Below are 115,343 nucleotides of genomic sequence, written 5' to 3' on the forward strand. Positions count from 1 at the left end.
TGGCGAATAACCGTTCATGGTTTGGCAACTTATCCGGCACTACAGTTGCCGTCGCCTGTTGGGGCTTCTTTGTTTATCAAGGAGTAGTCGACCCGCTGGGTGGCATTAATACCTTGTGGCCACTATTTGGTATCGGTAACCAGATGCTGGCATCAATGGCGCTAATTTTAGGGACTGTGGTGCTGTTTAAAATGAAGAAGCAGCGCTATGCTTGGGTAACCATCCTGCCAACAATTTGGCTGTTTATTACCTCAATGACGGCGGGCTGGCAGAAAATTTTCCACGAAAAACCGAGTATTGGTTTCCTGGCTCAGGCGAAGAAATTCTCGGCTGGTGTCGAGCAAGGGGTATTGATTGCCCCAGCTAAGAGCATTAAGGACATGGAAACCATTGTGTTTAACAACCAGATCAATGCCGCTTTGTGTGCTTTCTTTATGCTGGTGGCAGTAACCATGTTGATTTCATCTTTCTTCGTGATTCGGCGCGCGCTGAAATCCAGTAAACCGACTACGCATGAGACTGAAATTGTATTCCGTGAGGAGACTGTTCGTGGCTAATGCAGGTATCCCACTGCGCAGGCAGCAAACCAATCTGTTGCAGCGGCCATGTCCACCAGCGCCGCGTCAGATTACGCGCTGCATACCGCTGGTTCCCGTCGTCGCTCACCCGACCACGTTATGGGCTTGGGTTCGTTTGATTGCGCATCGAGTGGCTCAAAGTTTCCGTCTGATGGTGGGAGTGCAGGATTATGGCAATTATGTGAATCATATGCGCCGTCATCATCCGGATACGCCGCCGATGAGCGAACGTGACTTCCACCGTTATTGTCTGGAGGCTCGCTTCCCCAGCCAAGGTGGCAAGTTGGGAAAATGCCCTTGCTAGGATAAGAACCAAACCTTTGACCCAGTTGATTCGCGGGGAAAGTGCCGAATGGGTCGTAGCAGCGTAAGCTGCCGGAGCGCCCATCGGTGCAGTCGCCCCGCCAGTCACCGGGCAAAAATAGCTTTGTCAGCAGCTTCAAAACTTCATAATATTGCTTATAAACAAGTGACACCGTAACGCCCGTTTAATAGCTAAGCGGGCGTTTTTTTATGCTTTAGTCCGTGAATGAAACACTAGCTCAAGATTGCTGAGCCAAATGCGCCCTGCCAGTCATGCTCAAACTGTTCTACTGCCGCTTTAACCGCTGGGGTACTGATAAACTGCTCTGCAACATCCACGGGAATGGTCACGGACTGACAACCCGCCAGCAGGCAATCCAATACCTGCCGAGGTGTCCGGAAGCTGGCGGCCAACACTTTCGCGCCCGGTGCATGCAAGGTGAGCAACTGCTGTAATTCGCGTACCATCGCGATACCATCACCGCCCTGTGCATCCAACCGGTTGACATAAGGAGCTACATATTCAGCTCCGGCTAATGCCGATAATAGCCCTTGCCCCGCACCGTACACCGCGGTACCCAATGTCGGAATTGACATGGTTTTCAATTTCTTAATTGCGGCTAAACCTTCAGCGGTTGCTGGCACTTTGATCACCAAACCGGGAACGCGCTGGGACAGTAATACCGCCTCTGACACCATGAGTTCACTGTCGCTGGCCAACACTTGGGCAAACAGTTTACCAGTTCCCCCCAAAGCATCGCGCAGCGCAGGGAGCACTTCCCAGATGGGTTTGCCCGCTTTTGCCAGAATACTGGGATTGGTAGTCACTCCCTGCAAAGGCAGAACACGTGCCAGTCGTTTAACTGCGGCCACATCTGCTGTATCAAGATAAAGCTCCATAACAACCTCCGGTTTGAATGAGTGAAACAGCCAGACTGATTAAACAAATAACCAGTAAAGCAAATAGCGTAACGAATAATCATTAGCCGCAATCATAGACCAACCCTTAATCAATAACGTGACCCTGATCAAACCTATTTCATTCGAAAGTAAATTATACTTCAAACGAAAGTTTATTTATTTGGCAGACCTATGATGAACCCAAGACAGCAAACGATTTTGCAACAGGTGAATGACAACAAACGAGTGAGTGTCAGCGAATTATCCCAAGTAACCCATGTATCAGAAGTCACCATTCGGCAAGATCTCAATCTGCTGGAGAAACGGGGTTTACTCAAACGCGTGCATGGCTTCGCTGTCGCCCTTGAAAGTGATGATATTGATGTGCGCATGATGCGCCATTTTTCCGTGAAGCAAAAGCTGGCCAATCACGCCGCCTCGCTGGTCAGCGACGGTGAGACAATATTTATTGAAAGTGGCAGCAGTAATGCTCTCTTGGCTCATCAACTGGCAAAACGCCCCGGCATTACATTAGTGACAGTCAGCGGCTATATTGCCCGACAATTAAAAAACTCAGCTTGCGAAGTTATTCTATTGGGCGGGATCTATCAGAAGAAAAGTGACAGCATGGTCGGCCCACTGACACTTCTGTGCTTACGTCATGTGAATTTCAGTAAGGCATTTATCGGTATCGACGGTTACCAGATGGATACCGGATTCACCGGGCGTGACATGTTACGCGCTGATGTGATTAACAGTGTGCTGGCAAAAGGTGCCGAAAATATCATTTTGGCGGATGCCTCAAAATTTGGCCAGGTACATCAGAACCTGTTGACCCCTATCTCTGCCGTCAACAGAGTCATCACCGATAATCGCCTGCCCACAGCTTACCGACAGCAGTTGATAACTCAGGGAATTCAAGTCGACATACTGGGCGAGTAATCACTGAGTTATCATTATCAAAACGCCTTAATCGGAGCTATATCTATGGCAGACATCACCTTCACCCGCGAACAAACGCAGCGGATGACCTACAAACTTCAGCGTTATCTGGAACAAGAACACAATATTGAGTTGGAAGATTTTGACGCCGAATTTTTACTGCAATTTATCAGTCGCGAATTGGGTGTACATTTTTACAATCAGGGAATCAATGATGCGATCGCGCAAGTCGAAGCAAAAACACTCGATATCAGCGACTCGATATTATGGTTGGAAAAACCCGTGCAGGACTAAACACGGGCGGCAGCTAAACATAGTTTTTATTGCCCATAATAGGCATTTTTCCCATGCTTGCGCAGGTAGTGTTTATCCAGCAATTGGGGCTGCATATCCCGCAGTTGCGGGTTCAACTGGCGTGAGAAGATCCCCATATAAGCCAGTTCTTCTAGCACAACCGCATTGTGTACAGCATTATCAGCATCAGTTCCCCAGGCAAATGGCCCGTGTGAATTCACCAAAACGGCGGGCACATCTTCTGGTTTAATGCCCCTATCAACGAATGTCTCGACAATGACATTACCTGTTTCCCATTCATAACCACCAGCAATCTCTTCTGGTGTCATCAGGCGGGTACAGGGGATTGCGCCATAGAAATAATCCGCATGCGTGGTGCCCCAGGCGGGTAAATCCAAACCAGCTTGCGCCCATATGGTGGCGTGGCGTGAATGCGTATGTACGATACCGCCGATTTGAGGAAAATTAAGGTAAAGCACCCGATGCGTGTCAGTGTCCGATGAAGGCTTCTTGCTGCCCTCCACCACTTTGCCGGTGTCCAACTCCACAACCACCATGTCATCCACCGTCATCACGTCATACTCAACGCCCGAAGGCTTAATCACCAGCAGGCCCTTTTGACGATCGACAGCACTGACATTTCCCCAGGTGAAAGTGACCAGATTATGGCGTGGCAGTGCCAGATTAGCAGCCAGCACCTGCTGCTTCAGTTCGTTGAGCATCGTCGTATCCTGAATAACTGAATTTGTCTCATTTTCAGCGCCACAGGTGAGAACCGGTATGGGATAAATAGCTATAAACTGCGTACAGATCGGCTGGAAAGTACAGTCTGGGAGATACACAACCAGTGATGAAGGTTTTTTTTGAGTGCAGACAAGGGGTTAATTGTGTTTTCGGTCTAAGATAATCCTTAATTCCATACCTGATTCGTTCAAATTAGGACTATTTACCTACCAAATGAATTACAGGTAATTATACTAGATTCTATTGATGAAGAAACGAGTTCTCAATATTAATTCCAAATTTAAATCAAAATGGCGTTGTTTATTCTAAACACAAATGGAATGAGCTGACGCTTAATATTAATATAACGCCTATACTGAGTAAGGTAAGTTTGATTCAGTATGGATTCACTCTGCCAACGTGAGGAGAATAATTATGATGATCAATAAAAGATTGGCGACTGCCGCATTGGCACTAACGCTGGCCCTGTCACTATCTGCATGTTCCAACATGTCAAAACGAGACCGTAATACTGCCATCGGTGCCGGTGTCGGGGCTGTTGGGGGCGCAGTGCTGACTGATAGCACACTGGGTACTCTGGGTGGTGCGGCTATTGGTGGGGTTATTGGCCATCAGGTCAGTAAATAAACTTATCCTTCGTTCTTGAAACTGTAGCGTTGTTGGCGGCTCTCATGCACCCGAATCACTGACATAAGTCAGCTCATCGGGATTTATTCGTTTGCCGCCTGGCTACAGTCCCAATAACTTCGGATAATTTCTTTTATTCTTGAAACTGTAGCGTTGTTGGTGGCTCTCATGCACCCAAATCACTGACATAAGTCAGCTCATCGGGATTTATTCGTTTGCCGCCTGGCTACAGTCCCAATAACTTCGGATAATTTCTTTTATTCTTAAAACTGTAGCGTTGTTGGTGGCTCTCATGCACCCGAATCACTGACATAAGTCAGCTCATCGGGATTTATTCGTTTGCCGCCTGGCTACAGTCCCAATGACTTTAGATACTTTGTTTTATTCTTAAAACGTTAGCGATAACGAAGTTGACTGACGGGGAAATGTGCCGAACGGGTCGTAGCAGCGTAAGCTGCCGGAGCACCCATCGGGGCAGTCACCCCGTCAAACTCCACTCAATAAAACAACGTGTTATAATTTCTTCAACCCCCTGCCAGTTTGACTTTCATCCCCTTGGCTTCGAGCAGTTGCTTAAGAAGATCGCGTTTATCTCCTTGAATTTCAATGATGCCGTCTTTAATTGAGCCACCGCAACCGCACTTCTTCTTCAATTCTGCTGACAGTTTCTCTAGCATTTCATCACTGCCATCAATACCGCTAATCAAACACACGCCCTTGCCTTTGCGGCCACTGGTTTGACGCTGGATGCGCACAATACCATCGCCTTTAGGCCGCTGCGGTTTGACCTCGGGTTCAGTGATACGCCCGGTATCGGTTGAATAGACCAAACGGCTATTATCATGACTCATTTTGCCCCCTTACCCAAAGAGGCCAGAATGTCGGTCAAGGTTTTTTCCGGGTCAGGGGATTGGGTGATCGGACGCCCTATCACCATATAATCCACACCTGCCGCTACCGCTTGTTCTGGTGTCATAATACGGCGCTGATCGCCAGCATCACTGCCCTCAGGGCGAATCCCCGGTGTCACCAGTTTGAAATCCTCACCACACACCTGCTTTAAGCGCACCGCTTCGTGGGCAGAACAGACCACCCCATCTAAACCGCAATCCCAGGTTAATTTTGCCAACCGCTCTGCCTGTTCGGCTGGGGTGATATTAATGCCAATATCACGTAAATCCCCACCATCCATGCTGGTTAGCACCGTCACAGCAATCAGTAATGGTGCTTGTTGGCCAAAGGGCAATAATGCTTCTTTTGCCGCCGTCATCATGCGCATCCCCCCAGTGGCATGAACATTTACCATCCACACCCCCAGTTCCGCCGCCGCCGCAACCGCACGGGCGGTAGTGTTAGGAATATCGTGGAATTTCAAATCCAGAAAGACCTCAAAACCGCGCTGATGCAGATCTCGAACAAGTTGGGGGCCATATAAAGTAAACATCTCTTTGCCTACTTTTAATCGGCAATCTCGCGGATTAACACGATCAGCAAAAGCTAACGCCGCGTCTTTATTGGCATAATCCAGTGCAACAACGATCGGGGAAGATATTGAGCCACTGTTATTAGTTTTAGTTGCAGACGTCATTTTCAAGCCTTTTTCAGTCAGTTAGTCATGATAACAACGACATTCTACAGGGTGTGTCACTGAAATTACAGCAGTCGGCAATGTGAGTTTAGCCGCCCTTTGTCAGGCTTTTTCTGGTTACGTAGATTTATGCAAAAGCAGACGTACTTCTTATACCCGCAGTTAAGTAAAAAAGTTTCAAGAAAGGTAAAATGTCATTCGAATTTTTTGATGATAAAAATCAATTTTTTGTGATTTTATTTAAACAACCCTGCGCTATGATGCACTCCATCGCAAGACATTGATTGTCTATGCCATGATTTAAATAATAATTTGTTATTTAAATGGTAAATATGTAACTGGAGTTCCACATGAAAAATATTAAATATATTATCCCTGCGTTGGCCCTTTCTTTCGCATCATTTGCCAGTGTTGCTGCCACACAAATCCTGCACGCACCAGCAACAGGCTTGAATGAGATGGGTACCGTTGCCGCCAGCAATGCCGGTACATTAACTGAATTAGAAAACGCTCTGGCGAAAAAAGCAGATGAAGCTGGCGCAACCTCATACCTGATCACCTCTGCTACCGGCAATAACAAATTGCACGGTACGGCGGTCATTTACCGCTAAGAGACAAAGGGGAAAGGTGGTTTCAGCACTTTTCCCCGATAGTAATATTCTGTTCCCCAGAAGATAAACAAACTCAACTTTTCCCAGCGTCGTGTTCCGTTTTGTGCGCTGGGAGATTGAGGATCAGATGGGTGATTATCCCCCCGACCAGCCCCCAGAACGCGGAGCCGACCCCCAACAATGTCACGCCGGAAGCCGTTATCAAAAACGTGATAATCGCTGCATCACGCTGACGTTCATTTTCCAGCGCACGATACAAACTACCCGCAATGGTGCCAAGTAAGGCCAGACCGGCAATAGTGTGGATAAGCGCGACCGGCAGAGCGGTAAACACTATACCGATTGAACCACCAAACACACCGGCGATCAGATAGAAGAACCCAGCAGCGACCGCCGCCATATAACGTTTTTTCGGATCAGGATGGATATCTTGCCCCATGCAGATCGCCGCTGTAATCGCCGCGATACAGACGGTAAACCCACCAAACGGTGCTAAAACCAGTGCGGTCAGTGCTGTCCATGAAATCAGGGGGGAAACAGGCAGATTGTAACCATGCGCTTTCAGCGTAGCGATGCCCGGCGCATTTTGTGAGGCCATTGTCACCACGAAAAACGGAACACCGATGCCGAGAAGAGTTGAGATTGTGAAGTGCGGCATGACAAAGACCGGAGTGGCAAAAATCAACGTCTGGCCGTGCAGTGCAATATTGCCCTGTAATCCGGCCACAATCAGCCCGGCGGCCAGTGCCAGAACAATCGCATAGCGCGACAGCGTTCGTTTTGCCAGCAGATACACCAGACACATGGTGCCAGCTAGCGCGAAATGACTTTGTCGACCTCGAACCGGGTGGATGCAGTGAGTCAACGCCACACGAAGCTGGCGTGATTGAGCATGTGATTGTCATTGAAGGAGAACTGATACTCACTGTTGATGGCGTGACCCGAACGCTGACCACTGGTGAGGCGCTACGATTTGCGGCTGATTGCCCGCACGGCTATCGCAATGAAAGCGGCCATTCTGTGCGTTTCCACGACTTGATACATTATCCACACACTCGCCCGTAAGCCTTCATTTATCTCTAGCGTAACAGGTCTTAGCCATCGGTTACGCCAAACCATAATCCCCCATCACTTCAGATCACTTAACCTTCTGCGCATTGTCTATTTCTGAAAATGCTCAATGTGAATTTTTTGTGACAATTGTGTTATCCCCTGGACAGTTTCGCTTCCCTCACTTAGCTTGGTATTTTCCCCTAAGTTGAAGGTTATATGATGAGCGAAATATCTACCTTAACCATTAAAATCCCTCTGGAATTAAAAGAGAAAATCAAAGCTGCCGCCTTAGAAAAACAGTTTTCTCTCAGCACTGAAGTGTGCGAAAGATTAGAAAAAAGTTTTGCGGTTGATGTTAAAAGCGCTAAGAGCGGCCATAAAGATGCCAAATTGCATCACAACGAGATTGATAACCAAGGCGTGGAAGAAATTTCAGAACAGCCGTTAAGCCAGAAAGAATTGAAGAAACTGCGCCAATTGCTAAAAGCACCGCAGAAGAAAAAATAGATCATAAATCACTGTCGGGTGATTCAATTCACCCGATACCCCTGAATAACCTGCACTTATTGACCATCCAACCCTCTAATAGGCTTAACTGACGCCCAGGCACGGCAAGACGGACAATGCCAATAGAGTGAGTGCGCGGTAAAACCACACTTGTGGCAGCGATAACGCGGTTTGGTGCGAATTTGCTCGCCAACCATATCGCGCAACAACAGTAAACTCTCTTTCGCTCGCCCTTCTTCGGCATCTGCCAGGTGATAGTCCATCAACCGATAGAACACACGCATGGTTGGATGGCGTTGCAATTGGCGATTAATATAGGTTTGCGCCACATCCCGGCCTTCATGCTGTTCAAGAATTTCCGCCAACATTAACTCAGCCGTCGCGCCAGTATTATCTTCAACACAGCGTTTCAGGAAATTAGCCCAGGCTTCGGGTTGTTGTAGGTGTTGATAGCATTCACTCAGCATCGGCAATGCTTCGCTGACCACTTCTTTATCTTGCTCCAACACGCGCTCCAGCGCTTCAACGCCCTTCGCATACTCACCCTTGGCCAGATGCACCCGACCTTGCATGATGGACACCCTGGCGCACTGTTTGTCTGCTGAGGCGGCTTTCTTCAACAGGCTCATCGCTTTGTCGAGATCATCACTGCCCATCGCTTGCAGCGCCAATTCGCAATAAAAATGAGCAATTTCCAGTCGCTGATTCTCTTTACCCATCTTGACCAGTTTTTCTGCCACTTCGATGGCATTGTTCCAATCACTGGTCGCCTGATGGATAACTAATAACTGCTGTAATGCGCCAAGCCGGAAATCTTGCTCCTCAACCAATTGGTTGAACATGTCCTCCGCCCTGTCATATAACCCCGCAGCCATGTAATCGCGGCCCAACTGCTGGACGGCCAGCAACCGTTGTTCAAAGGTCAGAGAGGCACTTTCCATCAAGGCTTGATGGATGCGGATAGCGCGGTCAACCTCACCACGGGAGCGGAACAGATTACCTAACGTCAGATGTGCTTCAACTGTTGAACTGTCTTCTTTCAGCATTTCAAGAAACAGATCAACCGCTTTGTCTTGCTGGTTTGAGAGCAGGAAGTTAACCCCAGCCACATATTCACGAGACAGGCGGTTAGCATCCTGCTGCTTATCCTGCTGAGCACTTCTACGCCCCATATACCAACCATAGGCAGCAGCGACCGGTAACAGCAGAAACAGCATTTCTAACATAGAAAATTATTCCTTGCCGACGGCAGGTGTGGATGCAGTCGCACTGGGTTCAATCGGTAACTCTTGCTGCGATTCAAGGCGTTTAATTTTCCGCTCTGCACGCCCCAATAAAATTCGAACTCGCAGATAAAAAAGTCCACAAATAATCCATCCCAGAACCAAACCGGCGGCAAACAGTGTCGCCAACAAGGTAGATACCCGATATTCGCCCTGAGCCAATAAATAATTGAAGGTAACGACCTGATCGTTATTTGCTCCGAGCGTGACTGATATCACGAAAATGACGAGCACTAACAAAAAAATCAGCAAATATTTCACGTTTTTTCCTAAAGGCCGAATCAACCTGATGAATTATGCCAAAAATGTGGCGTCCTTACTTAACAAATTAGCACTTCCTTACCCCGCAAAGAAACCCTGCACCAAGATAAAGCGCCGAACTGATGCTCAATAGAGATTATTTTAAGCAACTTAATCGCGAATGATTAATTGCAAATAAGAATCAATCGTCTATGTTTAGTCATGCTCACGCTTTTCAATCTCTTGCTGTTCTTGCGGTGGAATATTCAACGGGCCGAACCACCGCTGCACCAGACTGCATACCATCGCAACTAACAAACCGCTAATTATCGTGGCCGCCATTAAATCGCCTGGCCAATGCATACCTAATACCAGACGGCTCATCATGACACCCTGCGCCCAAAGCATCAGTAAAATAACCGTTTTATAATGTCGACGGGGCCATAACAGCCCGACGGCCAATAATGCCCAACTGGCGGCAAAAACCGTGTGGCCGGAAGGAAAGGCAAAACCCGTTTCAAACTGCCAGTGACTGCTTAACCACGATGGGATCGCGGATTGATTCTGTAATTGTTGTTTAATCAACTTGCTACGTTCAACGCGCGGTAAGGAATAGAAAAAATGGTTATCGATATGATGCTCAGCTTCGAGCCAGACCACAAATGGCCGCGGCTCCTGTACCTGTTCTTTAATCAGTGATTTCAATCCCTGCCCCACAACAATAACCATACTGAGTATAACCAACAGCCCGATAGCCGGTTTGAGCCGAAAACGCAGACACCACAAAAACCAGCCACCGAGTAATACGCTGGTTACGATGCCCCACGGCGCGGTCACCGTCTCTGTTACCCAAAACAACCCTTTTAACCAGCGTTCACCGCCACCCGGCTGCCACTGCCAACCCGAGAGCCAAATGACAAAGGTTGGCAGCAGTAAAATAAGTGATCCCAGAGTAATGCGTTTTGTTATATTCCACATCTGTTGCCCTTTCTTTCTGGCAATATCCACAACATATTACCTGTGGTGATAGCACGATTTATATAAGCGCTATATCTATATAATATAAGTATCTCTACCTATTGATAACATACACAAATTTTTGTCATTACTAAAATAAGTCTTAGATAGACATTCTCGCTAACCTTATTGCTGCTTTGTTGAACAGCAGCAGGTCAAAAGTTATGGCAATATAGCTAATAATGATCGCAGAAAATTTTTATTTAACCTTATGCCCTAAAAGCAAAAGGGTGTAGCAGGCATTCACGGTAGGGTATGCGATAACCTATCTAAGGGTATAAAGTTATAATATGAACAGCAAGATGCAGCTAAAACGTGTAGCAGAAGCCAAATTACCGACTCCTTGGGGTGACTTCCTGATGGTCGGTTTCGAAGAGTTAGCCACCGGTCATGACCATTTGGCATTGATTTTTGGGGATATTAGCACCGATGAACCCGTGCTCTCCCGTGTTCACTCTGAGTGTCTGACGGGCGATGCCCTCTTTAGCCTGCGTTGCGATTGTGGTTTCCAGTTAGAAGCTGCGCTGGCACATATTGCTGAAGAAGGCCGTGGTGTACTGCTTTATCATCGTCAGGAAGGCCGTAATATTGGTTTACTGAATAAAATCCGCGCTTATGCTTTGCAAGACTTAGGTGCCGACACCGTTGAAGCTAATCATCAACTGGGTTTCGCTGCCGATGAGCGCGATTTCACGCTGTGTTCTGATATGTATAAGCTATTGGGTATTAAGGCCGTGCGTTTGCTGACCAATAACCCGAAGAAGGTCGAAATTCTCTCCGAGGCCGGGATCAATATCGTCGAACGCGTCCCGCTGATTGTCGGACAGAATCCTAAGAACGAGCACTATATGGCGACCAAAGCCGCCAAGATGGGCCATTTATTGACCAAATAATCGCTTCGATAGAGCCGCTTATCAAATATAAGGGGGGCTAGCCCCCCTCAGACGGCTGACAAAGTTGATAAGCGGGGAAATGTGCCGAATGGGTCGTAACGGCGTGAGCCGTCGGAGCGCCCATCGGCGCAGTCGCCCAGCCAGTCTCGGTGCGATAAAATGGGTTTGTCATTAACCTCAGGGGGCTAGTCCCCCCTCTTTTATGCCCCAACTTAATGGTGACACTGTCACTAATCTATCCGGCCATTACAACATTTTGCGGATCACATAATGCAAGATGCCGCCATTTTCGAAATAAACCAATTCATTGCCTGTATCAATACGACAGCGGGTATCAACCTTTTGTTGCCGTCCATCCATATAAGTGATGGTGACAGAGACAGTTTGCCCCGGTGCCAAACTTTGTAACCCACTGACACTAATAGATTCATCACCAGTCAGGCCCAAGGTTTTGCGATTGACGCCGGCAGGAAACTCCAGCGGCAGAATTCCCATTCCGATTAAATTAGAGCGGTGAATACGTTCAAATGATTCCGCGATAACAACGCGCACTCCCAGCAACCTCGGCCCCTTAGCTGCCCAGTCACGGCTAGAGCCTGAACCATATTCCTTACCGGCAATTACTGCCAGTGGCACATTCTCTTGCTGATAACGCATCGCCGCATCATAGATAGCCATTTGATTTTGCGAGGGAATATGGCGAGTGATCCCCCCCTCAACACCGGGCACCATTTCATTGCGAATACGAATATTGGCAAAGGTTCCGCGCATCATCACTTCGTGGTTACCGCGACGAGAGCCGTAGGAGTTAAACTCCTTAATCTCGACTCCGCGATCCCGTAAATAGCGGCCTGCCGGGCTATCGAGTTTGATATTACCGGCGGGTGAAATGTGGTCGGTGGTGACAGAATCGGCTAGAATCGCCAAAATACGGGCGTGATGGATATCCTGTACCGGCTCCGGTAAGGCTTTCATATCACTGAAGAAAGGAGGCAAACGAATATAGGTGGAATCACTCTGCCAATCATAAGTTGGCGTGCTATCGACTTGAATGCCCTGCCACTCTTCATCCCCATCAAACACCGCAGAATACTCTTTGCGGAACATGTCTGTTTTCACTGCTTCAACCGCTTTGGCGATTTCAAGGCCGGTCGGCCAAATATCTTTCAAATAGACCGGACTCCCCTGAGGATCGTTGCCCAACGAATCTTGCGTCAAATTGACATTCATGTTCCCAGCCAAGGCGTAAGCAACCACCAGCGGTGGCGAAGCCAGCCAGTTGGTTTTGACCAAAGGATGGATACGCCCTTCAAAGTTGCGGTTGCCGGAAAGCACCGCCCCCACGGTTAAATCACCCTCTTTGATGGCTTTTTCTATTGGTTCTGGCAATGGGCCGGAGTTACCTATACATGTGGTACAGCCATAGCCCACCAGATTGAAGCCCAAATTATCCAGATAAGCGGTTAAACCGGCTGACTTAAGGTATTCAGTGACGACTTTCGAGCCGGGAGCTAATGACGTTTTCACCCAAGGCTTGGTTTTAAGCCCTTTTTCTGCGGCTTTCTTGGCCAGTAAACCGGCCGCCATCAATACGCTGGGGTTGGAGGTATTAGTGCAGGAGGTAATGGCCGCGATGACCACTGCGCCATGTTCCAACTCATGGGTTTTGCCGTCCAGAGTGAAAGAAACATGACTAACTTTGTCTTTTTTGCTATTAACTTCCAGTTCTTCAAAAGCATTAAATGCCAAAGGTACTTTCGCCAAAGCAACTCTGTCTTGCGGGCGTTTTGGCCCCGCCAGACTGGATTCTACCGTACTCAGATCAAGTGATAACTGGCTGGTAAACACCGGCTCATCCCCCGGATGACGCCATAACCCTTGAGCTTTGCTGTATGTTTCCACCAGCGCTATCTGTTCATCACTACGGCCACTTAAACGCATATAACCCAAAGTGACATCGTCAACCGGGAAGAAGCCGCAGGTGGCACCATATTCCGGTGCCATATTGGCAATAGTGGCACGATCCGCCAGGGGTAGATCCGCCAGACCATCACCATAAAACTCGACAAACTTACCCACCACGCCATGTTTTCTTAGCATCTGCGTCACTGTCAGCACTAAGTCAGTAGCGGTGATCCCTTCCCGCATCTTACCGGTCATTTTGAAGCCAACCACATCAGGAATAAGCATGGATACCGGCTGACCCAACATCGCAGCTTCAGCTTCAATACCGCCCACGCCCCAGCCCAGTATCCCCAGGCCGTTAATCATGGTGGTGTGAGAGTCAGTTCCTACCAGGGTATCCGGGTAGGCCACCTCTTTGCCGCCCTGCTGTTCATGCCAGACGGTTTGCCCCAGATACTCCAAATTCACCTGATGGCAAATCCCGGTGCCCGGCGGCACTACGCGAAAACGGCTAAAAGCTTTTTGCCCCCAGCGCAGGAAGATATAGCGCTCGTGGTTACGTTCCATTTCTAGCCGGACGTTTTCACCAAATGCCGCTTTATCGCCAAATTCATCGACGGTGACCGAGTGGTCGATCACCAAGTCAACCGGTGATAATGGGTTAACCTGTGCCACATCACCGCCAAGACGTTGCACCGCTTCGCGCATCGCGGCCAAATCCACTACCGCCGGGACACCGGTAAAATCTTGCATTAAGACACGGGCGGGCCGATAAGCGATTTCTTTGTCCGCATGGCCGGACTGTTGCCACGCCACAATGGCTTTAAGATCCTCTTCTTGAACCTGCTCACCATCCAGATGGCGTAGCAAATTTTCTAACAACACTTTCAGTGATTTAGGTAATCGGTCGATATCCCCCAGCACTGCCGCCAATTGCGGCAGGCTGTAATAGTGATATTCGTGATTGAGGGCGACCAACCTGGCCATACTCGTTTTCCGCAAATCCAACGACATAGCGCCTCCATTGTTTCTTATCGTGTTCTAAGCCACATTCATCATCACAAGGCTATTCCCTTGAAATTATGAGGTCTGCATTAAATATAACACAAAGAAACATTAACATTTTGGCAACAATGGCGATTACGGGTAGCTACAGGTGAAAACAATCTTAAGGGCTGCACGATAAAATTTAGTGAATCATCGCTATACTCACCGCTCCTATTTCGAATATTGACTAATTTGCATTCATTGCTATAGATGACTGTTAAATCAGAATATTATTTAACATATCAGGCAATAATATTGAATATATATTCGGAATAAATAGTGTTGAATTATCAATAAAATAAAGTTAGCTAATCAATATTAGCCAGAGTCAACCCCGTATTATTTATAATAATATTTTACTCATAAAAAATTTTAATTGCCTTTTAATTATCACTAAAAACTTCTTCCATTTAAATAACCCTCATTAATTAAGAGTTTTAAATATTTTTAATGGTTTTTAATTTGAACACCATGCTGTTTATTTATACAGTTAACATGTTTTTGTTAAAATTTTATTAAAACGCGACATCAAATACCTCCTATCAATTAATTGAGATTAAATAATGTCAAAAAACACCAAGAAAACATCAGCCTCGGTAGCTTCACTGGCCGCACAAATTCTGAAAGATCCTAATGCTCCTGCTATCGAAAAAAGTCTGGCGGGTTCAGCCCTCTCTCAGACGAACACGGATAATCAAACTGGCATACATATGGAAGATGTGGCCGCTCAAGTATTGGCAGAACCCAAATCCAGTAAGCTTGCCAAAACATTGGCAGGTTCTGTCCTCGCCCAAGCAAACAAGCAGCGCTAATTATGCAAAAAAAATCGGTATATGGGCTTCATACTGCTGACAAAGTCAAATGAGGAGAAATATTGCTGTTATAGGTATTCTGAATTAGTTTGTATCTCAGCAGACCTCTCCTTTGAAATTATGAGGTCTGCATTAAATATAACACAAAGAAAATTAACACTTTGGCAACAATAGTACTTGCTGGCGCGATATGTGAAAACGATAGTGTCAGCAGTAGGTACCATTGGTGCGGGTACTAAAAACCGAAGGACTATGGCTTTAGGAACATAAAATTCGACTCACTCCACATTAGTACAAAACTCTTTCTGTACCCAAAGACTCACACTCCCCCCGTTAACTGGGAATGCGGCCTCGCCGCGATCATCAGTGGTTATAATGGCTGAATGATTACCGAGGAAATCAGCAAACTCTTTATTGGCTAAATCCTCCCCAAGCTGAATTGTTTTTTCATTTTCCGCGCCATTAGAAAGGACAACCACACAACCGGGCTCTTCCTCTGTTCCCGAACGAACGAACGCTATACAGTTTTTATCATCAAAATAGTCGATCTGCACACCATGTGCGAAACGTGTTCTGGCCTGAATTAACTTTTCCAACTCAGCAATAATGGGCATTTCTATCTGATAAATTTCCCCGTCATCACCGGTATCTTCATAGCTGACGCCAAACAAATCAGGATAAAACACGCATGGGATGCCCTGCTCACGAATTAATATCAATGCATAGGCTAGTGGTTTAAACCAAGGCTCAACAGGCGCCTCCAGTGATTGCAGTGGCTGAGTGTCATGGTTTGCTACTAGGGTAATTGTATGCATTGGATCGGCTTCAATTAATGTCCCACTGAACACTTGCGTGAGGTCAAAATCCTCGCCTTGATTTGAAGCTTCATGAAACTTGTGATGTAAAGCCACATCAAACAACATTGCTGAACCATCTACCCGTTCCAAATATTGCTGTAATTTTTCAATATTCGGAGACCAGTACTCTGCAATAATTAATAAATCATTATTTGCTTTATTTTGTACATGCTGAATCCATTGTTTGAAAAACCAGGCGGGAATATGTTTCACGGCATCCAGGCGAAAACCATCAATTGGCAATGTATCTAATAGCCATTCCCCCCAATACATTAACTCACCCATAACCGCGGGGTTGCGAAAATCGATATCGGCCCCCATCAGATAGTCAAAATTTCCTAACTCGTCATCAACCTCGGTATTCCAGCCTTCATCACTATAATCATTTATAATCTTGAAAATACCTTTATCTGTTGGGTCTTCAATATGATCAACACCACTAAAGCACTGTTTATCCCAGAGAAAAGATGAATATGTTTCATTGCGACCCGGAAAAGTGAATCGAGTATAGGCCTGCGCATCGATAACCGCTTCATCAATTTCAGTACGGTTTTCAGGATTAACTTTATGGACACTGACCGGCTCTTTTTCATCGGCCCCCATTTTATGATTAAAGACAACATCAAATAAGACCTTGATATCCATTTCCTTCAATCGATTAATCGCGTTCAATAGCCCTTCTTTATCCCCGTATTTCGTCGCCCGGGTTCCTTTCTGATCAAATTCACCTAAATCAAATAAATCATAAGTGTCATACCCGACCGAATACCCTCCCGAAGCACCTTTATACGCAGGAGGTAACCAAACATAATTAATCCCGAGATGGCTAATATGTTCTGCTCGCTCAGCAACCTCCTGCCATAATTTACCTCCGTCAGGGTAATACCAATGGAAAAACTGAAAAATTGTGGCGTTTTTCATAGGTTTAATAACTCCATTCTATTGTTTCTCTCATAGTATGGCCCACTTTATAAAATTTGGACTGGCAATAAAGTAATAGACTGTGTATTTCTTTTACTGATGAGCTAATATGAGTCTCATTTGCCTGTCTATTAGGGAGTTTAAATGAATATAGGGGATATCCCTTTCGGTACCACTGATTGGTCTACAGTGGATAAACCGAGCATAAAGGAGAGCAAGGCATTGCATATTGGAGAACTCAGAACTTTAGCAACATCCGAGTTCGTATGGTTGAATACAGCGCGGGATACATAGCGGACCATTGGTGTTCCAAAGGGCATATTTTACTGTGCCTTGATGGCGAATTGAGTACTGAACTCGTTGATGGGCGTATTTTTATATTAAAAGCAGGTATGAGTTACCAGGTCGCAGACCATGCAGAAGCGCATCGCTCATCCACGATATCCGGTGCCAGGCTTTTTATTGTTGATTGATTTAAGGCACATTAAAAATATTATGACACTTTTATGTCAGCTAGCAGTCAGTCCTCGACTGTTAGCTGATACAACACTTTCTTAACGCCCTTCAGGTAACGAATCAACCGGGTTATCCGGATATAAAGCTCGGATACGACGTCGGACAATTTCTACCTGGAATGCAGCTATGACTGCAATCATAATCAAGATTTCACCAAATCCACCTTGTTCAGTGGGTTGATTATAAAGGTACTGCAGTGTGCCGATAATCCATTTAGACCCAACAAGCAGTAAGAATAAAGTAATGGTTAGCGGTGTTCCTTTGCAAAAAATACGCCCATCAGGTTCACGCCAGATCTCTATAAGGCGACCTTGTAAAACACCGATGATAATACTAAATAAAACACCACTACCTAAAACAACCCAGGAAGTCATTGTAGCTGGCATATATGTGCCACCCACTACCAGACCGACCATCCCATAGACCCAAGCCCATTTAAAACGAGCTGGGCCTAACAATACCTCGTGACTGACCGACTGACGGTACAATGCAAAAAGTGTAAGCACCAGAATAATCAGTATTTGTACAGGAGTCATCGCTATCTCCTTCAAGAGAAGCATCCAGTCAGCGATAAAGCACCTTGGTTGACCATAATATCCAACTACACGGGCAATATAGGGATACCTTATCAGTCTTTGGAAATGTTAAAAAACTCTCAGTAAGGCCGGCAATGAATTGCCAACTCGAACTGTATAAAGTTTAGCCTATTTTTAGATGATTAGTAAGATAAGTCATCGCTGCTATTTTAACTGGCACTTGTATTTAGCCGTTTTAACTCTTTGCTATTCTCAAAACAGCATTCACGCATCTCTGACATTAAGTATTCGAAACAAAATAATACTCACAGATCTTACAGTCTTATTTAATAGCATCTTATTAGTGATAAGCTAGCGATGCTTTTTATGAACCAATAGGAACAACAATCAAAGAGGACGATACGTGACTCAAAATATTTATGATAATCAGGATTTTTTTTCAGGCTACGCCAAACTTAGCCGTTCAGTCAATGGATTAGACGGCGCACCAGAGTGGCCAGCCATTGGTAAAATTCTGCCGCCACTATCAGGGCGTAAAGTCGTTGACTTAGGTTGTGGCTATGGTTGGTTTTGCCGCTACGCTCGTTCACAAGGTGCGACTGAGGTTTTAGGGTTGGATATTTCAGAGAAAATGTTAAATCGCGCGAAAGAAATGACATCTGAAAACAACATCCTTTATCGCCGGGAAGATTTGGAAAATATTCAATTACCGCAACAAACCTTCCATTTAGCATATAGCTCTCTAACTTTACACTATATAAAAGCCCTTCCGGCCCTACTCACTGCTGTTTATGATGCTTTGCTTCCTGGTGGTAGTTTCATTTTTTCCGCAGAACACCCTATTTATACCGCACCAAAACAGCCGGGTTGGTTGATTGCAGATGATGGGCAAAAATCATGGCCAGTAAATAGCTATCAAGCGGAAGGAGAACGAGTAACAAATTGGTTGGCTGAAGGTGTTATCAAGCAGCATAGGACATTAGGAACTTATATTAATCTTTTGGTAAAACATGGTTTTGTGATTACGCATTTAGACGAATGGGGCCCGACAACACAGCAAATTATAGATTGCCCGGCATTGGATGAAGAAAAAGAACGTCCAATGATATTTTTACTCTCCGCACATAAACCTGCATAAAGTTAACTTTATTATTTATCAGTCATTCTAAATTAATTTCCGTTATTGGGGAGGCTAACTCCCCCGCGCCATTGCCATAAACTTAGCTATATGTATAGCCGTTAACACGCCCCAAAATAGTCCTCACGCCCAAATCTAGCACATCGATTTCACTTGATTTCCCTTAACGATTATTTGCAACAGTACCTATTTTCATACTATTGAACTTAATTCTTCTATTACAATCTCCGTGGTATCTATCTATCGGGATAATGTTGTTCTATTGAATGTGCTGCATCACCAAGATCCCATTCAAAATTCGGAATAATTATGGAGCCAGGTTCGAGGATTTTTTGCGGAACATAATGGTTATAACGTTTATTTTTGCAAAATTGTTTAAATTCGTAGAATGAATCGCAGTGTACTTTATGGTAAATGTTTCGCCGATAATCTTCAACCTCCTGCTCAGAGAGCGACAACCGCTGGGCGATAGTTTTATTATTTACATTTTGCAGCATAAAAAATACCACATCAAACTCTTCATCAGTAAAAAAATCATCCGGTTTTTCAATTAAAAATGTTAGAGGTGACCCTTGGTCGACATATTGTTCACTTGTGAAGAAATCCATTTTTTTTCCATGAAAAATAATACCCAAGCACTCTTTCTTACTATTTAAAAGTGGAAACTTATCGAAAAGATAAGGTTGTAGTTTTTGTTCGCGACCAAAATAATGCATCTCAATTGAAGACACTCGCTTTTTAGTTATCGCCGCTAGCAGCTCTTGCTCCCTGAATTGGGATGATAATTTTGCAAAAGAAGGATGAGGTAACTCGTTATCTAACAAACCTTTAATACAAAATTCTGGCGGAAAATTTAATAGTTCAATAAATGGATTGTTAGCGTACAAATAGTGTGAATCAAGATCTTTGAAACCCCAAACTTCATCACTACTCTCCCATAACAACATTAATTGTTGCGGAATTTCGTCAGGAAGATGCAAATATTGGCTATTTTTACACATATGATCCTCATATTTAATATTTACATAATTATATTACAATATAAAACCCACCTACCCTATATTAGATCTTAATGGGTGAAATATAACTTGCATTTTAAGCTTTGGCACGTTACTTATTCTGTGATCTTGTGGCAATATTTTTATTTAAAAATAGAACACGGAATATCCATAAAAATATTATATATATTAATAAAATATAAGGAGAAGAATAAATGAATGGACTCCACCTTCTCGGTGACGATTATTCTGTGAGTCGCTTACCTGCATCTGCCAAATCAAGTTTTATTTCAGTGACTTTGGTCAGAGTGGGGGCAATAACTACATTAGCCCAATTTATGTTAGGTGCAACATTAGGGCATGCAATGACATTTAACCAAGCGATGCTGGCAACCTTTTTAGGGAGTTTACTACTTCAATTTGTCAGCCTCGGACTCGGTATTGCAGGTGCGCGGGAGGGGTTATCAATCAGTCTACTGGCTCGTTGGTGTGGTTTTGGTCGTATCGGTTCGATTATTATCGGTTGTGGTATAGCGATTAGTCTTCTTGGGTGGTTCGGCATATTAAATGCAGTTTTTGCAGAGAGTTTGAATCACATGTTGGGAAATTTGATCAGTTTTAGTTGGGCTGCCGCTATCTCAGGGATAGGATTTACAATACTGGTTGCATTCGGATTCAAAGCGTTGAGCTTGACAGCAAAACTAGCCGTACCGCTCTTTTTTCTGGCTATTTTTTGGATTTCGTTAAATCTGCTAGCAGGACATAATATTGCTGATCTGGCTGTCGTCATCCCTACTGGAAAGCCTATTACTATTGCTGCTGGTGCTACGATGGTTGCTGGGGGATATATTGTCGGTGCATTAATGACACCAGATATTAGCCGCTATTGTAAAAATAGTCGGCATGTATTCTGGATGACAATGATCTGCATCTTGGTGGGTGAATTTATTATCAACGGTATCGCCATATTGATTGCGCATGCGCTTGACACTGACGATGTGGTAACAATTATGATCCAAACATCGGGATGGATCGGGTTGCTCACCGTTATTCTTGCTACCATCAAGATAAATGACGTTTGTTTATATTCTTCATCGCTAGCCCTTACAAACGTGGTACATGGAATAACGGGTAACAGGTGGAGTCGAACTTGGCTGACGGTTTTACTCGGTATCGTTGGCACCATCTTATCAATGGCAGGGATTTTAGATAAGTTTACCGATTTTCTCACACTACTCGGTGTTGTATTTCCGCCAATATCAGGTGTCATGCTGGTAGACTACTATGTGTTACGTACCAACCGCCAATTGCTTGATGCCTCTCGCCAGACACAGACATTGCCTAAATCAACACCGCTAATTGGCTGGAAGGCTATCGTGGCTTGTGTTGTAGGAACTATCGGAGGTATGAATATTGATTATGGTATTCCGTCATTCAATTCATTAATCATTGCCAGTGCTGTTTATTGGATAATCTGTATTATAGATAAAAAAACATGATTTTATATTACAGCGTTGTTATATCTATTGAGTTAAAATTTCCATCCCCATAGAAGTTGTATAACTTAAAAGGAGCTAAAAATCGTGAACAATATTAATCACAAAAATATAATGGATTTTAAGGGAATTGATGCTGGATCTTTCGGCTCACTATTATCATTTATGGAAAACAATGAAGAACCGTGGGGTGTAAAAGATTGCGAATCTCGCTTTATGTATGCAAACAAAGCCACCCTAAAATTTAGCCAATTACCCATTAATTTTAGTATTGAAGGCCGATTAGACAATGAGTGTCCTGCTCAGTGGGCCTAATTTGCATCGGATTTACAAAGGCAAGATCGGGAAGTTGAAACAGCTAAGAAACGTGTGGCTATGATTCAGACTTGCCTATGGGGCAAGGAACATACCCTTTGCGAAAAATACCCTCTGTTTGATAACGAAAAAAAATGTATCGGTACAATATTTCATGTAACAAAATTCAATTTTATTTCTCTATATGACTTATTTAATAAGGAAATACCCCCTGTTCTGATAACAAAGCCCCCTACCAATAGTTTCACTAAAAAAGAACTTGAAGTGATATTTTACTTATTACAGTCGCTCAATGCTAAAGAAATAGCGACAAGACTAAACCTTTCTCACCGCACAATAACAAATAAATTGCAATTGATATACGAAAAGGCGAAAGTAAATTCGCTAAACGCTTTTAAGGAGTACTGTAAAGCCGAAGGCTTTAATCGCTATATCCCAGAATGGTTTATTAAGTCGGGATGTATATTTATTTAGGTCTTATAAAATATTCTAACTGAAGAGCATAAAAAGTGTGGGCAATGCCGTCACGACAACACGACACGAACACTGGCTTAAATTGAATACATCTTCATAATAACAAAAAATCGCCCGTCAAAAGCATGTATTCCAATTGATGTTATACGGTCTTGCAATAGTTCTACTTTGCGGTCATGCTGTTGAAAATCTGTTTGAAATTCAGCGGTAGGCGCTGGGAGTTCTCCGTCAAATCGTCCTTCAACGCAAAAATTTTTGTAATGTCAATAAGGTTTTGTATTTATTATTTGCATAAATAAACTTTGATTGATTATCTTCCCCCCAAGACTCAGAACTGAGTTTCCAAAAATGTATTAATAACTTGAGTGAGTCGTATAGATATTTACTTACTCACCTTTTAGTGTCGTAATTATATTTAAATCATTAATTAAACAAGTAATCATTCATCTTGTTTTCATCTTTAAGTCGTGATTGTTTAATTATTAAATAGCGGTTACCATCAGCTGTCCAGGTCATTTTTTTACTCTGCTAATAAAAAGGATGTTTGGCATGATAATTTTTTCAAATTTTGGTGGTAATAAAATAAAAGAAGACCACGTAGTGGGTATATCAATTATAGAAATGTTTAAGAAAAAGGGTTTACAGGCCTATGGTACAATAATTGATCAAGGGAAGTATGTTGGCTGCCATAGTCATACTGAGGGTGAAGAATGGTATATTATCCTTTCGGGGGAGGGTTCTATTTGGACAGCAGATGTTATAGAGGGTATTTTAAAAAATCACCGAGAGGATAAATTTAGCAAAGGTTCTGTATTTTGTATTTATCCCAATACTGCCCATCAACTCACCGCGAAAACAACGGTAGAGTTCGTATTTTTATGTCCAGAATCGCATATTACCGATGACAGATATATGTTTGAAAATATTTTTAGGTAATATGGGTAGATGGCCCACGCATAAAACTATTTTCCGGATAAGTGCGGCTTCGACTTTGCATGCCTGATAATTGTGTCACTGCCTGCTGTTGTGCCAGACCTTAACCAATTCAAATAAATAGCCTTTCTTAAAACCAACCGGACAATAACACTCATCTCTTAACCACGGAGTTAAACGGATGAGTGACTATCACCACGGCATACAGGTCATCGAAATCAACGACGGCACCCATGTCATTTCTACTGTCTCAACCGCAATTGTCGGTATGGTCTGCACGACCAGCGATGCTGATGCGGTAACATTTCCACTCAATGAGCCAGTGTTAATTACCAATGCACAAACGCCATCGCAAAAGCCGGTAAAAAAGGCACATTGGGCGTAGCATTACAGGCTATTGCTGACCAGTCGAAACCCGTCACTGTTATCGTGCGCTGGAGGCCCCAAAGCCGCAAAAGCAAAAAGTGAAGCCCCAGCGCAAACCCAAAGAACAGCATTTAAGGGCTTACAACCCCCCAAAGCGAAACCGGAAGCGAAGAAAAAAACCACTAAAGAGTAGGAAACGCGCGAGGGTGAATATATGGTGGGCGAAGCGGATAACACGTTTACCCTGACGACAACTTATGCCGGCAAAGCGCAAGCCATACGCGCTGCTCAGGCAAAATGGGATAAATTACAACGTGGTGTGGCGGAGTTTTCTATTACTTTGGCCATTGGCAGACCCGAGCTATACCCGGAAACCCCTGTCAAAGTGAAGGGATTTAAGTCAGTGATCGATAACCAGCCGTGGATAATTACTAAAGTTATTCATTCGCTCAATAATAGTGGTTATACGACAAACCTCGAACTTGAAGTTCTACTATCAGATATAAACCATGGAGCCATTGATAGATAACTTATTGAATATAAACAGATTGTTTATTCATTTGAATAATTTAAAATAGTCAATAAGCTCAAATGAACGTTGAGGTGTTTATTATGATGCGATGCCCTATTTGCCGTTGCACAGCACATACTCGATCCAGTCGTGAAATATCTGCCGAAACTAAAGAGAGATATAATCAGTGTACCAATATTAATTGCGGACACACCTTTATTACAATGGAAACATTTATTCGCTCTATTATGACTCCGGGTGTTATTAATAAAGTTCCGCCACATTCAACGGCTCAAGGGCAATCAATGCTCAATTTCTAATTATATTATTTGGCTAAAAAATAACCTGCGAACTCGCGGGTTTTTTAGCGTCAAAATATCACTATCGCCACAGATTTCTGTCGCCATTTTGGCGCCACTACTTTTGGGAAGTTTAAATGAGGGATTTGTAATTCATTGATATTTCTGGGTTTGTTGGTGGGTCGTGCAGGGTTCGAACCTGCGACCAATTGATTAAGAGTCAACTGCTCTACCAACTGAGCTAACGACCCAACGGGGATAATTATTCTCCTGTTGGCCTTAGCTGTCAAACACTTCATCGGATTTTTCTTTTTATACTGGGTGATATTCATCGCTGTGGATTAATTATCCATCTGGTAGTTACGATTATTGTTAGTTATGTAACTTCATGTTGTAATTCCATGCGCTGTGATGAACTTAACAAAATTCAGTGTGTGAAATATAAACACTGGAAAACGAGGCGTATTGTGTAATTATTGTTGCGAAGATATTAAATAATTCAAAAATTGTATTTAAAGCATGCAAAAAAGCCAAAGACAGACAGGGTAAGACCAAAGAGCCAACATAGAGCTCAACAACTTCACCAATAAATACAGGAAGAGGGAATGGGAAAGATGGTAGACCAATCCAAGATAGTGGCAGAGCCTTTGCCGGAACCTGAAGAGCACCTTCAACGAAGTCTCTCCAACCGCCATATTCAGTTGATTGCTATTGGCGGTGCCATAGGTACTGGCTTGTTTATGGGTTCGGGTAAAACCATCAGCCTGGCCGGGCCGTCGATCATCTTCGTTTATATGATAATCGGCTTTATGTTGTTCTTCGTGATGCGAGCAATGGGAGAGTTGCTACTCTCGAATCTGAAGTACAAATCATTCAGTGATTTTGCCGCTGACTTACTTGGCCCTTGGGCCGGATTTTTCACTGGCTGGACTTACTGGTTTTGTTGGGTCATCACCGGCATCGCCGATGTCGTCGCCATCACTGCCTATGCGCAATTCTGGTTCCCCGGCTTTTCGCAATGGGTTGCCTCATTGTTAGTGGTTTTACTGCTGTTATCTCTGAATCTGGCAACAGTAAAAATGTTCGGTGAGATGGAGTTCTGGTTCGCCATGATCAAAATTGTGGCAATCGTGGCGTTAATCTTTGCCGGTCTGACTATGGTGTTAATGAGCTATCAATCCCCATCCGGCACGACGGCCTCATTTACTCATTTATGGAATGATGGTGGCATGTTCCCGAAAGGAATCAGCGGCTTCTTTGCTGGTTTCCAGATTGCCGTTTTTGCCTTCGTCGGTATTGAATTAGTGGGGACTACCGCGGCTGAAACCAAAGACCCTGAGGTGGTATTACCGCGCGCGATTAACTCCATTCCGATCCGCATCATCATGTTCTATGTCTTCTCATTGATTATGATTATGTCCGTGACCCCCTGGAGCTCCGTGGTTGCTGATAAAAGCCCATTTGTTGAGTTATTCGTTCTGGTCGGTTTACCTGCCGCGGCCAGTGTAATCAACTTTGTGGTATTGACCTCCGCCGCCTCCTCCGCCAACAGCGGCGTGTTCTCCACCAGCCGCATGTTGTTCGGTTTGGCAAAAGAAGGTGATGCGCCAAAACAATTTGGTAAGTTATCACGCCGTTCAGTTCCCGCATCCGGCCTGACATTCTCTTGTATTTGTCTGTTGGGCGGCGTGGTGCTGATTTACCTTATCCCGAATGTCATGACCGTCTTTACTTTGGTCACCACCGTATCGGCGATTCTGTTTATGTTCGTCTGGACGATTATCCTTTGCTCGTATCTGGTGTATCGCAAAAGACGCCCGGCACTACATAAGAAGTCGATTTACAAAATGCCAGCTGGGATTTTCATGTCTTGGGTGTGTATGGCGTTCTTCGCCTTTGTATTGGTTCTGTTGACGTTGGAAAGTGATACCCGCCAGGCGCTGATGGTGACGCCATTGTGGTTTGTCATTCTGACCATCGGTTACATTATCTTGAAAAAACGCAGAACACGTCTGTTCGACAGTAATAATAACTAATAGAGGTTAATGACAAAGTGCCCGTAACGGTGAAAACAGGCAGATCGTAAAGACGCCGTACTTCTTTTGTTAAAACAAGCGTCCCTGATGGCTCGACCCGCGCCCTCCCTGGCGCGGACGCTTTACTCTTCTACCTGCCTTCACCTTGCAAGATTGGGTTGTCGAGGTTTGTCAGCAGTCTGAACTAATACTTGTTATCCGGCGTCAGAACGCTTCTGACGCCCTTTTCTCTTCTCACTCAATGGCTATTCTTCGCCATCTCGGCGGGCAATGCCGCCAATCACCAGCTGTTGTACACTCTCTACTGTCTGTTGGAAGAATTCTTTATCGCTGAGACTTTTGCCGCTAATAGCCTCAATCTGGGCACTAAAATCGGCGTAATGCTGGGTTGTCGCCCATAACATGAAAATGAAATGTTGTGGCTCAACCTTGGCTATCAGGCCATCATCCATCCAACGGCGAATAATCAAGACCTTGTCATCGAACAGGGTTTTCAACTCCCCGGCCAGCTCTTGCTTAAGCAATGGCGCGCCTTGGATCATCTCCAGACAAAACAGGCGTGATGCTTGTGGATGGTCGCGAGATACCGCTAGTTTAAGGGCAATATAGTGCCGAATAGCGTCGATTGGCTGCTGATCTGCCTGTAATGCTTTGAGTGGTGCGAGCCAGATGGCCAGAATGTCTTTTAGCACCGCGATATACAGCGCCTCTTTCGAGGGGAAGTAATACAACAGATTGGTTTTTGAGACATCAGCCCGCTCAGCGACCTGATCCAGGCTGGTGCCGTGAATACCATAAAGCGAAAACAGCTCAAGGGCGGCAGTCATGATGAGTTGCCGTTTCGCGGCCCCAGCTTTGCTGCGGCGAGAAGGTTTTATCTCAAGTGCTGGTGTATCGCTGGTAGCTAGCTTCACTGATAGTCCCTTAATTAATATTGATAAAGCAGGATATTGATGAAACTGAAAATAACAAGCTACCTATAACATACCGATCCCGTCCTCGAATACCTCTTTCTAGTGAACGACTGCACCGTGACTGGGCAGACTCGCCTGTTTTTTGTGCACAATTATTTTACCAAACAGTCCATTTTTGACCATTTGCTCAACATTTTATTTACTGAAATCTAGCAACGTATTGATTAAACAGGTTTTACAAAAACTGGCATTAGCTTTGCTTAGGTACTGATGCAGACGTACAGATAGTTCCACTCACAATGCAGAGGTGCTCAAATGAAAATTGGCGTATTTATTCCTATCGGCAACAACGGTTGGTTAATTTCCAGCAATGCACCGCAGTACATGCCGAGCTTTGAGTTAAATAAAGCTATTGTGCAACAAGCTGAACACTATCAGTTCGATTTCGCCTTATCGATGATAAAACTGCGCGGATTTGGCGGCAAAACCGAGTTTTGGGATCATAATCTGGAGTCTTTCACCCTGATGGCCGGGCTGGCTGCGGTCACCTCTCGCATTAAGATTTATGCCACAGCAGCAACCTTAACCCTCCCTCCAGCCATAGTCGCGCGCATGGCTTCCACCATTGACTCTATCTCCAATGGCCGTTTTGGCCTGAATGTGGTGACCGGGTGGCAAAAACCAGAATATGAGCAGATGGGATTGTGGCCGGGAGATGAATATTTCAGTCGTCGCTATGACTATCTCTCTGAATATGTGGAAGTATTGCAAGACCTTTGGGGCACCGGGCAATCTGATTTTAACGGTGAGTTCTTCCAAATGGATGATTGCCGGGTCAGCCCGCAACCGCAAACTCCAATCAAATTAATCTGCGCGGCACAAAGTGATGCTGGTATGGCTTTTTCGGCCAAATATGCAGATTACAACTTCTGTTTCGGCAAGGGTGTGAATACCCCGACTGCCTTTGCCCCGACCGCCGCTCGCCTGCAAAAGGCGGCAGAACAGGCCGGGCGCGAGGTCAGTAGCTATGTATTATTTATGATAATCGCCGACGAAACCGACGAACTGGCCCGCGCCAAATGGGAAAGTTACAAAACCGGAGCCGACACCGAAGCACTGGCCTGGCTAACCGAACAAAGTGGTAAAGATACCCAATCGGGTGCAGATACCAATGTGCGCCAAATGGCTGACCCGACCTCTGCCGTGAATATCAATATGGGTACGTTGGTTGGCTCTTATGCCAATGTGGCAAAGATGATGGATGACATTGCCACGGTGCCGGGAACCGAGGGCATTTTGCTGACATTTGATGACTTCCTCTCTGGCATTGAAAATTTCGGTCAACATATCCAGCCATTGATGAACAGCCGCGCCGATATCGTTGACACCCTGCCACCCGCCGCACGCGAGGTGGCCTAATGAAAATGGTTGAAAGCCGTCAATCGATTGAAACCAAACCGTCTGTCGCCCCTCAACAGCCAGTTCGCCGCAACCCCGGTATTAGCAGCAACGAAGTGATTCTAAATGCGCGACCAGAACCCATCGCCTTCCCTACCTCGGCTAGCGCCTTGATTGTGGTTGATATGCAAAACGCCTATGCCTCAGAGGGGGGGTATCTCGACCTGGCTGGATTTGATGTTTCAGCCACCGCTCCGATTATCACCAATATCAAACGCGCGATCACTGCCGCGCGGGCCGCCGGTATTCAGGTGATTTTTTTCCAGAATGGTTGGGATCCACAATACGTTGAAGCGGGCGGGGAAGGCTCGCCAAACTGGCATAAATCCAATGCTCTGAAGACCATGCGTAAACAACCGGAACTGATGGGCAAACTGCTGGCAAAAGGTGATTGGGACTATGCGTTAGTGGATGAATTGCAACCACAAGCGGGCGATATCGTGATCGCCAAGCCGCGTTACAGTGGATTTTTCAATACCCAACTCGACAGCATTCTGCGCGCCAAAGGGATTCATCACCTGATTTTTACCGGCATCGCCACCAATGTCTGTGTCGAGTCGACACTGCGCGACGGCTTCTTCTTTGAGTACTTCGGGGTGGTACTGGAGGATGCAACCCATCAGGCAGGGCCGGATTTTGCCCAAAAAGCGGCACTTTATAACATCGAAACCTTCTTTGGTTGGGTATCTGATGTGGAGACATTCTGCAACTGCATTGCGCCATCGGCGCAACTCAGCCAGTCGGCATGATAAATGCATTTTATTGCCGCCCCCAACACTCAGATAACTGGAGCATATGATGCCTAAGACCATTATTACCCCTCCGGGCAGTGGTACTCCCCTCGCCCCTTTTTCGCCCGGCACCCTTGCCGATGGCGTGGTGTACGTGTCCGGCACCTTGGCTTTTGATAAGCAGAATAATGTGGTGCATATAGGTGATGCTGCGGGGCAAACCCGCCATGTGTTGGAAACAATTAAAAGTGTGATTGAGACTGCGGGTGGTTCGCTGGATGACATCACTTTTAACTCTATTTTTCTTACTGACTGGCAGCATTACGCCGCCATTAATCAGGTTTACGCCGAATATTTCCCCGGTGATAAACCGGCCCGCTTTTGTATTCAATGCGGTTTGGTCAAACCCGATGCCCTGATTGAAATCGCGTCAGTAGCGCATCTGCCACGCTAACCTGGCAAGCAGCAGATAACGGAGGCGTAGCTATGTATTTCGAGATAACCGGTCAGAATTCGCCAGCCGCTAAAACAGTGGTTTTGTCTGCGGGACTGGGCGGCAGTGGCCGCTTTTGGCAGCCCCAGTTGAGTGCGTTGGGTCAGCACTTTCGAGTGATAACTTACGATCAATATGGCACTGGGCGCAGTGCTGGTGTGATCCCCTCGGGCTACACGTTGGCTGATATGGCGGACGAATTGGCGGACTTATTAGCCAGCCAACATATTGAGCGCTATCACTTTGTCGGTCACGCATTGGGCGGAATGATAGGTTTGCAACTGGCATTGTCGCATCCTCAGTGTGTAGAGCGGCTGGTGGCTATCAACAGCTGGCCGGTGCTTGATAGCCAAACACGGCGTTGCTTCCATGTGCGGCAAGATTTACTGCTCAACAGTGGTGTAGCCGCTTATGTTCGCGCCCAGCCGTTGTTTCTCTATCCAGCAGATTGGCTATCACGCAATACCTTGCTGCTTGAACAGGAAGAGGTACAGCAAATTGCTCATTTTCAGGGCATGGAAAACTTATTACGCCGCCTGAACGCGCTGATGAATGCTGATTTCCGCTCGGTATTACCCCACATCACTACCCCAACACTGGCCTTGTGTGCCACCGATGATCTGTTAGTGCCATACCCTTGTTCGCAAGCTTTAGCCGAGTTATTGCCGGACGGCGAGTGGGCACAGATGAGTTACGGCGGCCACGCCATGAGTGTGACTAACAGTGAGCAATTTAACGGCATATTACTCAGTTACTTGCTGATGGACACGGGCATCGCCAAGTGCGAACTGGCGCTAAATCAATCCAATACATCAGCTATTCATCTTTAAAGGGAATCGTTATGGCACAAATATTAACCCCAGATGCATTGGCAACTTTATTTACCGAAGCCCGTACCCACAATGGTTGGTTGGATAAACCGGTCGAAGATGCTCTGCTCAAACAAGCTTATCACCTGGCGCGCATGGGGCCGACTTCAGCCAACTGCTGCCCGGCGCGTTTTGTCTTTATTTGCTCATCTGAGGCCAAAGAGCGGCTTAAACCGGCACTGTCCAGTGGCAATCTGGCAAAAACTCTGCAAGCACCGGTCACTGCCATCGTCGCCTATGACCCGGTTTTTTATGATGCATTACCCAAGCTGTTTCCACAGGGTGATGCCCGCTCTTGGTTCACTTCCAGCCCAGAGTTAGCCACTGAAACCGCTTTTCGTAACAGCAGCTTACAAGCGGCATATCTGATTATTGCCTGTCGGGCCTTGGGGTTGGATACCGGCCCGATGTCAGGTTTTAACAATGCACAGGTTGATGAGATTTTTTTGGCAGAAAAAGGCTGGAAGTCCAATTTGCTAGTGAATATTGGTTATGGGGATATCAATAAATTGTATGAACGCGCACCGCGTTTGGCGTTCGACGAGGCGTGTCAGGTGCTCTGATTTTTAGGCTGTTTTTTCGGTTGAACTGATTCTTAATCCTGAGGTGGTCTATGCAAACACAATCCTTACCAACAGATTCTTTACCTGCATCGTCAGCATTACGCAGTGTCGCCGTGGATAAGCAGGATTTCCGTGATGCTATGGCGCGACTCGGCTCGGCGGTGAATATTATCACCACTGATGGCCCGGCTGGCCGCGCCGGATTTACCGCATCGGCGGTATGCAGTGTGACCGATACCCCGCCAACCCTGCTGGTGTGCCTCAATCGCTCAGCGTCAGTCTATTCGGTGTTTCAGCAAAATCAGACGTTGTGCGTCAATACCTTATGTGCCGAGCATGAGTCACTGTCAAACTTGTTTGGCGGCAAAACGCCGATGGAAATGCGCTTCTCTGCTGCCCGTTGGTCAACTCTGGTCACCGGTTGCCCGGTGCTCAGTGGTGCTGTTGCCTCTTTTGACTGCCATATCACACAAGTTATTTCTGTCGGCACTCATGACATTCTGTTTTGTCAGGCTGCCGCCGTTATTCATAACGATGACCAACATGGTCTGGCCTATTTTGACCGCTGCTATCACCCGTTAATGCGCCAGAGCCGCTGATTCAAAAACGAATTGATGGATTTCTCTGCGGTAATTTATTGATATTTCTCAGTGACTCACGGAGTACATTATGGCGAATAACTGGTTTCCAACATGGCGTAAACGCAGTGGTAATCTGGATGGAGCCATTATTGCTCCTGATGAGCGTCTCCCCGTCGGCGCAACATTGATTATGGGGTTACAACATGCGGTGGCCATGTTTGGTGCTACCGTGCTGATGCCGCTGTTGATGGGGTTTGACGCCAATCTGGCGATTTTGATGTCCGGCATCGGCACCCTACTGTTCTTCCTGATTGTGGGGGGGCGGGTGCCCAGTTATCTTGGCTCCAGTGCAGCATTTGTCGGTTTGGTCATTGCCGTCACTGGCTATACCGGCAGCGGCCCTAATCCCAATATCGCTTTAGCCCTGGGCGGCATTATTGCCTGTGGGGCGATTTACACCTTGATTGGTTTTATCGTGATGAGCATCGGCACCCGCTGGATCGAGCGCTTAATGCCGCCGGTGGTCACTGGCGCGGTGGTGATGGCCATTGGCCTAAATCTGGCACCGATTGCCGTGAATAGTGTTTCCGGCTCATCTTTTAACAGCTGGATGGCGGTAGTCACTATTTTATGTATCGGTGTGGTAGCCGTATTTACTAAAGGAATGATTCAGCGCCTGCTGATTCTGGTTGGTCTGATTTTGTCTTATGTCATTTATTGGGTTGTCACCACTATTTTGGGTTGGGGAACACCAGTTGATTTCGGCCCCATCAGTCAGGCCGCCTGGTTTGGCTGGCCACAGTTTACCACGCCAGTATTTGATGCTCATGCCATGTTGCTTATCGCTCCCGTGGCCGTGATTTTAGTGGCAGAAAACCTTGGGCATATAAAAGCCGTGGCAGGAATGACCGGACAAAATCTGGATCCGTATATGGGGCGGGCTTTTGTGGGCGATGGGTTGGCAACGATGCTGTCCGGCTCGGTGGGCGGTACCGGTGTCACGACCTATGCCGAGAATATCGGCGTCATGGCAGTAACTAAAATCTATTCTACTTTGGTTTTTGTCGCCGCGGCACTGGTCGCCATTTTACTGGGTTTTTCACCCAAATTTGGCGCACTGATCCACACTATTCCGGGGCCGGTATTGGGCGGTGCCTCAATCGTGGTTTTCGGTTTGATTGCAGTAGCTGGCGCGCGTATTTGGGTACAAAACAAAGTGGATCTAAGTGATAACGGTAACCTGATTATGGTGGCCGTCACACTGGTATTAGGCGCGGGGAACTTCGCGCTAACCTTGGGTAACTTTACCCTCGGGGGCATCGGCACCGCGACTTTTGGTGCCATTTTGCTCAACGCTTTATTACAACGCCGTAAAATATTGCCGAAACTGGGGAGTGATGGTAAGCCCTTGCCGCAAGATGGTTAGTTAGCGCCAGACCTTATTCCTCGGCCGATATTCGTGGGGAATAAGGTTTATTACGATCACGGTGCGGTTATTGCTGCGCGCAGCCGGCTGGGTGTTAAACCAAAATGCCGCTGAAAACGCGAGGTAAAACGAGACGCATTGTGCCATAACGCTCTTATATTATGCCTAACAGCTTAATACAGAGCGTTATCATTTCAGTCTATTTATTCAAGATGCAGCTTGCCACCTTGCCAGGAGAGCTGAGTCACTGCTGAGGTTGCAACACCGTCGCTTGTTTCTCCTCCCAGCAAAATCACTTTATCTTTATCTTGAATGGATACGCCGTAAGCCAGCGGCTGAGGTAATTTGCCTGCCACCTGCCATTGATTATCCACCAGCGCATAAATGGGCTGTTGCCACTGCTTTTTTAGCCCTTGATGGGCATATAACTGCCCCGCATTGAATTGTTGCCATGAACCGGGGAAATTGGCCCCACCGCCTACCAGTACCACATCATGGCTCACACCCGCAAAAGCCCCTGCCAGCCCTTCTTGCACCGCGCCTTTTTCAGCGCCGATCAAATCTGGTCGCTGTTGCCATTTCAGCTCTGTGCCCTGCGTTTTGCCCTGCCATACCGCTGCCGTGCGTAATCCGGGTTTAATTTCACCATTTATTAATATCAAATCACCCTTTTTAGCGGTGATAGCTGACCCAGCCGTACCTAAAAATGGTACTTGCCCGCCACTTTTCCACTGATTTTTAGCTGGGTCATACATCAGCACATCGCGGTTATAGAAATAGTCTGCCGGAGCCTGGTCAAAATACGCATTAACAACTGCATTTTTCTGGGTTTCATTGCCGCCCGCAGCGGCCAGATCCGTGAAGTAGCCGTCGAAAATAGCTTTATTGACGCCCCCCAGCAGCAACGCCTGAGTGCCATTCAATGTGGTTGCGGCGGTACCCACCAAGCCGCGCGGCGCTCGCGTTGCCAACCGTTGCCACTGATTAGTTTGTGGATCATATTGATACACATCATCCAGCGCACGTACCTGCGTGTCACTGGCGCTATTTTTACCCACGCCACCAAAAACATACAGCTTACCGCTTAATGCTACAGTGACAGCCTGTTCACGAGGCTGCCCTGGGAAGTCAGCTATTTTCTGCCAACCACTGCTGGCTTTATCCGTATCAAGGCGATACCACGATTGACCGGCGCTACCTAAGCCAACATATAAATGGTTATCAACCCGATCGCCCGTCCCATACTTAAAGGCAACAGGTACATCCGGATAGCGTTCGGCATTGGCGTAAGGTAGCGAGAACGTGATGCAAAGAGTCAGCGCGCTCAATAGGATGACTTTTGTACTCAATTTTTTCTTATATTGGTGGTATATCTGAGTCATCAAAATGTTCCTCATTAATTAATCGCTATATTGGGTGAATGCTAACAATCATAAAACTCCATTTAATTATTTAAATTGGAGTTTGACTATCACTCAAGATATTAATCGTGCGCTACGTTGTCAATGTAGATAACAAGTCATTGTGATAAATACCTCAGGGATGAATAAAGATTTCAGTTAAATTAGCTGGGCTATTCTCTGACAATCAGGCTGAATCAAGGCGGCCAGCCAGTGTCGGGAAGATGTCATGTCATTGTCTGGTTACTGTCGTGGCAGTGTTGAGCGCTGGTATTTAGGTTTGTAGATATCTCGTCAAACCCAGGAGCATTCATTATGAATCTTTATCGTATTCGTGAATTACGCCAGGCACGGGCCTGGTCACAAGAGCAATTAGCCGAGCTTTGCAGCCTTAACGTCCGCACTATTCAGCGTATAGAGAATGGTGAGCAAGCTAGCCTTGAAACCTTGAGTGCTATTGCCGCGGTGATGGAATTGAAAGTCAGCGAACTCTACTCTCCCGATACCAGTCAACCACCAGAAACTTCTGGCGAAGCGGTTGACCAGCGCGTAGTGGATGCGCGTGAGGCCGTTGAAAATGAAATGTCTTTTTTGCGCCAATTACTGCGGGCGGTGATCCTGTGCTCAATATTATTCGTGATTAACTGGTTTACCTCTCCAAGCTATATGTGGGCCTGGTGGGTTGTGCTGGGATTAGGTATCCCATTAGGTTTAAGAGCGATAAATCTATTCTTGCTCGGCAATTGGATGGCGCGCTGGCAGCAAAAACGCCTACAAAAGAAGTTACGTAATTTGTAAGTAAACTGAGCAAATCAAAGTCATCAGATTGGGATGTCTTATTGCGGTGACTTTTTTGTAGCTAACATTGCAGCTTGAGCGTATTGGCGTATGGTTAATAAGTGTCATAAGCAGCGACTATGATGACATCATCAGCGTTATTCAATAAATATGATTGGAGAGAAGCGAGATGGCGAAAATTCTAGTGCTTTATTATTCCATGTATGGACATATCGAGACACTTGCCAGCGCAATTGCCGAAGGTGCCCAAAAGGTTGACGGTGTTGAAGTGACCATTAAGCGCGTGCCGGAAACCATGCCCGCAGATGCTTTTGCCAAAGCCGGTGGTAAAACTGATCAGAAAGCACCAGTAGCAACACCACAAGAGTTGGCCGATTACGATGGCATCATTTTCGGTACGCCAACCCGCTTTGGTAATATGGCCGGGCAGATGCGTACATTCCTTGACCAAACTGGCGGGCTGTGGGCATCGGGCGCACTGTACGGCAAAGTCGCCAGTGTATTTGCTTCTACCGGTACGGGCGGCGGGCAAGAACACACCATCACCTCAACCTGGACCACATTAGCCCACCACGGTTTTATTATTGTGCCGATCGGCTATGGCGCTACAGAATTGTTTGATGTTTCGCAGACCCGCGGTGGCACGCCTTATGGCGCTACCACTATTGCTGGTGGTGATGGTTCCCGCCAGCCAAGCGCTGAGGAGCTCGCCATCGCCCGTTTCCAGGGCGAACATGTGGCGAAGATTACCGCGAAATTAGCCCGTTAACCCGTAATAAAAAAGCACCGCGCAACAGCGGTGCTCAATTGCTATTTTTGTTTCAATATCAAGCTTCCAGTAGCCCTTGCGCCAGATAGTGAGTGGTATCCGCTACCCCCGGTAAGACGAAGAAATAGCCCCCGCCAATCGGTTTCACATACTCTTCCAGCGCTTCCCCATTCAGCCGTTTTTGTACGGTCAGAAAAGCTTTTTCCAAATCAGATTGGTAGCAGACAAATAATAGCCCCATATCCAGTTGTCCCGAATTTGATACCCCCAGCGAGTAGCTGTAGCCACGGCGCAGCATCAAGTTATCCTGGGTTTCAGCGGTGCGTGGATTTGCCAGCCGAATATGTGCATCCATCTTAATCACTTTGCCATCTGGGTCTGTGGTGTAATCCGGTTCATCATGTTCATGTACCATGCCCAAAGGCGCGCCACTGTGCTTATCGCGACCAAAAATAGTTTGCTGCTCTTGCAAGGGAGTCCGATCCCAGAATTCCACTTTGAAACGGATAATCCGCGCCGCCTGATAACTACCACCGACCGCCCAGGCAGGTTCTCCGGCGTTTTCCTGGACCCAAACCACTTGGTTGATCAGCGGTTTATCACTGGTTTTCGGATTCGCGGTTCCGTCTTTAAAACCCAACAAGTTGATTGGCGTTTCTTTACCTTTGCTGCGAGCAGCATGGGCAGAAATAAACCCTTCACGTTTCCAGCGCACACTGAGAAGATCCGGCGAGTGTTTGATTATATCGCGCAGAGCATGAATCACGGTTTCATTGGTATTCGCGCAAATTTGCAGCAACACATCACCGTGGCACAAGCCAGCATCCAGTGAATCATTGGGGAAACGAGTCATTCTTTGCAGCCGTAGGGGTTTTTCTCCTTGCAAGCCAAAACGCTCGTCAAACAGTGAGTCACCGACGGAAACCGTGATCGTCAGATTATCGGGGTAAATTTCTGGCCCCATAATGCCCGAATCCAGTGGCGGCAATTTCGCGTTAACCGACGGCGCATGCCCGCCTGTGGTCAGAAAAGCAATTCGTGCCGTTAATAACGTAAATAACCGGATTAATGCTGCTTTATCGGTTGCCAGCACATCAAATGCCACCAGCATCATTGCAGCTTGCTGTGGGGTTAATACACCGGCTTGATGTTGTCCGTAGAAGGGCTGCTTCTGCCAACGTTCATCTTGCACGGATTCGGGTGTGGGGCAATCGGCCGCGCGGGCTATTTTTGCCCCGCCGAGCGCCAATGCCCCACTCATCATGCCCATACCAAGGAGCAAACGCCGACGCGACGGCAATTCCGCCCCGTTATCTTGCTGATACGGCCCGTGTTGCGGGCCGGTTTTCTTACTCATTTTAATCCTCAGTCCAGACCCAATACGCCACGCAGTTGAGCAAGGTCTTCCGCCAGTGCCGTAATTGGCCCTTTCATCGCATTGCGATCAGCATCAGTTAACTTCTCATAAGATTCGTAGCCATCTTTGGTGCGGTATTTTGCTAATACGCTATCAACCGTTTTGAAGTTGGCATCAATTTTATCCAACAACGGCTTGTCCGCTTTTTCCAATAACGGCCGCAGCAGATTAACAATCTTCTGTGCGCCATCAACGTTCGCCTGGAAGTCCCATAAGTCAGTGCGGCTGTAGCGATCTTCTTCACCGCTAATTTTACTGGCTGCCACTTCTTCAATGAGAGCTGCCGCCCCGCCCACCACTTTGTTTGGCGCGAATGTCAGACCCGCTATCCGTTTTTGCAGTTCCAACGTGTCTTGATACAGTTGGTTGGCGAATTGATCCGCTCCTTTGGTGGTATTGTCACCAAATAGGATTTTCTCTAAGCGGTGGAAACCGGTAAATTTCGGATCTGCCGCTTTCTGTTCAAAATCGTCTTCACGGGCATCAATACTGCCATCTAAATCAGAGAATAACTCAGCAATTGGCTCGATACGTTCATAATGCTGACGGGTCGGTGCATAGAGTTTGCGCGCTAATGCCAAATCGCCTTTTTTCACTGCATCGGTGAAGGTTTTGGTTTGGGTCACTAACTGGGCAACTTCTTGTGTTACATAGACTTTATACTCGGCGATTGGCCCAACCAATGCCATTGCATCCGGTTTGGTCGCCGTGTCAGTACTGGCCGCAGCAGTCACTGTCAGCTTGCCTTTCGGGTTGCTCAGTAAACCGCAGGTCATATCGTATTCACCCGGTTCCAGATTGGCTGTCATTTTCTGAGTAAAACCTGGCGCGATGTTCTCACGTTCTTCAACCACCATGACCCCTTTCAGGATCTCCCACTCCAGCCCTTTTTGGCTGGCATTGTGCACAATAAACTGTGTTTTACCGGCAGGAATAGACAGCGCCATTGGCTCACACTGCTTATCATTAACTGTAATTTTAACCTGAGGAATATCAGCAGCCTGTGCGCTAATAGCGAAAACTGGCAGTGCCAATAAAGCGGCATGTAGAGCTGTGCGACGGAAGAACCGGTTAGACATGTGATAAATCCCTAAATTATTGGTTAGTTTTCCGCGCAGCCGGTACGGTTGAAGCCGCCGTGGCGCGTGGTGGAAGGAAAAAGAAAATCAATGCCGGAATCAGATAGATAAAGTAGACCGCGACCTCACTAACGGTAGGGGCTTCCTGATAACCGAACATGCCCTCGAGGAAGGTACCCAATAATGAGTGTGTTGAGAGCACATCGGTCAGGTCAAATGCGATATCCTGGAAGTGGTTCCACAATCCAGCTTCATGGAAGGCTCTGATTGCTCCGGCAGCAAGACCGGCGGCCACAAACAAAATAAACAAGCTGGTCCATTTGAAGAATTTAGCCAGATGTAACTTAACGCCCCCCCAGTAGATAGCCATACCAACCAAAATAGCGCAGCTCAAACCCAATATTGCGCCGACGGGTGCGCCAATACCGACATCCTGCTGAAAAGCAGCCAATAAAAAGAAAACTGACTCCAGACCTTCGCGCGCCACAGCAAAAAATACCATTGCGACTAATGCCCATCCCTGACCACGGCCTTTTTTACCCTCAACGTTTAGGGCGTTATCAATGGCACCTTCTAAATGAACTTTGACTGACTTGGAGACTTTGCGCATCCAAAAAACCATATAGGTTAATATGCAAACTGCCACCACCGCGATAATCCCTTCGAACAGCTCTTGCTGCTTTTGCGGGAACTCACCAGTGGTTTCATTAATAAAGATACCGATAGCCAGGCAAAGTGCGGCGGCAGTGATAACCCCCACCCATACTGCCCCCATCCATTGACCGCGCTGAGTACGTTTAAGATAACTGGCGATCAGGCTGACAATCAGCGCTGCCTCCAGCCCTTCACGAAACATAATAAGAAATGGGACAAACATGCTAAACACCCCTGCGGTGGGCAGTAGAATATGCGAATAAGAATATTGTCAATTTACGTAAGGAAAAGTAAAACGATAGTGATTATCATTCTGGCAAAAAGAAATTCAAGAGGCTGAATAGGAATATTGTTAAGCAAACTGTGGCAAGTTGTTTCCGTTGAGTTAAATAGTAAATAAATTCATCAGGATACGAATTAATACGTTTATTAAGAACTGGCCGTTTTTTTGATAAAAAAACCTATTTTCTGGACTGCCCATGAAGTTGTGCGGTTGCAACCGGTTATTGACCAAATCATCCGGTGTTGAGTCCATCATTTTATGATGCCAGTTCACCAGCAACCGATCGCTCATGTGGTGATCCTGCTAACGCGCCATAATGCCGATTTTTTGGCGTATTGGGTGGCACAGGACAAAAAACTATAGTCGCCACTACACGAGCGGTATTGTCTGATATTTTCCGAAAGGCGATAGCACTCCATCATTTCGTTTCAAATAGTCATCAATTAATTTGGAATTACTCGTAAAGATTTCGCAATCTGAATCTCGTTAAAACAATCAATGTAGCAACGATACCCAAACATCGAATTTTTATTTATTTGTCTTTATCAGAGATAAGAAAAAATATTTACTCCGCGAGAAGACTAAATACAGAGCTTTCTTGTAGAAAATATGCTCAGTAATAGATATACAGTCACACAGTTTTAGTCAACGCCATAAGGAAATGGATATGAGTCTTAGCTTACCCGGCAATGATTTATATTGTCTGTCACGGGATAATCTTCCCCCCGAAGAGTATGAGCGCATAATAAGCGCGTACGCTGCATGGTCACGTATCTGCCGTGAATATGAATTTGATGACCGTAATAATAATGGTCGTTACATTATTAATATGCGTGAAAACAGGGCTGCCTCACATTTGAGACCATCGCGTGGGGCTCGGGAAAAAGACAAACTGGAAAAAATGGTCTTTTCCGGCGATATCGTCATGCTTAGCGATATTCATGGCCCTGCCCGGCTGTTTTATATTGATGACGACGGTAAGTTGATATGCACTGACTCACTTGGTTTTCGTTTTGATGGTGCGAAAAAAATTATCGCTGAATACAATAATTCGGTGAGTCGAACGGATTACCAACGCTCTGGAGGAAAGCCACGGCCAACACAGATTCAGCGCTTGGTACGTGCTTCTGAGCCAGATTTGCCAGCACAGCAAGCCTTCCGTACTATTAACACCAAGGCTGCGGGGCGTCTGCTGGCTGCCGGGGGTGTTTACAACGGAAATATTGAAGGCTATACGAAGACAGCCCAAGATTTAGGCGATGATGCGAGTAAAGGTTTTGAACAGGTATTGAATAAGCAAACCGTCGGTGCTGCAATAGCGGCATCCTCTGTTTTGTTAGGTATGAAAAGTGCCAGATCAGTCAATATCCTTGATGAAACTGAAAAGTTACAAAAATCGTTCAAAGGTGCCGAAAGAGCGGCAAAATTCGCTAAGAATTGGCCTGAGGGTGAATTAAGTACGGCAGTACACAAGTTTGCAGGCACTTCCCCTACGGTAACCACAACGGATAAAGGGAAACGCATATATACTAACCCGGAAACCGGTGTTCAGGTGGTAGAAGATATAAGCGGGAAGTACTTTAGGATCTATGACCCATCAATTGTGGGGAAAAGAGCATATTTAGATCTTGAAGGAAATATTCCTAATAACAAAGCGCTTGAAAATGGGAAGCTTACAGGCAGAAACCAAAGCGAGTATAACGAAATAACTCACTTTAAAATCAAAGGAGAATAAGAAATGAAATCAATTACTGTACCTGTGAGCACTGAGGCAATGAATCGCCTTGATTTTGATGAATGCGTAGAGGGTGATTTAATTGAAATGAACCTTGATGAGCCAGAGTTTGAAAAGATATGGAATTCGGGTGTGTTTGATAAATTAAATGACTCCCTTGGAGTAAATATTGATATTTATGAAGATGAATCTTTAATTGGAGTGGATACTTTAGTAAAAGCCAAGAACATGCTTGAGAAAAGCTTTGACCATTCCGATCATTCTATTAAACAGTTATTATCCATGATTAATAAAGCTATAGAATATAAAACCGGAATATTCTTCTTTTTTTAGCAAAAGTAAACTTCAGTTGGCTGGCTTATTTTGACTTCATACATCAGCACGATAGACGTGAATACCACAAGAGATGACAACCGGATTGAAATAGACCGGGCAATCAAGCCCTGAAGAATCCGCAGAAAACAAGACAGGCATAGCGTGATGTGATCTACTGATTGCTCCACCAATTCAATGAGATTACCGCTATGCTTGTTCGTAAAGTATGCCAAAATTTTTTCCAGAATGCCTTAGCACCATTTCATAAATACCGGCAAAGCGCCCTGATGGATGCCACTGTTGCTTTAATCAATGGAGCTTCACTCACTCTAACCAGTATCGGCCGTTTCTTACCGGGTCAGGCTCAGGTTAAAAACAAAATTAAACGCGTGGACCGTTTGCTGGGAAATGAGTCTCTTCATCGTGATATTCCACTGATTTTCAATAATATTATAGCTATGCTGACCCGGAAATTATCTCTGTGCGTGGTTGCTGTTGACTGGAGTGGATATCACTCGCATGAATACCACATTCTCCGGGCCAGTTTAATTTGTGATGGCCGCTCCATTCCTTTGTTAAGTCAGATTGTTCCGTCGGCTGAACAGCAGAGCGAACAAATTCATAAAACATTTTTAAATGCATTTGCCCGAGCCGTTAATCCCGATGCCAGAGTTATTATTGTTACCGATGCAGGTTTCCAAAATGCCTGGTTCAAACATATAAAATCATTAGGCTGGGATTTTGTCGGAAGAATAAGGGGATATACACGACTTCGACTGCATCGGGAGGGTGATATCTGGTACAAACCACAGGAACTTCAGGCCAGAAGCCAGCCCGAATATTTGGGGCCGGGTACGTTGTCACGTACTCAATATGCCCGCTGCGAAGGCCATTTTTATCTTTATAAGAAAGCCCCTAAAGGTAGAAAAAACAGACGTTCCCGTGGCAGGATAAAACGCTACAAACAAGAGCGTGACGGCCGCTCATCAGCCAAAACACCCTGGCTACTGTTTACCAGTAGCGACAACTTCAGGCCCCGTGAAGTCATGAAAATATACAGCAGAAGAATGCAAATAGAGCAAAATTTCCGTGATGAAAAAAGTGAGCGCTTTGGATTTGGTTTGCGTGCAAGCCGCAGCAGAACAACGGAGCGAATGCAGGTCCTGAGCCTGTTAGCAACGTTAAGTACAATTGTGATGTGGTTAATGGGGTATCATTTTGAAAATAAAGGATTACATGTGAGGTATCAGGCTAACAGTGTGAAGTCGAGGCGGGTCATATCTTATCTGACGTTAGCAGAGAATGTCTTAAGACACTCTCCGCTAATATTGCGACGAATAGCACTGAATAGTGCACTTAATCACCTTGCCAGAGTCTACCGAAATATGGTGCTAGTTTATTAATGGTGATTTTGTGGGGATCCCTCAGGGCAATCAAGCCCGGTTTTAGAGTACCCCCACCACGATAGACATTTTCTGTCCTCATGACGGGTATTTTAGACGGTTTTGAATTCCGCTTCCGCCTGACGGAAACGTTCAGTAATGGCAGGACTCGGAGCACGCCCCAGTAAACTCACCACCACAATCGCGATACTGGCAAATACAAAGCCAGGGATGATTTCGTATAAATCTAACCAGGCATATTGCTTCCAGACCATCACGGTAATAGCGCCGATCAGCATCCCCGCGAGCGCACCGTTGCGGGTCATCCGTGGCCACATAACTGAAATCAAAACCACTGGCCCAAATGCTGCACCGAAGCCCGCCCAAGCATAACTCACCAAACCAAGCACCCGATTATCTGGATCCGCTGCTAACGCGATGGCAATCAGCGCCACCAGCAACACCATGGCACGGCCCACCCAGACTAATTCTTTCTGGCTGGCTTTTTTACGTAAGAACGCTTTGTACAAATCTTCGGTTAATGCACTGGAGCACACCAGTAACTGGCAGCTTAACGTACTCATTACCGCAGCCAGAATGGCCGACAGTAAAATACCCGCTATCCACGGATTGAACAGCAGCTTGGCTAATTCAATAAATACGCGTTCGCCATTTTGCGTCACACTTCCCGCATATTGTGGATTGTTCTCAAAATAGGCAATGCCGAAGAAGCCGACAGCAATAGTCCCCGCCAAACACAGGATCATCCAAGTCATACTAATGCGGCGAGCGCTGCGAATAGTGCGATGGGAGTCTGCCGCCATAAAACGCGCCAGAATATGTGGCTGACCAAAATAGCCTAAACCCCAACCGAGCAGAGAAAGGATAGCAACCAGATTCAGCCCTTTGAACATATCAATATTGGCAGGGTTTTTCGCCGCAATAACCATAATCGAGGTATCAATACCACCGACGGCTAAAATCACGATAATTGGCGTCAGGATCAGGGCAAAAATCATCAGTGTCGCCTGCACAGTGTCTGTCCAACTCACCGCCAGGAAACCACCAATAAAGGTATACGCAATGGTAGCGGCTGCACCGGCCCACAAGGCCGTGCCATAACTCATCGCAAAGGTACTTTCGAATAACCGCGCACCGGCAACAATCCCGGAAGCACAATAAATCGTAAAGAATACTAAAATCACCACGGCTGATATGACGCGCAGAAGTTTACTTTTATCCTCAAAACGGCTGGTGAAATAATCCGGCAATGTCAGCGCATTATTATTAGCTTCGGTATGAACCCGTAAACGGCCAGCTACCAATTTCCAGTTAAAATAAGCGCCAATGGTTAAACCGATAGCTATCCAACTCTCGGAGATGCCAGACAGGAAAATCGCTCCCGGTAACCCCATTAATAACCAGCCACTCATATCGGAAGCACCGGCTGACAACGCCGTCACTACACTCCCTAAACTGCGGCCGCCCAGAATATAGTCATCAAAACTCTTGGTTGCACGATAGGCCACAAGCCCAATAAGTATCATCCCAAAAATATAAACTAAAAAAGTCACCAGCATTGGCGTGTTCATGGTCATGCAACATCTCCATAGTGCATATTATCGTTTTAATATATCTCGCTTTTTCCATGCATACCGCACAGCACGGCATCATGCTTTATCTCTGGCCGGTCGGAACGTGACACTGAGTTGCACCAGAGATGAACGCTAAAATCTGAAATTGACTAGCAACACAACTATTCGCTAGCCAATAGCTAGCTCGCGGTTGCTATCCTAGAGGAGTCCTTTCTTGCCCTACAAGAATTTAAACAATTTTTTTACAAAAAACTTACCCTGCATCACATTAACCTCTGTCGGCGGTGACACCAAACATAAGAAAATGAGTTACACCTGAGGTAAACCCCCTAAAAATCCTATCATTATTAGCGTTAATCGCTCGACTACTTCATATTTGAATATTGTTTATCTTTTGAAATTGTTAAAAACAAGACTAAATTCACACTTCGATTACATACATGATTTAACACGGTTGCACAAAGTTGCAACATGCATGATATTGTCTGAAATAAAATCATAACTCCCCTTAATTCAGGAGCCAGACAGCATGGGTAGCACCACAATGGGCGTGAAACTCGATGAAGCGACACGTGACCGCATTAAGGCCGCCGCACAGCGTATTGACCGCACACCGCACTGGCTGATCAAACAGGCCATTTTTAACTATCTGGAGCGGCTGGAAAATAACAACGAATTACCGGAACTTCCAACAGCACAGATATCCTCCTCGTCTGAAACGGACGACATTATGCCGCAAGTCATTGAAAGTGTGCACCAACCTTTCTTAGATTTCGCCGAACAAGTGTTGCCACAATCGGTTAGCCGCGCAACCATTACAGCGGCCTATCGCCGCCCGGAAACCGAAGCTATTCCGATGTTATTGGAACAAGCACGCTTACCCGAAGATTTGGCTCAGGCGACACATAAGCTCGCCTATTCCATTGCCGAAAAATTGCGTAATCAAAAAAGTGCCAATGGCCGGGCCGGTATCGTGCAAGGCTTGTTGCAAGAGTTTTCTCTCTCTTCTCAAGAGGGTGTGGCATTGATGTGCCTGGCAGAAGCGCTGCTGCGTATCCCTGATAAACCAACCCGCGACGCGCTGATCCGCGATAAAATTAGCAATGGAAACTGGCACTCCCATCTGGGGCGCAGCCCATCCATGTTCGTCAACGCGGCTACCTGGGGTTTATTGTTTACCGGCCATCTGGTTTCTACCCACAATGAAGCCAAGCTTTCCAGCTCATTGAACCGCATTATCGGCAAAGGGGGCGAGCCGCTGATCCGCAAGGGTGTGGATATGGCGATGCGCTTGATGGGCGAGCAATTTGTCACCGGCGAAACCATTGCAGAAGCCTTAGCCAATGCGCGCAAGTTAGAAGATAAAGGGTTCCGTTACTCCTACGATATGTTGGGTGAGGCTGCATTGACGGAAGCAGATGCTCAGGCCTATTTGCTCTCTTACCAGCAGGCTATTCATGCTATCGGCAAAGCGTCAAATGGCCGCGGTATTTATGAAGGGCCGGGGATTTCCATCAAACTCTCGGCTCTGCATCCACGCTATAGCCGCGCCCAATATGAGCGCGTAATGGATGAGCTTTATCCGCGGTTGTTATCGCTGACTTTACAAGCGCGTCAGTATGATATTGGAATTAACATTGATGCAGAAGAAGCCGATCGTCTGGAAATTTCACTCGATCTGCTGGAAAAACTCTGTTTTGAGCCAAAATTAGCCGGTTGGAATGGTATCGGCTTTGTTATACAGGCATACCAGAAACGCTGCCCATTCACCATTGATGCGGTGATTGATATGGCGCAGCGCAGCCGCCGTCGCTTGATGATCCGTTTGGTTAAAGGAGCCTATTGGGACAGTGAGATTAAACGCGCTCAAGTTGATGGTTTAGAAGGTTATCCGGTTTATACCCGCAAGGTTTATACCGATGTTTCTTATCTGGCCTGCGCGCGCAAGTTACTGGCGGTTCCTAACCTGATTTACCCACAATTTGCGACACATAACGCCCACACCCTATCGGCGATTTATCATCTTGCTGGGCAGAACTACTATCCCGGTCAGTATGAGTTCCAATGCTTGCATGGCATGGGAGAGCCGCTGTATGAGCAGGTGGTTGGCAAAGTGGCGGATGGTAAACTTAACCGCCCATGCCGTATCTATGCACCTGTCGGCACCCATGAAACCCTACTGGCTTATCTGGTTCGCCGCCTGTTGGAAAACGGTGCGAATACTTCATTTGTCAACCGAATTGCCGATGCCACTTTACCGCTCGATGAATTAGTCGCGGATCCAGTCAGTGCAGTAGAGGCTATCGCTGCCAGCGAAGGCCAACTCAGTTTACCGCATCCCCGCATTCCATTACCGCGTGAGTTATATGGCAAGGAACGCGCCAATTCCAGCGGTTTGGATTTGTCAAACGAGCACCGTTTGGCTTCACTTTCCAGTGCATTACTGACCAGTGCCAGCCAAGTCTGGCGAGCTGAACCACTGATTGATGCTGAGCTTGATAGTGGTACAGAGCTGGGTAATAGCATGGAACACCCTGTTATCAACCCGGCAGAACCGACTGATATTATTGGTTATGTTCGTGAAGCAACAGATGCCGAAGTCAGCCGCGCATTGGATGCCGCCGCCAGCGCTGGTGCGATTTGGTTTGCAACCCCGCCCGTTGAGCGAGCCGCAATTTTAGTGCGTGCCGCTGAATTGATGGAAAACCAGATGCAAACATTGATGGGGATACTGGTACGTGAAGCCGGTAAAACCTTCAACAATGCCATTGCAGAAGTGCGTGAAGCCGTTGATTTCCTACATTATTATGCAGGAATGGTGCGAGATAACTTCTCCAATGACAGCCATCGTCCACTCGGGCCGGTGGTTTGTATCAGTCCGTGGAACTTCCCGTTGGCCATATTCACTGGCCAGATTGCCGCGGCATTAGCCGCTGGTAATAGTGTGTTAGCAAAACCGGCTGAGCAAACTCCGCTGGTTGCGGCACAGGCCGTGCGGATCCTACTGGAAGCTGGCATCCCGCAAGGTGTGCTGCAACTGCTGCCCGGTCGAGGTGATAGCGTCGGCGCTGCCTTGGTGAATGATGCCCGTGTGCGCGGCGTGATGTTTACCGGTTCAACCGAAGTTGCGGCTATTTTACAGCGCAGCATCGCCGGTAGACTTGACCCACAAGGCCGCCCAACCCCGCTGATTGCAGAAACCGGCGGCTTGAATGCCATGATAGTTGATTCATCTGCACTCACTGAACAGGTGGTGACTGATGTCGTGGCGTCGGCCTTTGATAGCGCCGGTCAGCGCTGCTCGGCTTTACGCATTCTCTGCATTCAGGATGATGTGGCTGAACACACGTTACAGATGCTGCGTGGTGCCATGGCTGAATGCCGCATGGGTAACCCCGAGCGCCTGTCTACAGATATCGGGCCAGTAATCGATGCGGATGCCAAAGCCGGTATTGAGCGGCATATTCAAGCCATGCGCGCCAAAGGGCGCAAAGTGTATCAAGCCGCCCAAGCCAATAATATGGATGAAAAAGAGTGGCAGCGCGGTACCTTTATCAAACCGACATTAATAGAGCTGGATAGCTTCGATGAACTGCAAAAAGAGATCTTCGGCCCGGTGCTGCATGTGGTGCGCTTCCAGCGGCAAAATCTCGCTGCGCTGGTTGATCAAATAAATGCCTCTGGTTATGGCTTAACTTTGGGTATTCATACCCGTATTGATGAAACCATTGCTCAGGTCACTGAAAAAGCAAAAGTGGGTAATCTCTACGTTAACCGCAACATGGTCGGCGCGGTGGTTGGCGTGCAACCTTTTGGCGGCGAAGGTCTATCAGGTACCGGTCCTAAAGCCGGTGGCCCACTGTATTTGTATCGCCTTCTGTGTAGCCGCCCGGAAGATGCTGTGATAAACACCCTCACCCATCATGATAGCGGGCAGTTACAGAATGTCTCAGGCCGTGAGGCACTGCAAACAGCCCACCATGTCCTGATCAAATGGGCGGAGGAACAGCAACAACCCGTCGTGGCTCAGTTGGCGCGGCGTTATGGTGAACTGGCACAAGGTGGAACTGTTCGAGTGTTACCGGGGCCAACCGGCGAACGTAACACCTACGCGCTATTACCGCGTCAGCGTATCCTGTGTCTGGCAGATACCGAGGCGGATGCCCTGACACAACTGGCGGCGGTACTGGCCATTGGCAGCGAGGTTCTCTGGCCAGAAAACACGATACAAACTGATTTATGCCGTACATTACCGGCAGTTGTAAAATCACGTATTACGCTCACGAAAGATTGGCAAACGGCTAATATCGCCTTTGATGGTGTTATCTATCACGGTGATGCCGATCAACTCCGTATTTTGTGTGAACAGATAGCGCAAATTGATGGGCCAATTATCTCGGTACAAGGCTTTGCCCGCGGCGAGACGAATATTCTGCTGGAGCGCTTACTCATTGAGCACTCACTGAGTGTCAATACTGCGGCAGCTGGCGGCAATGCCAGTCTGATGACTATTGGCTAGTCTTTCAGCTACATGAATATCTAGCATTCTAATACTTAACCGTTTTCAATCAGCCCGCTGTGTGCGGGCTTTTTTGTTTGACTCAAGATCTCTTCTAATGGATTGTTGGCCTATTAATAATTACAATCAGTTAAATATTAAACGAGCTAAAGTTAACATATTAAAAACAAAATGAAATCCGTACGATCTGTGAGGTCACAGAATGATGTACTTTGCTGAAACCTCTCAGTAAATTCACGGTACTGATTATGATTGTCTTTGAAATTTAGAAGGATTACACATTATGTCAAACATGGTTTTTTGCCGCGGGTGTGGTAAGGAAATACATGAATCAGCAAAAGCTTGCCCAAGTTGCGGCGCAACTCAAAAAGTCACGGGTGAGAGAAATCGTGTGGTTGCGGCTCTTCTGGCTTTTTTTCTTGGCGGATTTGGCGCGCACAAATTTTATCTAGGTAAGATTGGGCAGGGGTTTTTATATCTCATTTTTTGCTGGACATTCATTGCATCAATTATCGCCTTCATTGAATTTATTATTTATCTTTGCAATTCAGATGAAGAATTTGCCCGAAAATACGGTTAACAAAAAATTGGGTGATGAAATCTAGCCACGTGTATGGAGCCCCGCAATGCGGGGTTTCAGACTGCTGACAAAGTTAATAAGCGGGGAAATGTGCCGAATGGGTTCCTATTTATTTAAAATACAAGTGGCGTAAGCCGTCAGAGCGCCCATCGGTGCAGTCGCCCCGCCACTCTCGGTGCGACAAAATGGGTTTGTCATTAACCTCGAACCCCGCAATGCGGTTTTTTTTCTTGTCTGGCTCAATACACACTCACTATTGTTAGAGCAGCACTGAATGACGAGGACGTGCGACCGGTGGTTGACCGCGTCACCGTGCAATCCGCTGCGATTGTGGATTACCAGATTGACGCGGTGATCTATATCTATCCGGGGCCGGAAGCCGAACCGGTACGTGCCGCCTCGCAGGCCAGACTGGTGAATGAACAACGCCGAGCCGCCCTTAATGCCCTGACTATTGACCCGAACAATCCCCGTCAGGTTATTGCGGAGCAGATTATCCCTGAGACTGAGGGCGGGTGGTGGATTCGGGAGATTAGCTTGCTGAATAAAGCCGGAGAGTTAATTGCCATCGCCAATTGCCCGGAAAGCTATAAGCCACAAATGCAAGAAGGCAGTGGCCGTACACAGCTTATTCGCATGATATTAATGGTCAGCAGCACAGCAGCCGTTATCCTGAAAACCGACCCAGCGGTGGTGCTGGCAACACGCTACTATGCCGACCAACTCATCAGCACCACCGTCACCTCAATCAGCAACCATATCCGCACCCTCAATCCGCACCCGCAATATCTCCTCGCCAGCCACAATTTATTTGACCTTGGCAATATCAAGGCGGCGCGGGCTAACTTGCAATTAGGTTCTGCGGCCACCAGAAATGTCGGTAATGCTCAAGATGAACTCATGCAGGTCGGCGCATTTGGCTGGGGCGGCCCCTGCATTATTGCCTCAGCGGGGATCAATGCGCTGACAAAAACCGGCATGTACTGTGTCAATCAATACGCTCCCGATAAACCCGAGGGCTTTGGTGATGCGACCATTCAGCATATTCAAAATGACGCGTTAACCGCCCACCAGTTCATTTTCTCCACCAATAATACCCACACTGCGGCCAAAATAGCTTATCGCCGGCGGCATCAATGGGGTATCAGAGAGCATGGGCAGCGCACCTGAAAGTAATTTCAGCGGCGCTTTCGCGAAAACTGATTCTGTCGGCAATGACAATACCCCGCACCATACCGACATCACCCATTGCGGCAGCTTTGATTTTGACGCCTCCCGCGTGGTGCGCACCGCCGCCGAAACCCGTCCACGCAACATCTCATTTTGCTATATTTTGAGGGCTGTCTAATGAAATATAACTTTGCGGTTCAACCGGCCATCTTGGATGACCATCAACTCGCCAGTCAGGCGGGATGGATAACGCTTTATCACTATGATGCGGAGAGTCTTGAATATGCTAGCGCGGGCATGGAGTACTTGCCGCTCGGCGTCGGCTTACCGGCTCACTCGGTGGCTGATGCGCCCATCTTTCAACCTAAAACCGGCATGGCATTGGTGAGGGATTTAACTGCTAACCAGTGGGTGACAGTGGCAGACTATCGCCATCAAACGGTGTATGACATTGAAACCAAATATGAATCCATCATTTTTGCACTGGGGCCAATCCCCAAAAATAAAACACTGATTCAGCCAATGCATGAGTTTGATATATGGACAGGAACCGCCTGGGAAGTCGATCAGCAGGCATTAAAAGCCCGCCATATTACCGCCGCCGTCCAACAAAAAACCGCACTGATAAATCAGGTATCAGAGCACATCAACATCCTACTCGACGCCATCGCAATGGATAATCAACAGACTGATATTCAGCAATTGGCGGCACTCAAACATTACCGCGTCGCGCTAATGCGCATTGACCCCAACACCGCACCAGAGATTGACTGGCCGGAGTTGCCGCAATAATGGTTGATTTTAATGGGGGAAATATTTGTCTTAAAGTGAGGTTGAGGCATTGTTCGGGATGATGCCCATGGTTACAGTTGGCGGGATATTTGTCAGTGTATTGTCTACTGAATCAGTCGCTTTATTGACGATGATTTTTTAATTTCTTGTATCCCAAGGGCTACAGTTATCGCCATAAACTGAATTATTGCGTCTCCAGGGCTACAAAAGATGACTCTCTATCGTTTGAAAATATCGCCCATTGTTTAATCCTGTTAGGCAATGGGTCGAAAAACCAAATTAGCATGACTTAATGGATTGCAGATGTCTTTTTTAGAGAGACTTAAATAGCTAAAATGAATCAATAAAAATTTCACAATTTATATATCAATGCGTCCTCTTAAATTTCATTTTTTTACTTACACTCATGCCATATAGCATTGCTCTACAGCTAGGCGTTGTGTATACTTTAATCAGAATTTATATATAGAGGAGGCTCAACATGTCACAGGGCACCATTTTTACGAACAACCGTACTCAAAACGTGCGTTTACCGGTGGATATGCGCTTTCCAGAGAATGTTAAATCAGTGACTGTGAGAGCTGTAGGGAATGAGCGTATCTTGTCACCCGTTGAAAACTCTTGGGATAGCTTTTTCTTCAGTAGTCCGCGTGTTTCAGACGATTTTCTGACCGAACGCGCAGAACAGCATCAATCAGAGCGTGAGTTATTTTAATGCATAAGTACATGCTCGATACGAATATCGTTATATATGTCATTAAACGCCGGCCTATAGAAGTGTTAGGTCGGTTTAACGCTAATGCGGGCAGAATGGTTATTTCTTCCATCACACTGGCTGAGTTATTGCATGGCGTAGAGAAAAGCGCGGCACCTGAACGCAATTTAAGTGTTGTAGAGGATTTTGTTTCACGTCTTACTGTATTGGATTATGACGATAAAGCCGCAATTCACTATGGTTCTATACGTGCGAGTCTGGAGCAAAAAGGCACACCCATCGGTGTTAATGATTTGCATATCGCAGGTCATGCCAGAAGCACCGGATTGATATTAGTGACCAATAATCGCAAAGAATTTGATCGTGTGCCTGGACTGATTGTCGACAACTGGCTAGGAGAATAATTCGAATTAGAAGGATTGTGGTTACCATCAGCCACAAAAATAGTACGTCGAAATTATTGATGGTAATGACCGCTGTAATTGCAATGCCCTGAAAGTGCGGGAACACCGTCAGGGCATCTAACATCTGCCAGCGGCAGGCTCACTAACAACGAGTTGACCAGGCAATAAATTTCACCGGCTTCCGCTACTATTATCTTTAGCGGAAGCGGTATAAACATCCTTTAATTACACCTGTAACTCGTTATTTTAACGTGGAAAAATGTTTGTCCTAAAGTGGCGTTGGCTAATTGCTCGACAGAATCTCATCGGGTTATAGTCACACCGCAGCGGTAAAATCCTTTACCGGATTTGGCAGTCCGGCAGACACCAAAGCGCATGGCGTAAATACGGTTACATTGTTAATAAGCAAGAAATGCTGAGCTGGGTGGGGGCATCGTAAGGTGCGCCGGTTTTTTTGGTGACGGGTCTGTCAACCCCACCCAGCTCAGCACCTACAGAGATGAAAATCTCAAGATGGCAATCTAAATCCCGCCTACCAGGAAACGAACATTATTTATTCAACGGCCAGATGGGTGACCCAATAACTCGTCGTCGAACAAGGAAGCACTGGTGAAAATTGCAGAAGCACTTGAGCTAGAAGGCTATCTGAAAGGATACATTGAAAGCTATCAGGAAAGTCAGCGGGAGACGATACTGAAAATCGCCCGGTCTTTACTGGCCGAAGGTGTTGATCGCACTCTGGTAAAGGAAGTCACTGGCCTACGTGATGAAGACCTGACGCAATAACGCGTTAACCCCCATTCTAACGGGCGATGTTGTGTTAGACGTTGCCTTATTTCTGACAGTTTTTCGCACCCTATTTATTCCGTTCTGTGATTGTTTTTTCTCTCTTATTCATATCGATAACTCATTATTTTAAATAGAAAAAATGTTTATCCTAAAGTGGTGCGGAGTGATTGCTCACACTGATCCCCATGACTATTATCGCCCGATGAAAACGACCCCTACACCCCATGATGCACTTTTTAAGAATTTTATGACCCAGCCCGCGACGGCCTGTGACCTGCTGGAGTTCCATTTACCGCCTGAATTGCGGCAACTTTGTGACCTGAGCACCTTACGGCTGGAATCGGGCAGTTTTATTGAAAACAACCTGCGCGCTTGCTACTCGGACGTGCTCTACTCGCTCAAAACGACTGCGGGGGACGGTTATGTTTACGCCCTCATTGAACATCAGAGTTCCCCTGATAAACATATGGCTTTTCGCATGATGCGCTACGCTATTGCCGCCATGCAGAGCCACCTGGAAGCGGGGAACGACCAGTTGCCGCTGGTCATTCCCATGTTGTTCTATCATGGCATGGTCACGCCGTATCCATATCCCATGAGCTGGCTGCATGCCTTTAACCAACCCGCACTCGCCGGGAGGTTGTACAGTCGTGACTTCCCGCTGATCGATGTGACGGTAATCCCCGATAACGAAATCATGACCCATCGACGCATTGCTCTGCTGGAACTGTTGCAAAAACATATTCGCCAGCGTGATTTGGCTGAATTATTGGATCAACTGGTCATGCTGATAGCGAGCGGTTACACTACAGAAGATCAGCTAAAAGCGGCGATAAATTACATCATACAGGTTGGCGAAACGGCCGAGCCAGAAGCGTTGATCCGCAGCATGGCCCAGCGCTTACCGCAGCATGAGGAGTCACTGATGACAATTGCACAAAAACTGGAACAAAAAGGTGAAGCCAGAGGCGAGAAGAATGCCACTCTGAAAATTGCCCGAACTATGTTAGCCAATGGTCTTGACCGTGCCACAGTAATGAAAATGACCGGTCTGAGAGAAGAAGAACTGGCACAAATTTGCCATTAAGTGGCTAGCTAAATCCCTACTTTTAACAGGCGATGTTGCCTTAAACGTCGTCTGTTTGCGCTGTTTATTACCCCTTTCCCTTTTTATTTCTTACTCTTTGTTGCCTCATCCATCTTTAACGCATCACCACGATAACCCCCTATTTTTCCACAAAAAATGTTTGTCCTAAAATGATGCTGGTTGATTGCACAGCAGAACGTCGCTGGGCTATAGTTGTAAGTATCCCTACGCGTAAAATAGTTGACTCAGACGGTAGTTCGTTATCCATGCGTGGCATTATTGGATAGCCACGGTTTGCCGCTATTCTGTCCAGCACCCGCGCTGCGCCGGGATATTCAGGTCAATTTCGATAGCCAGAGCCTCGCGGTTAAAATCATCCACGACGTTGAAAGTCCGAAAACGTCGGCCACATGTCAGCGCGTCGCGCATAAAATCAATCGACCAGCTTTGGTTGAGGGCTTCCGGCGTGGCCAGCGGCGCCGGATTACGCACCGGCAGGCGTTGTTTACCTTTACGACGAAAATTCAGTTTTAGCAGACAGTAAATCCGGTGTACACGCTTGTGGTTCCAGGCGTGTCCCTGTCTGCGAAGCACCTGAAAAAGCTTCTTAAATCCGTAGCGGGGATAGCGTTCAGCCGCCTCAGTCAGCCTCTGGATCACCGGTTCATCACGTCGTGTATTCGGTTGATAACGAAACACCGTCCTGCTCAGCGATAACATCCTGCATGCCTGGCGTATGCTCATCGTAAACTGTGTGGTCAGATAGTTGACGAGCTCACGCTTTATCGCTGGTTTTAAAGCTTTTTTTCGATGACGTCTTTCAGCGCACGGTATTCCAGACTCAGATCAGCAAACATCTGCTTCAGACGGCGATTCTCGTCTTCTAGATCTTTGATCTTTTTGATATCAGCGGCTTCCATCCCGCCATATTTCGCCTTCCAGTTGTAATAGCTGGCTTCGGAAATAGCAGCCTCGCGGCACACATCTTTGACGGTCCTACCCGCTTCGACTGATTTCAGGACGGCGATGATCTGGTGCTCGGTGAATCGGATCTTACGCATAAGGATCTCCTCAGGTGACATCATCAGTATGTCGGAAGATCTCTAAAAGTGAATGGGCCGTTTAAGCGGGATACTTACACTAAGGCAGAAACACAAATTAGGAAAGATAGCCTCAGCCTGCGGTCATTATGTGGACAAGGTTTAAATAAAATCACTGTATTTCAATAAGTTAAAGACAAAGAAAAAGGCCGCTTGCGCGGCCTTTTGTTTCGGAAAGAATTCACTCTTTTGGAGTGGCACTCTCTACCCGGCTTTTTAGCTTTTGTCCTGGACGGAAAGTCACCACACGGCGCGCCGTAATAGGAATGTCCTCACCCGTCTTCGGATTACGGCCCGGACGTTGGTTCTTGTCTCGCAGATCAAAATTGCCAAAGCCAGACAGTTTGACCTGTTCGCCATTCTCAAGAGCACGACGAACCTCTTCAAAGAATAACTCAACTAGATCTTTTGCATCTCTTTTGCTAAGCCCAAGCTTTTCAAATAGATGTTCTGACATTTCAGCTTTAGTAAGCGCCATAGGTTCAATCCCTCAAGGATGCTTGGAATCGCTGTTTTAACGCCTCTACACATCTTGCGACGGTCGCGGCGATCTCCTCTTCTTCCAGTGTACGGGCGGTATCCTGCAACACCAGACTAATAGCCAGACTCTTATAACCTTCTGCTACGCCCTTGCCACGGTACACATCAAACAAGTTTACGCCAACTACCTGATTTGCGCCAACTTTCTTACACTCTGCCAAAATATCTTCTGCGGGAACGTTTTCAGCTACCACAACAGCAATATCACGGCGGTTTGCCGGGAAGCGCGAAATTTCGCTCGCTTGAGGCACGGCGCGGTCTGCAAGCTTGTTCCACTGCACTTCAAACACCACAGTGCGACCATTTAGATCCAGCTTACGTTCCAGTTCCGGATGAACTACACCAATGAAACCAATGTGTTCGCCTGATAAATAAATTGCAGCACTCTGCCCAGGATGCAGTGCAGGATGAGCTTCTGCGCGGAACTGAACATCAGATAGTTTGCCAGTAAGTTCCAGAATTGCTTCTAAATCGCCCTTCAAATCATAGAAGTCGATTGGCTGACGCGCCAGATCCCAATGTTCATCATAACGGTGGCCAGTAATGACAGCAGCCAGCATGACATCCTGTCTAACGCCTAAATCTGCTTTATTATCAGGAACAAAGCGTAAGCCACTTTCAAATAAACGCAAGCGAGATTGTTGGCGATTCTGGTTATAAACCACTGCCGACAGTAAACCTGTCAGTAATGACAACCGCATGGCAGACATCTCAATAGAGATTGGGCTTGGCAGGATGAGTGCGTCTTGTTGTGGATGCAGCAATGCCTGCACTTTAGGGTCAACAAAACTGTAAGTAATTGCTTCTTGATAACCGCGATCGACTAAAGCAGTTTTAACGCGCTTGAGTGACAAGTTTGCTTCGCGGTGTTTAGTCATCACCAAATTGGCCTTAATAGGCACATTTGGAATATTGTCATAGCCGTAAATACGTGCAACTTCTTCTACTAAATCTTCTTCGATTTCCATATCGAAACGCCAGCTTGGTGCAATAGCTTGCCAATCAGAACCCTGTTCTGTGACCTGGCAGCCGAGACGGCGTAAAATGTCGCTAACCTGCTCAGCTGGCACAGGATAGCCAATCAAGCGATCCAGTTTCGCGCGATGCAATGTGATTGTGGCGCGTTTGGGTAGATTCTCCGCAGAAGTAACATCAATAACCGGGCCAGCTTCACCGCCGCAGATATCAAGCAACAGGCGCGTCGCACGTTCAATCGCTTTATATTGCAGTTCAGGATCAACCCCTCGCTCATAGCGATGGGAGGCATCGGTGTGCAAACCATAACGACGTGCGCGGCCAGTAATTGACAGTGGGTTGAAGAAAGCAGATTCCAACAGCACGTTGCGCGTTTCTTCATTAACTCCTGAATGCTCGCCGCCAAAAATACCCGCCATCGCCAACGGCTTCTGCTGATCAGCAATAACCAGAGTATCTGCACTCAATTTAACTTTCGTGCCATCCAACAGGGTTAGATCTTCGCCTTCAGTCGCCTGGCGGACAATAATCCCGCCGTCTATTCGGTCTAAGTCAAACGCATGCATCGGTTGACCCAACTCCAATAAGACGAAGTTAGTAATATCGACAACAGGATCGATGGAACGAACTCCGCAACGGCGCAATTTCTCACGCATCCACAATGGAGTGGCAGTCTTGACATTAATACCCTTCACCACGCGGCCCAGATAACGCGGACAAGCTTGTGTGGCATCAACGCGGATCGGAAAACTGTCCTTGAGAGACGATGCTACCGGGGTCATTTCTGGCTCAGTGAGTGGCAGTTTATTTAACACTGCCACATCACGTGCTACACCGATAATACCCAGGCAATCAGCACGGTTTGGTGTGACACTGATTTCGATAGTTTTGTCGTCTAAATTCAGATAATCACGCAGGTTAGCACCAATCGGCGCATCAACAGGCAGTTCAATAATACCGTCGTGGTCTTCGGAAATACCCAGCTCTGAGAAAGAGCACAACATGCCCTCAGATGGCTCGCCGCGTAATTTAGCCGCTTTAATCTTAAAATCACCCGGTAACACAGCGCCCACAGTAGCAACCGCAACTTTCAAGCCCTGACGGCAGTTCGGCGCACCACAAACGATATCTAGCAGGCGATCACCGCCAACGTTGACTTTTGTCACACGTAATTTATCGGCATTTGGATGCTGGCCGCACTCCACCACTTCACCTACGACCACACCATTAAACTCACCGGCTACCGCTTCTACGCCATCAACTTCCAAACCGGCCATGGTAATTTGATGGGCTAAAGCATCACTGCTAATGGCTGGGTTTACCCATTCACGTAACCAAAGTTCACTGAATTTCATGAGATATTCCCGCCTTACTTAAACTGTTTGAGGAAACGCAGATCGTTTTCGAAGAATGCACGCAGATCGGTGACACCGTAACGCAGCATAGTTAAACGCTCCATTCCCATACCGAATGCAAAACCTGAATAAACCTCAGGATCAATGCCTACGTTGCGCAATACATTTGGATGCACCATGCCGCAACCCAGCACTTCCAACCACTTACCATTCTTGCCCATCACATCAACTTCAGCAGACGGCTCGGTAAACGGGAAATAAGACGGGCGGAAGCGGATTTGCAGATCTTCTTCGAAGAAATTACGCAGGAAATCGTGCAAGGTCCCTTTCAAATTGGTAAAGCTGATATCTTTGTCAACAATCAGCCCTTCCATTTGATGGAACATCGGTGTGTGGGTTTGGTCGTAATCATTACGATAAACGCGCCCCGGCACGATAATTCGAATTGGCGGCTGCTGGGCTTTCATGGTGCGAATCTGCACACCTGATGTTTGGGTACGCAACAGTCGGGTGGTATCAAACCAGAACGTATCATGGTCAGCACGAGCGGGGTGATGAGCCGGAATATTCAATGCATCGAAGTTATGATAGTCATCTTCGATTTCTGGACCGGATTCTACTGAAAAACCCAATTCACCAAAGAAAGTTTCAATGCGATCGATAGTACGAGTGACAGGATGCAACCCACCATTTTCCATGCGACGCCCCGGCAAAGAGACATCAATAGTTTCGGCTGCTAATCGGGCATTCAGAACCACTGATTCCAGCTTTTCCTTGCGAGCATTAAGTGCTTCCTGGACTTCTTGTTTAGCCTGATTAATGACTGCGCCTGCTGCCGGGCGTTCTTCCGCTGGCAATTCACGCAGCGATGTCATTTGAAGGGTCAAATGGCCTTTTTTGCCTAGATATTCGACGCGTACCAAATCCAACGCGGCAACATCCTGGGCATCTTCTACGGCTGCTTTAGCTTTGGCAACCAGCTCTGCGAGATGTGGCATTGTTTTCTCTTCCTCTGGCCAATGTGGCCCGCTTATAGTCATATCCTTTGTTCTTGAAGCTGCTGGGGTGTTAGCTACGCTCACTCACCCGAATCACTTACCTATGTAAGCTCATCGGGATTTACTCGCTTGCTGCCTACCAACAACTCCAATAACGTTGGATATAGATAATGAGTTAAAATCCGACAAGTAAACTAAACTTTTCATACAAAATCAATAAGGTACCACATCTGCGACACCCTTACTCTAGTCATCATAAATGCTGTAGAGCAAAAACAAAAAAGCCTCCACGATGGGAGGCTTAGGCGCTATTTTTCGTTTCTATTCTTACGCGCAAGCCTCCTGAAATCAGGCGCTAAAGTAAAAAAAGAAGCGAAAAGTAACTGCATGCATCATAACGATGACCTTTCTACTAATAAACTAAAGATTAAAAGAGGGAGACAAGCTCCCTCTTCAATTCTGACTTACGCCAGAGCTGCTTTCGCTTTTTCGACCAGTGCAGAAAATGCCACTTTGTCAAATACTGCGATGTCAGCCAAGATCTTACGGTCAATTTCAATAGAAGCCTTTTTGAGACCATTAATGAATTTGCTGTAAGACATGTCATTCTGACGAGCTGCTGCGTTGATACGTGCAATCCACAATTGGCGGAATTGACGCTTCCGTTGACGGCGGTCACGGTAGGCGTATTGGCCTGCCTTGATCACTGCCTGGAAAGCAACACGATAAACGCGCGAACGGGCACCATAGTAACCTTTCGCTTGCTTTAAGATTTTTTTGTGACGTGCACGAGCTACCACACCACGTTTTACGCGAGCCATTTACTTCTCCTATCGTCTTAATTCAAACCAAAATTACTTATGCGTATGGCAGACATGCTACGACCAAACCTAGATCGTTCTTAGATACCATGCCTTTTGGACGTAAATGACGTTTACGCTTAGTAGCTTTTTTGGTCAAAATATGACGCAGGTTGGCATGCTTACGCTTAAAACCACCGGCACCGGTTTTTTTGAAGCGCTTAGCGGCGCCGCGTACTGTCTTAATTTTTGGCATTGAATATATCCACTTCGCATTGTTAATTACAACGAGCTAGCTAGGCGAATAGACCTCCTACTTTGCAAGCAAAGAGAGGCCTATTACTTGAATGCCTTACTGTCTCTTCTTAGGTGCGAGCACCATGATCATCTGACGGCCTTCGATACGAGTCGGGAAAGACTCCACTACAGCCAAATCAGAATCCTCAGTCAGATCTTTTTTGACACGGTTAAGAACTTCCATGCCGATCTGTTGGTGCGCCATCTCACGTCCACGGAATCGCAGAGTGATTTTGGCTTTATCGCCATCTTCCAGAAAGCGAATCAGGTTGCGTAGTTTGACCTGATAGTCGCCATCATCGGTACCAGGACGGAATTTGATTTCCTTGACCTGAATGACTTTTTGCTTCTTCTTCTGTTCTTTTGTCGACTTGCTCTTCTCATAGAGGAATTTGCCGTAATCCATAATACGGCAAACCGGCGGTTCGGCATTCGGACTGATTTCTACTAAATCAACACCAGCTTCCTCAGCTTTTTCAAGAGCTTCATTCAGACTGACAATGCCAATCTGCTCACCATCGACGCCTGTTAAGCGAACTTCTGTGGCGCGAATCTCTTTGTTGATGCGATTAGGACGCGCCGGTTGAACTCGTTTTCCGCCTTTAATACTTTATTCCTCCAGTTGATGAAGACTACGGCTGCGAATTTCTGCTAGCAGCTGGTCTACGACCACGTTGACGTCCAAGCTTCCTAAGTCTTTACCGCGGCGGGTACGAACGGCAATCTTGCCTGATTCGACCTCTTTATCGCCACAGACCAACATATATGGAACCCGACGCAACGTATGTTCACGAATTTTAAAGCCAATCTTCTCATTTCTCAAGTCCGCTTTTGCCCTAATTCCTGCATCTTGCAGTTTTTTGGTCACTTGTTGGACATAATCAGACTGACTATCGGTGATATTCATCACCACGACTTGTACCGGAGCTAACCACGTTGGGAAGAAGCCTGCATATTCTTCGGTGAGAATACCGATGAAGCGCTCCATTGACCCCAAAATAGCCCGGTGAATCATTACTGGCACCTGGCGATCGTTATTTTCGCCGATGTAAGACGCACTTAAGCGGCCCGGTAATGAGAAATCGAGCTGTACGGTACCACACTGCCACGCACGATCCAAACAATCATGCAAGGTAAATTCAATTTTCGGACCGTAGAAGGCACCTTCACCCGGCTGATAATCAAATGGAATGCCATTTTCAGTCAGCGCAGCGGCTAAATCGTCTTCAGCACGAGTCCATAGATCATCGCTACCGATACGTTTTTCAGGACGAGTGGACAGCTTAACCACAATCTTCTCGAAGCCAAAGGTGCTGTACATGTCGTACACCATCTTGATGCAGCTGTTCACTTCATCGCGAACCTGCTCTTCAGTACAGAAGATATGTGCATCATCCTGAGTAAAGCCACGCACGCGCATTAAGCCGTGCAGCGCACCTGATGGCTCGTTACGATGGCAGCTGCCGAACTCGGCCATACGCAGTGGCAGGTCACGGTATGACTTCAACCCTTGGTTGAAGATCTGCACATGCCCTGGACAGTTCATTGGCTTGATGCAGTATTCGCGGTTTTCCGACGACGTGGTAAACATATGCTCAGCATAGTTTTCCCAATGCCCGGTTTTTTCCCACAGTACACGGTCCATCATGAATGGCCCTTTAACTTCCTGATACTGGTACTCTTTAAGCTTCATGCGCACAAAAGTTTCCAGCTCACGGAAGATAGTCCAGCCATCATTATGCCAGAACACCATACCGGGTGCTTCTTCCTGCATGTGGTAAAGGTCCAGTTGCTTACCAATCTTACGATGGTCGCGTTTGGCCGCTTCTTCCAGACGTTGCAGATAAGCATTCAGTTGCTTTTTATCACTCCAAGCCGTGCCGTAAATACGTTGCAGCATTTTATTTTTGCTGTCGCCACGCCAATAGGCCCCAGATGTTTTCTGCAATTTAAAGTGATGGCAGAAACGCATATTAGGCACATGCGGGCCACGGCACATATCAACGTATTCTTCATGGTGATATAAACCAGGATGATCATCGCGGCTGATATTCTCATCAAGAATAGCCACTTTATAATCTTCACCACGAGCAGCAAAAGTGTCACGGGCTTCTTGCCAACTGACCTTTTTCTTGATGACGTCATAATCTTTATCGGCCAGCTCATGCATCCGCTTTTCCAGCAGATCCAGATCTTCCTGCGTCAGAGTGCGGTCGATATCAACATCGTAATAGAAACCGTTGTCGATAACTGGGCCGATTGCCATTTTGGTATCTGGCCAAAGTTGCTTGATAGCGTGCCCCAATAAGTGAGCACAAGAATGGCGCAGAATCTCCAGACCTTCAGCATCTTTCGCGGTGATGATAGCCAGTTGCGCATCAGATTCGATAAGATCACTGGCATCAACCAGTTCGCCATTGACTCGGCCAGCAATACAGGCTTTTGCCAGACCGGGGCCGATGTCTAAAGCAACATCAAGGACAGAAACGGCGTGATCATATTGCCGCTGACTGCCGTCAGGAAGGGTAATAACAGGCATTCTAATTCCTTATCTACAGTGGTGACCCACACGACAGATCACATGCAAGACGTAATTATTGTTTAACTTCAAAGAGTTGCGACATCAATTTAACCCACGTTTGTTATATTGGTACGCAACTGTGTACACAGTTTACTTTGTGACACAGTGAGTGTCATAAAGTGGAGTCATATTATCATCACTTAATGCAATGACAATAATACCTGGCGAATAATCTATTAATGCTGCAACCAAACAGTGATAATGATCGTCGACAAAGTTATCATACTTAAACTGCTCTACGATCAGCATAATATCAACACCATATAACTGAGGGTCAACTATTGCAGCGACAACCTGTTACATCCTCCAGAATTTTGTCGATTGGTTATGATCCTGAAAATCGCATGCTGGAGATACAGTTCCGTGAACAAGGGATTTATCAGTATCTAGGTGTCCCGGAACGTGTTCATCAGAATTTTATGTCTGTGGTTTCGAAAGGTCGTTTTTTTGATGGCGTAATAAAAGGCAAATTTTTGTGCCGGAAAATTGGCTAGACAGAAAATAATCAAATAAAAACATATCATTGCACTACGCTGAAACGGTTACTTCTATGACTAGCATTGGCAAAGAAGTCTACCGTTTCAGGAAGTTAATCGCTCATACTCGAAAATTCTCATGTCATAAAATGGCGCCATAAATAAGAAATTGGCACGACAAACAATAATGCCGGTAGAAAATTCACCACTGCAAATATTTTAATTTGCGCAATTCGTAATCCTACTGCGATCATAATAATCCCACCACAGGCAGAAAAATCGGCAAAGGCGATATCATCCATGTAGGGCATAATTAGTTTTGCCAGGAAAACCAATGCAATTTGAATAAGCAATTGAGGAATGGCAATTGCCACCAGCGCAATACCTAGCGAGATGGAAAATATCAGCGCGGTGAAAAAGTCCATCAGAGCTTTGACGAATAGCAACTGAAAATCGCCAGTAATACCTTCTGTTAGAGAACCTACAACTCCCAATCCACTGGCACAAAACAACACAATCATGGCGCTAAAACTTTGCGCAAACTCCTGGGGTGGCAAGGTACTGCGAGAAGGAATGATACGTTCTAACAGTGTGCGGATTTTATTGGCCCCCCCACTTAACCCCCTGTTCCAGTGATAGTAATTCCCCCACCGCGGTCCCAATAATCAATGCCAAAATGACAGCAGGCATAAAGTGCACTTTTACCACCATCACAATACCAATGGAGATGGATGCCAGGGCAAATGTTGCCGGTAATCCCTCTTGTAATCGTTTGGGGACATGGCGGGCGAGTAAGACACCGACGATACCACCAAGGATTATCCCCGCACTGTTAATAAACGGGCCAACCATAGCATGCTCCCAATCGCTAAAATGCGTTCTGATGAGTTAAAATGTGTCTGTTTTAGAATTAGGTATTTCCGGTAATAACTAAAGACAAACGATTGAATCGCCTGAGCAATTTTTTGAAATGTTACGTTTGGCGAAGGGAACCGATTTTATCACACATACAGCAGCCGTCAGTTATGTAAAGGTGTTTATTCTCACCAACAATGATTTACATTATGATCTATTGCTTTTGAGTAGCACTGGGTGTATTGCTATTTCTACAGGAAGTGCCCATAATAAATTTCCGTTTCCGTGTAGCAATGGTTACTGGAACGCCGCCCCGATTGTTTACGCAATCGGGGCGTTTTATTTTTAGCACCTACCGCCTCGACACCGAAAACAACACTCTTTCGCAGTAAATTCCCATCACATCATCCAGCTACGGATTATCACCTCTAAATACTGAACAATAAAATAGATTCTATCCGTTTTTCTTCCGTATTTTGTTGCCTATGATTTGCTCACTGGTCGCTAAATAAAAAGGAGAAATAGGATGAAACAGATTGATGACGTTCTGTCAGGTCTCGAACTTTACTTTCGCCGAACTGATCAACAGTGCACAAAGAAGACACCTTGGTTTACACGTTGGTTATATATTCCGGTAGAGGAAAGGATGCAGATATTGGATGACTTGCTGATGCCATACCCCACCACCGTGCAAAAAAAGAAATAAGCTGTGCGTGTTGGGGGATTGAATAACAGGAAACAAGGGAAATAATGGCCGGGATACACTCACTATCATGAATGCATTTTGGCCAGATCAATTGCAGCTTGAATTGCCGAACGCGCTTGTGGGCTATTTTTCCAACAGCCAGACCCCACCATAGCTGCAGCACTACTAACAATTTCATTCATATCGGCCTGGCCCAATTGCGCCAGCGAAGTAAAACCAAGTTGTTCCAGTCGCGTGACAACTGTCGGCCCTACCCCCTTGACGGCCAACAGCGCGCTACGTTCATTATCAGTAAAACCCATGCCAGCCTCCGTGTGATATCAGTAGACAGTCCAAAAAAGACCCGTTATTTAAAGTAAAACCATGCAGTCGTAATCAACCCATCATTGACTTCAAAGACAGCCATGCTCTCTATGGGTTCATCACTTAACCCATGAATTGTTTCTAAATCAAACACCTTGTTACCCAGCACACTGCGTGAAATCAATTCAGCTCTTAAAACCGGAATATTAAAACGCTGGGTTCGATAGAAGTCGGTTAGTTGCTGTTTCCCCACCAGAGAAGGTGTGGTAGACGGCATTCGATATGCAATAAAAGAATCACTGAAATTTGCCACAAATGCAGTTAAATCATGCTGATTGTAAGCATAAAACTGTTTTTCTACCGGCAATAGTGGATTTGACATAAATCACTCAAATGAATTTAAATTCACAAAAAATGAAAATAAATTCATTTGCTCGGGTTGTCAAACAAAACCCTCAGATGACCGCGATCAAAGCCGCTTCCGGGCTGCATTTTCCGCACTGAAAAACCACAGCTCTGGCAAACGGTGAGGATAAAAGCGAATTTCATAAGTATCTTTGAGTGGCGCCAAACGCCAACGCGGGCGGGCTTCGCGTTTAGGTTTTAAGAAGCGTAAACGGCCTCGGGCTCGTGCCGCTTGGGTATCTAATACCCAGGCAACAGAAGCCGATAATGGCTGACGAATAAATTCATCTTCGACGCTGATATCACAAATGCACAAATCCCTATTCCTTGCAAAAATTGATACTGGCATGATTATACTTAAAATAATTCGAGTTGCAGGAAGGCGGCAAGCAAATAAATCCAATGAGTTGACGCCAGTCAATCATTCGGATGCGAGAGAGCGGCCAACACACATGCAGCTTGAAGTATGAGAGTATATTCTGAATCTGCGGTATTGAACCAACTGTTGCCCGCCAGAGATTTGATCTGCATCACAAACCCTCTTTGTAGCCCATCAGTTGTAGTACCCGTGTCGTGGTATTAACACCAATAACTTGGCGAAACAAAAGCGATATAGCCTTTTACCTAATGTATCGCGTAGAGTGGCAAGGTAAGTAATAATGACGTGTGCGGGCATATGCGCCCGATATACGGCTAATTATCTGATATGTTGTATTTTCATCGGGTAGGTTTGATGTCATTTTCGGAGCAAGATTGATGCAGAGTATTCTCGAATTATTTAAAGCCATTGGCCTGGGCTTAGTGCTCCTATTGCCATTGGCAAACCCATTAACGACAGTGGCTCTATTACTCGGCTTATCCGGCAATATGACCAGCGAAGAGCGGAATCATCAGTCGAAGATGGCGTCAATCTACGTCTTCTTTATTATGACGATTGCATTTTACGCCGGTCAGGTGGTGATGAATACCTTTGGTATTTCTATTCCAGGCCTGCGTATTGCAGGCGGTCTGATTGTGGCATTTATTGGTTTCCGTATGCTTTTCCCACAACAATCAGCGGAAGACACTCAGTTAGAAGCAAAATCACAGGATTTAAAGCAGCGCAAATCAATCAATATTGCCTTTGTACCTTTAGCCATGCCCAGTACTGCCGGGCCAGGTACCATCGCCATGATAATCAGTTCCGCCGCCTCGATAAAAGGTCATGACATGTTCAGCCCATGGGTCGTCACTGTGGCTCCGGTACTGATTTTCCTCAGCGTTTCGCTGATTTTATGGGGTTCGTTGCTCAGTTCAGGCGCAATTATGCGTTGGGTCGGTAAGAGTGGTATTGAGGCAATTTCACGGCTGATGGGGTTCTTGCTGGTCTGCATGGGGGTGCAATTTATTATTAATGGCGTGCTGGATATTATTGCCAATTACCAGCCGGTTGTTGCATAACGCATTATTTAGAATATATACCCTAAATAATTCGAGTTGCAGGCAGGCGGCAAGCGAGAGAACCTGATGAGCTTACTGAAGTAAGTGATTTGGGTGATTGAGTATAAGCCAACGTATATGCAGCTTGCAGTATGACCGGTATGGAAGGAAACGCTAGCCGATGTTTATACTGATGCGATATCCATAAACTACATCGGTTAGCGTTTTAATATTACTCTGACATCGCCCGGTAAGCGGTATCGACTTTCCACAAATAACGTGGCGCTTGTGCGGCCGGATGTTTCTTCTGTATATGCTGATAAAATTCGTTCGGGCTAAGACTATTAATTTTATTCACTGCCAGGCGTTTATCTGAAGAAAACGTCCGCAGCATCGCCCCCGCACCATTGGCATAAGAAACGATAGTTGCATAGCGTAATGTTTGCGGATCACTAATTCCCGCTAACTGCTGATTTTGCAAAATATTGATATAAGCCGTCCCAATATCAATATTCTTCACCGGATCTTTTAATTCACCAGAACTGGGTTGACCATTGCGCCCTTTCATACGGTACGCATCACGACCCGCAGTAGAGGCTTTAATTTGCATCAGCCCTACGGCATTTGAAGTACTCACTACATCAGGATTATAACCAGACTCCACTTGAATAATGGCTTTAATCAAAGTTTCATCAACACCATAATGGCTGGCTGCTTGTTTAATTACATCGCTATACGCAACTGTAGTTGAACCTGCGCTGCTTTTCGGTGCATTCAGGAAACCACCCTCAGGTGCTTTTTTGAACCACCCGTTATTTGCTTGCGGTGGAGGGGTTTGTTTCGCACACCCTGCCAGCAATAAAATTGCCATTAGGCAACCGACTTTTGGATTCACAGTATTCCCCGTGCTGATAAGCCGTTTGGTAGCATATACAAGTTGTCACCTCGTCCAAATAGATTTTTTGGCCTAGTTTGACCATTATCAACATAATGATCAGGCTATATTCGGTAACTATCGGTAAGTTTTAGTTTATTGTATGGCGAGGCTTGACTTCACCCTCAATGATATTGATAATCATTTTCATTTAAAGAAAGGGAACATCGCCATGTTTATTAAGCAAAAAATACCCTACCTGCACTCTATTAGCGGCTTGACGCCTCGTTTTTTACATACCATGACCTTGTTTACAGTCGTGGCAATTTCATTGCTGATGAACACCTCTGCATGGGCAGAAAACCAGCCAAACGATTCAAATAAAAAATTCAAAATTGTGACAACGTTCACAATCATTCAGGATATCGCGCAAAATGTCGCCGGTGATGCTGCCATTGTTGAATCAATCACTAAACCCGGTGCTGAAATTCATGACTATCAGCCGACCCCACGCGACATCGTGAAAGCACAGTCAGCAGACCTGATTTTATGGAATGGCATGAATCTGGAGCGCTGGTTTGAGCGTTTCTTTGAAAATATTAAAGATGTTCCTTCGGCAGTGGTGACTGATGGCATCACACCACTCCCCATTCGTGAAGGGCCTTATAAAGGCATTCCCAACCCTCATGCCTGGATGTCACCGTCAAACGCATTGATCTATATTGAAAATATTCGCAAGGCACTGGTCGAGCACGATCCTGCTCATGCTGAGACTTACAATCGCAATGCCAAAGCCTACGCAGAAAAAATTGCGGCATTGGATGCCCCGCTGCGCGAGCGTTTATCCCGAATTCCGCAAGAACAGCGCTGGCTGGTCACCAGTGAAGGCGCTTTTAGCTATCTGGCAAAAGATTATGGCTTCAAAGAGGTTTATTTATGGCCAATCAATGCTGAAGAGCAAGGCTCACCGCAGCAGGTGCGTCGTGTCATTGATACCATGCGCACCAATAAAATCCCGGTAATATTTAGTGAAAGCACTATTTCTGATAAACCCGCCAGGCAAGTCAGCAAAGAAACCGGTGCGCAATACGGTGGGGTGTTATATGTTGATTCTTTATCGAATGAGAAAGGACCCGTTCCTACTTATATCGATTTGATTAACACCACAGTGCAAACTATCGCGAAAGGATTTGGTCAATGAACACTGCTGTTTTTGTCCGCCCGGAGTTGATAGTAGATAACGTCACTGTCACCTATAACAATGGGCATACTGCCATTTACGACGCCAGTTTCTCACTAATGGGTGGGACTATCTGCGCACTGGTCGGCGTCAACGGGAGCGGTAAATCTACCCTGTTTAAAAGCATCATGGGGCAAGTGAAGCCCAGTGTGGGCAAAGTAGAACTGAGCAATAAGCCAATTAGCCATGCATTAAAGCAAAATACTATTGCCTACGTTCCGCAGACGGAAGATGTAGACTGGAATTTTCCGGTATTAGTCGAAGACGTTGTCATGATGGGCCGCTACGGGAAAATGAATTTTTTGCGCATTCCGAGTCGCGAAGATAAAGCCATTGTTGATAAGGCTATTGAGCGGGTCGGATTAACCGCATTGCGTTCACGTCAGATAGGCGAACTGTCCGGCGGGCAGAAAAAACGCGTGTTTCTGGCGCGAGCACTGGCCCAGCAAGGTACTGTATTGCTGCTAGATGAGCCATTCACCGGTGTTGATGTCAAAACGGAAAATGCCATCATAGATTTGTTGCGGGCGTTGCGTGATGAAGGTCACCTGATTTTGGTTTCGACCCACAACCTCGGCAGTGTGCCAGAGTTTTGTGATCATGTGATTCTGATTAATCAAACGGTACTGGCCGCAGGCCCAACAGAAACCACCTTTACTCAAAAGAACCTGGAAATGACCTTTGGTGGCGTACTGCGCCATATCAACCTGTCGGGGAACACGCTGCACGACGATAATGATCCACGCACTGTGACAGTCATCACCGATGACGAGCGCCCAGCGGTATTTTATGGTCATACCAAAAATGATCCACCGGCACAAAGCCAGTCGAAGGAGAGCAATCCCTGATGCTGGAAATCTTACTGCAACCCTTTAACTACAATTACATGGTCAAGGCCATTTGGGTCAGCGCGATTGTTGGTGCCGTCTGTGCTTTCTTATCCGCTTATTTAATGCTGAAAGGCTGGTCGCTGATGGGGGATGCGCTCTCTCACTCCGTGGTACCCGGCGTCGCTGGCGCGTATGCCCTCGGCCTGCCCTATGCAGCAGGGGCATTCTTTACCGGTATGCTCGCCGCATTGGCAATGACTTTAGTGCGCCACATCACTCGCCTGCGTGAAGATGCCATTATCGGTTTTATCTTCTCCACCTTCTTTGCCGTCGGGCTGCTCATTGTTTCGCTCAATCCCACCTCGGTCAATGTGCAGTCGATCATTTTCGGCAATATTTTGGGCATCGCCGATGAAGATGTGCTGCAAGTCGAAATCATTATTTTGATCTCTTTTGTGATTTTGTGTCTGATTTGGAAAGATTTGCTGGCAGTGTTTTTCGATGAAAGTCATGCCATGTCAATTGGTTTGTCACCACTGCGCTTAAAGATTTTATTCTTCACCTTATTAAGTGCTTGTACGGTGGCGGCGTTGCAAACTGTCGGGGCGATTCTGGTAATTGCTATGGTCGTCACACCGGGTGCCACCGCCTACTTGCTGACAGACCGTTTCAGCCGTTTGCTGGTGATAGCGATTGCCATCGGCGCATTTACCAGCGCCTTTGGTGCCTATCTCAGTTTCTATCTTGATGGCGCAACAGGTGGAGTTATCGTCACCTTACAAACCGTCGTGTTCCTACTGGCCTTTTTCTTCGCCCCCAAACACGGTTTATTGGCGACGCGCTATCAATCGCGTCAGAAGCGCCGTCACCCTGCGGCCTCTCACCCGGAGGATAATGCATGAACACATTGTTCAGTCTGGTGAGCGAACCGTTCGCCTATCCTTTTATGCAACGGGCGATAGTCGCCGCGATTATCACCGGTGTGGTGTGCGCGGTGTTATCTTGCTACCTGGTATTAAAAGGTTGGTCATTAATGGGAGATGCCATCTCTCACGCCGTGTTACCGGGCATAGTGTTGGCCTTTTGGCTCGGTATCCCATTGGTTATCGGTGCTTTTGTCTCGGGGATCTTTTGTGCGGTCGCCACGGGCTACTTAAAAGAAAACAGTCGGGTTAAAGAAGATACCGTTATGGGGATTGTCTTCTCTGGCATGTTCGCTTTCGGCCTGGTGCTATTTTCTCGCATGGATACCGATCAGCACCTGAGCCATATTTTGTTCGGTAATATGCTGGGTATTTCGCTAGCGGAACTGAAGCAAACGCTGTGGATCGCCGGCTTCACATTGTTAGTTGTGCTATTAAAACGTAAAGACTTCATGCTGTACTGTTTTGACCCAAACCATGCCCGCGTCATTGGGTTACCGGTTAAGTTATTGCACTATGGTTTACTCTGTTTGCTGGCATTAACTATCGTGGCTTCATTACAGGCGGTGGGGGTTATTTTAGTTATCGCTATGTTGATAGCACCCGGCATTATCGCCTTTATGGTTTGTCGCAGTTTTGATCAAATGTTAGTTGTAGCTACTGTCGTTTCGGTGGTCGCGTGCGTATTAGGCACCTTAATCAGCTTCCATATTGATGGCGCTACGGGGCCTTGCATTGTCATTATTCAGGCACTGTTCTTTGTTATTGCGCTTATTTATAACCATATGACTAAAGGCCATCCAATAGCCTTAAAGGTCAAAGATGATAGTGTTAAAAACGCACCAAAAGGTAAGCTGCTATAATAAATTGAGCTTTACTCTATATCCTAAATAATTAGCTCAATCCGTCTTTTATTTGATCCGGCATGGGTATCCTTTGTGCATAGGCTCTTGTTCTATGCACTATAAAAAAGCTAACCTAATATTCTGTATTCAGGGCATTGGATTACAGGTAAGCAGCAAGCGAACCACTCTTCCATTACTCAAGATGAAGGGCAAATACCCAAAATAATTCGAGTTACAGGAAGGCGGCAACTGAGTGACAAATCGGTGATAACCGATTTGAACAGCATTTATGCTAGCCCATCGGGTGAGCCTCACAGAGGCTCATTAATCCCCAAGAGCTGACATAAGTCAGGACTGGGGTAAGGGAAGGCAGCCAACGCACATGTAGCTTGAAGTATGCAGGGTATAACTGGCAGCTGATAGGGGGTACATCATGTGGCAAGCAGTGAATCGTCTGTTAAGTGAATATCTTGGGCCGGCTGAAATTAGGGAAAGAACCGAACTTCCCGGCGGAGATATTCATCAAGCCTGGCGCCTCAGCTATGGCGAAACTGAGGTTTTTGTCAAATGCGATACCCGTGAAATGCTGCCGATATTTACCGCCGAGGCAGATCAACTCTCTTTATTGTCCCGCAGTAAAACGGTTCGGGTGCCAGAAGTCTATGGTGTCGGCAGTGATCGTGAATACAGTTTCTTGCTACTCGAATATCTTCCGCTTAAACCATTAGATGCTCACAGTGCCTATTGTTTGGGGCAACAATTAGCCCATTTACATCAATGGAGTGAACAACTTCAATTTGGGCTGGATTTTGATAATGATTTAGCCACCACGCCACAACCTAATAGTTGGCAACGCCGCTGGGCACAATTTTTCGCGGAACAGCGTATCGGCTGGCAATTACAATTGGCCGCCGAGAAAGGCATGTTATTTGGTGATATTGATCATATAACCCAATTGGTGCAAGAGCGTTTACAGAGCCATCAGCCGCAGCCTTCGTTATTACATGGTGATTTATGGCCAGCGAACTGTGCTGCCAGCATCAATGGCCCGGTTATTTTTGATCCCGCCTGCTATTGGGGTGACCGCGAATGTGACCTTGCCATGTTGCCGCTCTACCCTACACTTCCGGCACAGATTTATGATGGCTATCAGAGTATCTGGTCGCTCCCTGTCGGCTTTATTGAACGCCAGCCTATTTATCAACTTTATTACCTACTGAACCGCAGTAACTTATTCGGTGGTCAACATTGGATTAATGCGCAGAAAGCTGTGGAGCAACTGCTGCATCCCGAAAAGTTTTAGTCTGCTCGTTGTCCGTCAATAGCACCCTGTGAGTTGGATATCTAACTCACAGGGTGTTTTTTATGCCAGCAACATTCTGCAATAAATGACTTTTTCTAAAAAAGTATGAACCAAACCACATATTAGATGCATTCCTTCCGTCTAATAATGACCGTAAACCCTGTTCTTTTTTGCCAGCGACAATTCCCGTTAAAAAGCGCTTACTTAAATAAAATCAAGAGCCTTCATTAAGGAAATACAACTCTCCTTAATAGGGACTCTATTGCCAATAATTGGGAGCCATACCATGGTAGATATCCGCGAGTGGGAAAACCTTGCTAATAAAGAACTCAACCGGCGAGGAAAAAAAATCGATGATTTAGTTACCCAAACACCGGAAGGTATTGCGGTCAAACCGCTATATACCGCCAGTGATCTGGATGGACTGGAAGTGACCGGCTCCCTTCCTGGTATGGCTCCTTACGTCAGGGGGCCGAGAGCCACCATGTACGCAGCGCAACCCTGGACCATTCGTCAGTATGCTGGTTTTTCAACCGCTAAAGAGTCAAATGCCTTTTATCGCAGAAATCTGGCGGCGGGGCAAAAAGGGCTTTCAGTTGCCTTTGACCTGGCGACTCACCGCGGTTACGACTCCGACAATCCACGCGTTTCTGGTGATGTAGGGAAAGCAGGAGTGGCAATTGATAGCGTCGAAGATATGAAAGTCTTATTCGACCAAATCCCACTGGATAAAATGTCGGTCTCAATGACCATGAATGGCGCAGTGCTGCCCATTATGGCGTTTTACATTGTCGCCGCTGAAGAACAAGGTGTGGCTCCAGCGCTACTCACCGGTACTATTCAAAACGATATTCTGAAAGAGTATTTGTGCCGCAATACCTATATTTATCCGCCCAAACCCTCCATGCGCATTATTTCAGACATTATTGCCTGGAGTTCACAAAATATGCCGCGCTTTAATACCATTAGTATCAGTGGCTACCACATGGGGGAAGCCGGGGCTAACTGTGTACAGCAAGTGGCCTTTACTATCGCCGATGGCATTGAATACATCAAAGCCGCGCTGAAAGCCGGTTTAAATATCGATGACTTTGCCCCTCGCCTCTCCTTCTTCTTCGGCATTGGCATGGATTTGTTTATGAATATCGCCATGTTGCGGGCTGCGCGCTATCTCTGGAGTGAAGCGGTAAGCCAATTTGGTGCCACTGACCCTAAATCTTTGGCGCTACGCACCCATTGTCAGACATCAGGCTGGAGTCTGACCGAGCAAGACCCGTATAACAATATCATTCGCACCACCATTGAAGCGCTGGGAGCAACCCTCGGCGGCACCCAATCCTTGCATACCAACGCTTTTGATGAAGCCCTCGGCTTACCCACTGATTTCTCAGCACGTATTGCGCGTAACACGCAAATTATCATTCAAGAAGAGTCAGAAATTTGCCGCACCATTGACCCATTAGCAGGCTCATATTTTGTCGAGTCACTGACCGATCAAATGGTCAAACAAGCACGCAAAATCATTCAACAAATTGATGATGTGGGCGGAATGGCCAAAGCGATTGAGGTCGGGCTGCCCAAACGCATGATTGAAGAAGCCTCCGCGGGTGAGCAATCACTGATTGATCAAGGCAAGCGCGTTATTGTCGGGGTGAATAAATACAAGCTAGAGCAAGAAGCGGAAACGCCAGTGTTGGAAATCGACAACATCAAAGTGCGCAATGAACAAATTGCCCAGTTGAAAGATATCCGCGCCCGTCGTGACAATGTGGCAGTGCAACAGGCATTAGCACAATTGCGCCATGCCGCCGGGCATAATGAAAATCTGTTGGAAGCGGCAGTTCAGGCTGCACGATTACGGGCAACGTTAGGGGAGATTTCAGATGCCATGGAGACCGAGTTTGACCGCTATCTGGTGCCAAGCGAATGCGTGACCGGGGTGATTGCCCACAGCTATCATCAAAATGAAAACGATGCACAAGAGTTTGATCAAATCCTCGCACAAACTCAGCACTTCCTTGAACAAAATGGTCGGCACCCAAGAATTCTGATTGCCAAGATGGGTCAAGATGGCCACGACCGTGGCGCGAAAGTGATTGCCAGTGCCTATTCTGATCTTGGCTTTGATGTCGATCTTAGCCCCATGTTCTCCACACCGGAAGAAATCGCCCGACTGGCGGTCGAAAATGATGTCCATGTCATTGGTGCGTCATCACTGGCAGCTGGCCATAAGACCTTGATTCCTGAATTGGTCGAGGCATTACGCCAATATAACCGCCAAGATATCTGCGTGGTCGCGGGCGGTGTCATTCCTCCACAAGACTACGCCTTCTTACGTGAGCGCGGTGTTGCCGCCATTTATGGGCCGGGCACCCCGATGCTTGCCAGTGTGCGTGATGTCTTGAAACTGATCAGTGCCCGTCATGATTAATGCTGACAATCTGGATGATTACATCCAACGTTTACGCCGAGGGGAGCGGGCTGCACTGGCGCAAGCCATGACACTGGTAGAAAGCAGCCTACCCCAACATCAAACATTAAGTGCCCGACTGCTGGACAGCATTATGCCCGATACCGGACAAGCCAAACGGCTTGGCGTCACCGGTACTCCGGGGGCGGGCAAAAGCACTTTTCTTGAAGCGTTAGGAGAGGAGTTGTTGGCACAAGGCCACAAAGTGGCGGTAATAGCCGTCGATCCCAGCAGCCCGGTCAGCGGCGGCAGCATTTTAGGGGACAAAACCCGCATGCTGAATTTATCGCGCGCTGAGCATGCGTTTGTCCGGCCCGTCCCCTCCCGGGGGCATCTTGGCGGTATCAGTCAGAGTACCCGCGAACTGATTTTACTTTGTGAAGCCGCGGGTTATGACATCGTTATTGTTGAAACCGTCGGAGTTGGGCAATCAGAAACTGAAGTCGCCGCAATGGTGGACTGCTTTCTCTCACTGCAAATTGCCGGAGGGGGGGACGATCTGCAAGGTATCAAGAAAGGCATTATGGAAATGGCTGATTTTATCGTCATCAATAAAGATGATGGCGAGAATCATATCAATGTCGATATTGCCCGCCATATGTATCACAGCGCACTGAATATCATCCGCCGAAAATACCCGGCATGGCAACCCCTCGTCCTAAGCTGTAGCGCGCTGGAAAAACGGGGAATTCGCGAAGTTTGGCAAGCCATACAGACCTTTTGGCCGGTGATGACCCAAAGTGGGCAGTTGGCAACCTTACGTCAGCAACAGAATGCAGCTTGGGTTCGTCACCAAATCGAGGCCAATGCGCTGGCAGCTCTGTTTTCCCGCCCCGATATCCACCAGCGCTATCAGCAAATGGAAGCCCTGCTGCAACAAAATCAAATTTCGCCTCGGGCCGGCATTAGCACTGTCACTCATTTTATTACGCAAAAAATTTTCAATTAAAGGGATAACAATTATGTCTTATCAGTATGTCAAAGTGTTGATTGCCAATCGGGTTGGCATTATTGAGTTCAACCATGCCCGCAAGTTGAACGCATTAAGTAAAGTGTTTATGGATGATTTGATGCTAGCGCTGCACGACCTCAATAATACCGATATCCGTTGCATTATTTTGCGCGCCGCCGAAGGCTCAAAAGTGTTCTCTGCCGGCCATGATATCCACGAACTCCCCACCGGCCGACGTGACCCGCTTTCCTATGACGACCCGTTACGCCAAATCACCCGCGCTATCCAAAAATATCCTAAACCGATCATCTCAATGGTTGAAGGCAGTGTCTGGGGCGGCGCATTCGAGATGATCATGAGTTCAGATATCATTATTGCTTGTAGTAACTCGACCTTTTCCATGACCCCCGTGAATCTGGGCGTGCCCTATAACCTGGTGGGTATCCACAACCTTATCCGTGATGCCGGTTTTCACATTGTCAAAGAGCTGATTTTTACCGCCGCACCTATCACTGCCGAACGCGCCTTGTCCGTGGGCATTCTCAATCATGTGGTTGAACCCAGCGAACTGGAAGATTTCACTTTGAAACTGGCGCACGTTATTTCTGAAAAAGCGCCGCTGGCAATTGCCGTGATCAAAGAAGAACTGCGTGTTTTAGGGGAAGCCCATACCATGAATTCCGATGAGTTTGAACGCATTCAAGGCATGCGCCGTGCGGTCTACGACAGCAATGACTACCAAGAGGGCATGAGCGCCTTTATGGAGAAACGTAAACCTAACTTTCTTGGACGTTAACCCTGAGCAGCTAAAGGATTTCGCTATGAAACGGTCATATTGCAGATTGACGGCTGATGAGGCCGCCGAGTGTATCGAGCATGGGAATATGGTGGTGTTCAGTGGTTTTACCCCGGCGGGAGCGCCCAAAGTGCTGCCCGCGGCCATTGCCAAACGCGCTATAGCGCACCACCAACAGCAGAAAGAGTTTCAAATCCGCTTACTGACTGGCGCATCAATCAGTGCTCAGGCTGATGATGAATTAGCCGCAGCCGAGGCTGTCGTCTGGCGTGCGCCTTATCAAACCGCTTCACTATTGCGGGAAAAAATTAACCAAGGCTCGGTTAGCTTTGTTGATTTGCACCTGAGTGAAGTGGCGCAAATGGTTAACTATGGTTTCTTCGGTGATATTGACGTGGCGGTGATTGAGGCCTCAGCCATCACCGCCGATGGGAAGGTTTATCTCACCAGCGGCATGGGTAACTCACCGGTGTTTTTGCATAAAGCCAAGAAAATCATCATCGAATTAAATCATTATCACAGCCCTCGGGTCGCCGAATTGGCCGATATTGTTATGCTGGGTGCCCCACCTCGGCGCAATACTCTGCCGATATTCCATACTCTGGATAAGGTGGGCCAACCTTATGTGCAGGTTGATCCCGCCAGGATTGTCGGCATTGTCGAAACTGAGCTGCCGGATGCCAGTAATAGCCTTGATCGCGAAAATCCATTGTGTGAGAAAATTGCCGACAATGTGGTGAGTTTCTTGCTGAATGAACTGAAATTAGGCCGTATTCCGCCCGAGTTTCTTCCACTGCAAAGCGGAGTCGGTAACATCAATAATGCAGTGATGAAACGCCTTGGGGAAAATCCCGACATTCCGCCGTTTATGATGTATTCAGAGGTGTTACAGGAATCGGTGGCGCAGTTGTTAGAGACAGAAAAAGTACTGGGTGTCAGTGCCTCGAGCTTAACCATTTCACCTGCCACACTGAAAAAAATCTATGACAATATGGACTTCTTCTCCAGCCGAATTGTTTTGCGTCCACAGGAGATTTCAAACAACCCAGAAATCATTCGCCGCTTAGGGGTGATTGCCCTCAATGTGGGATTGGAGTTTGATATTTATGGCCATGCCAATTCGACCCATGTCGCGGGTACCGAATTGGTTAACGGCATTGGCGGCAGTGGCGATTTTGAGCGCAATGCCTATCTCTCCATCTTTATGGCCCCCTCTATTGTCAAAGGTGGCAAAGTCTCCACCATTGTGCCGATGTGTACTCATGTCGATCATAGTGAGCACAGCGTCAAAGTTATTGTTACCGAACAAGGTGTTGCGGATTTACGCGGCTTGTCGCCGATACAACGTGCCGTGGCGATTATCAATAACTGCGCCCATCCGATGTATCGCGACTATTTGCATCACTACCTGGCACAGGCCAAAGGGGGGCATTTACATCACGACCTGGCCCAGGCATTTCGGCTACATCAAAACTTATTTGAATATGGTTCCATGCTCGCGCCTTAATCGCCATCACGATCCGAATGGATATAGCCCATGACTTGTTCTATATGGTGATTATTCTTGAGTGAATAGAGATACTCGCGCATATACATGGGCTGATTTGGCGCATCGAAATATTTAAGTTTTGCCGGATTCACTAACCGATAAGCAAACTGTGGGACGACGGTCAGAAACTGCCCCTGCTCGACCGCACTGATTTTTGCCATAAAACTGTAAGGGCGATAAATAATGGTCGGGTTAATCCCAATGGAACGGAAATGCGCATCTAATAAGGATTCAAAATTAGCCCGATTCTGAAATCGCATTTGCAGCCACGGTAACGTATTCAGAAGCTCCAACGATTGGCAATTTTCAAAACGACGCGAAACCAAAAAGCCGAGTCGCAATAATGGCAGTTCCGTGGTTTGCAAACTATCAATATGCGTCACCCGCGGCGAGGCTTGTTGCGGGGAAATAATAAAATCCACCCGCCTGTCGAGTAAATCATCTATCACACTGTTTTCACTGAACTCGAAAGGCTGAGCCGTCACCCCATCATACTTATCACTGAGGCTGAATAACTGATCGAAAATGATGGTGGGATAGGTGTTATCAATGCCAATAACGATATTTTTTTGCCGCTGCGACAGTGAGACAATGGTATTGTCAATCGCCGATAGCCGTTGATAAATAGGAAATAATTCTTGATAAAGTTCCTGACCCGCTTTGTTTAAACTGATGCTCTTTTCATTACGGGTAAACAGCGCATATCCCACTAACTCTTCCAGGGCCGCAATACTCTTACCAAAAGGTGACGCGGTCATATGTAATTTTTCTGCCGCTTTGGCCATGCTGTTGGTTTGGGCCAAAATAATAAAATTACGCATTTTCTTTGAAATAAAAACGTTCATGACTTGACTGATGTAACAGAGGAAATAGTGCTACAGCATAAGGGAATCACCACAGCAATATTGTGAGTGCAGGACAACTCTTGCATCTCGCCTGACATAAAATTCTGTCAGTAAACTCATTTTTGAATTTCAGATAGAGAAATAACAAAGGCCCTAAATGATGGGCGTGAGGTTAATGACAAAGTGCCCGTAACGGTGAAAACAGGCAGATCGTAAAGACGCCGTAACCCCCTCCCTGGCGCGGACGCTTTACTCTTCTGCCAGTCCTCACCTTGCAAGATTGGGTTGTCGAGGTTTGTCAGCAGTCTGAGGCCCTAAATGATGGGCCTTTTCATTATGATGCAGCAAAAAGAGGGGCCGCGCACCTTGTTACCCCTGAGCCATCAATCCTAATAGTTTAATAACAAAATAGAACACTACACCGATGACTAATGGCAGGATATATAAGGTAAAGAACTGCAAAAAGATAGTGTGATGCGGTAAGACTATTTTTGCTTCCAATTGCTCACGACTGCGCCCTTCACTGCCCTTCGCCTGCTCTAAAATCATTTGGTCTTCAATACCTTCGCGGATATGCCGCACTTGTCGTGACATGCGCGCACCCGATGCCTGTAATGACAAACCCACGAAAATAAGCATATAAATAATGAAGAACATGATGTTCGATGCTGAAAACCCTTGTTCGAAGTCAGGCACGGGCGAGTTGTACCAGAAGATATCCAGAAAAGTCGTGTTAAAACGGATCATATCGGTCATTACGTGGATAAAATCCAACATAACCGCATTAATCCCTGTACTTTTTTGACTATATTGATAGGCAAAATTGATAATTGAAATCAATGTTGACAGCAGTGCTGGAATAAATACGAGCCACCCGGCTATCCGTTTGATGATAGCGACACGCCCAGCCTGTTGATAGGTCATGACTTCTCCTTGTAAATACCACAACTTATGTGGCCTTAGTTTACCCGCAACACTCCGATCTTGTGCAGAATTTTGCGAATGTTCTTACGATTCATGCAAATTCAAGCCTAGCTCATCCAGCGCAATATCATTAAGTTAATAAATTATACAGTAAGAAAGGCAGAGAATTGTGTTCTGCCGGTTCAATCACCATGAACCAATGATAGAGTGTTCAATCGGTAGCTAGAAACCAAACAGGAGAAATAATAAATGGCGACCCCTCACGCAATTAAGGCCGCAATTTTCGATATGGACGGCTTACTCATTGATTCGGAACCGTTATGGCTACAGGCTGAACTTGATATTTTCACCGAGCTGGGGCTGGATACCTCGTCGAGAGATTCCCTACCCGATACCCTTGGATTGCGCATCGATTTAGTGGTGAAGCTTTGGTTCCAGTCCATGCCTTGGCAGGGACCAAGTCAGGCGGAAGTTTGCAAACGTATTATCGCCCGGGCAATAGATTTAGTGGAAGAGACCAAACCGGTTTTGCCCGGAGTGGAATATGCGCTGGAGCTGTGCCGCGCACAAGGGCTAAAAATTGGTCTGGCATCGGCTTCGCCGCTGCATATGCAAAAACGCGTCCTGGCGATGTTAAATATTGAAAAATACTTCGACCGCTTGGTATCAGCAGAATACTTGCCACACAGCAAACCACATCCAGAAGTATATTTGAATGCTGCATCTGACCTGGGTGTCGACCCCCTGGAATGTGTCACGCTGGAAGATTCAGTCAATGGGATGATTGCCACCAAAGCGGCACGTATGCGCTCTATTGTCATCCCTTCAGTTGAATATCGGGCCGATCCTCGTTGGGTATTAGCGGATATACAGTTAGAGTCGCTAGAGCAATTACGTAAAGAAGACATTTCGTAACTGTCGATTAAAGTCGCGATAGATTTTGCTGACGATGGTATGACTTCCTGCGGGTGACTTTTGTATTAATAAAGGCGGTTGGCGTTGATACCCAGCCGCCTGAACATGTTTTACAAGAAATCATCCCGTTTGGGATTAAAGGTGTCGATCAAAATACTATTGTCCTCCAGTGATACTGCACCATGCATCTCGTTTTTAACTGCACGATAGGCATCACCCGCCTTCAAAATACGTTTCTGCCCTTCGATTTCCACCTCAAAACTACCCGCCGCCACATAAGCAATCTGGTCGTGAATATCATGCTTGTGCGCAACACCAATCGCGCCCTTATCAAAGTGAACGCAGACCATCATCAGATCATCGCTCCAGGTCATGACCTTGCGTTTAATGCCATTGCCTAACTCTTCCCAAGGCGTTTCATCATTAATAAAGAACATCTTCATTGTTTCTCCTCATTATTATGCAAAATGGTTTCTGGTGTAGCCTGGTCACAGTTTCACACTGAATTCGGCCCATTCTACGGCCAAAATCCGTAGTTTGAACATTATTAATCCAAAAATCATGACGCCCTTCAAAAAATAATAAAACATCATTTCATTTTTATTGAATTAACTTCCCGCAAATACTATCATCACCACATCAAAAGAAACACCGGTCCGAACCGAAAGAGAGGCACCGACATGCAAATTCGTCAAAGCATTCATAGCGACCACGCCAGGCAACTCGATACCGCAGGTTTGCGTCGTGAATTTCTGATTGAAAATATTTTTGTTTCCGATGAATACACCATGACCTATAGCCACATCGACCGAATCATTGTGGGCGGTATTTTGCCGGTCGAGAAAACAGTCAGCATTGGTGATGAAGTGGGCAAGCAGTTAGGTGTGAGTTACTTTCTGGAGCGCCGGGAACTGGGTGTTATCAATATTGGCGGGCCGGGCCTTATCACTGTTGATGGCCAGGTTTATGAAATCGGTAATCAAGAAGCCCTGTATGTAGGTAAAGGCGCGAAAGAAGTTACCTTTAATAGCCTTGAGAGCAGCAAACCAGCCAAGTTTTACTACAACAGCGCGCCGGCGCATACCACTTATCCCAATAAGAAAATCACACTGGCAGAGGCCGCACCGCAAACACTGGGTGATGATGCGACCAGTAATCGTCGCACTATCAATAAATACATCGTGCCCGATGTGTTGCCAACCTGCCAACTGACCATGGGGTTGACCAAGCTGGCACCCGGCAATCTCTGGAATACGATGCCCTGTCATACCCATGACCGCCGCATGGAAGTGTATTTCTACTTTGATATGGACGAAGAAACAGCCGTCTTCCACATGATGGGCCAGGCGCAGGAAACTCGCCATTTGCTGGTTCATAACGAGCAGGCAGTTATTTCACCAAGTTGGTCTATCCATTCAGGTGTCGGCACTAAACGTTACACCTTCATCTGGGGCATGGTCGGTGAAAACCAGGTCTTCGGTGATATGGACCACATTGCCGTTAGCGAACTGCGCTAAATGTTTGCCAACGGCATTAAGCATCACCCTACCAAAGCCGTCCTTTGGGCGGTTTTCTCCCCAATATTATAATCGCGGTACTCTTTGGCCGCCTTGAGAGAGATGTTAGCTATGATCTTAGATTCCTTTGAGTTAAAGGGTAAAATTGCTCTGGTTACCGGCTGTGATACAGGTTTGGGCCAGGGTATGGCGATTGGTTTAGCCGAAGCGGGTTGTGACATTGTTGGTGTGAATATTGTTGAGCCAAAAGAGACCATCGAGAAAGTGACTGCCTTAGGTCGCCGCTTCTTAAGCCTGACGGCTGATCTGAGCAAAATCGATGGCATCCCTGCCCTGTTGGAACGCGCTATCGCTGAATTTGGCCAAATCGATATCCTGGTCAATAACGCCGGTATTATCCGCCGTGAAGATGCGATCAACTTCAGCGAAAAGGACTGGGATGATGTGATGAACGTGAACATCAAAACGGTGTTCTTTATGTCTCAGGCGGTTGCTAAACAATTTATCAAGCAAGGCACTGGCGGCAAAATCATCAACGTGGCTTCGATGCTGTCTTACCAAGGCGGTATCCGTGTTCCTTCTTATACTGCATCGAAAAGTGCGGTCATGGGTGTGACTCGTCTGTTAGCAAACGAATGGGCTAAACACGGCATCAATGTGAACGCAGTGGCGCCTGGTTATATGGCAACCAACAACACTCAGCAGTTGCGTAAAGATGAAGAGCGCAGCAAAGAGATTCTTGATCGCATCCCGGCTGGCCGTTGGGGCCTGCCTGATGACCTGAAAGGCCCAGTGGTCTTCCTGGCTTCCAAAGCCTCTGACTATATCAGTGGTTACACTATCGCTGTTGATGGCGGTTGGTTGGCTCGCTAAACCAATAAATATCACTAATTTGAGTTAAGGATTATTTCCTGCGGTTATTCGCCATATTCCAGCTCAAAACTCTATTGAGGCACAACAGCAGTTGTGCCTTTTTTATTACTTATTTATCAAATGGTTAACAAACAGATCTTTACCAAAAATCTTGCCAAAACTGCAAAAATAAAAAATTCAAAACAACGTTCCGACTCCGATCACACTTTTGTCATTCGCCCAATGACTCGCCAGTAAATACAAATATAATAGATTGAAACGATGTTTCTATTTATAAGGAACTGTAAACCAGTTCCGACCTGACATTTCTATGATGGGGTTATGGTGATGGATTTTATAGGCAACATTAAAGGCAGCGACGCAGTGATGATTAACTGGCTCAGTGCTATCCGAAGCTATGTTGATTTAGTCCAGTCTGTAAGCCACAGCAATCAGAACCCCACCCCACTGATGGCCGATGGTTTTGATGTCCTGACTCACCAGCCTGTGGTCTGGAAATTTCCAGATGGTCGTCATGTTCCAATATCTAACTTTGCCAGTCAACAGAACTGGTTGCGTACATTGGATGCACTCAGTCTGGTGACGCAAGACCCGCAATATCATCAACAAGCGCGGGTACAAAGCAGCTACTTCATGCAACACGGTGTTCATGAGCAAAGTGGGCTGTTTTATTGGGGCGGCCACCGTTTCTTCAATCTGGACACATTAAAAACTGAAGGCCCTGAGTCGAAAGCACAAGTGCATGAACTTAAGCACCATCTGCCCTATTACGACTTGCTGCTCAGTGTCGATCGGGAGAAAACGCTTAATTTCCTGCAAGGATTTTGGCATGCCCACGTAGAAGACTGGCAAACGCTGGATCTCGGCCGCCACGGCAGTTACGACAAGCAACGCGACCCACATGTTTTCACCCATGCGCGTCATGATGTGGTTAAACCTGAAGCCTTGCCACAGTTACCTGAAACTAAAGGCCTGACCTTTGTTAATGCAGGCACTGATCTCATTTACGCTGCATATAAATATGCTGAGTATACCGGCGACATCGCGGCGGCTGCCTGGGGAAAACATTTATACCGTCAATACGTTTTGGCCCGTAATCCTGAAACAGGATTACCGGTTTATCAATTCAGCTCGCCACAACAACGTCGGCCAATACCGGAAGATGATAACCAAACCCAATCTTGGTATGGCGACCGTGCCAAGCGTCAGTTCGGCCCTGAGTTTGGTGAAATTGCCCGTGAAGCCAATGTCTTGTTCCGTGATATGCGGCCATTACTGATTGATAACCCATTGGCAATGCTGGATATCTTGCGCCAACAGCCGGATGCAGAAGTTCTGCAATGGGTAATTGACGGGTTAAAAAATTACTATCGTTTCGCCTATGACGTCGAGAGTAATACATTGCGCCCGTTATGGAACGATGGACAGGATATGAGTGGTTATGTGTTACAACGTGATGGCTATTATGGCGCTAAAGGTAAGGTTATCTCGCCATTCCCATTAGAAGTAGATTACCTGCTGCCACTGGTTAGAGCCTGGCGAGCCAGTGAAGATGACGAGCTGCTGGATTTGATTGCGGTATTAGTGCACCGCTGGCAGTTAGCTGAATTAAACAAGCAACAACGTAGTGCAGCACTGATGGATGGCAAAAAACCAGCCGCCTCCCCTTATCTGCTACTGGCCTTAGTTGAACTGGCTGAGCATTGCCAATGCAGCCAATTATTTGCATTGGCCTGGCAAATAGGGAATGACTTATTTCAACAACATTACCATCGCGGCCTGTTTGTCGAATCAGCGGAACACCGTTATTTCCGCATCGACAATCCGATTGCATTAGCTTTATTAACCTTGATTGCCGCGAAACAGAATAAGTTGGCAGCAATACCTCAATTTATTACCAATGGTGGTTACATCCATGGAGATTATCGGGTGAACGGAGAAAGCCGCACTCTATATGACATCGATTTTATTTATCCGACGCTTTTGAATCAGTAGTTTTATTTATCTTTCATGTTATTAAAAATAGGTAAGCATTATGAATGAAAACAGAATGCTGGGGTTAGCCTATATATCACCTTATATAATAGGGTTGATAATATTCACGGCTTTCCCCTTTGTATCATCTTTCTTTCTCAGTTTTACTGAGTATGACTTAATGAACCCTCCCGTTTATAACGGGATCGAGAATTACCGTCATATGTTCCTGGAAGATGATTTATTCTGGAAATCCATGGGCGTTACTTTCGCTTATGTATTTCTGACTATTCCATTAAAATTGGCATTTGCTCTGGGGATCGCTTTTGTACTGAACTTTAAATTACGTGGTATTGGCTTCTTCCGTACCGCATTCTATATTCCGTCAATTCTTGGCAGCAGCGTAGCCATTGCGGTGTTATGGCGCGCTCTATTTGCCATTGATGGTCTGCTTAATGGCTTTATTGGCGTGTTAGGCTTTGACCCGGTCAACTGGCTGGGAGAGCCAGCGCTGGCACTGACATCGGTGACATTACTGCGTGTTTGGCAGTTTGGTTCTGCCATGGTTATCTTCCTGGCCGCATTGCAGAACGTCCCACAGTCACAATATGAAGCTGCCATGATTGATGGTGCCTCTAAATGGCAAATGTTTATGAAAGTGACCGTGCCGCTAATTACGCCGGTTATTTTCTTCAACTTTATTATGCAAACCACACAGGCCTTCCAGGAATTTACCGCGCCTTATGTCATAACCGGTGGTGGGCCAACCCATTACACCTACTTATTCTCGCTCTATATATATGACACGGCGTTTAAATACTTTGATATGGGATACGGCGCTGCACTGGCCTGGATATTATTCCTGGTAGTCGCTCTCTTTGCCTCAATTGCATTTAAATCTTCTAAATATTGGGTCTTCTACTCCGCCGATAAAGGAGGAAAAAATGACTGACGTACAAAACTCTCACCAGAAGAAATTAGATCTGGCGCAGGATATTGCTGATGCGGAAATTAACCGCACCTTGCGTAAAGCAAAAGTCAGTGCCATTTTCCGCTACGTTATTTTGATTATTGTCGGATTGATGATGCTCTACCCATTGCTGTGGATGTTCTCAGCGGCCTTTAAACCTAATAATGAAATTTTCACCACATTAGGATTATGGCCAGAACACCCTACGCGGGATGGTTTCGTTAACGGTTGGAAAACCGGTACGGAATATAATTTCGGTCACTACATGCTTAACACCTTTAAGTTTGTTATCCCGAAAGTCATTCTGACCATTATTTCTTCCACCATTGTGGCGTATGGCTTTGCACGCTTTGAAATTCCATGGAAGAAATTCTGGTTCGCAACATTAATCACCACCATGTTGCTGCCAAGCACCGTGTTATTGATTCCTCAATACATTATGTTCCGTGAAATGGGCATGCTGAATAGCTACATGCCGCTGTATCTGCCATTGGCGTTCGCTACACAAGGGTTCTTCGTCTTCATGCTTATCCAGTTCCTGCGCGGTGTTCCCCGCGATATGGAAGAAGCGGCACAAATCGACGGATGTAACTCCTTCCAAGTGTTGTGGTACGTGGTAGTGCCAATCTTGAAGCCGGCCATTATCTCCGTGGCATTGTTCCAGTTCATGTGGTCAATGAACGACTTTATCGGCCCACTGATTTACGTCTACAGCGTAGATAAGTACCCGATAGCGCTGGCTCTTAAGATGTCAATTGACGTGACCGAAGGCGCACCTTGGAACGAAATTCTGGCAATGGCAAGCATCTCCATTCTGCCGTCCATCATTGTTTTCTTCCTGGCTCAACGCTACTTCGTGCAAGGCGTAACCAGCAGCGGAATTAAAGGTTAATAGAGGATTTATCATGGCTGAAGTCATTTTCAATAAATTAGGCAAAGTTTACTCCAACGGTTTCCGCGCAGTTCATGGCATTGATCTGAAGATCCATGATGGCGAATTTATGGTGATTGTGGGTCCATCTGGCTGTGCTAAATCGACTACTCTGCGTATGTTAGCTGGGCTGGAAACTATCAGTGATGGTGAAGTGCGAATTGGTGATCGGGTCGTTAATAATCTGGCACCCAAATCACGTGGTATCGCCATGGTGTTCCAGAACTATGCGCTGTATCCGCACATGACCGTGAAAGAGAACCTGGCTTTTGGCTTGAAGTTGAGCAAATTGCCAAAAGATCAAATTGAAACACAAGTTGCTGAAGCAGCAAAAATTTTGGAACTTGAAGACTTACTTGACCGCTTGCCGCGTCAGTTGTCTGGTGGTCAGGCACAGCGTGTGGCTGTTGGCCGCGCCATCGTTAAAAAACCCGATGTATTTTTGTTCGATGAGCCGTTATCAAACCTGGATGCCAAACTGCGCGCCTCCATGCGTATTCGTATCTCCGATTTACATAAGCAGTTGAAGAAAAGCGGTAAAGCAGCAACCACAGTTTACGTGACCCACGACCAGACTGAAGCAATGACCATGGGTGACCGAATCTGTGTGATGAAACTGGGTCATATTATGCAAGTCGATACCCCAGATAATCTCTATCACTATCCTACCAATATGTTTGTTGCCGGTTTTATCGGCGCGCCGGAAATGAATATCAAACCGAGCACGCTGGTAGAAAAAGAGGGGAAAGTTGGCCTGACAGTCGGTCAATACACCCTGGTATTGAATGAAAGACAGCAAGCCAAAGTCGCTGCCCACGCCGGGGAAAAAGTGTTCTTTGGTGTACGTCCTGAGTTCGTCAGCATGTCTATGAATCCATTTACTGATAATCACTCACAAGGTGAATTGGTCCGTGTGGAAAACATGGGTCACGAATTCTTTATGTATATCAAAGTTGATGACTTTGAGCTGACCTGTCGTCTGCCGTCTGATGAAGCACGACCTATTATCGAAAATGGTCTGCATCGCACCGTGTACTTCCAGTTTGATATGGATAAATGCCATATCTTTGATGCAAAAACAGAAAAAAATATCTCTCTTTAACAGGAGCAGTACCCAATGAAAAAAGCGATCCTACACACGCTGATAGCATCCACTCTGGCACTATTATCACATCAAGCCTTTGCAGCGCAGGATGAAGTTAATTTACGTATGTCATGGTGGGGCGGGAATGGTCGTCACCAGGTAACGTTGAAAGCATTAGAAGAATTCCATAAGCAGCATCCGAATATTAATGTTAAAGCAGAATACACCGGTTGGGATGGTCATTTATCTCGTCTGACAACACAGATTGCCGGTGGTACTGAACCCGATGTTATGCAAACTAACTGGAACTGGTTGCCTATTTTCTCTAAAGACGGTACCGGATTCTATAATTTGTTTAGCGTAAAAGAACAATTAGATTTAGCGCAATTTGATCCGAAAGAACTGCAACAAACCACCGTTAATGGCAAGTTGAATGGTATTCCAATTTCAGTTACTGCTCGTATTTTCTATTTCAATGATGCGACCTGGGCTAAAGCTGGCTTAGAATATCCTAAAACTTGGGATGAGTTACTTGCGGCAGGTAAAGTATTTAAAGAAAAACTGGGTGACCAATATTATCCAGTGGTATTAGAGCATCAGGATACTTTAGCGTTAATCCGCTCTTATATGACACAAAAGTATAACATTCCTACTATTGATGAAGCTAATAAGAAATTTGCTTATTCGCCTGAGCAGTGGGTTGAGTTCTTTACCATGTATAAAACCATGGTAGATAATCATGTTATGCCATCCACCAAATACTATGCTTCATTCGGCAAGAGCAATATGTATGAAATGAAGCCGTGGATTAATGGTGAGTGGGCGGGTACTTATATGTGGAACTCCACCATAACCAAGTATTCCGATAACCTGACCAAACCTGCCAAATTGGTGCTTGGTCCATATCCGATGTTGCCAGGAGCAAAAGATGCCGGTTTATTCTTTAAACCAGCACAGATGCTTTCCATTGGTAAATCAACTAAGCATCCACAAGAAAGTGCGATGTTAATCAACTTCTTACTTAACAGTAAAGAAGGGGTTGAAGCATTAGGTCTGGAGCGTGGCGTACCATTGAGTGCTACCGCGGTAACTCAATTGCGTGCCAGTGGCGTAATTAAAGATGAAGATCCTTCTGTTGCCGGTTTAAATATGGCTCTGGAATTGCCGCATAAAATGACAACTTCACCATACTTTGATGACCCGCAAATTGTTTCACTGTTCGGTGATGCAATTCAATATATCGATTATGGCCAGAAGACCGTGCAAGAAACTGCAGAATACTTTAACAAACAAGGTGATCGTATTCTGAAACGCGCTATGCGTTAATAAATTAAATTAATTTAACTTAAGTATCTATTAAACCCTGCCATTAATTTGGCGGGGTTCTTTTGTTTTATAGCCATAAAATAATAACCAGACAGACATCACAATTTAATATATGTTTAAAAAAAGAATCATTAAGACAGATCTGGATCACATAAATATTTATTAATATAAATAGAATATGCATTCACAATAAATGAAACATTGTTTCTTTGTTGATGGAATTGTTTTTCATTCGTATGTTGATTTTTTATAGATTTGTTAATGACTTTTGATTTAAATAACCATAACCCTGGGATTATATAAAAATGAAATTTAAATTACTGACTCTGGCAGTGGCATCTGTAATCAGCTTTAGTTCTGTTGCAACAACAATTGACTACCGGCACGAAATGAAAGATACAAGTAAATCTGATCACAAAGATCGTTTACTGATTTCCAACCGTTTTGCTAATGGCTTTGGTTTGTCATTAGAAGGTAAATGGGGCCAGCACAGCTCTGATACCACACCAAATAAACCTTTCAATGAACAAGTGAGTAATGGCACCGAAGTCGTTGCCAGTTATGTTTATCAGTTCAATAAAACATTCCAGTTGGAGCCTGGTTTCTCATTAGAGTCTTCTTCTGATTCTAATAACTACCGCCCTTACCTGCGCGGTAAAGTGTCATTTACTGATGACTTCTCAACATCACTGCGTTATCGCCCATATTACAAGCGTAACCAGCCGGCTCAGACTAAAGCAACAGAGAAAGGCCACGAGTTCACTATGTTGTTTGCCTACAACTTCTTGAAAAACTATTCAGCAGAATATGAATTGAACTACAAGAAATCCGAAGACGAAATTCTGGCCAATAAAGAGAAAGAAGAGTGGAGTCATGATGTGAAAGTCGCATACAAATGGGATAAAAACTGGAAGCCATATGTTGCCATCGGCAACGTTGCTGGCAGCAAAACCACAGATGAGCGTCAAACTCGTTACCGTGTTGGTGTGCAGTACAGCTTCTAAGTTCTGACTTTGTAATAGATGTGTTGTCGTTGGTGAACCTGTAGTTATTAGTACCCTCATCATTATTTGTTAATTATGCCCATACCCGTATTACTTTGGGGAAAAGCTGACTCCCGGTCACTTTTCCCCTTTTTTCGCTCTGTCTTTTTGTTAGTGTGATGGTAGCGCTGTCACCTTCGAGATCTAACCCCACTATTTCAGCCCAAAGCCCGATGTTTACATTACAAAGCCTCAGGTTAGCTTACTCTTTCTTATTGCACGTAAAATGAGACATTTAGTTACAGCGTAACGGCTATTCATGTCATTAAAAATCTCATATACTGGATAAATCAACAGCTACAGATTCGGAATTCAAGTATGACAGGGGAAGGACACCTTATTTTTTCTGTCGCCTGCGTTATTTTTGCCAAAAAAGTCGGCCTCACGCCTGAACTGGCACATGGCGATTGGTGGCATATTATCCCTGGCGCCCTGTTAACCTCCTTGCTGCCAGATATCGATCACCCCAAATCAATCCTTGGTCAGCGACTAAAGTGGATATCAACACCTATAGCCCGGGCATTTGGCCATCGGGGGTTCACTCATAGCCTGTTGGCCGTCATTGGTGGTATCGCACTATTTCAAATGGATATTTCTCGCGACTGGATAATTCCCGCAGATGCATTCCACGCGATGATTGTTGGCTATTTCAGTCATCTGTTGGCCGATATGATTACACCGGCGGGTGTACCGCTCTTATGGCCATGCCGTTGGCGTTTTACTATTCCACTATTGCGTCCACAAAAAGGTAATCAATTAGAACGCGTATTATGTGTTCTATTAGTTTGTTTTTCCGTCTATTGGCAAACTGATACCACGATCCCCCTGCTATCCTATATGGAACAATTGAAAAATTTTAGATTGTGATCACACTTTAATGGGTAAACAATCGTCAAATTGTATATATTCCATACAAATCATGGCAAAAATTTATATAACATTCTTTTTGGATATAAGTAGCCCTTCTTAGGAACTGCTAACATACACAGCTAATTGCACAGTTGACTGTGCCTGGCTCTATTCTGAACAAAAATAGAATTAGAATATGCAGCCAGTATTTAAAATAATAATTTGGAGATTTGGGGATGAACCTACCGCTTGTGATTAATGTGCTGTTATTTGTGGCACTGCTATTACTATTGGCACAAACCCGGCATAAACAATGGAGTCTGTCCAAGAAAGTCTTGGTAGGTCTGGGGCTGGGCGTACTCTTTGGTCTGGGCCTGCAATGGGTCTATGGCGCAGACAATCCAGTACTAAAAGAGTCTATCACTTGGTTTAATATCGTGGGTAATGGCTATGTGCAATTACTACAAATGATTGTTATGCCACTGGTATTTGCCTCTATCCTGAGCGCCGTCGCCAAACTGCATAACGCCGCATCTCTGGGTAAAATCAGTGTATTGACCATTGGTACATTACTATTCACCACTTTAATCGCGGCACTGGTAGGTGTCTTGGTCACCAACCTGTTTGGCTTAACTGCCGATGGCTTGGTACAAGGAACACAAGAATCAGCGCGTTTGAGTGCTATCGAAAGCAATTATCTTGGCAAAGTGACTGACCTGACGGTTCCACAGTTAGTGTTGTCCTTTATCCCGAAAAATCCGTTTGCTGATTTAACTGGCGCTAGCCCAACCTCAATCATCAGTGTGGTTATCTTTGCTACATTCCTGGGAATAGCTTCCCTGCAATTACTGAAAGATGATGTTGCGAAAGGCCAACGTGTGCTGGTGGCTATCGACACGCTGCAAGCCTGGGTGATGAAGCTGGTACGTCTGGTGATGAAACTGACCCCTTACGGCGTATTGGCATTGATGACTAAAGTGGTTGCTGGTTCTAATATTCAAGACATCATCAAGCTGGGTAGCTTCGTGGTGGCTTCTTATCTCGGCCTGGCGATTATGTTTGTGGTACACGGCGTGCTGTTGTCTTTCACCGGTATCAACCCGTTGAAATTCTTCCGTAAAGTCTGGCCGGTGCTGACCTTTGCATTTACCAGCCGCTCCAGTGCCGCCAGTATCCCGTTGAATGTAGAAGCACAAACCCGCCGTTTGGGTGTGCCAGAATCTATCGCCAGCTTCTCAGCATCCTTCGGGGCGACTATCGGCCAGAACGGTTGTGCCGGGCTTTATCCTGCGATGTTGGCCGTAATGGTCGCGCCAACTGTTGGCATAAACCCGCTAGACCCAATATGGATTGCCACACTGGTCGGCATTGTCACTATCAGCTCTGCCGGTGTTGCTGGTGTTGGCGGTGGCGCGACCTTCGCAGCACTAATCGTATTGCCAGCACTGGGCTTACCGGTCACTCTGGTTGCTTTACTTATCTCTGTTGAACCATTGATTGATATGGGCCGTACAGCATTGAACGTCAGCGGTTCAATGACAGCCGGTACCATTACCAGTCAATTGATGAAGCAAACAGATAAAGACATTCTTAACAGTGATGATGATGGCGATTTAGCCCATCAGTAAACATCGCTGATGAGTCCTTAAAAGCCAGTCATCCGTGACTGGCAGATTTAATAATACGGCTAGTGATCGAAGGGTTTACCGTACCCAGGGGCACTCCGGTGGCTTACGCCACTACGACCCCAACGGCACGATTCCCCTTCATTTGATTTTGTCAGCGTTTAGAGCCAGTCATCCGTGACTAGCTTTTTGTTTTAAATGACTTATTGCTTGCCGAGCCGCCAAACTCAAGGATGAAGAGGGCGATATTTCTCGACCAACGCCAACGCAATAGCTTCCGTTTCTACATCCGGTATACCGCTGAAATCTTGCGCTCTGAAGTGCATCTGAAAGGCTTTGATAACTTGCCGAGTTTCATCATCCAACTCGCCGTTTTGCGGGATCTGATAACCGTAGCGCGCCAGCGTTTGCTGAATAATACTGACAGATGCCATGTCGTGCTTATTGCGCTCCGCAATATACTTTGTGACCGTCGCGTCATCCGGCCAGGCTCCGATACCCTGTGTCGCTAAACGTTTCCAGGGGAATAACGGGCCAGGGTCAGACTTTCTCAGCGGTGCTATATCACTATGAGCAACAACATTCGCTGGTTCAATATTATAACGCTCAACAATGTCCTTGGTTAGCCGTTCAATCAATTCAATCTGTGATTCGTTGTACGGATACCACTCTCTACGTAACATCCGCTCAGTGAAGCCCCTATTGACGATTTCAATACCTATAGAGGTATCATTGAGGCTATTTCGCCCCTGCCAATAGCTGACGCCGGCATGCCATGCGCGCTGCGATTCAGGAACCAATTGTAAAACAACAGGTTTGCCATTAAGGCTTTCAGGGTGCGTTTTTACCAAATAATGAGCACTAACATCCCCTTGAGTCAGCAATCTCAGTGATTCGGCATCATCTGTTGCAGTGTAGTGAAGCACCAAAAATCTCACCCGCTCATTTTGAGCTATGGAGGGAGTACTGGTATCGACTTTATATTCACCGCGGTCGATCAATTGATGCGGATTGTCACGATGGGAGCTACTACAGCCCGCCAACAACAGTAATAACCCAGTGCTTAATAACTTCCTCATTCCTTTTCTCCCTATAATTATGCTTAAGCACGGTTATAGTGAACCTACCGAATTAAATGAGCCATCAACAGTATATTTAAATAATAACTAATATCATCGGATAATACTCAAACACCTCGAGCAACTCATATGAAGGTTAAACAACTTATCCATCAATAAAAAACGGCTCCTGATAAGAGGAGCCGTTTGGGATGGGAAGGAATAAATAGTTATAATTAACAGCTGATTAAAAATATCCAATAATTATACAGTATTTACCCTAGTGGAAAGATCCCTCAGAAAGGATAATCGCGATAACCCATCTGCTCTGAAATATTGCGCGCCGCACGATGCAGAGATTTCACAATATCGCTTTTGCTATCTTCAGAAAAACGCAATGTCGGATATGAGATACTCAAGCCAGCAATAACGACACCGAAACGGTCGAAAACAGGCACAGCGATACAACGTAAACCTTCTTCTTGTTCTTCAACATCTTCGCCGAAGCCTTGCTCACGTACCTGGTCTAACACCGGCAACAGTGCTGCCGCGCTATCCAGAGTATGTTTGGTGCTACGGGTAAATTCGATATGAGACAAGATCTCTTCTACTTCACCACGATCACGCCATGCCAGTAACACTTTACCAATGGCAGTACTGTGCAATGGATTACGACGACCAATACGGGAATGCATCCGTAGGTTATACATAGAATCGATTTTATGGATATAGACAATGCTGTCTTCATCCAATGCGCCCAAGTGAATAGTTTCACGAGTTTCATTGGATAATTCACGCATTTGTATATCTGCGCTACGGATCAAATCGACGTTTTGTAATGCTTTCGCCCCTAGCTCAAATAACTTCAGAGTCAGGGAGTATTTCTCTGATTCGCCTTCCTGTGCAACATAGCCCAAAGATTTCATGGTCTGTAGGAAGCGGTACACTGTACTCTTAGGCATCATTACACGTTGAGAAAGTTCGGTAATACCTATTTCCCGTTCTTCACCCAATGCTTGTAAGATGCCAAAAACTTTCAGAACCGACGAAACAGAGTCGGGCTGTTTATCTAAATCTGCAATAGCCATTTTTTGGTTACCCTACTCAGTTTTCTGTGTTTCATAAAACAATTTGTTTTAAAAAAAATAGAACAGTGGTTTTATTATAAAGGGAAGTCGCGAGACTGTGCAATAAACCAATGTGAATAATCGGATAAAAGCCTTGCAGACAGCAAATTAGCCTCTTTCCATGAAAGAGGCTAGTGCAAAATTCAACTATTTCCAGACTGATTCAGGCAATGTGGCTAAATATAGTGCTGGTTTACCGTGAACATCAGAGGTAAAGAGGATTTGCTTATCATCGGGTGTAAAGGATGGATGTGGATGTGTTACCTGGCGGTCACCTTCAAACACCTTCCATGAGGTGTCGTGGCGAGCAACGCGATGCTGAGTGCCATTTTTCATATTGAAAACATACAGGAAAGGATCGTTTTCAATCTTATAACCGCTATCGTCTTGTACATCTACCGGCGCATCAGAACCATCACCCACCATCAACGAACCATCATAATTACTCATCAGATGCGAACACGCAGGCATTGAGGTCAGTTGACGATTTTCCAATGTTTCTGGATCAGCACTGTAGATAAAGCGATCCGGGCTACCTTTCAGGTAAGAGACATACACCAGAGCCGAACCATCTGGTACCCAGAATTCATGGGTACAGCTTTCGCCTTCGGCATGGGTTTTCACCTTGCGCATATTGCTGCCATCTTCATTGATTAACCACATACGGGCATCAACCAAATCGTGTGGCCCTTCATGGCAAAACGCCACGGTATTGTCATCATAAGGACGATAGATTGGGTGACCGAGCCACTGATTTTCTTGCAGAATAACCGTAGATTCACCGGTTTTAAGATCAACACGCATCAAGCGACAGCAAGGTTTGGTGAAATAGAATTCATGGAACTTTTTCCAATCCGTCAACGGCACCCAATCTTCGCGTCTAATTTCAATACCGACCAGTTTGGTGCAATCGGAATTTGCCACCCACGTGCCGTAACCGACCCACTCGTCCGGTACTTGATAAACCACATTCTCTTCCAATGTGGCAAGGTCAACGCGCATCAAATTGCGGCCATCTTTAACATAGAACAGCGCATCGTCATCCGGTGACAAGAAACCGCCAAAGGTATTGTCGCCGCGCCCTTCTGTCAGTTGTGTCGCCACCTGAGTGTTAAGATCCAGCAAGTAGTAGTTCCACGGGCCATCAAAAGCGCCGCCGAACAACAACTTACTCCCATCACGGGTGAAACACTTTTGATAGAAATAGTTACGGTGGCAAGTCACATCAGGAGGCGTCAGCCGTGTAACTTGTGCACCGGTAGAGGCATCCTGATAAGTATCAAATGTCAGGGGGATTTGTTTACCTTTAGCCATCCGGAAAGTCCTTAAAATCATCAGAGAATTAAAATTTGCCCGCAGGAGAACCTGTTCGGCTAATACTATCTCACATTATAGAAACGATGTTTCATTTTTCCGTGATCGTGGTTCTATTTTTACTGATTTTAACAAATTACTGTCATTATCAGCTTGTTAATTAGGATTGGAAGGGAATTTTTGGTCAGGAGCTTTCTGTTGAGGACATACATTGTCGTAAAAATGGTCTTTTACAAATAACCCTGGCCCTAAGGATGCATTCAAGCACAATAGTCGTTAGCATAGAAAGATTCACCTACCTTATTATTTCTACAGATAAATCCTATGACCCCAGCTGCCACCGATGGAATGCCGGTTCCACAGCGCTATGCCGCAGTAGTCGTTATTGCTTTAGGTATTATGATAGCGGTGCTGGACGGCACTATCGCCAATGTCGCATTACCGACCATTGCCCGTGACCTCAATGCCAGCCCAGCGACTTCCATCTGGGTAGTCAATGCTTATCAGTTGGCTATTACTGTATCTTTGCTTTCGATGGCATCACTGGGCGACATCATTGGTTATCGCCGGGTTTATCAGGCTGGTTTGCTGGTATTCAGTGTGACATCGCTGTTTTGCGCTCTGTCCGATTCCTTATGGACGCTGACTTTTGCGCGAGTGCTGCAAGGGTTAGGTGCCGCCGCCTTGATGAGTGTCAATACCGCCCTGATTCGAATTATTTATCCCAAAGCACAGTTAGGTCGCGGTATCGGTATTAATGCATTGATTGTGGCCGTCTCTGCCGCCGCCGGGCCAACCATTGCAGCAGCAGTATTGTCAGTTGCATCCTGGCAGTGGCTATTTGCCATTAACGTGCCGATAGGCCTGGTTGCCTGGGGGCTGGGTATGAAATTCTTGCCAGCCAACAATATGAAAAACAACGGTAATCGTTTTGATATCACCAGTAGCATTATGAATGCGCTGACATTTGGTTTACTGATAACCGCCATCAGTGGTTTTGCTCAAGAGCAAAGCCCGACACTGATTGCCGCTGAAGTGATAGCACTGCTGGTTATCGGCTTTTTCTTTGTGCGTCGCCAACTCAGCCAGCCTTTCCCACTACTGCCGGTCGATTTACTGCGTATCCCTATTTTTGCCTTGTCGATCGGAACATCAGTTTGCTCGTTTGCCGCCCAAATGCTGGCCATGGTTTCACTGCCCTTTTTCCTACAAACCGTCTTGGGTCGTGATGAAGTAGCCACCGGGTTGCTATTAACCCCGTGGCCACTCGCCACCATGGTGGTCGCCCCCATCGCTGGCCGCTTAGTTGAGCGCTACCATGCAGGGTTATTGGGAGGGATTGGTTTAGCGGTGTTTGCCAGTGGGTTATTCCTGTTAGCCATATTGCCTGCCAATCCCACAGATTTAGATATTATCTGGCGTATGGTGCTGTGCGGTGCGGGTTTTGGCCTGTTTCAAGCACCCAATAACCACACCATTATCTCTGCCGCCCCCCAACAGCGCAGCGGCGGGGCCAGTGGTATGTTGGGCACCGCGCGTCTGTTGGGGCAGACATCAGGCGCGGCATTGGTTGCCTTGATGTTTAATCTGTTTGCCACCAATGGAACGCATGCATCGCTGATACTCGCGGGATGTTTCGCCAGCTTCGCGGCGCTGGTCAGCTTACTGCGGGTCAGCCAAAAAAGCGGTTAGCCTGAATAATTGATGGCCCAATTATTATTTAGGGTCATCAATTCGCCCTTCATCTTTGGCAATGCGAAGAATGGATTCCAGTAATGCCGAGTCACTAATAAAATCAATTAGGGTTGTCTCATCCCCACCTCTTTTAGCCCGGCCTTTCATATAGCTGGTGATCACTTCCCACTCTTGATAAAGGCGTTTATCTCTTATCTGAAGATATCTTAACAAAGCAGCGAGAGTCACCGCTGAGGCGGGCACAGAGACTTTATCGTTAAGATATTTATTAATTGTAGAACGATTAGCCGCCATTAAATCAGCCAACTCAGTTTCTTTCTCCAAGCCGAGAGACTGGTAAGCTTGAACAAAGGGTTTTACCCCATTGTTTTCAGTCTTTCCTAATCTGAGTTTTTTCAGTTTATCCCTTAATCCGTCACTCATAGAAACACAATTCCGCAACAAAGCCGTCAGTTATTGTACCTCTCAGAACCTCATCAGAGCAAACCGTTGTCAAAAAACGGCAAATTATTCTGTTAAAAATCAAAATAGAACATTAATCATGAATATATTTCACATTAATTGCTTCCAATGGAAACGTAATTTACTGCGTAAAGATATTGTTAATCGAGAAATAAGTCACAATTATTTGTTGCAAATAGATTTTTACCCACGTATTTTTTATTTAGGGAAACATATTTTGTGTCTAATGGAATCAAAAAATAAGCCTTAATTTGAGAGAAAACTTAAAGAATGAAATGTCATAAATTAGCATTTGTCATGATTTTGACTGCTATATCTACTCCATCGTCATACGCTTCCACTTATGAGCATAGCGCTGATCAAATCTCCATCACCAGTGTGAATGGTGGTAACGGCAATTTGCAAACCGCTGTTGACCAAATCACCGGGGCAATTAGCGGGCTTAGCAATGATGACTACGATACGTGGCTTCGTCTTAATGCACTGGAAAATGCCCCCAAACCGAAAGATGGGGTTGATGGTAAGGATGGGCATGACGGCACCGACGACCACCACAATGATGCTGCGGTACAGCAAAATGCCAAAGCCCTTAGCAAGGATGAGGCTCGGATAGGTACCCTGGAAACGCAGTCAAATCAGAATTTTGCTAATCTGAAAACAGAAGTAGATGACAACCGAGACCGCGCCGATGCTGGGATCGCGGGGGTTGCAGCCATGGCGAATATTCCGCAGGTGCAAGAATCTCAGCAATTTGCGCTGGGGGCTGGGATGGGGGGTTATGGTTCTGAACAAGCTTTAGCCGTGGGCGCTTCTTTCCACGCCACACAAAGCACCATTGTTAAACTGACCGTCAGCAATGATACTCAGCATAACTTTGGCTGGGGAGCAGGCGCATCCTATGGGTGGTAAAGAAATGAAGTTGAACATCATTATATTGTTGCAAGCCGCTCTGCTGACTGGCGTGATATTTATTGGCGTATCAATCACTAATTTCGCTGATGTTATGCGCGTGGTGGGATCATCAGTCGCGGTGTTAAGTCATCATTGGGAAGACAGCAAATGAGAGCTCACACTCTGTTAGTCAGCATTATTGCAGTTCTGCTGTCAGGTTGTAGCTCTCAAGCATCAAGAATGGCGGATTGCGAGGCTAAAGGCGTATCACGGGATACCTGTTACCTCGCGGAACAGAATCGAATCAATTCAATTAACGCCACTGCTGAAACACAGGCATTACGCAATGCCTCTCACGCTGTACAGTTTGCTCAGGCAGCAAAAAAGCAAGCGCTGCATTACACTGGTTACGGTGTCGATGTTAAGCGCGATTCTTTAGGTATTGTCACTGTCGATGGGAAACCTGCGGCTTTGATTGAAGATGAATCCAAGGCGAAGGTCTACTCTCAAGGTTTATTGACCGTTATCTTCTATACGTCAGGTAAGGTTGCATTACTACGTGAGAACCAATTTGTTGGCTATTTAAAGAAGGCCTAGCGCAAAGCAAAACCCCGCCAGATAGCGGGGTCAGACTGCTGACAAACCTCGATAACTCGATCTTGCAAGGTGAAAACAGGTGCGTCCGCGCCAAGGATAATGAAATGGACGCTCCAACTTTTACGGCATCAGAGTGCCTAAATGTGAGTGTTAAAACTCAGAAGAAGGAGCGTCCACATGAAAGTATCTACTCTTGGTATCGACTTGGCAAAAAATGTTTTCCAGCTTCATGGTGTCGGCTGCAACGGTCAAACTGTTCTTAAGAAGAAACTCACCCGCGATAAATTCCTTCCTTTTCTCATGCAACTTGAACCTTGCTTGATTGGCATGGAGGCCTGTGCTTCCAGTCATCATTTTGCGCGTGTTTTACGGCAGTATGGGCATGAGGTTAAACTCATTCCCCCTCAGTATGTGAAACCTTATGTCAAAACGAATAAGACAGATGCCGCTGATGCAGAAGCCATTTGTGAAGCTGTTGCACGGCCTAATATGCGTTTTGTTCAGATTAAAACGGCAGAGCAACAAGCTATTCTGGTGTTGCATACCGAGCGAAATATCCTTATCCGCGAACGCACGGCTTGTGCTAATAGTATGCGGGCCATTTTGGCTGAATTTGGCATCATCATGCCTCGCACATTAAGTCAGCTGTATAAGAAAGTCCCTGAAATACTGGAAGAATATGATAACGAGTTATCACCTTTTGTCCGTTGTAGTGTCGCACGTCAACTTGAACACCTTCAGGGTGTGGAAGATCAAATCACGTTGATCGAACAAGAACTTAGCAGTTGGGCAAAAACACAACCCGCCTGCCAGCGGGTCTTGAAAGTCCCTGGTGTGGGATTGATGACGGCGACCTACCTTGTGGCGTCAGTGGGGAATGGGCAACAATTTCATTCAGCGAAACAGTTTGCCGCCTGGTTGGGATTGGTGCCGAGAGAATTCTCCAGTGGCGGTAAGCAGAGATTGGGCCGAATCAGCAAAAGAGGTGACCGCTATTTCCGTTATCTTCTGGTCCATGGTGCGCGGGCAGTTGCAGCTGTTATTGAGAGACACAAAGACAATATGCCGTGGCTTTACAGGCTGTTGAGTAAAAAGGCCTATAACGTAGCCGTTGTGGCACAGGCCAATAAAACGGCACGTATTTTGTGGTCGATGCTGGTTCATCATACGGAATATCGAACCTTATCCGCGGTTTGAGATAATCTCAAACACGGACAAGGCTCAAGAAAAAAAGTGAATACGTTTCAGGTAATTGCAAGTGTAATTATTGAGATGGCAAAACAGGTAAGACCGCAAGTGAGAAACTCCGTGAGCCGCCGGGGCATTTGGCCCGTAAGGATGATAGGAACTCACTTGGCGGATTTCATCATGGTTCGGGCGCAATCGCGCCCATAAAGAAACCGGATATATGGCTGCAATACCTGAGCGCTATTTTCAAGAAAAAACACTTGGTTTATTGGGAGCGTCCATATAGGGCGCGGCTCGAGCCCCCAGGGAGGGGTTTACGGCGTCTTTACGATCTGCCTGTTTTCACCGCTGAAAGCACTTTGTCATTAACCTCACCCCGCCAGATAGCGGGGTTTTGCTTTTATATCAATACCGATTATTTCAGGTATTCACCAGAACGCAAAGCTTCAATACGTTTGTCCAGCGGCGGGTGGGACATAAACAGCTCGCTGAATGATTTAGATTTGCCGTTAATACAGAAAGCCATCAGATTACCCGCTTCCTGCGGTTCATAGCTGGTTTTCAGCCGCTGCAAGGCAGCAATCATCTTCTCACGCCCCACCAATCTTGCTGAACCGGCGTCGGCATGGAATTCACGATGACGCGAGAACCACATGGTAATAATGCTGGCAAGAATACCGAACACCAGCTCCAATACCATTGAAACCGCGAAGTAAACCATTGGGTTACCTGAACTGCTCCCTTCATTATCACGATCACCCGACAAGAAGCCAGCAGCCACTTGCGCAATCAAACGTGAAATGAAGATAACAAAGGTATTCACAATACCTTGAATTAAGGTCATGGTGACCATATCACCATTCGCCACATGGCTAATTTCATGGGCAATAACTGCCTCTGCTTCATCACGGCTCATGTTCTGCAACAAACCGGTACTGACAGCGACCAATGAAGCATCACGACGGGCACCGGTCGCGAAGGCATTTATATCCGGAGCCTGATAAATAGCCACTTGCGGCATGGCAATACCTGCCTGCTGAGACTGGCGACGTACTGTGTCCAATAACCAGCGCTCAGTTTCATTACGGGGTTGTTCAATAACTTCACCCCCCACGGAACGAAGAGCCATCCATTTGGACATCAGCAACGAAACAAATGCGCCGCCGAAACCAAACAGACCGGCCATAATCATCAGCCCCTGCACACTGCTGGACTGAATACCTGTCAGGCTAAGCACCAACCCGAACACCAACATGACAGCCAGGTTGGTGAGTAGGAATAGAGCGATACGCATCATAAAAATTTATTTCCTTATTCTGTAATTGACGACCGTATTAAATCAACATCGTATTAAGCCAAAATTGACATGATGACTTAGCCAAATAACTACTGAGATATGCTGATCGTATGGGCATCTGATAAATTTTCAAGGCTTGTTAAGTTCTAAGAGAGGAAATCAACATAACTTTACAAATTTGGATACTTTTTATTACATATTGAGCTATTTTTTCGCCAATTCTACTGAAGTGACATAGAAAAAAGTAAAAAAAATCCGGGCTCTAAGAACCCGGATTATGCATACATCCACAGATTATTTTGCGGCTGTTGCTGTCGCAGCAGGCACTGCCGGTTGAGATTCAACCTGTGGCTGCGCTTTTTCTTTATGAGCTAAATCCAAGGCAATATGCACGGTTTCATCCAGATAAGGGTCCGGCTCCTGATAGTCTTTTGGTAAATCTTCCAATGACTTCAGTGGCTTCTTACCTTCACGTTTAAAGCGCTCATTTAAGCGATTCAGACGTGTGGCATCATCATCATGGTTCTCTTTTTCACGCTGAGCGTAATTAAGAGAGACAATGTTCTTCTTATCCTTCAGAGCCTTATAACGCTCAATATCTTGCTGAATATGTTGGAATTCAGGATCAGCGGCGATACGGGCGGCATGTGTTTTGAGTAACTCAGGCTCCAGCGGTTTCAAATCGCCCACTTTGGTATAACTGGCCGCATTGATGCTGTCCCAAGGTAAGGCATTATCTTCGAAACTTTCACCGGTTTCCGCCGGATCAACACCAGTCGGCATCACGATATCTGGGGTAACCCCTTTACGCTGAGTACTGCCACCATCTACCCGATAGAATTTCTGGATAGTGTATTGCAATGAACCCAATGCCGGCCATTCAGGGCGCAACATCTGATCGTAGATACGATTCAACGAACGGTACTGTTGTACAGTACCTTTACCGAAGGTAGGCTCACCGACAATTAAGGCTCGGCCATAATCTTGCATTGCCGCAGCAAAAATCTCGGATGCAGAGGCGCTATAGCGGTCAACTAATACCACCAGCGGGCCTTTGTAATACACCACGCCGTCGGTATCACTGTCTTCGCGTACTTTACCGTTGTTATCCCGCACCTGAACCACTGGGCCACTTGGGATAAACAAACCCGATAAAGAGACAGCTTCAGTCAGCGCACCACCACCATTGCTACGTAAGTCAATGATAATACTGCTGACATTCTGTTTTTCCAGTTTCTGCAACTGCACCTTGACGTCTTCGGTCAGGCCAACGTAGAAACCAGGAATATCCAGAACTCCGACACGCTCTTTACCAATGGTTTTCACCGACATTTTCACCGCGCGGTCTTCCAGACGAATACGTTCACGCGTCAACGTCACGGTACGAGGTTTCGTCCCTTTACCGGCTGGTAAAATTTCTAACCGCACTTTACTGCCTTTCGGCCCTTTAATTAGCGCGACCACATCGTCAAGACGCCAGCCGATAACATCCACCATCGGTTTGCCCGTTTGACCAACGCCGATCACCCGATCACCCACCGCGATAGTTTTACTTTTCGCTGCCGGGCCACCAGGAACCATGGAGTTGATTAATGTGTAATCATCATCCATTTGCAGAACGGCACCGATACCTTCCAGAGACAAACTCATTTCGGTGTTGAACTGCTCGGTATTACGTGGGGACAGATAATTGGTATGGGGGTCAATTTCGTGGGCAAACGCATTCATAATCAGCTGGAAAACGTCTTCGCTATTACTTTGCGTCAAACGCTTAATGGCCGCCTGATAGCGCTTCGTCAGCGTCTCTTTGATTTCTTTGTCCGTTTTACCGGTTAATTTCAAATTGAGCTGATCGTATTTAACTTTTGCGTCCCAAAGCTTGTTCAGCTCAGCTTCGCTAGTCGGCCAAGGCGCTTTGCTGCGATCAATGTCAATGGTGTCATTACCGGTAAAGTCCATTGGCCGGTTCAAAACTGACAGTGCATATTGATAGCGCTCAAAACGGCGTTTTTGCGCCAAATTGAATAACGCATACGGCGTATCTAATTGGCCGGATTTTAATTCATCGTCCAGCGAATGTTTTTTATCCGCGAACTTTGCCACATCTGATGCCAACAACACGTTGTGGCTGTAATCCAGCATGTTGAGGTAGCGATCAAATATTTTGGCGGAAAACTGATCATCCAATGCAAATTGGCGATAGTGAGAGCGAGTGAAGCGCGATGTTACGCGCTCACTCACGGTTGCATGCTCTGGTTCCTGGTGCAATTGAGGAAGTTGGTCGATGCGATACGTTGTGGTATCAGCAGCGTAACTTGCCCCCGCCAGTAACAAGCCTGCGATTGCTGTTAGTCTGACAAATTTGTTCATGCCTAGGTTGGCCTCCGTATCAGAACTGCAAGTGTTCTGCGCGCACAATCATCGCCAGACCGGAAGATAGCTGCACCCGTACGCCATCTTTAGCGATTTCTAATACGGTTGCGTCCATCGCGCTCTTGCCTGCTCTGACTTTGATTTCTTGACCAATTTGCAGTTTAGAGATATCTGTGACCGGCACAGGGCGTGGCTGGTTTTCCTCGGCCTGTGGACGAGGTGGCCGAGCTTGTTTTTGATTAGCCTGCTGAGGGCGAGGTGACTGACGAGGCTTGCGGTTTTCCGAAGCCACACCCGCTTCACGACGCGGCGCAGGTTTTTTACCTGCCGGACGTGGGCGACGTGGCTCTGGGGTTTCACCCGCAGCAATGGCAGCTTCGCGCTTCTTAGCTTGTTGTTCAGCACGTTGTGCTTGAACACGGGCTTTCGCCTCTTCCAGCTGTTTGCGGGCATGTTCTACATGTTGCTCTTCCAGCACACCACAAGGGTTGCCGTCCAAATCAACACGTTCAGCACCGACTTTGACCCCATAAAGATAACGCCAGCTTGAGGTGTAGAGACGCAGCGCAGAACGCAATTGCGTTTTGCTTAAATTCTCTTCCCCCTGAACACGTTCGACCAGATCTTGAAAAATACCGATCTTCAGTGGACGTGCTTCGCCTTCGGCGGTGAAACAAAGCGGGAACCGCTCAGCCAAAAAGGCTATGACTTCTTTACTACTGTTCAACTTAGGTTGATTTTCCATGAAATTTCCTGATTACAACGGGTTTGCCAACCAGCGCAGGCATGAACAGGCGTCATTATAATGACGCCATCAGCAATTGCCACGTTATCCGTATATCAACTTGCAGCTTGTGTAACATATTTTGCGCTGTCACAAAGCTCCAGATGCTCGCAAAGCCCCGCCACGACTGAGATTAAGCCTAATTCGTCGTCTTTATCAAAGCGATCATAAACAATGCTGTCGATATCCAAAACGCCGATAACTTTTCCCTGAACTGTGATTGGCAGCACAATTTCAGCATTACTGGCGGCATCACAAGCGATATGACCGGGGAATGCATGCACATCACCGACCCGCTGAACGCGATTTTCTGCCACCGCAGTTCCACACACCCCCTTCCCGACAGGAATACGCACACAGGCGATTTTTCCCTGGAAAGGCCCTAACACCAATTGATTACCATCGAGCAAATAAAAACCCGCCCAATTCAAACCGTCAAGGCGCTCATAAATTAAAGCGCTGGCGTTAGCCAATGTGGCGATGAAATTAGTTTCACCTGCAATCAGAGCACTCAAGTCACGTTTTAATTCCGCGTAGAATTCTGCTTTTTTCATGTAATGACCGTTAGAAACCTAAGAATAGCCAGAGGCAATTGTTGCGCGTAGCTTATATAAAATAATCATTAATTGCGCGTTGCTACAAGGTTATTCGGCGCTTACCCTGCAAAAGAGTTACCGACATCGGGAGTTTGGCCCTTTTTGCCCCTTGTTTTGAGTGATTGCTCTGCTACCATCCGCTCTATTATTTACTGTTTACTCTTTTATTTACTGTTTACTCTTTACAGACCGATGTCGGTGTCAGGGTGCTTAATAGATGAAAATACATGCCATTCAGCGCCCACTGTCCACCTCCCGGGTTCAGCGATGCTGTCAATGTGATGCGCTGTTTACCTTGCCGCCACTCAATGGCAGGCAAACCGCCTATTGCCCGCGTTGCAGCGCAAAAATTGCCAGTGGGCGAGATTGGTCACTGACCCGTCTGACCGCCATTGCTGTCGCTATGCTATTACTGATGCCATTTGCGTTTACCGAACCGCTGATTACTATCCGCCTGCTTGGCACCCGAATTGATGCCAGTTTGCTGGAAGGGATCTGGCAAATGAGCCGTCAAGGCCACCCTATCACCGCCAGTATGGTGGCATTTTGCATTCTGGGTGCGCCGATTACCCTGACCGTTTCAATACTCTATCTACGAATTGGCAGCCGAATGGGTATGAACCTGCGGCCAATCTTATTGATGCTGGAGCGATTGAAAGAGTGGGTGATGCTGGATATCTATCTTATCGGCATGGCGGTGGCTTGTATTAAAGTCAAAGAATACGCCGATGTAATGGCCGGAACCGGATTAATAGCTTATCTGACGTTAACATTACTGAGTATTCTGGCGCTGGTGCATCTTAATCTGGAGCAACTGTGGGAGCGTTTTTACCCGCAAGAGCAGCCCCCCGGCCCCAGAGAGACGCTGCGCGTCTGTTTATCCTGTCATTACACCGGGCACCCTGATGCCCTCGGCCGCTGCCCGCGTTGCCACATCCCTTTACGCCATCGCCGCCGTCACAGCATCCAAAAAACCTGGGCGGCGTTAATTGCTTCTATCGTGTTGCTGCTGCCCGCCAATCTATTGCCGATATCAATTGTTTATGCCAACGGCACGCGCATGGAGGATACTATTTTCTCCGGTGTGGTTTCTCTCGCTTCATCTGGTAATCTGCCGATAGCCGCCGTGGTGTTTATCGCCAGTGTGCTGGTGCCTTTTACCAAAATCATTGTCTTAATAACATTACTGATGAGTATTCATCTAAAGACACAGCACAGCTTGAAAACTCGAATGCGGTTGCTGCGTCTAATTACCTGGATTGGCCGCTGGTCAATGCTGGATCTCTTTGTTATTGCACTAATGATGTCGCTGATTAATCGCGATCAGCTCCTTTCCTTTACTATGGGGCCAGCAGCCTTCTATTTTGGGTCTGCGGTCATTTTGACTATCCTTGCTGTTGAATGGCTGGATAGCCGATTGATTTGGGATGCACATGCAACAGGAAACGCCGAGTACACCGACTGAGGCACAGATTAAACATAAACGCCGGATATCACCTTTCTGGTTACTGCCTTTTATTGCCCTGCTGATTGCGGGGTGGCTGGTTTATAACAACTGGCAAGAACGTGGCACGGAAGTCACTATCGATTTCCAGTCTGCGGCCGGGATTGTGGCGGGGCGTACGCCTGTGCGCTACCAAGGTGTCGAAGTCGGGATGGTGCAATCCATCAGTCTGGATGATGATCTGCGTAATATTAAAGTTACCGCCAGCATCAAAAATGACATGGAAGACTCGTTGCGTGAAGGAACTCAATTTTGGTTGGTGACACCAAAAGCGTCATTGGCTGGGGTTTCTGGGCTGGATGCCTTGGTCGGCGGTAACTATATCGGCATGATGCCCGGTGAAGGCAAACCGCAAAGTCACTTCACCGCGCTGGATACCCAACCTAAATTCCGCCTCAATACCGGTGAGTTAATGGTGCATCTCCATGCGCCAGATCTGGGTTCGCTGAATAATGGCTCCCTGGTGTATTACCGTAAGATTCCGGTGGGAAAAGTCTACGACTACAACATTGCTCCTGATAATAACGGTGTAGTCATTGATGTGCTGATTGACCGGCGCTTTGCCAAATTGGTCAAAAATAACACTCGCTTCTGGAATGTATCTGGTTTTAAAGGCGATTTCAGTCTCAATGGCGCGTCCGTACAAATGGAAAGTCTGGCCGCGTTGGTCAATGGAGCCATCGCTTTTGACTCCCCGCCCAATAGCCAGAACGCCAAGCCAGACCAGCCTTTCCAGCTTTATCCTGATTTAGCACACAGCCAGCGCGGTGTCGCCATCACACTGGATTTACCTAGCGGCAACAGCTTGAGTGAGGGGCGTACCCCGCTGATTTATCAGGGTTTACAAGTCGGCACTCTGACTAAAATGACACTCCAGCCGGATGGCAAAGTGACCGGCGAACTGACGCTTGACCCATCTGTGGTCGATTTAATGCGTACTGGTACGCGCATTGAAATGAACAGCCCACGCATCAGCCTTAATGATGCCAAGCTTAGTGAGCTTTTAACCGGAAATACATTGGAGCTGATCCCCGGCGAGGGTGAACCGCAGCAGCGTTTTACCGTGCTGCCCAGCAGTAAAAGCTTGTTACAGCAACCTAATGTGCTTGAATTACAATTAACCGCGCCAGAAAGCTACGGCATTGATGTGGGCCAGCCCATCTCACTACATGGCATTAAAATTGGTCAGATATTAACGCGCGAACTGTCAGCCAATGGCGTCAGTTTTACCGCAGCAATTGAAGCGAAATACCGTAATTTAGTACACAAAGACAGCAAATTTGTGGTTAACAGCCGCCTTGATGTCAAACTTGGTATCGATGGCATTGATGTGCAAGGTGCCAGTGCTCAGGAATGGATTGACGGCGGTATTCTGATTCTGCCAGGCAGCAAAGGTGATCCACTCGGTAAGTATCCGCTGTACAGCAGCGTAGATAAAGCGACCGACGGCATTTTAGGCAATAGCCCGGCCACCACCCTCACCTTAACCGCCACCAGCCTGCCTGATGTGCAGACCGGTTCAGTGGTGTTGTATCGCAAGTTCCAGGTGGGTGAAATTACTCAGATCAGGCCGAAAGCCAACGAGTTCGAAGTGGATGTTTATATTCAACCGGAATATCGCAAGCTACTCACTGATAAGAGTATCTTCTGGGCCGAAGGCGGGGCAAAAGTGCAATTGAACGGGAGTGGCCTGACTGTGCAAGCTTCTCCGCTGAATCGCGCATTAAAAGGTGCTATCAGCTTTGATAATCTTGAAGGCGTTACGCTGGATAAAGGCGCAAAACGCACACTTTATGCTAACGAAACTGCGGCGCGCGCGGTTGGTAGCCAGATTATCTTACGCACTTTTGATGCCAGCAAACTTGCCGCCGGCATGCCAATTCGTTATCTGGGTATCAATATCGGCCAGGTTGAATCGCTGAAACTAGCCCCAGAGCGCAATGAAGTGCTCGCCAAAGCAGTGCTTTATCCCGAATATGTGCAGAGTTTTGCTCGCGCAGGTACCCGTTTCTCGATTGTTTCACCGGAAATCTCCGCTGCCGGAGTGAACAATCTCGATACCCTGTTCCAGCCCTATATTAATGTAGAGCCGGGCAAAGGTGGCACCTTGCGCACTTTTGAGCTGCAAACCGCCACTATTACGGATTCGCGCTATCTTGATGGCCTGAGCATTATCCTCGATACCGCTGAGGCGGGGTCATTGCAGGTGGGGACACCGGTTCTGTTCCGTGGGCTGGAAGTGGGGACAGTAACCGGATTTAATCTGGGGGCGATGTCTGATCGGGTACAGGTTTCCCTGCGTATCAGTCAGAAATACCAGCAATTAGTACGGCAAAACAGCGTCTTCTGGCTGGCATCAGGCTATAACCTTGAATTTGGCCTGACCGGCGGAGTGGTGAAAAGTGGCACCTTCCAGCAGTTTATTCGCGGTGGCATTGCTTTCGCCACACCGCCAACTACCCCATTGGCACCGAAAGCCAGTGTGAATCAACACTTCCTGCTTAACCCGCAAGAGCCTAAAGACTGGCGCGACTGGGGAACGGCGATACCGCACTTCTAGTTTGGCGGCCGATCAGGGCGGTAACGTCATGCCGCCCTGATGGTCATCACCACACACATCCAACACACATTGGCGCAACCAACGATGCGCCGGATCAGCCTCCATACGTGGGTGCCAGAGCATAGAAATCATGATAACCGGTGAAGTTATCGGCAGAGGAAAACTGAACATCCCGCTGCGCAGGTTCTGGGTATGACGTTCAGCAACGGTGGCAACCAAGTCCGATCCTTTCACTAATGCCAACGCGGTCGAGATACCGTCAACATAAGTCACTGCGTTTCGTTCCAGACCCACTAATTGCAAAGCATCATCAACTGGCCCTTTATGGCCCTGACGCCGTGAAATCATAATATGGCCCTGGCTAGCATAGCGTTCGGGGGATATCTCCCCTTGGCTCAATGAATGCCCCGCCCTGACAACACCAATAAAGCGATCGCGAAATAACCCGCGCGTGCGCAATTCAGGGCTGGCCGAAGAGCCCACGACACCGGTTTCCAGATCGACAATGCCATCACGCAGCAATGCACTGTCTTTGTCCATTTTCTGCATAAAGCGCAACCGCACCTGCGCAGCATCTTGGTTAACTCGCGCCAACAGCATCGCACCAAAATTTTCGACAAAACCGTCACTGGTACGCAATGTGAAAATACGCCTCAGCTGTGCAAGATTTAGTTTCTCGGCCGGGCGCAGCACCAATGTTGCGCCCTCAACTAATTGGCTGACCTGCTCACGCAGTTCAAGCGCCCTTGGCGTGGGAACCAACACCCGCCCCGCCCTAACCAATAAAGGATCACCGGTGGTTTGGCGTAATCTCGCTAGCGCACGGCTCATTGCCGATGGACTTAGCCCCAATCGCTGGGCGGCACGCACCACACTACCTTCTGCCAGCAGAACATTGAGAGTAAGGAGTAAATTGAGATCAGGTTTTGTCATTCAGTGACTCTAGCACAACCGGTGATGACATGGCGTTGAATGCAGCAATAAACTGCATTCAGTGCGTCTTCCGCCCTGTCATGTAATGGAATAGCCTCTGACTAAGTCTTATTTGGAGCTATCCCCACATGAAAGCCAATACCCGCAATATACACTCACTCAAAGTCGAAGATACCAACCTGCGAAAAACAGTGCTCAGCCTCTCCCTGCCGATGCTGCTTTCGTCATTAGCCACCAGCATTGCCAATGTAGGATTACCCACATTGACGCAGGCTTTAAATGCCTCATTTCAGGATGCGCAATGGGTAGTATTAGCCTACTTGTTGGCGATAACCACATCGGCCATCAGTATTGGGCGCATGGGCGATATCATTGACAAGCGCCTGTTGCTAAAAGCCGGGATTGGATTATTCAGCGTCGCATCGGTGGGCTGCGCATTAGCACCCACGATGGGGATACTGATTGCCGCCCGAGTCATACAAGGGTTAGGTGCTGCCGCCATGATGACACTGACATTAGCATTGGTAGGTGAAACGGTTAGCCAAGAAAAAACCGGGCGAGTTATGGGAATGCTCGGCACAGTCTCCGCCCTCGGTACCGCACTTGGCCCCTCTCTCGGCGGCATACTTATTGCCGGGTTTGGCTGGCCTGCCATATTCTTAATTAATATCCCTTTGGGACTATTGGCCCTGCTGCTGATATCGCGTTACTTGCCCCGTAACCGGACTGCATTCACTCAACCGCAATCTGGCTTTGATCCCATCGGGATGCTGCTCCTAGGCCTAATTCTTGCGCTGTATGCGCTATCGATGACATGGGGACATGGCAGATTCGATGCACGTAATTTAGCGTTATTAGCAGCAGCAGCCATCGGTGTCGGGCTATTTAGTCGGGCAGAAAAAAGGGCGAAATACCCCTTAATTCAAACCGCTATGTTGCGCCATTCAGTCCTGCGCGGCAGTTTAATCATGAGCACATTGGTCACGACCATCATGATGTCCACATTGATTGTTGGGCCATTTTATCTTTCACGGGCGCTGGGCTTGCCAGCACAATGGGTTGGCTTAGCGATGTCCGCTGGCCCGATAGTCGCGGCGCTGGGGAGTATTCCGGCGGGTTATGCGGTGGATAAATTGGGTGCTCAAATAATGGTCACCGGCGGATTGGTCGGCGTCACTTTTGGGGCCACGATATTGGCGATCATCCCCACAGGCTGGGGTGTACTGGGCTATGTCGTCCCGGTTTGCCTGATTACGGCGGGTTATGCCATTTTCCAGACGGCTAACAATACGCTAATGATTAAATCTGTGAGTGCCGATCAACGGGGTGTCGTTTCCGGCATGCTTAACCTGGCACGCAACCTTGGGCTTATCACTGGCGCATCGGTTATGGGGGCTATTTTTGCCTGCGCGTCGACCGCTCAAAATATTCAACTGGCAACCACGACAGATATTATCCAGGGAATGCAATTGACTTACGGCGTTGCAGCACTGTTAGCCGCGATAGCGCTGGGAATTTCCGCAATCCATTTAAGAAATAAATTTAATCAATAAACATTCCCCACCCCATAGACATGGCGAGTTTATGGCTCAGCTGAAAGGATTCACATTAAGAATTAAAAACACAAAACATCAATTCATCTTGAATATAGGGATTAAACCAGTTCTGTCATTTTTCAAGAAAAAGATGCAATAAATGATAGATATGAGATGGATGAGTAATTTTTTGATTAATATCGAACACTTTTTGCATCTTGCTGCTATTAATTAATTATCTAGATTTTTTAATGATTAGTGTCGAAAACATCAGTTGCGCTACGTTATTGGCGCAACTTAATTCTAGATTACCTGGCTGCAAATTTTATGATTAAGGAAGAAATAATGAAGAAACCCTTACTTATTCTAGGTGCAATGGTTTTATTACAAGCAGCTCCGTCAGTAGAAAGTGCTGGTACAGTAACCGGAACGCTAGGTGCGACATTAACCATTATTACGGGGTGTTATATCAACGACGGGACGAACGCTGGTGGGATAACCAATTTAGGCACCATAAACTTCGGTACCGTCTCGACCTTAAATACCCGAATCAGACAGGCGTACAGCAGTACAGCTAATGGCGCGTTAAATTTATACTGTAGTGCAGGTACTACCTACAATATCGGAATAGACAATGGTGCCCATGCTTTGCTTGCCCAACGCCGCCTGGCGGGCGGTACGACAGAGTTTGTAAATTATAATT

The 115,343-nt window shown here is 46.6% G+C and carries 111 protein-coding genes, 1 tRNA gene, 7 pseudogenes and 1 other annotated feature (2 of these 120 only partly in view); of the genes and pseudogenes, 73 read left to right on the forward strand and 46 right to left on the reverse strand.

From position 1 onward, the window contains the following. Window positions 1-557: the 3' end of a carbon starvation CstA family protein gene (locus tag FGL26_RS05330; protein ID WP_005169907.1), read on the forward strand. 1,510 nt of this gene lie to the left of the window's left edge; the window shows 557 of its 2,067 coding nt (coding positions 1,511-2,067); its start codon lies beyond the left edge, outside the window; it ends in the stop codon at window positions 555-557. Continuing rightward, window positions 550-882 (forward strand): YbdD/YjiX family protein, encoded by a 333-nt coding sequence (locus tag FGL26_RS05335; protein WP_005169908.1) that lies wholly within the window; start codon window positions 550-552, stop codon window positions 880-882. The genes FGL26_RS05330 and FGL26_RS05335 overlap by 8 nt, the downstream gene beginning before the upstream one ends. 233 nt (window positions 883-1,115) lie before the next feature. Here the strand turns inward: FGL26_RS05335 and fsa are convergent, their stop codons facing one another. After that, window positions 1,116-1,781, reverse strand: coding sequence for a fructose-6-phosphate aldolase (fsa, locus tag FGL26_RS05340; protein ID WP_005169909.1), 666 nt, complete (start codon window positions 1,779-1,781; stop codon window positions 1,116-1,118). Window positions 1,782-1,976: 195 nt separating this feature from the next. On the opposite strand from fsa, the gene FGL26_RS05345 reads away from it, so the two are divergent. Further along, complete coding sequence (locus tag FGL26_RS05345) at window positions 1,977-2,723, forward strand: DeoR/GlpR family DNA-binding transcription regulator (protein WP_005169910.1); 747 nt, start codon at window positions 1,977-1,979, stop codon at window positions 2,721-2,723. Window positions 2,724-2,768: 45 nt separating this feature from the next. Beyond that, a complete protein-coding gene (locus FGL26_RS05350; protein ID WP_005169911.1) occupies window positions 2,769-3,017 on the forward strand; it encodes a DUF2164 domain-containing protein in 249 nt (82 codons plus the stop codon). A 26-nt stretch (window positions 3,018-3,043) separates the two neighbouring features. Here the strand turns inward: FGL26_RS05350 and araD are convergent, their stop codons facing one another. Then, window positions 3,044-3,739, reverse strand: a complete 696-nt coding sequence (gene araD / locus FGL26_RS05355; protein WP_005169913.1) for an L-ribulose-5-phosphate 4-epimerase — start codon at window positions 3,737-3,739, stop codon at window positions 3,044-3,046. A 433-nt stretch (window positions 3,740-4,172) separates the two neighbouring features. Between araD and osmB the strand changes: the two genes are divergently transcribed. Next, on the forward strand, window positions 4,173-4,388 hold the full coding sequence (osmB, locus tag FGL26_RS05360) for an osmotically-inducible lipoprotein OsmB (RefSeq protein WP_032902788.1): 216 nt from the start codon (window positions 4,173-4,175) through the stop codon (window positions 4,386-4,388). Window positions 4,389-4,912: 524 nt separating this feature from the next. Here osmB and yciH read toward each other — a convergent pair. Together yciH and pyrF are read right to left on the reverse strand one after the other, a co-directional pair. Beyond that, window positions 4,913-5,239, reverse strand: a complete 327-nt coding sequence (gene yciH / locus FGL26_RS05365; protein WP_005169918.1) for a stress response translation initiation inhibitor YciH — start codon at window positions 5,237-5,239, stop codon at window positions 4,913-4,915. Further along, entirely contained in the window at window positions 5,236-5,976 is a 741-nt protein-coding gene (gene pyrF, locus FGL26_RS05370; protein ID WP_005169920.1) for an orotidine-5'-phosphate decarboxylase, read from the reverse strand. Before pyrF ends, yciH begins: the two co-directional genes overlap by 4 nt. Before the next feature lie 350 nt (window positions 5,977-6,326). Here pyrF and bhsA point away from each other — a divergent pair, with 350 nt between their 5' ends. Next, window positions 6,327-6,587 (forward strand): multiple stress resistance protein BhsA, encoded by a 261-nt coding sequence (bhsA, locus tag FGL26_RS05375; RefSeq protein ID WP_005169921.1) that lies wholly within the window; start codon window positions 6,327-6,329, stop codon window positions 6,585-6,587. A 73-nt stretch (window positions 6,588-6,660) separates the two neighbouring features. Here bhsA and FGL26_RS05380 read toward each other — a convergent pair. Further along, window positions 6,661-7,419: pseudogene (locus FGL26_RS05380) on the reverse strand (benzoate/H(+) symporter BenE family transporter); the annotation flags it as partial. Here FGL26_RS05380 and FGL26_RS05385 point away from each other — a divergent pair. Together FGL26_RS05385 and FGL26_RS05390 are read left to right on the forward strand one after the other, a co-directional pair. After that, window positions 7,419-7,652 (forward strand): annotated as a pseudogene (locus FGL26_RS05385) (cupin domain-containing protein); the annotation flags it as partial. The pseudogenes FGL26_RS05380 and FGL26_RS05385 sit on opposite strands and share 1 nt — an antisense overlap. Before the next feature lie 207 nt (window positions 7,653-7,859). Further along, on the forward strand, window positions 7,860-8,147 hold the full coding sequence (locus tag FGL26_RS05390; protein ID WP_005169924.1) for a hypothetical protein: 288 nt from the start codon (window positions 7,860-7,862) through the stop codon (window positions 8,145-8,147). 56 nt (window positions 8,148-8,203) lie between these two features. Here FGL26_RS05390 and lapB read toward each other — a convergent pair whose 3' ends face one another. The 3 genes from lapB to pgpB form a co-directional block, all read right to left on the reverse strand. Further along, window positions 8,204-9,373: a lipopolysaccharide assembly protein LapB gene (lapB, locus tag FGL26_RS05395; protein ID WP_005169925.1), complete on the reverse strand. Its 1,170-nt coding sequence runs from the start codon at window positions 9,371-9,373 to the stop codon at window positions 8,204-8,206. A 6-nt stretch (window positions 9,374-9,379) separates the two neighbouring features. Further along, the gene (locus FGL26_RS05400) at window positions 9,380-9,691 is read right to left on the reverse strand and encodes a LapA family protein (RefSeq protein WP_005165840.1); all 312 of its coding nucleotides are present in this window, start codon (window positions 9,689-9,691) and stop codon (window positions 9,380-9,382) included. Window positions 9,692-9,886: 195 nt separating this feature from the next. Further along, a complete protein-coding gene (gene pgpB, locus FGL26_RS05405; protein ID WP_005169928.1) occupies window positions 9,887-10,648 on the reverse strand; it encodes a phosphatidylglycerophosphatase B in 762 nt (253 codons plus the stop codon). A 341-nt stretch (window positions 10,649-10,989) separates the two neighbouring features. Here pgpB and ribA point away from each other — a divergent pair, with 341 nt between their 5' ends. Continuing rightward, complete coding sequence (ribA, locus tag FGL26_RS05410) at window positions 10,990-11,580, forward strand: GTP cyclohydrolase II (RefSeq protein WP_005169929.1); 591 nt, start codon at window positions 10,990-10,992, stop codon at window positions 11,578-11,580. A gap of 246 nt (window positions 11,581-11,826) precedes the next feature. On the opposite strand, the gene acnA is transcribed toward ribA, so the two are convergent. Further along, on the reverse strand, window positions 11,827-14,499 hold the full coding sequence (gene acnA / locus FGL26_RS05415; RefSeq protein ID WP_005169930.1) for an aconitate hydratase AcnA: 2,673 nt from the start codon (window positions 14,497-14,499) through the stop codon (window positions 11,827-11,829). A gap of 596 nt (window positions 14,500-15,095) precedes the next feature. Here acnA and FGL26_RS05420 point away from each other — a divergent pair. Beyond that, window positions 15,096-15,344: a hypothetical protein gene (locus FGL26_RS05420; protein ID WP_005169932.1), complete on the forward strand. Its 249-nt coding sequence runs from the start codon at window positions 15,096-15,098 to the stop codon at window positions 15,342-15,344. A 278-nt stretch (window positions 15,345-15,622) separates the two neighbouring features. Here FGL26_RS05420 and amyA read toward each other — a convergent pair whose 3' ends face one another. Beyond that, window positions 15,623-17,122, reverse strand: coding sequence for an alpha-amylase (amyA, locus tag FGL26_RS05425; RefSeq protein WP_005169943.1), 1,500 nt, complete (start codon window positions 17,120-17,122; stop codon window positions 15,623-15,625). Window positions 17,123-17,266: 144 nt separating this feature from the next. Here amyA and FGL26_RS05430 point away from each other — a divergent pair. Beyond that, window positions 17,267-17,595: pseudogene (locus FGL26_RS05430) on the forward strand (DHCW motif cupin fold protein). A gap of 81 nt (window positions 17,596-17,676) precedes the next feature. On the opposite strand, the gene FGL26_RS05435 reads toward FGL26_RS05430, so the two are convergent. After that, window positions 17,677-18,174, reverse strand: a complete 498-nt coding sequence (locus tag FGL26_RS05435) for a hypothetical protein (protein ID WP_005160202.1) — start codon at window positions 18,172-18,174, stop codon at window positions 17,677-17,679. Window positions 18,175-18,577: 403 nt separating this feature from the next. Here FGL26_RS05435 and FGL26_RS05440 point away from each other — a divergent pair, with 403 nt between their 5' ends. Next, entirely contained in the window at window positions 18,578-19,312 is a 735-nt protein-coding gene (locus FGL26_RS05440) for a class I SAM-dependent methyltransferase (RefSeq protein WP_005169944.1), read from the forward strand. Window positions 19,313-19,548: 236 nt separating this feature from the next. Here the strand turns inward: FGL26_RS05440 and FGL26_RS05445 are convergent, their stop codons facing one another. Next, window positions 19,549-20,313, reverse strand: coding sequence for a PAS domain-containing protein (locus FGL26_RS05445; RefSeq protein ID WP_005169945.1), 765 nt, complete (start codon window positions 20,311-20,313; stop codon window positions 19,549-19,551). Window positions 20,314-20,525: 212 nt separating this feature from the next. Here FGL26_RS05445 and FGL26_RS05450 point away from each other — a divergent pair, with 212 nt between their 5' ends. The 7 genes and pseudogenes from FGL26_RS05450 (at window position 20,526) to FGL26_RS05480 (ending at window position 24,725) form a co-directional block, all read left to right on the forward strand. After that, the gene (locus FGL26_RS05450) at window positions 20,526-21,809 is read left to right on the forward strand and encodes a cytosine permease (RefSeq protein WP_032908416.1); all 1,284 of its coding nucleotides are present in this window, start codon (window positions 20,526-20,528) and stop codon (window positions 21,807-21,809) included. 84 nt (window positions 21,810-21,893) lie between these two features. Then, window positions 21,894-22,121: a hypothetical protein gene (locus tag FGL26_RS21905; RefSeq protein WP_227746635.1), complete on the forward strand. Its 228-nt coding sequence runs from the start codon at window positions 21,894-21,896 to the stop codon at window positions 22,119-22,121. Between the two features lie 60 nt (window positions 22,122-22,181). Further along, on the forward strand, window positions 22,182-22,595 hold the full coding sequence (locus FGL26_RS21910; protein WP_227746644.1) for a helix-turn-helix transcriptional regulator: 414 nt from the start codon (window positions 22,182-22,184) through the stop codon (window positions 22,593-22,595). A gap of 549 nt (window positions 22,596-23,144) precedes the next feature. Further along, window positions 23,145-23,531, forward strand: a complete 387-nt coding sequence (locus tag FGL26_RS05465; protein WP_005169975.1) for a cupin domain-containing protein — start codon at window positions 23,145-23,147, stop codon at window positions 23,529-23,531. A 178-nt stretch (window positions 23,532-23,709) separates the two neighbouring features. Further along, a pseudogene (locus FGL26_RS05470) lies at window positions 23,710-23,963 on the forward strand (hypothetical protein); the annotation flags it as partial. 8 nt (window positions 23,964-23,971) lie between these two features. Continuing rightward, window positions 23,972-24,423: pseudogene (locus tag FGL26_RS05475) on the forward strand (phage late control D family protein); the annotation flags it as partial. A gap of 83 nt (window positions 24,424-24,506) precedes the next feature. Further along, on the forward strand, window positions 24,507-24,725 hold the full coding sequence (locus FGL26_RS05480; RefSeq protein ID WP_005169985.1) for an ogr/Delta-like zinc finger family protein: 219 nt from the start codon (window positions 24,507-24,509) through the stop codon (window positions 24,723-24,725). Window positions 24,726-24,879: 154 nt separating this feature from the next. Here FGL26_RS05480 and FGL26_RS05485 read toward each other — a convergent pair. After that, window positions 24,880-24,955, reverse strand: a tRNA-Lys gene (locus tag FGL26_RS05485). 363 nt (window positions 24,956-25,318) lie between these two features. On the opposite strand from FGL26_RS05485, the gene cycA reads away from it, so the two are divergent. Beyond that, a complete protein-coding gene (gene cycA, locus FGL26_RS05490) occupies window positions 25,319-26,740 on the forward strand; it encodes a D-serine/D-alanine/glycine transporter (RefSeq protein WP_174531811.1) in 1,422 nt (473 codons plus the stop codon). Between the two features lie 245 nt (window positions 26,741-26,985). Here cycA and rutR read toward each other — a convergent pair whose 3' ends face one another. Next, window positions 26,986-27,654 (reverse strand): HTH-type transcriptional regulator RutR, encoded by a 669-nt coding sequence (gene rutR, locus FGL26_RS05495; protein WP_005169988.1) that lies wholly within the window; start codon window positions 27,652-27,654, stop codon window positions 26,986-26,988. A 315-nt stretch (window positions 27,655-27,969) separates the two neighbouring features. Between rutR and rutA the strand changes: the two genes are divergently transcribed. The 7 genes from rutA (at window position 27,970) to rutG (ending at window position 33,775) form a co-directional block, all read left to right on the forward strand. Beyond that, window positions 27,970-29,073: a pyrimidine utilization protein A gene (rutA, locus tag FGL26_RS05500; protein WP_005169989.1), complete on the forward strand. Its 1,104-nt coding sequence runs from the start codon at window positions 27,970-27,972 to the stop codon at window positions 29,071-29,073. Continuing rightward, complete coding sequence (gene rutB, locus FGL26_RS05505) at window positions 29,073-29,861, forward strand: pyrimidine utilization protein B (RefSeq protein ID WP_005169990.1); 789 nt, start codon at window positions 29,073-29,075, stop codon at window positions 29,859-29,861. The genes rutA and rutB overlap by 1 nt, the downstream gene beginning before the upstream one ends. A 49-nt stretch (window positions 29,862-29,910) precedes the next feature. Then, on the forward strand, window positions 29,911-30,297 hold the full coding sequence (gene rutC, locus FGL26_RS05510) for a pyrimidine utilization protein C (RefSeq protein ID WP_005169991.1): 387 nt from the start codon (window positions 29,911-29,913) through the stop codon (window positions 30,295-30,297). Between the two features lie 32 nt (window positions 30,298-30,329). Beyond that, window positions 30,330-31,166 carry a pyrimidine utilization protein D gene (rutD, locus tag FGL26_RS05515; RefSeq protein WP_005169992.1) on the forward strand — a complete coding sequence of 279 codons (837 nt, stop codon included), beginning with the start codon at window positions 30,330-30,332 and terminating at the stop codon, window positions 31,164-31,166. Window positions 31,167-31,177: 11 nt separating this feature from the next. Continuing rightward, window positions 31,178-31,768, forward strand: a complete 591-nt coding sequence (locus FGL26_RS05520) for a malonic semialdehyde reductase (protein ID WP_005169993.1) — start codon at window positions 31,178-31,180, stop codon at window positions 31,766-31,768. 50 nt (window positions 31,769-31,818) lie between these two features. Then, window positions 31,819-32,367, forward strand: coding sequence for an NADH-dependent FMN reductase RutF (gene rutF, locus FGL26_RS05525; RefSeq protein WP_011816246.1), 549 nt, complete (start codon window positions 31,819-31,821; stop codon window positions 32,365-32,367). A gap of 70 nt (window positions 32,368-32,437) precedes the next feature. Next, a complete protein-coding gene (rutG, locus tag FGL26_RS05530) occupies window positions 32,438-33,775 on the forward strand; it encodes a pyrimidine utilization transport protein G (RefSeq protein WP_005169999.1) in 1,338 nt (445 codons plus the stop codon). 203 nt (window positions 33,776-33,978) lie between these two features. Here the strand turns inward: rutG and FGL26_RS05540 are convergent, their stop codons facing one another. After that, window positions 33,979-35,157: an N-acetylneuraminate epimerase gene (locus FGL26_RS05540; RefSeq protein ID WP_005170002.1), complete on the reverse strand. Its 1,179-nt coding sequence runs from the start codon at window positions 35,155-35,157 to the stop codon at window positions 33,979-33,981. Window positions 35,158-35,490: 333 nt separating this feature from the next. On the opposite strand from FGL26_RS05540, the gene FGL26_RS05545 reads away from it, so the two are divergent. Continuing rightward, complete coding sequence (locus FGL26_RS05545) at window positions 35,491-35,973, forward strand: helix-turn-helix domain-containing protein (protein WP_005170005.1); 483 nt, start codon at window positions 35,491-35,493, stop codon at window positions 35,971-35,973. Between the two features lie 169 nt (window positions 35,974-36,142). Then, window positions 36,143-36,742 carry an NAD(P)H:quinone oxidoreductase gene (gene wrbA / locus FGL26_RS05550; protein ID WP_005170008.1) on the forward strand — a complete coding sequence of 200 codons (600 nt, stop codon included), beginning with the start codon at window positions 36,143-36,145 and terminating at the stop codon, window positions 36,740-36,742. A gap of 58 nt (window positions 36,743-36,800) precedes the next feature. On the opposite strand, the gene efeB is transcribed toward wrbA, so the two are convergent. From efeB to FGL26_RS05570, 4 genes are all read right to left on the reverse strand, one after another. Next, entirely contained in the window at window positions 36,801-38,099 is a 1,299-nt protein-coding gene (efeB, locus tag FGL26_RS05555; protein WP_005170009.1) for an iron uptake transporter deferrochelatase/peroxidase subunit, read from the reverse strand. Between the two features lie 8 nt (window positions 38,100-38,107). Beyond that, the gene (gene efeO, locus FGL26_RS05560; RefSeq protein ID WP_005170011.1) at window positions 38,108-39,238 is read right to left on the reverse strand and encodes an iron uptake system protein EfeO; all 1,131 of its coding nucleotides are present in this window, start codon (window positions 39,236-39,238) and stop codon (window positions 38,108-38,110) included. A gap of 16 nt (window positions 39,239-39,254) precedes the next feature. After that, window positions 39,255-40,115 (reverse strand): iron uptake transporter permease EfeU, encoded by an 861-nt coding sequence (efeU, locus tag FGL26_RS05565; protein WP_005170014.1) that lies wholly within the window; start codon window positions 40,113-40,115, stop codon window positions 39,255-39,257. A 162-nt stretch (window positions 40,116-40,277) separates the two neighbouring features. After that, entirely contained in the window at window positions 40,278-40,466 is a 189-nt protein-coding gene (locus tag FGL26_RS05570) for a hypothetical protein (protein WP_005170017.1), read from the reverse strand. Between the two features lie 376 nt (window positions 40,467-40,842). On the opposite strand from FGL26_RS05570, the gene FGL26_RS05575 reads away from it, so the two are divergent. The 3 genes from FGL26_RS05575 (at window position 40,843) to FGL26_RS05590 (ending at window position 43,628) form a co-directional block, all read left to right on the forward strand. Further along, the gene (locus tag FGL26_RS05575; RefSeq protein WP_005170020.1) at window positions 40,843-41,910 is read left to right on the forward strand and encodes a DUF8093 domain-containing protein; all 1,068 of its coding nucleotides are present in this window, start codon (window positions 40,843-40,845) and stop codon (window positions 41,908-41,910) included. A 3-nt stretch (window positions 41,911-41,913) separates the two neighbouring features. Further along, window positions 41,914-42,243, forward strand: a complete 330-nt coding sequence (locus FGL26_RS05580) for a hypothetical protein (RefSeq protein ID WP_005170022.1) — start codon at window positions 41,914-41,916, stop codon at window positions 42,241-42,243. Between the two features lie 191 nt (window positions 42,244-42,434). Beyond that, entirely contained in the window at window positions 42,435-43,628 is a 1,194-nt protein-coding gene (locus tag FGL26_RS05590; RefSeq protein ID WP_138060222.1) for an IS4 family transposase, read from the forward strand. Between the two features lie 92 nt (window positions 43,629-43,720). Here FGL26_RS05590 and putP read toward each other — a convergent pair whose 3' ends face one another. Then, a complete protein-coding gene (putP, locus tag FGL26_RS05595) occupies window positions 43,721-45,205 on the reverse strand; it encodes a sodium/proline symporter PutP (protein WP_005170038.1) in 1,485 nt (494 codons plus the stop codon). 526 nt (window positions 45,206-45,731) lie between these two features. Between putP and putA the strand changes: the two genes are divergently transcribed. From putA to FGL26_RS05635, 9 genes are all read left to right on the forward strand, one after another. Beyond that, a complete protein-coding gene (gene putA / locus FGL26_RS05600; protein WP_138060223.1) occupies window positions 45,732-49,721 on the forward strand; it encodes a trifunctional transcriptional regulator/proline dehydrogenase/L-glutamate gamma-semialdehyde dehydrogenase in 3,990 nt (1,329 codons plus the stop codon). Window positions 49,722-50,004: 283 nt separating this feature from the next. Next, window positions 50,005-50,301, forward strand: a complete 297-nt coding sequence (locus FGL26_RS05605; RefSeq protein ID WP_005170044.1) for a TM2 domain-containing protein — start codon at window positions 50,005-50,007, stop codon at window positions 50,299-50,301. Between the two features lie 294 nt (window positions 50,302-50,595). Next, entirely contained in the window at window positions 50,596-51,471 is an 876-nt protein-coding gene (locus tag FGL26_RS05610) for a phage tail protein (RefSeq protein ID WP_005170052.1), read from the forward strand. Then, window positions 51,455-51,649 (forward strand): hypothetical protein, encoded by a 195-nt coding sequence (locus tag FGL26_RS21625; protein ID WP_005170055.1) that lies wholly within the window; start codon window positions 51,455-51,457, stop codon window positions 51,647-51,649. Before FGL26_RS05610 ends, FGL26_RS21625 begins: the two co-directional genes overlap by 17 nt. Then, window positions 51,649-52,263, forward strand: a complete 615-nt coding sequence (locus tag FGL26_RS05620; RefSeq protein ID WP_005170056.1) for a tail fiber assembly protein — start codon at window positions 51,649-51,651, stop codon at window positions 52,261-52,263. Before FGL26_RS21625 ends, FGL26_RS05620 begins: the two co-directional genes overlap by 1 nt. Before the next feature lie 481 nt (window positions 52,264-52,744). Next, a complete protein-coding gene (gene vapB, locus FGL26_RS05625; protein ID WP_005170066.1) occupies window positions 52,745-52,978 on the forward strand; it encodes a type II toxin-antitoxin system VapB family antitoxin in 234 nt (77 codons plus the stop codon). Then, window positions 52,978-53,382, forward strand: coding sequence for a type II toxin-antitoxin system tRNA(fMet)-specific endonuclease VapC (gene vapC, locus FGL26_RS05630; protein WP_005170069.1), 405 nt, complete (start codon window positions 52,978-52,980; stop codon window positions 53,380-53,382). The genes vapB and vapC overlap by 1 nt, the downstream gene beginning before the upstream one ends. A 609-nt stretch (window positions 53,383-53,991) precedes the next feature. Continuing rightward, window positions 53,992-54,168 (forward strand): Rpn/YhgA-type helix-turn-helix domain-containing protein, encoded by a 177-nt coding sequence (locus tag FGL26_RS21405; protein ID WP_005170072.1) that lies wholly within the window; start codon window positions 53,992-53,994, stop codon window positions 54,166-54,168. A gap of 205 nt (window positions 54,169-54,373) precedes the next feature. Further along, window positions 54,374-55,258, forward strand: coding sequence for an Rpn family recombination-promoting nuclease/putative transposase (locus FGL26_RS05635; RefSeq protein WP_072075853.1), 885 nt, complete (start codon window positions 54,374-54,376; stop codon window positions 55,256-55,258). Window positions 55,259-55,517: 259 nt separating this feature from the next. On the opposite strand, the pseudogene FGL26_RS05640 reads toward FGL26_RS05635, so the two are convergent. The 9 genes and pseudogenes from FGL26_RS05640 to thrS all read right to left on the reverse strand — a co-directional run. Continuing rightward, window positions 55,518-56,319 (reverse strand): annotated as a pseudogene (locus FGL26_RS05640) (IS3 family transposase); the annotation flags it as partial. A 220-nt stretch (window positions 56,320-56,539) separates the two neighbouring features. After that, the gene (gene ihfA, locus FGL26_RS05645; RefSeq protein ID WP_002211830.1) at window positions 56,540-56,836 is read right to left on the reverse strand and encodes an integration host factor subunit alpha; all 297 of its coding nucleotides are present in this window, start codon (window positions 56,834-56,836) and stop codon (window positions 56,540-56,542) included. A 4-nt stretch (window positions 56,837-56,840) separates the two neighbouring features. Beyond that, window positions 56,841-59,228 carry a phenylalanine--tRNA ligase subunit beta gene (pheT, locus tag FGL26_RS05650; RefSeq protein ID WP_005170082.1) on the reverse strand — a complete coding sequence of 796 codons (2,388 nt, stop codon included), beginning with the start codon at window positions 59,226-59,228 and terminating at the stop codon, window positions 56,841-56,843. A 14-nt stretch (window positions 59,229-59,242) separates the two neighbouring features. Beyond that, complete coding sequence (gene pheS / locus FGL26_RS05655; RefSeq protein ID WP_005161570.1) at window positions 59,243-60,226, reverse strand: phenylalanine--tRNA ligase subunit alpha; 984 nt, start codon at window positions 60,224-60,226, stop codon at window positions 59,243-59,245. A gap of 274 nt (window positions 60,227-60,500) precedes the next feature. Continuing rightward, window positions 60,501-60,623 (reverse strand) — a sequence feature (Phe leader region). After that, window positions 60,575-60,622 (reverse strand): pheST operon leader peptide PheM, encoded by a 48-nt coding sequence (gene pheM / locus FGL26_RS21915; RefSeq protein ID WP_152414234.1) that lies wholly within the window; start codon window positions 60,620-60,622, stop codon window positions 60,575-60,577. Its footprint overlaps the feature before it by 48 nt. 67 nt (window positions 60,624-60,690) lie before the next feature. Then, window positions 60,691-61,047, reverse strand: a complete 357-nt coding sequence (gene rplT, locus FGL26_RS05665; RefSeq protein WP_004393357.1) for a 50S ribosomal protein L20 — start codon at window positions 61,045-61,047, stop codon at window positions 60,691-60,693. A gap of 37 nt (window positions 61,048-61,084) precedes the next feature. Further along, window positions 61,085-61,282, reverse strand: coding sequence for a 50S ribosomal protein L35 (gene rpmI / locus FGL26_RS05670; protein ID WP_004713020.1), 198 nt, complete (start codon window positions 61,280-61,282; stop codon window positions 61,085-61,087). Window positions 61,283-61,378: 96 nt separating this feature from the next. Continuing rightward, the gene (gene infC, locus FGL26_RS05675; RefSeq protein WP_011816226.1) at window positions 61,379-61,930 is read right to left on the reverse strand and encodes a translation initiation factor IF-3; all 552 of its coding nucleotides are present in this window, start codon (window positions 61,928-61,930) and stop codon (window positions 61,379-61,381) included. A gap of 3 nt (window positions 61,931-61,933) precedes the next feature. After that, the gene (gene thrS, locus FGL26_RS05680) at window positions 61,934-63,862 is read right to left on the reverse strand and encodes a threonine--tRNA ligase (protein WP_005170086.1); all 1,929 of its coding nucleotides are present in this window, start codon (window positions 63,860-63,862) and stop codon (window positions 61,934-61,936) included. A 323-nt stretch (window positions 63,863-64,185) separates the two neighbouring features. Between thrS and FGL26_RS05685 the strand changes: the two genes are divergently transcribed. Further along, window positions 64,186-64,398 (forward strand): KTSC domain-containing protein, encoded by a 213-nt coding sequence (locus FGL26_RS05685; RefSeq protein ID WP_005161573.1) that lies wholly within the window; start codon window positions 64,186-64,188, stop codon window positions 64,396-64,398. Window positions 64,399-64,517: 119 nt separating this feature from the next. Here FGL26_RS05685 and FGL26_RS05690 read toward each other — a convergent pair. Beyond that, window positions 64,518-65,232: pseudogene (locus FGL26_RS05690) on the reverse strand (DUF554 domain-containing protein). 529 nt (window positions 65,233-65,761) lie between these two features. Between FGL26_RS05690 and FGL26_RS05700 the strand changes: the two are divergent. After that, window positions 65,762-65,941: a hypothetical protein gene (locus tag FGL26_RS05700; RefSeq protein WP_005161579.1), complete on the forward strand. Its 180-nt coding sequence runs from the start codon at window positions 65,762-65,764 to the stop codon at window positions 65,939-65,941. A 65-nt stretch (window positions 65,942-66,006) separates the two neighbouring features. On the opposite strand, the gene FGL26_RS05705 is transcribed toward FGL26_RS05700, so the two are convergent. The 3 genes from FGL26_RS05705 to FGL26_RS05715 all read right to left on the reverse strand — a co-directional run bounded on the left by FGL26_RS05705 (window position 66,007) and on the right by FGL26_RS05715 (window position 66,965). Beyond that, a complete protein-coding gene (locus tag FGL26_RS05705) occupies window positions 66,007-66,243 on the reverse strand; it encodes a hypothetical protein (RefSeq protein ID WP_005170100.1) in 237 nt (78 codons plus the stop codon). 44 nt (window positions 66,244-66,287) lie between these two features. Next, entirely contained in the window at window positions 66,288-66,626 is a 339-nt protein-coding gene (locus FGL26_RS05710) for a nuclear transport factor 2 family protein (protein ID WP_005170103.1), read from the reverse strand. An 87-nt stretch (window positions 66,627-66,713) separates the two neighbouring features. Continuing rightward, window positions 66,714-66,965: a hypothetical protein gene (locus FGL26_RS05715; protein WP_005161584.1), complete on the reverse strand. Its 252-nt coding sequence runs from the start codon at window positions 66,963-66,965 to the stop codon at window positions 66,714-66,716. 440 nt (window positions 66,966-67,405) lie between these two features. On the opposite strand from FGL26_RS05715, the gene FGL26_RS05720 reads away from it, so the two are divergent. Beyond that, entirely contained in the window at window positions 67,406-68,089 is a 684-nt protein-coding gene (locus tag FGL26_RS05720) for a MarC family NAAT transporter (protein ID WP_005161586.1), read from the forward strand. Between the two features lie 211 nt (window positions 68,090-68,300). Here the strand turns inward: FGL26_RS05720 and FGL26_RS05725 are convergent, their stop codons facing one another. Continuing rightward, window positions 68,301-68,963, reverse strand: coding sequence for a transglycosylase SLT domain-containing protein (locus FGL26_RS05725; protein ID WP_005170108.1), 663 nt, complete (start codon window positions 68,961-68,963; stop codon window positions 68,301-68,303). A gap of 211 nt (window positions 68,964-69,174) precedes the next feature. Between FGL26_RS05725 and yfeA the strand changes: the two genes are divergently transcribed. The 9 genes from yfeA (at window position 69,175) to scpC (ending at window position 79,808) form a co-directional block, all read left to right on the forward strand. Beyond that, window positions 69,175-70,143, forward strand: coding sequence for an iron/manganese ABC transporter substrate-binding protein YfeA (gene yfeA, locus FGL26_RS05730; protein ID WP_005170110.1), 969 nt, complete (start codon window positions 69,175-69,177; stop codon window positions 70,141-70,143). Beyond that, the gene (gene yfeB, locus FGL26_RS05735) at window positions 70,140-71,030 is read left to right on the forward strand and encodes an iron/manganese ABC transporter ATP-binding protein YfeB (protein ID WP_005170112.1); all 891 of its coding nucleotides are present in this window, start codon (window positions 70,140-70,142) and stop codon (window positions 71,028-71,030) included. The genes yfeA and yfeB overlap by 4 nt, the downstream gene beginning before the upstream one ends. Next, window positions 71,030-71,914 (forward strand): iron/manganese ABC transporter permease subunit YfeC, encoded by an 885-nt coding sequence (gene yfeC, locus FGL26_RS05740; protein WP_005170114.1) that lies wholly within the window; start codon window positions 71,030-71,032, stop codon window positions 71,912-71,914. Before yfeB ends, yfeC begins: the two co-directional genes overlap by 1 nt. Next, window positions 71,911-72,798 carry an iron/manganese ABC transporter permease subunit YfeD gene (gene yfeD / locus FGL26_RS05745; protein WP_005170116.1) on the forward strand — a complete coding sequence of 296 codons (888 nt, stop codon included), beginning with the start codon at window positions 71,911-71,913 and terminating at the stop codon, window positions 72,796-72,798. Before yfeC ends, yfeD begins: the two co-directional genes overlap by 4 nt. Window positions 72,799-73,213: 415 nt before the next feature. Then, window positions 73,214-74,083, forward strand: coding sequence for a fructosamine kinase family protein (locus tag FGL26_RS05750; RefSeq protein WP_005170122.1), 870 nt, complete (start codon window positions 73,214-73,216; stop codon window positions 74,081-74,083). Between the two features lie 286 nt (window positions 74,084-74,369). Continuing rightward, window positions 74,370-76,514 carry a methylmalonyl-CoA mutase gene (gene scpA, locus FGL26_RS05755; RefSeq protein ID WP_032908426.1) on the forward strand — a complete coding sequence of 715 codons (2,145 nt, stop codon included), beginning with the start codon at window positions 74,370-74,372 and terminating at the stop codon, window positions 76,512-76,514. Next, window positions 76,507-77,502, forward strand: coding sequence for a methylmalonyl Co-A mutase-associated GTPase MeaB (meaB, locus tag FGL26_RS05760; RefSeq protein ID WP_005170128.1), 996 nt, complete (start codon window positions 76,507-76,509; stop codon window positions 77,500-77,502). Before scpA ends, meaB begins: the two co-directional genes overlap by 8 nt. Before the next feature lie 13 nt (window positions 77,503-77,515). Further along, window positions 77,516-78,301 carry a methylmalonyl-CoA decarboxylase gene (scpB, locus tag FGL26_RS05765; RefSeq protein WP_005170131.1) on the forward strand — a complete coding sequence of 262 codons (786 nt, stop codon included), beginning with the start codon at window positions 77,516-77,518 and terminating at the stop codon, window positions 78,299-78,301. A gap of 25 nt (window positions 78,302-78,326) precedes the next feature. After that, the gene (gene scpC / locus FGL26_RS05770; protein WP_032908427.1) at window positions 78,327-79,808 is read left to right on the forward strand and encodes a succinyl-CoA:acetate CoA-transferase ScpC; all 1,482 of its coding nucleotides are present in this window, start codon (window positions 78,327-78,329) and stop codon (window positions 79,806-79,808) included. Here the strand turns inward: scpC and srsR are convergent. Both srsR and FGL26_RS05780 read right to left on the reverse strand, forming a co-directional pair. Further along, the gene (srsR, locus tag FGL26_RS05775; protein ID WP_005161637.1) at window positions 79,805-80,695 is read right to left on the reverse strand and encodes a LysR family transcriptional regulator SrsR; all 891 of its coding nucleotides are present in this window, start codon (window positions 80,693-80,695) and stop codon (window positions 79,805-79,807) included. The genes scpC and srsR overlap by 4 nt on opposite strands. A 369-nt stretch (window positions 80,696-81,064) precedes the next feature. After that, a complete protein-coding gene (locus tag FGL26_RS05780) occupies window positions 81,065-81,619 on the reverse strand; it encodes a YniB family protein (RefSeq protein WP_005170142.1) in 555 nt (184 codons plus the stop codon). A gap of 249 nt (window positions 81,620-81,868) precedes the next feature. Here FGL26_RS05780 and hxpB point away from each other — a divergent pair, with 249 nt between their 5' ends. Then, entirely contained in the window at window positions 81,869-82,534 is a 666-nt protein-coding gene (gene hxpB / locus FGL26_RS05785) for a hexitol phosphatase HxpB (RefSeq protein WP_005170145.1), read from the forward strand. Between the two features lie 110 nt (window positions 82,535-82,644). Here hxpB and FGL26_RS05790 read toward each other — a convergent pair whose 3' ends face one another. Continuing rightward, window positions 82,645-82,977: a cupin domain-containing protein gene (locus FGL26_RS05790; protein ID WP_005170147.1), complete on the reverse strand. Its 333-nt coding sequence runs from the start codon at window positions 82,975-82,977 to the stop codon at window positions 82,645-82,647. 237 nt (window positions 82,978-83,214) lie between these two features. On the opposite strand from FGL26_RS05790, the gene kduI reads away from it, so the two are divergent. The 10 genes from kduI to FGL26_RS05845 all read left to right on the forward strand — a co-directional run bounded on the left by kduI (window position 83,215) and on the right by FGL26_RS05845 (window position 94,729). After that, window positions 83,215-84,051, forward strand: coding sequence for a 5-dehydro-4-deoxy-D-glucuronate isomerase (gene kduI, locus FGL26_RS05795; protein ID WP_005170151.1), 837 nt, complete (start codon window positions 83,215-83,217; stop codon window positions 84,049-84,051). A 111-nt stretch (window positions 84,052-84,162) separates the two neighbouring features. Continuing rightward, window positions 84,163-84,924 carry a 2-dehydro-3-deoxy-D-gluconate 5-dehydrogenase KduD gene (kduD, locus tag FGL26_RS05800; RefSeq protein ID WP_005161658.1) on the forward strand — a complete coding sequence of 254 codons (762 nt, stop codon included), beginning with the start codon at window positions 84,163-84,165 and terminating at the stop codon, window positions 84,922-84,924. Between the two features lie 327 nt (window positions 84,925-85,251). After that, window positions 85,252-86,919 (forward strand): pectate disaccharide-lyase, encoded by a 1,668-nt coding sequence (locus FGL26_RS05805; protein WP_005170160.1) that lies wholly within the window; start codon window positions 85,252-85,254, stop codon window positions 86,917-86,919. A gap of 40 nt (window positions 86,920-86,959) precedes the next feature. Further along, window positions 86,960-87,850, forward strand: coding sequence for a carbohydrate ABC transporter permease (locus FGL26_RS05810; RefSeq protein ID WP_005161668.1), 891 nt, complete (start codon window positions 86,960-86,962; stop codon window positions 87,848-87,850). Next, window positions 87,843-88,760 carry a carbohydrate ABC transporter permease gene (locus FGL26_RS05815; protein ID WP_005170162.1) on the forward strand — a complete coding sequence of 306 codons (918 nt, stop codon included), beginning with the start codon at window positions 87,843-87,845 and terminating at the stop codon, window positions 88,758-88,760. Before FGL26_RS05810 ends, FGL26_RS05815 begins: the two co-directional genes overlap by 8 nt. 13 nt (window positions 88,761-88,773) lie before the next feature. Next, window positions 88,774-89,901: an ABC transporter ATP-binding protein gene (locus FGL26_RS05820; RefSeq protein ID WP_005161697.1), complete on the forward strand. Its 1,128-nt coding sequence runs from the start codon at window positions 88,774-88,776 to the stop codon at window positions 89,899-89,901. 15 nt (window positions 89,902-89,916) lie between these two features. Next, the gene (locus FGL26_RS05825) at window positions 89,917-91,209 is read left to right on the forward strand and encodes an ABC transporter substrate-binding protein (protein WP_005170166.1); all 1,293 of its coding nucleotides are present in this window, start codon (window positions 89,917-89,919) and stop codon (window positions 91,207-91,209) included. A gap of 305 nt (window positions 91,210-91,514) precedes the next feature. After that, entirely contained in the window at window positions 91,515-92,213 is a 699-nt protein-coding gene (locus FGL26_RS05830; RefSeq protein WP_005170169.1) for an oligogalacturonate-specific porin KdgM family protein, read from the forward strand. A 357-nt stretch (window positions 92,214-92,570) separates the two neighbouring features. Beyond that, entirely contained in the window at window positions 92,571-93,119 is a 549-nt protein-coding gene (locus FGL26_RS05840; RefSeq protein WP_005170172.1) for a metal-dependent hydrolase, read from the forward strand. Between the two features lie 218 nt (window positions 93,120-93,337). Next, window positions 93,338-94,729, forward strand: a complete 1,392-nt coding sequence (locus FGL26_RS05845; protein WP_005170175.1) for an L-cystine transporter — start codon at window positions 93,338-93,340, stop codon at window positions 94,727-94,729. Window positions 94,730-94,953: 224 nt separating this feature from the next. Here FGL26_RS05845 and FGL26_RS05850 read toward each other — a convergent pair whose 3' ends face one another. The 3 genes from FGL26_RS05850 to ogl form a co-directional block, all read right to left on the reverse strand. Next, the gene (locus FGL26_RS05850) at window positions 94,954-95,805 is read right to left on the reverse strand and encodes an N-acetylmuramoyl-L-alanine amidase (RefSeq protein WP_005170179.1); all 852 of its coding nucleotides are present in this window, start codon (window positions 95,803-95,805) and stop codon (window positions 94,954-94,956) included. 275 nt (window positions 95,806-96,080) lie between these two features. After that, complete coding sequence (gene kdgR, locus FGL26_RS05855; RefSeq protein ID WP_005164952.1) at window positions 96,081-96,872, reverse strand: DNA-binding transcriptional regulator KdgR; 792 nt, start codon at window positions 96,870-96,872, stop codon at window positions 96,081-96,083. A gap of 186 nt (window positions 96,873-97,058) precedes the next feature. Then, complete coding sequence (gene ogl / locus FGL26_RS05860) at window positions 97,059-98,225, reverse strand: oligogalacturonate lyase (protein WP_005170180.1); 1,167 nt, start codon at window positions 98,223-98,225, stop codon at window positions 97,059-97,061. Between the two features lie 324 nt (window positions 98,226-98,549). Between ogl and FGL26_RS05865 the strand changes: the two genes are divergently transcribed. Then, complete coding sequence (locus tag FGL26_RS05865; RefSeq protein WP_005170182.1) at window positions 98,550-99,917, forward strand: MFS transporter; 1,368 nt, start codon at window positions 98,550-98,552, stop codon at window positions 99,915-99,917. A gap of 24 nt (window positions 99,918-99,941) precedes the next feature. Here the strand turns inward: FGL26_RS05865 and FGL26_RS05870 are convergent, their stop codons facing one another. Further along, window positions 99,942-100,343 (reverse strand): DNA-binding protein, encoded by a 402-nt coding sequence (locus FGL26_RS05870; RefSeq protein WP_005170184.1) that lies wholly within the window; start codon window positions 100,341-100,343, stop codon window positions 99,942-99,944. A gap of 309 nt (window positions 100,344-100,652) precedes the next feature. Here FGL26_RS05870 and FGL26_RS05875 point away from each other — a divergent pair, with 309 nt between their 5' ends. The 4 genes from FGL26_RS05875 (at window position 100,653) to FGL26_RS05890 (ending at window position 103,067) form a co-directional block, all read left to right on the forward strand. Beyond that, a complete protein-coding gene (locus FGL26_RS05875) occupies window positions 100,653-101,291 on the forward strand; it encodes a YadA C-terminal domain-containing protein (RefSeq protein WP_005170186.1) in 639 nt (212 codons plus the stop codon). After that, the gene (locus tag FGL26_RS05880) at window positions 101,281-101,445 is read left to right on the forward strand and encodes a hypothetical protein (RefSeq protein WP_005170193.1); all 165 of its coding nucleotides are present in this window, start codon (window positions 101,281-101,283) and stop codon (window positions 101,443-101,445) included. The genes FGL26_RS05875 and FGL26_RS05880 overlap by 11 nt, the downstream gene beginning before the upstream one ends. Further along, window positions 101,442-101,870, forward strand: coding sequence for a hypothetical protein (locus tag FGL26_RS05885; protein WP_005170197.1), 429 nt, complete (start codon window positions 101,442-101,444; stop codon window positions 101,868-101,870). The genes FGL26_RS05880 and FGL26_RS05885 overlap by 4 nt, the downstream gene beginning before the upstream one ends. A 177-nt stretch (window positions 101,871-102,047) precedes the next feature. Next, on the forward strand, window positions 102,048-103,067 hold the full coding sequence (locus FGL26_RS05890) for an IS110-like element ISYen1 family transposase (RefSeq protein WP_011816033.1): 1,020 nt from the start codon (window positions 102,048-102,050) through the stop codon (window positions 103,065-103,067). Window positions 103,068-103,473: 406 nt separating this feature from the next. Here the strand turns inward: FGL26_RS05890 and htpX are convergent, their stop codons facing one another. The 4 genes from htpX to FGL26_RS05910 all read right to left on the reverse strand — a co-directional run bounded on the left by htpX (window position 103,474) and on the right by FGL26_RS05910 (window position 108,066). Beyond that, window positions 103,474-104,355, reverse strand: coding sequence for a protease HtpX (gene htpX, locus FGL26_RS05895; protein ID WP_005170215.1), 882 nt, complete (start codon window positions 104,353-104,355; stop codon window positions 103,474-103,476). A gap of 294 nt (window positions 104,356-104,649) precedes the next feature. Further along, window positions 104,650-106,725, reverse strand: a complete 2,076-nt coding sequence (prc, locus tag FGL26_RS05900; RefSeq protein ID WP_005170217.1) for a carboxy terminal-processing peptidase — start codon at window positions 106,723-106,725, stop codon at window positions 104,650-104,652. 19 nt (window positions 106,726-106,744) lie between these two features. Further along, a complete protein-coding gene (gene proQ, locus FGL26_RS05905) occupies window positions 106,745-107,473 on the reverse strand; it encodes an RNA chaperone ProQ (RefSeq protein ID WP_005170218.1) in 729 nt (242 codons plus the stop codon). 95 nt (window positions 107,474-107,568) lie between these two features. Continuing rightward, the gene (locus FGL26_RS05910; protein WP_005164942.1) at window positions 107,569-108,066 is read right to left on the reverse strand and encodes a GAF domain-containing protein; all 498 of its coding nucleotides are present in this window, start codon (window positions 108,064-108,066) and stop codon (window positions 107,569-107,571) included. A 259-nt stretch (window positions 108,067-108,325) separates the two neighbouring features. Here FGL26_RS05910 and yebS point away from each other — a divergent pair, with 259 nt between their 5' ends. Next, complete coding sequence (gene yebS / locus FGL26_RS05915) at window positions 108,326-109,573, forward strand: membrane integrity lipid transport subunit YebS (protein WP_005170219.1); 1,248 nt, start codon at window positions 108,326-108,328, stop codon at window positions 109,571-109,573. Further along, a complete protein-coding gene (locus tag FGL26_RS05920; RefSeq protein WP_005170221.1) occupies window positions 109,542-112,172 on the forward strand; it encodes a PqiB family protein in 2,631 nt (876 codons plus the stop codon). Before yebS ends, FGL26_RS05920 begins: the two co-directional genes overlap by 32 nt. Before the next feature lie 12 nt (window positions 112,173-112,184). Here the strand turns inward: FGL26_RS05920 and FGL26_RS05925 are convergent, their stop codons facing one another. Beyond that, window positions 112,185-113,105: a LysR family transcriptional regulator gene (locus tag FGL26_RS05925; RefSeq protein ID WP_005170222.1), complete on the reverse strand. Its 921-nt coding sequence runs from the start codon at window positions 113,103-113,105 to the stop codon at window positions 112,185-112,187. Window positions 113,106-113,233: 128 nt separating this feature from the next. On the opposite strand from FGL26_RS05925, the gene FGL26_RS05930 reads away from it, so the two are divergent. Both FGL26_RS05930 and FGL26_RS05935 read left to right on the forward strand, forming a co-directional pair. Next, a complete protein-coding gene (locus tag FGL26_RS05930; RefSeq protein WP_005170223.1) occupies window positions 113,234-114,658 on the forward strand; it encodes an MFS transporter in 1,425 nt (474 codons plus the stop codon). A 309-nt stretch (window positions 114,659-114,967) separates the two neighbouring features. Beyond that, window positions 114,968-115,343, forward strand: the 5' portion of a protein-coding gene (locus tag FGL26_RS05935; protein WP_072075871.1) for a Csu type fimbrial protein. Its footprint extends 179 nt past the window's final position; the window shows 376 of its 555 coding nt (coding positions 1-376); it begins with the start codon at window positions 114,968-114,970; the stop codon falls past the right edge of the window.

Source organism: Yersinia enterocolitica subsp. enterocolitica (genome assembly GCF_901472495.1).
In the GTDB taxonomy this organism is placed as follows: domain Bacteria; phylum Pseudomonadota; class Gammaproteobacteria; order Enterobacterales; family Enterobacteriaceae; genus Yersinia; species Yersinia enterocolitica.

What these genes read in the sequence shown, in the direction of transcription:
- scpC (WP_032908427.1), top strand. Translation starts at nt 78,327, where the DNA reads ATGAAACGGTCATATTGCAGATTGACGGCTGATGAGGCCGCCGAGTGT.
- efeU (WP_005170014.1), bottom strand. Translation starts at nt 40,115, where the DNA reads ATGTTTGTCCCATTTCTTATTATGTTTCGTGAAGGGCTGGAGGCAGCG.
- ihfA (WP_002211830.1), bottom strand. Translation starts at nt 56,836, where the DNA reads ATGGCGCTTACTAAAGCTGAAATGTCAGAACATCTATTTGAAAAGCTT.
- vapB (WP_005170066.1), top strand. Translation starts at nt 52,745, where the DNA reads ATGTCACAGGGCACCATTTTTACGAACAACCGTACTCAAAACGTGCGT.
- FGL26_RS05520 (WP_005169993.1), top strand. Translation starts at nt 31,178, where the DNA reads ATGGCACAAATATTAACCCCAGATGCATTGGCAACTTTATTTACCGAA.
- pyrF (WP_005169920.1), bottom strand. Translation starts at nt 5,976, where the DNA reads ATGACGTCTGCAACTAAAACTAATAACAGTGGCTCAATATCTTCCCCG.
- ribA (WP_005169929.1), top strand. Translation starts at nt 10,990, where the DNA reads ATGCAGCTAAAACGTGTAGCAGAAGCCAAATTACCGACTCCTTGGGGT.
- FGL26_RS05820 (WP_005161697.1), top strand. Translation starts at nt 88,774, where the DNA reads ATGGCTGAAGTCATTTTCAATAAATTAGGCAAAGTTTACTCCAACGGT.
- scpB (WP_005170131.1), top strand. Translation starts at nt 77,516, where the DNA reads ATGTCTTATCAGTATGTCAAAGTGTTGATTGCCAATCGGGTTGGCATT.
- FGL26_RS05605 (WP_005170044.1), top strand. Translation starts at nt 50,005, where the DNA reads ATGTCAAACATGGTTTTTTGCCGCGGGTGTGGTAAGGAAATACATGAA.
- bhsA (WP_005169921.1), top strand. Translation starts at nt 6,327, where the DNA reads ATGAAAAATATTAAATATATTATCCCTGCGTTGGCCCTTTCTTTCGCA.
- FGL26_RS05780 (WP_005170142.1), bottom strand. Translation starts at nt 81,619, where the DNA reads ATGACCTATCAACAGGCTGGGCGTGTCGCTATCATCAAACGGATAGCC.
- FGL26_RS05620 (WP_005170056.1), top strand. Translation starts at nt 51,649, where the DNA reads ATGAAATATAACTTTGCGGTTCAACCGGCCATCTTGGATGACCATCAA.
- FGL26_RS05750 (WP_005170122.1), top strand. Translation starts at nt 73,214, where the DNA reads ATGTGGCAAGCAGTGAATCGTCTGTTAAGTGAATATCTTGGGCCGGCT.
- rutG (WP_005169999.1), top strand. Translation starts at nt 32,438, where the DNA reads ATGGCGAATAACTGGTTTCCAACATGGCGTAAACGCAGTGGTAATCTG.
- FGL26_RS05920 (WP_005170221.1), top strand. Translation starts at nt 109,542, where the DNA reads ATGCAACAGGAAACGCCGAGTACACCGACTGAGGCACAGATTAAACAT.
- lapB (WP_005169925.1), bottom strand. Translation starts at nt 9,373, where the DNA reads ATGTTAGAAATGCTGTTTCTGCTGTTACCGGTCGCTGCTGCCTATGGT.
- yfeB (WP_005170112.1), top strand. Translation starts at nt 70,140, where the DNA reads ATGAACACTGCTGTTTTTGTCCGCCCGGAGTTGATAGTAGATAACGTC.
- FGL26_RS05540 (WP_005170002.1), bottom strand. Translation starts at nt 35,157, where the DNA reads ATGACTCAGATATACCACCAATATAAGAAAAAATTGAGTACAAAAGTC.
- araD (WP_005169913.1), bottom strand. Translation starts at nt 3,739, where the DNA reads ATGCTCAACGAACTGAAGCAGCAGGTGCTGGCTGCTAATCTGGCACTG.
- FGL26_RS05815 (WP_005170162.1), top strand. Translation starts at nt 87,843, where the DNA reads ATGACTGACGTACAAAACTCTCACCAGAAGAAATTAGATCTGGCGCAG.
- FGL26_RS05580 (WP_005170022.1), top strand. Translation starts at nt 41,914, where the DNA reads ATGAAATCAATTACTGTACCTGTGAGCACTGAGGCAATGAATCGCCTT.
- yfeC (WP_005170114.1), top strand. Translation starts at nt 71,030, where the DNA reads ATGCTGGAAATCTTACTGCAACCCTTTAACTACAATTACATGGTCAAG.
- srsR (WP_005161637.1), bottom strand. Translation starts at nt 80,695, where the DNA reads ATGAACGTTTTTATTTCAAAGAAAATGCGTAATTTTATTATTTTGGCC.
- hxpB (WP_005170145.1), top strand. Translation starts at nt 81,869, where the DNA reads ATGGCGACCCCTCACGCAATTAAGGCCGCAATTTTCGATATGGACGGC.
- kduI (WP_005170151.1), top strand. Translation starts at nt 83,215, where the DNA reads ATGCAAATTCGTCAAAGCATTCATAGCGACCACGCCAGGCAACTCGAT.
- acnA (WP_005169930.1), bottom strand. Translation starts at nt 14,499, where the DNA reads ATGTCGTTGGATTTGCGGAAAACGAGTATGGCCAGGTTGGTCGCCCTC.
- proQ (WP_005170218.1), bottom strand. Translation starts at nt 107,473, where the DNA reads ATGGAAAATCAACCTAAGTTGAACAGTAGTAAAGAAGTCATAGCCTTT.
- FGL26_RS05350 (WP_005169911.1), top strand. Translation starts at nt 2,769, where the DNA reads ATGGCAGACATCACCTTCACCCGCGAACAAACGCAGCGGATGACCTAC.
- amyA (WP_005169943.1), bottom strand. Translation starts at nt 17,122, where the DNA reads ATGAAAAACGCCACAATTTTTCAGTTTTTCCATTGGTATTACCCTGAC.
- rutD (WP_005169992.1), top strand. Translation starts at nt 30,330, where the DNA reads ATGTATTTCGAGATAACCGGTCAGAATTCGCCAGCCGCTAAAACAGTG.
- cycA (WP_174531811.1), top strand. Translation starts at nt 25,319, where the DNA reads ATGGTAGACCAATCCAAGATAGTGGCAGAGCCTTTGCCGGAACCTGAA.
- FGL26_RS05875 (WP_005170186.1), top strand. Translation starts at nt 100,653, where the DNA reads ATGAAATGTCATAAATTAGCATTTGTCATGATTTTGACTGCTATATCT.
- yebS (WP_005170219.1), top strand. Translation starts at nt 108,326, where the DNA reads ATGAAAATACATGCCATTCAGCGCCCACTGTCCACCTCCCGGGTTCAG.
- FGL26_RS05465 (WP_005169975.1), top strand. Translation starts at nt 23,145, where the DNA reads ATGATAATTTTTTCAAATTTTGGTGGTAATAAAATAAAAGAAGACCAC.
- wrbA (WP_005170008.1), top strand. Translation starts at nt 36,143, where the DNA reads ATGGCGAAAATTCTAGTGCTTTATTATTCCATGTATGGACATATCGAG.
- FGL26_RS05545 (WP_005170005.1), top strand. Translation starts at nt 35,491, where the DNA reads ATGAATCTTTATCGTATTCGTGAATTACGCCAGGCACGGGCCTGGTCA.
- meaB (WP_005170128.1), top strand. Translation starts at nt 76,507, where the DNA reads ATGATTAATGCTGACAATCTGGATGATTACATCCAACGTTTACGCCGA.
- rutA (WP_005169989.1), top strand. Translation starts at nt 27,970, where the DNA reads ATGAAAATTGGCGTATTTATTCCTATCGGCAACAACGGTTGGTTAATT.
- FGL26_RS05930 (WP_005170223.1), top strand. Translation starts at nt 113,234, where the DNA reads ATGAAAGCCAATACCCGCAATATACACTCACTCAAAGTCGAAGATACC.
- pheT (WP_005170082.1), bottom strand. Translation starts at nt 59,228, where the DNA reads ATGAAATTCAGTGAACTTTGGTTACGTGAATGGGTAAACCCAGCCATT.
- FGL26_RS05845 (WP_005170175.1), top strand. Translation starts at nt 93,338, where the DNA reads ATGAACCTACCGCTTGTGATTAATGTGCTGTTATTTGTGGCACTGCTA.
- FGL26_RS05345 (WP_005169910.1), top strand. Translation starts at nt 1,977, where the DNA reads ATGAACCCAAGACAGCAAACGATTTTGCAACAGGTGAATGACAACAAA.
- FGL26_RS05635 (WP_072075853.1), top strand. Translation starts at nt 54,374, where the DNA reads ATGAAAACGACCCCTACACCCCATGATGCACTTTTTAAGAATTTTATG.
- rpmI (WP_004713020.1), bottom strand. Translation starts at nt 61,282, where the DNA reads ATGCCAAAAATTAAGACAGTACGCGGCGCCGCTAAGCGCTTCAAAAAA.
- FGL26_RS05805 (WP_005170160.1), top strand. Translation starts at nt 85,252, where the DNA reads ATGGATTTTATAGGCAACATTAAAGGCAGCGACGCAGTGATGATTAAC.
- FGL26_RS05420 (WP_005169932.1), top strand. Translation starts at nt 15,096, where the DNA reads ATGTCAAAAAACACCAAGAAAACATCAGCCTCGGTAGCTTCACTGGCC.
- putP (WP_005170038.1), bottom strand. Translation starts at nt 45,205, where the DNA reads ATGACCATGAACACGCCAATGCTGGTGACTTTTTTAGTTTATATTTTT.
- FGL26_RS05710 (WP_005170103.1), bottom strand. Translation starts at nt 66,626, where the DNA reads ATGTCAAATCCACTATTGCCGGTAGAAAAACAGTTTTATGCTTACAAT.
- fsa (WP_005169909.1), bottom strand. Translation starts at nt 1,781, where the DNA reads ATGGAGCTTTATCTTGATACAGCAGATGTGGCCGCAGTTAAACGACTG.
- FGL26_RS05590 (WP_138060222.1), top strand. Translation starts at nt 42,435, where the DNA reads ATGCTTGTTCGTAAAGTATGCCAAAATTTTTTCCAGAATGCCTTAGCA.
- FGL26_RS21625 (WP_005170055.1), top strand. Translation starts at nt 51,455, where the DNA reads ATGGGCAGCGCACCTGAAAGTAATTTCAGCGGCGCTTTCGCGAAAACT.
- FGL26_RS05865 (WP_005170182.1), top strand. Translation starts at nt 98,550, where the DNA reads ATGACCCCAGCTGCCACCGATGGAATGCCGGTTCCACAGCGCTATGCC.
- FGL26_RS05850 (WP_005170179.1), bottom strand. Translation starts at nt 95,805, where the DNA reads ATGAGGAAGTTATTAAGCACTGGGTTATTACTGTTGTTGGCGGGCTGT.
- FGL26_RS05570 (WP_005170017.1), bottom strand. Translation starts at nt 40,466, where the DNA reads ATGAGCGATCGGTTGCTGGTGAACTGGCATCATAAAATGATGGACTCA.
- FGL26_RS21910 (WP_227746644.1), top strand. Translation starts at nt 22,182, where the DNA reads ATGATTCAGACTTGCCTATGGGGCAAGGAACATACCCTTTGCGAAAAA.
- FGL26_RS05830 (WP_005170169.1), top strand. Translation starts at nt 91,515, where the DNA reads ATGAAATTTAAATTACTGACTCTGGCAGTGGCATCTGTAATCAGCTTT.
- yciH (WP_005169918.1), bottom strand. Translation starts at nt 5,239, where the DNA reads ATGAGTCATGATAATAGCCGTTTGGTCTATTCAACCGATACCGGGCGT.
- yfeD (WP_005170116.1), top strand. Translation starts at nt 71,911, where the DNA reads ATGAACACATTGTTCAGTCTGGTGAGCGAACCGTTCGCCTATCCTTTT.
- FGL26_RS05790 (WP_005170147.1), bottom strand. Translation starts at nt 82,977, where the DNA reads ATGAAGATGTTCTTTATTAATGATGAAACGCCTTGGGAAGAGTTAGGC.
- htpX (WP_005170215.1), bottom strand. Translation starts at nt 104,355, where the DNA reads ATGATGCGTATCGCTCTATTCCTACTCACCAACCTGGCTGTCATGTTG.
- kdgR (WP_005164952.1), bottom strand. Translation starts at nt 96,872, where the DNA reads ATGGCTATTGCAGATTTAGATAAACAGCCCGACTCTGTTTCGTCGGTT.
- efeO (WP_005170011.1), bottom strand. Translation starts at nt 39,238, where the DNA reads ATGTCTAACCGGTTCTTCCGTCGCACAGCTCTACATGCCGCTTTATTG.
- FGL26_RS05445 (WP_005169945.1), bottom strand. Translation starts at nt 20,313, where the DNA reads ATGTGTAAAAATAGCCAATATTTGCATCTTCCTGACGAAATTCCGCAA.
- FGL26_RS05705 (WP_005170100.1), bottom strand. Translation starts at nt 66,243, where the DNA reads ATGGGTTTTACTGATAATGAACGTAGCGCGCTGTTGGCCGTCAAGGGG.
- FGL26_RS05575 (WP_005170020.1), top strand. Translation starts at nt 40,843, where the DNA reads ATGAGTCTTAGCTTACCCGGCAATGATTTATATTGTCTGTCACGGGAT.
- FGL26_RS05450 (WP_032908416.1), top strand. Translation starts at nt 20,526, where the DNA reads ATGAATGGACTCCACCTTCTCGGTGACGATTATTCTGTGAGTCGCTTA.
- FGL26_RS05925 (WP_005170222.1), bottom strand. Translation starts at nt 113,105, where the DNA reads ATGACAAAACCTGATCTCAATTTACTCCTTACTCTCAATGTTCTGCTG.
- rplT (WP_004393357.1), bottom strand. Translation starts at nt 61,047, where the DNA reads ATGGCTCGCGTAAAACGTGGTGTGGTAGCTCGTGCACGTCACAAAAAA.
- FGL26_RS05480 (WP_005169985.1), top strand. Translation starts at nt 24,507, where the DNA reads ATGATGCGATGCCCTATTTGCCGTTGCACAGCACATACTCGATCCAGT.
- pheS (WP_005161570.1), bottom strand. Translation starts at nt 60,226, where the DNA reads ATGCCACATCTCGCAGAGCTGGTTGCCAAAGCTAAAGCAGCCGTAGAA.
- FGL26_RS05885 (WP_005170197.1), top strand. Translation starts at nt 101,442, where the DNA reads ATGAGAGCTCACACTCTGTTAGTCAGCATTATTGCAGTTCTGCTGTCA.
- efeB (WP_005170009.1), bottom strand. Translation starts at nt 38,099, where the DNA reads ATGAGTAAGAAAACCGGCCCGCAACACGGGCCGTATCAGCAAGATAAC.
- FGL26_RS05910 (WP_005164942.1), bottom strand. Translation starts at nt 108,066, where the DNA reads ATGAAAAAAGCAGAATTCTACGCGGAATTAAAACGTGACTTGAGTGCT.
- vapC (WP_005170069.1), top strand. Translation starts at nt 52,978, where the DNA reads ATGCATAAGTACATGCTCGATACGAATATCGTTATATATGTCATTAAA.
- FGL26_RS05700 (WP_005161579.1), top strand. Translation starts at nt 65,762, where the DNA reads ATGAAACAGATTGATGACGTTCTGTCAGGTCTCGAACTTTACTTTCGC.
- FGL26_RS05810 (WP_005161668.1), top strand. Translation starts at nt 86,960, where the DNA reads ATGAATGAAAACAGAATGCTGGGGTTAGCCTATATATCACCTTATATA.
- FGL26_RS05890 (WP_011816033.1), top strand. Translation starts at nt 102,048, where the DNA reads ATGAAAGTATCTACTCTTGGTATCGACTTGGCAAAAAATGTTTTCCAG.
- FGL26_RS05435 (WP_005160202.1), bottom strand. Translation starts at nt 18,174, where the DNA reads ATGACTCCTGTACAAATACTGATTATTCTGGTGCTTACACTTTTTGCA.
- FGL26_RS05720 (WP_005161586.1), top strand. Translation starts at nt 67,406, where the DNA reads ATGCAGAGTATTCTCGAATTATTTAAAGCCATTGGCCTGGGCTTAGTG.
- rutB (WP_005169990.1), top strand. Translation starts at nt 29,073, where the DNA reads ATGAAAATGGTTGAAAGCCGTCAATCGATTGAAACCAAACCGTCTGTC.
- FGL26_RS05870 (WP_005170184.1), bottom strand. Translation starts at nt 100,343, where the DNA reads ATGAGTGACGGATTAAGGGATAAACTGAAAAAACTCAGATTAGGAAAG.
- prc (WP_005170217.1), bottom strand. Translation starts at nt 106,725, where the DNA reads ATGAACAAATTTGTCAGACTAACAGCAATCGCAGGCTTGTTACTGGCG.
- FGL26_RS05880 (WP_005170193.1), top strand. Translation starts at nt 101,281, where the DNA reads ATGGGTGGTAAAGAAATGAAGTTGAACATCATTATATTGTTGCAAGCC.
- kduD (WP_005161658.1), top strand. Translation starts at nt 84,163, where the DNA reads ATGATCTTAGATTCCTTTGAGTTAAAGGGTAAAATTGCTCTGGTTACC.
- rutC (WP_005169991.1), top strand. Translation starts at nt 29,911, where the DNA reads ATGCCTAAGACCATTATTACCCCTCCGGGCAGTGGTACTCCCCTCGCC.
- thrS (WP_005170086.1), bottom strand. Translation starts at nt 63,862, where the DNA reads ATGCCTGTTATTACCCTTCCTGACGGCAGTCAGCGGCAATATGATCAC.
- yfeA (WP_005170110.1), top strand. Translation starts at nt 69,175, where the DNA reads ATGTTTATTAAGCAAAAAATACCCTACCTGCACTCTATTAGCGGCTTG.
- scpA (WP_032908426.1), top strand. Translation starts at nt 74,370, where the DNA reads ATGGTAGATATCCGCGAGTGGGAAAACCTTGCTAATAAAGAACTCAAC.
- rutF (WP_011816246.1), top strand. Translation starts at nt 31,819, where the DNA reads ATGCAAACACAATCCTTACCAACAGATTCTTTACCTGCATCGTCAGCA.
- FGL26_RS05825 (WP_005170166.1), top strand. Translation starts at nt 89,917, where the DNA reads ATGAAAAAAGCGATCCTACACACGCTGATAGCATCCACTCTGGCACTA.
- putA (WP_138060223.1), top strand. Translation starts at nt 45,732, where the DNA reads ATGGGTAGCACCACAATGGGCGTGAAACTCGATGAAGCGACACGTGAC.
- FGL26_RS05840 (WP_005170172.1), top strand. Translation starts at nt 92,571, where the DNA reads ATGACAGGGGAAGGACACCTTATTTTTTCTGTCGCCTGCGTTATTTTT.
- FGL26_RS05390 (WP_005169924.1), top strand. Translation starts at nt 7,860, where the DNA reads ATGAGCGAAATATCTACCTTAACCATTAAAATCCCTCTGGAATTAAAA.
- ogl (WP_005170180.1), bottom strand. Translation starts at nt 98,225, where the DNA reads ATGGCTAAAGGTAAACAAATCCCCCTGACATTTGATACTTATCAGGAT.
- pgpB (WP_005169928.1), bottom strand. Translation starts at nt 10,648, where the DNA reads ATGTGGAATATAACAAAACGCATTACTCTGGGATCACTTATTTTACTG.